The 96,626-nt window shown below is 49.9% G+C and carries 91 protein-coding genes and 1 pseudogene; 61 read left to right on the forward strand and 31 right to left on the reverse strand.

The window, feature by feature from the left end; genetic code table 11:
* Positions 1-208: 208 nt before the first annotated feature.
* The 6 genes from BLQ88_RS09880 (at position 209) to BLQ88_RS09905 (ending at position 4,796) form a co-directional block, all read left to right on the forward strand.
* On the forward strand, positions 209-982 hold the full coding sequence (locus tag BLQ88_RS09880) for an SDR family NAD(P)-dependent oxidoreductase (RefSeq protein WP_090148825.1): 774 nt from the start codon (positions 209-211) through the stop codon (positions 980-982).
* 175 nt (positions 983-1,157) lie between these two features.
* Entirely contained in the window at positions 1,158-2,021 is an 864-nt protein-coding gene (locus BLQ88_RS09885) for a fumarylacetoacetate hydrolase family protein (RefSeq protein WP_090148827.1), read from the forward strand.
* 3 nt (positions 2,022-2,024) lie between these two features.
* Positions 2,025-2,855: an amidohydrolase family protein gene (locus BLQ88_RS09890; RefSeq protein WP_090148828.1), complete on the forward strand. Its 831-nt coding sequence runs from the start codon at positions 2,025-2,027 to the stop codon at positions 2,853-2,855.
* A gap of 8 nt (positions 2,856-2,863) precedes the next feature.
* On the forward strand, positions 2,864-3,193 hold the full coding sequence (locus tag BLQ88_RS09895; protein WP_090148830.1) for an L-rhamnose mutarotase: 330 nt from the start codon (positions 2,864-2,866) through the stop codon (positions 3,191-3,193).
* Between the two features lie 37 nt (positions 3,194-3,230).
* Positions 3,231-4,013 carry an endonuclease/exonuclease/phosphatase family protein gene (locus tag BLQ88_RS09900; protein WP_229212648.1) on the forward strand — a complete coding sequence of 261 codons (783 nt, stop codon included), beginning with the start codon at positions 3,231-3,233 and terminating at the stop codon, positions 4,011-4,013.
* Positions 4,014-4,016: 3 nt separating this feature from the next.
* A complete protein-coding gene (locus BLQ88_RS09905) occupies positions 4,017-4,796 on the forward strand; it encodes a (Fe-S)-binding protein (RefSeq protein WP_090148831.1) in 780 nt (259 codons plus the stop codon).
* Positions 4,797-4,888: 92 nt separating this feature from the next.
* Here the strand turns inward: BLQ88_RS09905 and BLQ88_RS09910 are convergent, their stop codons facing one another.
* The gene (locus tag BLQ88_RS09910; RefSeq protein ID WP_090148833.1) at positions 4,889-5,284 is read right to left on the reverse strand and encodes a T9SS type A sorting domain-containing protein; all 396 of its coding nucleotides are present in this window, start codon (positions 5,282-5,284) and stop codon (positions 4,889-4,891) included.
* 240 nt (positions 5,285-5,524) lie between these two features.
* Between BLQ88_RS09910 and BLQ88_RS09915 the strand changes: the two genes are divergently transcribed.
* The 9 genes from BLQ88_RS09915 to odhB all read left to right on the forward strand — a co-directional run bounded on the left by BLQ88_RS09915 (position 5,525) and on the right by odhB (position 18,621).
* A complete protein-coding gene (locus BLQ88_RS09915) occupies positions 5,525-6,901 on the forward strand; it encodes a lactate utilization protein B (protein WP_090148834.1) in 1,377 nt (458 codons plus the stop codon).
* 2 nt (positions 6,902-6,903) lie between these two features.
* Entirely contained in the window at positions 6,904-7,491 is a 588-nt protein-coding gene (locus tag BLQ88_RS09920) for a LutC/YkgG family protein (protein ID WP_090148836.1), read from the forward strand.
* A 6-nt stretch (positions 7,492-7,497) separates the two neighbouring features.
* Positions 7,498-8,013, forward strand: a complete 516-nt coding sequence (locus BLQ88_RS09925) for a GNAT family N-acetyltransferase (RefSeq protein WP_090148839.1) — start codon at positions 7,498-7,500, stop codon at positions 8,011-8,013.
* A 46-nt stretch (positions 8,014-8,059) separates the two neighbouring features.
* A complete protein-coding gene (cmk, locus tag BLQ88_RS09930; protein WP_090148841.1) occupies positions 8,060-8,770 on the forward strand; it encodes a (d)CMP kinase in 711 nt (236 codons plus the stop codon).
* 1 nt (position 8,771) lies between these two features.
* Complete coding sequence (locus BLQ88_RS09935) at positions 8,772-9,842, forward strand: NAD(P)/FAD-dependent oxidoreductase (RefSeq protein ID WP_090148843.1); 1,071 nt, start codon at positions 8,772-8,774, stop codon at positions 9,840-9,842.
* A gap of 16 nt (positions 9,843-9,858) precedes the next feature.
* Positions 9,859-13,074 carry a hypothetical protein gene (locus BLQ88_RS09940; protein ID WP_090148845.1) on the forward strand — a complete coding sequence of 1,072 codons (3,216 nt, stop codon included), beginning with the start codon at positions 9,859-9,861 and terminating at the stop codon, positions 13,072-13,074.
* A 98-nt stretch (positions 13,075-13,172) separates the two neighbouring features.
* Positions 13,173-14,102, forward strand: coding sequence for a PorP/SprF family type IX secretion system membrane protein (locus tag BLQ88_RS09945; protein WP_090148847.1), 930 nt, complete (start codon positions 13,173-13,175; stop codon positions 14,100-14,102).
* A gap of 113 nt (positions 14,103-14,215) precedes the next feature.
* The gene (locus BLQ88_RS09950) at positions 14,216-16,978 is read left to right on the forward strand and encodes a 2-oxoglutarate dehydrogenase E1 component (RefSeq protein WP_090148848.1); all 2,763 of its coding nucleotides are present in this window, start codon (positions 14,216-14,218) and stop codon (positions 16,976-16,978) included.
* 47 nt (positions 16,979-17,025) lie between these two features.
* Positions 17,026-18,621: a 2-oxoglutarate dehydrogenase complex dihydrolipoyllysine-residue succinyltransferase gene (gene odhB / locus BLQ88_RS09955; protein WP_090148850.1), complete on the forward strand. Its 1,596-nt coding sequence runs from the start codon at positions 17,026-17,028 to the stop codon at positions 18,619-18,621.
* A gap of 66 nt (positions 18,622-18,687) precedes the next feature.
* Here the strand turns inward: odhB and BLQ88_RS09960 are convergent, their stop codons facing one another.
* Both BLQ88_RS09960 and dtd read right to left on the reverse strand, forming a co-directional pair.
* Positions 18,688-19,014: a nucleotide pyrophosphohydrolase gene (locus tag BLQ88_RS09960; RefSeq protein ID WP_090148852.1), complete on the reverse strand. Its 327-nt coding sequence runs from the start codon at positions 19,012-19,014 to the stop codon at positions 18,688-18,690.
* A gap of 120 nt (positions 19,015-19,134) precedes the next feature.
* The gene (dtd, locus tag BLQ88_RS09965; RefSeq protein ID WP_090148854.1) at positions 19,135-19,587 is read right to left on the reverse strand and encodes a D-aminoacyl-tRNA deacylase; all 453 of its coding nucleotides are present in this window, start codon (positions 19,585-19,587) and stop codon (positions 19,135-19,137) included.
* 175 nt (positions 19,588-19,762) lie between these two features.
* Here dtd and BLQ88_RS09970 point away from each other — a divergent pair, with 175 nt between their 5' ends.
* From BLQ88_RS09970 to BLQ88_RS09975, 3 genes are read left to right on the forward strand one after another with little or no spacing between them, the layout of a single operon-like run.
* Entirely contained in the window at positions 19,763-20,203 is a 441-nt protein-coding gene (locus BLQ88_RS09970) for a DUF6934 family protein (protein WP_090148855.1), read from the forward strand.
* A 20-nt stretch (positions 20,204-20,223) separates the two neighbouring features.
* Positions 20,224-20,391: a hypothetical protein gene (locus BLQ88_RS36720; protein ID WP_176884962.1), complete on the forward strand. Its 168-nt coding sequence runs from the start codon at positions 20,224-20,226 to the stop codon at positions 20,389-20,391.
* Between the two features lie 21 nt (positions 20,392-20,412).
* Positions 20,413-21,840 carry an L-serine ammonia-lyase gene (locus tag BLQ88_RS09975; protein WP_090148857.1) on the forward strand — a complete coding sequence of 476 codons (1,428 nt, stop codon included), beginning with the start codon at positions 20,413-20,415 and terminating at the stop codon, positions 21,838-21,840.
* A gap of 20 nt (positions 21,841-21,860) precedes the next feature.
* Here the strand turns inward: BLQ88_RS09975 and mgtE are convergent, their stop codons facing one another.
* Together mgtE and rsmA are read right to left on the reverse strand one after the other, a co-directional pair.
* The gene (gene mgtE, locus BLQ88_RS09980; RefSeq protein ID WP_090148858.1) at positions 21,861-23,213 is read right to left on the reverse strand and encodes a magnesium transporter; all 1,353 of its coding nucleotides are present in this window, start codon (positions 23,211-23,213) and stop codon (positions 21,861-21,863) included.
* Positions 23,214-23,280: 67 nt separating this feature from the next.
* Complete coding sequence (rsmA, locus tag BLQ88_RS09985; RefSeq protein ID WP_090148860.1) at positions 23,281-24,081, reverse strand: 16S rRNA (adenine(1518)-N(6)/adenine(1519)-N(6))-dimethyltransferase RsmA; 801 nt, start codon at positions 24,079-24,081, stop codon at positions 23,281-23,283.
* Positions 24,082-24,169: 88 nt separating this feature from the next.
* Here rsmA and BLQ88_RS09990 point away from each other — a divergent pair, with 88 nt between their 5' ends.
* Both BLQ88_RS09990 and BLQ88_RS09995 read left to right on the forward strand, forming a co-directional pair.
* The gene (locus tag BLQ88_RS09990) at positions 24,170-27,784 is read left to right on the forward strand and encodes a PAS domain S-box protein (RefSeq protein WP_090148862.1); all 3,615 of its coding nucleotides are present in this window, start codon (positions 24,170-24,172) and stop codon (positions 27,782-27,784) included.
* Between the two features lie 279 nt (positions 27,785-28,063).
* Positions 28,064-30,976, forward strand: coding sequence for an outer membrane beta-barrel protein (locus tag BLQ88_RS09995; protein WP_090148863.1), 2,913 nt, complete (start codon positions 28,064-28,066; stop codon positions 30,974-30,976).
* Between the two features lie 102 nt (positions 30,977-31,078).
* Here the strand turns inward: BLQ88_RS09995 and BLQ88_RS10000 are convergent, their stop codons facing one another.
* From BLQ88_RS10000 to BLQ88_RS10025, 6 genes are all read right to left on the reverse strand, one after another.
* Complete coding sequence (locus BLQ88_RS10000; RefSeq protein ID WP_090148865.1) at positions 31,079-31,723, reverse strand: LysM peptidoglycan-binding domain-containing protein; 645 nt, start codon at positions 31,721-31,723, stop codon at positions 31,079-31,081.
* 60 nt (positions 31,724-31,783) lie between these two features.
* Positions 31,784-32,275 (reverse strand): 5-(carboxyamino)imidazole ribonucleotide mutase, encoded by a 492-nt coding sequence (gene purE, locus BLQ88_RS10005; protein ID WP_090148866.1) that lies wholly within the window; start codon positions 32,273-32,275, stop codon positions 31,784-31,786.
* 9 nt (positions 32,276-32,284) lie between these two features.
* Entirely contained in the window at positions 32,285-33,424 is a 1,140-nt protein-coding gene (locus tag BLQ88_RS10010; protein WP_090148868.1) for a 5-(carboxyamino)imidazole ribonucleotide synthase, read from the reverse strand.
* A gap of 119 nt (positions 33,425-33,543) precedes the next feature.
* Entirely contained in the window at positions 33,544-33,924 is a 381-nt protein-coding gene (locus tag BLQ88_RS10015) for a type II toxin-antitoxin system VapC family toxin (RefSeq protein WP_090148869.1), read from the reverse strand.
* A gap of 1 nt (position 33,925) precedes the next feature.
* Entirely contained in the window at positions 33,926-34,201 is a 276-nt protein-coding gene (locus tag BLQ88_RS10020) for a hypothetical protein (RefSeq protein WP_143016825.1), read from the reverse strand.
* 80 nt (positions 34,202-34,281) lie between these two features.
* On the reverse strand, positions 34,282-36,336 hold the full coding sequence (locus tag BLQ88_RS10025; RefSeq protein WP_090148873.1) for a BatA domain-containing protein: 2,055 nt from the start codon (positions 36,334-36,336) through the stop codon (positions 34,282-34,284).
* A gap of 238 nt (positions 36,337-36,574) precedes the next feature.
* On the opposite strand from BLQ88_RS10025, the gene BLQ88_RS10030 reads away from it, so the two are divergent.
* Positions 36,575-37,126 carry a YcxB family protein gene (locus tag BLQ88_RS10030; RefSeq protein ID WP_176884963.1) on the forward strand — a complete coding sequence of 184 codons (552 nt, stop codon included), beginning with the start codon at positions 36,575-36,577 and terminating at the stop codon, positions 37,124-37,126.
* A 57-nt stretch (positions 37,127-37,183) separates the two neighbouring features.
* Here the strand turns inward: BLQ88_RS10030 and BLQ88_RS10035 are convergent, their stop codons facing one another.
* Positions 37,184-37,804, reverse strand: coding sequence for a DUF1684 domain-containing protein (locus BLQ88_RS10035; protein ID WP_090148875.1), 621 nt, complete (start codon positions 37,802-37,804; stop codon positions 37,184-37,186).
* Positions 37,805-37,890: 86 nt separating this feature from the next.
* Positions 37,891-38,427, reverse strand: a complete 537-nt coding sequence (locus BLQ88_RS10040) for a hypothetical protein (RefSeq protein WP_090148877.1) — start codon at positions 38,425-38,427, stop codon at positions 37,891-37,893.
* 269 nt (positions 38,428-38,696) lie between these two features.
* Here BLQ88_RS10040 and BLQ88_RS10045 point away from each other — a divergent pair, with 269 nt between their 5' ends.
* Entirely contained in the window at positions 38,697-39,119 is a 423-nt protein-coding gene (locus BLQ88_RS10045; RefSeq protein WP_090148879.1) for an OsmC family protein, read from the forward strand.
* Positions 39,120-39,175: 56 nt separating this feature from the next.
* Here the strand turns inward: BLQ88_RS10045 and hemW are convergent, their stop codons facing one another.
* Complete coding sequence (gene hemW, locus BLQ88_RS10050) at positions 39,176-40,300, reverse strand: radical SAM family heme chaperone HemW (RefSeq protein WP_090148881.1); 1,125 nt, start codon at positions 40,298-40,300, stop codon at positions 39,176-39,178.
* On the reverse strand, positions 40,300-42,372 hold the full coding sequence (locus BLQ88_RS10055; protein WP_090148882.1) for a TonB-dependent receptor: 2,073 nt from the start codon (positions 42,370-42,372) through the stop codon (positions 40,300-40,302). Before BLQ88_RS10055 ends, hemW begins: the two co-directional genes overlap by 1 nt.
* A gap of 232 nt (positions 42,373-42,604) precedes the next feature.
* Here BLQ88_RS10055 and BLQ88_RS10060 point away from each other — a divergent pair, with 232 nt between their 5' ends.
* Positions 42,605-43,063: a hypothetical protein gene (locus BLQ88_RS10060; protein ID WP_090148884.1), complete on the forward strand. Its 459-nt coding sequence runs from the start codon at positions 42,605-42,607 to the stop codon at positions 43,061-43,063.
* A gap of 58 nt (positions 43,064-43,121) precedes the next feature.
* Here the strand turns inward: BLQ88_RS10060 and ctlX are convergent, their stop codons facing one another.
* Positions 43,122-44,078, reverse strand: a complete 957-nt coding sequence (gene ctlX / locus BLQ88_RS10065; RefSeq protein WP_090148886.1) for a citrulline utilization hydrolase CtlX — start codon at positions 44,076-44,078, stop codon at positions 43,122-43,124.
* A gap of 94 nt (positions 44,079-44,172) precedes the next feature.
* Entirely contained in the window at positions 44,173-45,627 is a 1,455-nt protein-coding gene (locus tag BLQ88_RS10070; RefSeq protein WP_090148989.1) for an arginine deiminase family protein, read from the reverse strand.
* A 258-nt stretch (positions 45,628-45,885) separates the two neighbouring features.
* Between BLQ88_RS10070 and sufC the strand changes: the two genes are divergently transcribed.
* From sufC to BLQ88_RS10115, 9 genes are all read left to right on the forward strand, one after another.
* Positions 45,886-46,644, forward strand: coding sequence for a Fe-S cluster assembly ATPase SufC (gene sufC / locus BLQ88_RS10075; protein ID WP_090148888.1), 759 nt, complete (start codon positions 45,886-45,888; stop codon positions 46,642-46,644).
* Between the two features lie 57 nt (positions 46,645-46,701).
* Positions 46,702-48,021 carry a Fe-S cluster assembly protein SufD gene (sufD, locus tag BLQ88_RS10080; RefSeq protein ID WP_090148890.1) on the forward strand — a complete coding sequence of 440 codons (1,320 nt, stop codon included), beginning with the start codon at positions 46,702-46,704 and terminating at the stop codon, positions 48,019-48,021.
* Positions 48,022-48,114: 93 nt separating this feature from the next.
* On the forward strand, positions 48,115-49,341 hold the full coding sequence (locus BLQ88_RS10085; protein ID WP_090148891.1) for a cysteine desulfurase: 1,227 nt from the start codon (positions 48,115-48,117) through the stop codon (positions 49,339-49,341).
* 45 nt (positions 49,342-49,386) lie between these two features.
* Complete coding sequence (locus BLQ88_RS10090) at positions 49,387-49,767, forward strand: DUF5618 family protein (protein WP_090148893.1); 381 nt, start codon at positions 49,387-49,389, stop codon at positions 49,765-49,767.
* 75 nt (positions 49,768-49,842) lie between these two features.
* Entirely contained in the window at positions 49,843-50,223 is a 381-nt protein-coding gene (locus BLQ88_RS10095) for a DUF5618 family protein (RefSeq protein WP_090148895.1), read from the forward strand.
* A 13-nt stretch (positions 50,224-50,236) separates the two neighbouring features.
* Positions 50,237-50,665, forward strand: coding sequence for a SufE family protein (locus BLQ88_RS10100; protein ID WP_090148896.1), 429 nt, complete (start codon positions 50,237-50,239; stop codon positions 50,663-50,665).
* A 21-nt stretch (positions 50,666-50,686) separates the two neighbouring features.
* Positions 50,687-50,998: an SUF system Fe-S cluster assembly protein gene (locus BLQ88_RS10105; protein ID WP_019944321.1), complete on the forward strand. Its 312-nt coding sequence runs from the start codon at positions 50,687-50,689 to the stop codon at positions 50,996-50,998.
* A gap of 33 nt (positions 50,999-51,031) precedes the next feature.
* Positions 51,032-51,460, forward strand: a complete 429-nt coding sequence (locus tag BLQ88_RS10110; RefSeq protein WP_090148898.1) for a BrxA/BrxB family bacilliredoxin — start codon at positions 51,032-51,034, stop codon at positions 51,458-51,460.
* A gap of 77 nt (positions 51,461-51,537) precedes the next feature.
* Complete coding sequence (locus tag BLQ88_RS10115) at positions 51,538-52,647, forward strand: vWA domain-containing protein (RefSeq protein ID WP_090148899.1); 1,110 nt, start codon at positions 51,538-51,540, stop codon at positions 52,645-52,647.
* A gap of 168 nt (positions 52,648-52,815) precedes the next feature.
* Here BLQ88_RS10115 and BLQ88_RS10120 read toward each other — a convergent pair whose 3' ends face one another.
* Entirely contained in the window at positions 52,816-55,296 is a 2,481-nt protein-coding gene (locus tag BLQ88_RS10120; RefSeq protein ID WP_090148900.1) for a PIG-L family deacetylase, read from the reverse strand.
* A 31-nt stretch (positions 55,297-55,327) separates the two neighbouring features.
* Complete coding sequence (locus BLQ88_RS10125) at positions 55,328-55,954, reverse strand: 4'-phosphopantetheinyl transferase family protein (RefSeq protein WP_090148901.1); 627 nt, start codon at positions 55,952-55,954, stop codon at positions 55,328-55,330.
* 58 nt (positions 55,955-56,012) lie between these two features.
* On the opposite strand from BLQ88_RS10125, the gene BLQ88_RS10130 reads away from it, so the two are divergent.
* From BLQ88_RS10130 to BLQ88_RS10200, 15 genes are all read left to right on the forward strand, one after another.
* Positions 56,013-57,698 (forward strand): C45 family autoproteolytic acyltransferase/hydrolase, encoded by a 1,686-nt coding sequence (locus BLQ88_RS10130; protein WP_090148903.1) that lies wholly within the window; start codon positions 56,013-56,015, stop codon positions 57,696-57,698.
* 36 nt (positions 57,699-57,734) lie between these two features.
* Positions 57,735-58,985, forward strand: coding sequence for a flexirubin biosynthesis putative acyl-CoA ligase FlxY (gene flxY, locus BLQ88_RS10135; protein ID WP_090148904.1), 1,251 nt, complete (start codon positions 57,735-57,737; stop codon positions 58,983-58,985).
* Positions 58,986-59,018: 33 nt separating this feature from the next.
* Positions 59,019-59,633, forward strand: a complete 615-nt coding sequence (locus BLQ88_RS10140) for a hypothetical protein (protein WP_090148906.1) — start codon at positions 59,019-59,021, stop codon at positions 59,631-59,633.
* A gap of 27 nt (positions 59,634-59,660) precedes the next feature.
* Complete coding sequence (locus BLQ88_RS10145) at positions 59,661-60,293, forward strand: hypothetical protein (protein WP_090148907.1); 633 nt, start codon at positions 59,661-59,663, stop codon at positions 60,291-60,293.
* Between the two features lie 199 nt (positions 60,294-60,492).
* The gene (locus BLQ88_RS10150) at positions 60,493-61,170 is read left to right on the forward strand and encodes a YdcF family protein (protein WP_218132901.1); all 678 of its coding nucleotides are present in this window, start codon (positions 60,493-60,495) and stop codon (positions 61,168-61,170) included.
* On the forward strand, positions 61,167-62,225 hold the full coding sequence (locus BLQ88_RS10155; RefSeq protein WP_090148909.1) for a methyltransferase: 1,059 nt from the start codon (positions 61,167-61,169) through the stop codon (positions 62,223-62,225). The genes BLQ88_RS10150 and BLQ88_RS10155 overlap by 4 nt, the downstream gene beginning before the upstream one ends.
* A 43-nt stretch (positions 62,226-62,268) precedes the next feature.
* Positions 62,269-62,748 carry a hypothetical protein gene (locus tag BLQ88_RS10160; RefSeq protein WP_090148911.1) on the forward strand — a complete coding sequence of 160 codons (480 nt, stop codon included), beginning with the start codon at positions 62,269-62,271 and terminating at the stop codon, positions 62,746-62,748.
* Positions 62,749-62,778: 30 nt separating this feature from the next.
* Positions 62,779-63,693 (forward strand): hypothetical protein, encoded by a 915-nt coding sequence (locus tag BLQ88_RS10165; RefSeq protein ID WP_090148913.1) that lies wholly within the window; start codon positions 62,779-62,781, stop codon positions 63,691-63,693.
* Positions 63,693-64,835: a dialkylresorcinol biosynthesis protein DarB gene (darB, locus tag BLQ88_RS10170; RefSeq protein ID WP_090148914.1), complete on the forward strand. Its 1,143-nt coding sequence runs from the start codon at positions 63,693-63,695 to the stop codon at positions 64,833-64,835. Before BLQ88_RS10165 ends, darB begins: the two co-directional genes overlap by 1 nt.
* Positions 64,836-64,860: 25 nt before the next feature.
* Positions 64,861-65,259 carry a flexirubin biosynthesis protein DarG gene (gene DarG / locus BLQ88_RS10175; protein ID WP_090148915.1) on the forward strand — a complete coding sequence of 133 codons (399 nt, stop codon included), beginning with the start codon at positions 64,861-64,863 and terminating at the stop codon, positions 65,257-65,259.
* Between the two features lie 4 nt (positions 65,260-65,263).
* Positions 65,264-66,295: a BtrH-related acyltransferase DarH gene (gene darH, locus BLQ88_RS10180; protein WP_090148917.1), complete on the forward strand. Its 1,032-nt coding sequence runs from the start codon at positions 65,264-65,266 to the stop codon at positions 66,293-66,295.
* A gap of 6 nt (positions 66,296-66,301) precedes the next feature.
* Entirely contained in the window at positions 66,302-67,057 is a 756-nt protein-coding gene (locus BLQ88_RS10185) for an ABC transporter ATP-binding protein (protein ID WP_090148991.1), read from the forward strand.
* A gap of 4 nt (positions 67,058-67,061) precedes the next feature.
* Positions 67,062-68,339 carry an ABC transporter permease gene (locus BLQ88_RS10190; RefSeq protein ID WP_090148918.1) on the forward strand — a complete coding sequence of 426 codons (1,278 nt, stop codon included), beginning with the start codon at positions 67,062-67,064 and terminating at the stop codon, positions 68,337-68,339.
* Positions 68,340-68,386: 47 nt separating this feature from the next.
* Entirely contained in the window at positions 68,387-68,653 is a 267-nt protein-coding gene (locus BLQ88_RS10195; protein WP_015815230.1) for a phosphopantetheine-binding protein, read from the forward strand.
* A 6-nt stretch (positions 68,654-68,659) separates the two neighbouring features.
* Positions 68,660-69,853, forward strand: coding sequence for a beta-ketoacyl-[acyl-carrier-protein] synthase family protein (locus tag BLQ88_RS10200; RefSeq protein WP_090148920.1), 1,194 nt, complete (start codon positions 68,660-68,662; stop codon positions 69,851-69,853).
* Here the strand turns inward: BLQ88_RS10200 and scpA are convergent.
* Entirely contained in the window at positions 69,850-71,970 is a 2,121-nt protein-coding gene (gene scpA / locus BLQ88_RS10205; RefSeq protein WP_229212655.1) for a methylmalonyl-CoA mutase, read from the reverse strand. The genes BLQ88_RS10200 and scpA overlap by 4 nt on opposite strands.
* A gap of 90 nt (positions 71,971-72,060) precedes the next feature.
* Positions 72,061-72,777 (reverse strand): annotated as a pseudogene (locus BLQ88_RS37680) (methylmalonyl-CoA mutase family protein); the annotation flags it as partial.
* Between the two features lie 261 nt (positions 72,778-73,038).
* On the opposite strand from BLQ88_RS37680, the gene dnaA reads away from it, so the two are divergent.
* Both dnaA and BLQ88_RS10215 read left to right on the forward strand, forming a co-directional pair.
* Entirely contained in the window at positions 73,039-74,466 is a 1,428-nt protein-coding gene (gene dnaA / locus BLQ88_RS10210) for a chromosomal replication initiator protein DnaA (protein ID WP_229212649.1), read from the forward strand.
* Positions 74,467-74,505: 39 nt separating this feature from the next.
* Positions 74,506-75,501 (forward strand): GNAT family N-acetyltransferase, encoded by a 996-nt coding sequence (locus tag BLQ88_RS10215; RefSeq protein WP_090148923.1) that lies wholly within the window; start codon positions 74,506-74,508, stop codon positions 75,499-75,501.
* On the opposite strand, the gene BLQ88_RS10220 is transcribed toward BLQ88_RS10215, so the two are convergent.
* Both BLQ88_RS10220 and BLQ88_RS10225 read right to left on the reverse strand, forming a co-directional pair.
* Complete coding sequence (locus tag BLQ88_RS10220) at positions 75,476-76,282, reverse strand: DUF3108 domain-containing protein (protein ID WP_090148925.1); 807 nt, start codon at positions 76,280-76,282, stop codon at positions 75,476-75,478. The two genes, BLQ88_RS10215 and BLQ88_RS10220, sit on opposite strands and share 26 nt — an antisense overlap.
* A gap of 10 nt (positions 76,283-76,292) precedes the next feature.
* Entirely contained in the window at positions 76,293-77,330 is a 1,038-nt protein-coding gene (locus tag BLQ88_RS10225) for an aminopeptidase (protein ID WP_090148927.1), read from the reverse strand.
* A gap of 260 nt (positions 77,331-77,590) precedes the next feature.
* On the opposite strand from BLQ88_RS10225, the gene recA reads away from it, so the two are divergent.
* Entirely contained in the window at positions 77,591-78,658 is a 1,068-nt protein-coding gene (gene recA / locus BLQ88_RS10230; RefSeq protein ID WP_090148928.1) for a recombinase RecA, read from the forward strand.
* 87 nt (positions 78,659-78,745) lie between these two features.
* Here the strand turns inward: recA and BLQ88_RS10235 are convergent, their stop codons facing one another.
* From BLQ88_RS10235 to BLQ88_RS10260, 6 genes are all read right to left on the reverse strand, one after another.
* Positions 78,746-80,281: a P-loop NTPase family protein gene (locus BLQ88_RS10235; RefSeq protein WP_090148930.1), complete on the reverse strand. Its 1,536-nt coding sequence runs from the start codon at positions 80,279-80,281 to the stop codon at positions 78,746-78,748.
* Between the two features lie 15 nt (positions 80,282-80,296).
* Complete coding sequence (gene rny / locus BLQ88_RS10240; RefSeq protein WP_090148932.1) at positions 80,297-81,868, reverse strand: ribonuclease Y; 1,572 nt, start codon at positions 81,866-81,868, stop codon at positions 80,297-80,299.
* 122 nt (positions 81,869-81,990) lie between these two features.
* The gene (gene zapA / locus BLQ88_RS10245; RefSeq protein WP_090148933.1) at positions 81,991-82,302 is read right to left on the reverse strand and encodes a cell division protein ZapA; all 312 of its coding nucleotides are present in this window, start codon (positions 82,300-82,302) and stop codon (positions 81,991-81,993) included.
* Positions 82,299-82,643 (reverse strand): hypothetical protein, encoded by a 345-nt coding sequence (locus BLQ88_RS10250; protein WP_090148935.1) that lies wholly within the window; start codon positions 82,641-82,643, stop codon positions 82,299-82,301. The genes zapA and BLQ88_RS10250 overlap by 4 nt, the downstream gene beginning before the upstream one ends.
* Positions 82,644-82,684: 41 nt before the next feature.
* Positions 82,685-85,114, reverse strand: a complete 2,430-nt coding sequence (gene pheT, locus BLQ88_RS10255) for a phenylalanine--tRNA ligase subunit beta (RefSeq protein ID WP_090148936.1) — start codon at positions 85,112-85,114, stop codon at positions 82,685-82,687.
* 122 nt (positions 85,115-85,236) lie between these two features.
* Positions 85,237-85,890, reverse strand: coding sequence for a DUF1684 domain-containing protein (locus BLQ88_RS10260; protein ID WP_229212650.1), 654 nt, complete (start codon positions 85,888-85,890; stop codon positions 85,237-85,239).
* A gap of 187 nt (positions 85,891-86,077) precedes the next feature.
* On the opposite strand from BLQ88_RS10260, the gene BLQ88_RS10265 reads away from it, so the two are divergent.
* The gene (locus BLQ88_RS10265; protein WP_090148939.1) at positions 86,078-86,455 is read left to right on the forward strand and encodes a response regulator; all 378 of its coding nucleotides are present in this window, start codon (positions 86,078-86,080) and stop codon (positions 86,453-86,455) included.
* Positions 86,456-86,462: 7 nt separating this feature from the next.
* The gene (locus BLQ88_RS10270) at positions 86,463-87,224 is read left to right on the forward strand and encodes an MBL fold metallo-hydrolase (RefSeq protein WP_090148941.1); all 762 of its coding nucleotides are present in this window, start codon (positions 86,463-86,465) and stop codon (positions 87,222-87,224) included.
* Between the two features lie 2 nt (positions 87,225-87,226).
* On the opposite strand, the gene BLQ88_RS10275 is transcribed toward BLQ88_RS10270, so the two are convergent.
* A complete protein-coding gene (locus tag BLQ88_RS10275) occupies positions 87,227-87,919 on the reverse strand; it encodes a molybdopterin-dependent oxidoreductase (RefSeq protein WP_090148943.1) in 693 nt (230 codons plus the stop codon).
* A gap of 12 nt (positions 87,920-87,931) precedes the next feature.
* Complete coding sequence (locus tag BLQ88_RS10280; RefSeq protein ID WP_090148945.1) at positions 87,932-89,158, reverse strand: DUF819 family protein; 1,227 nt, start codon at positions 89,156-89,158, stop codon at positions 87,932-87,934.
* A gap of 147 nt (positions 89,159-89,305) precedes the next feature.
* Here BLQ88_RS10280 and BLQ88_RS10285 point away from each other — a divergent pair, with 147 nt between their 5' ends.
* The 9 genes from BLQ88_RS10285 to BLQ88_RS37140 form a co-directional block, all read left to right on the forward strand.
* Positions 89,306-89,710 (forward strand): DUF3052 domain-containing protein, encoded by a 405-nt coding sequence (locus BLQ88_RS10285; RefSeq protein WP_229212651.1) that lies wholly within the window; start codon positions 89,306-89,308, stop codon positions 89,708-89,710.
* Between the two features lie 14 nt (positions 89,711-89,724).
* Complete coding sequence (locus BLQ88_RS10290; protein WP_090148946.1) at positions 89,725-90,777, forward strand: WG repeat-containing protein; 1,053 nt, start codon at positions 89,725-89,727, stop codon at positions 90,775-90,777.
* A 126-nt stretch (positions 90,778-90,903) separates the two neighbouring features.
* On the forward strand, positions 90,904-91,416 hold the full coding sequence (locus tag BLQ88_RS10295) for a DinB family protein (RefSeq protein ID WP_090148948.1): 513 nt from the start codon (positions 90,904-90,906) through the stop codon (positions 91,414-91,416).
* 87 nt (positions 91,417-91,503) lie between these two features.
* The gene (locus tag BLQ88_RS10300; protein ID WP_090148949.1) at positions 91,504-91,995 is read left to right on the forward strand and encodes a (2Fe-2S)-binding protein; all 492 of its coding nucleotides are present in this window, start codon (positions 91,504-91,506) and stop codon (positions 91,993-91,995) included.
* Between the two features lie 32 nt (positions 91,996-92,027).
* The gene (locus BLQ88_RS10305) at positions 92,028-94,190 is read left to right on the forward strand and encodes a xanthine dehydrogenase family protein molybdopterin-binding subunit (RefSeq protein ID WP_090148951.1); all 2,163 of its coding nucleotides are present in this window, start codon (positions 92,028-92,030) and stop codon (positions 94,188-94,190) included.
* A 2-nt stretch (positions 94,191-94,192) separates the two neighbouring features.
* Positions 94,193-94,546 carry a TfoX/Sxy family protein gene (locus tag BLQ88_RS10310; RefSeq protein ID WP_090148952.1) on the forward strand — a complete coding sequence of 118 codons (354 nt, stop codon included), beginning with the start codon at positions 94,193-94,195 and terminating at the stop codon, positions 94,544-94,546.
* Positions 94,546-95,034 carry a YdeI/OmpD-associated family protein gene (locus BLQ88_RS10315; protein WP_090148953.1) on the forward strand — a complete coding sequence of 163 codons (489 nt, stop codon included), beginning with the start codon at positions 94,546-94,548 and terminating at the stop codon, positions 95,032-95,034. The genes BLQ88_RS10310 and BLQ88_RS10315 overlap by 1 nt, the downstream gene beginning before the upstream one ends.
* A 110-nt stretch (positions 95,035-95,144) precedes the next feature.
* Complete coding sequence (locus BLQ88_RS10320; protein WP_229212652.1) at positions 95,145-96,428, forward strand: IS1182 family transposase; 1,284 nt, start codon at positions 95,145-95,147, stop codon at positions 96,426-96,428.
* Positions 96,392-96,626, forward strand: a 235-nt coding sequence (locus BLQ88_RS37140) for a transposase (protein WP_229212653.1), incomplete at its 3' end; no start/stop codon positions are given. The genes BLQ88_RS10320 and BLQ88_RS37140, both read left to right, overlap by 37 nt.

Genomic DNA, 96,626 nt, shown 5'->3' on the forward strand with positions numbered 1-96,626 from the left:
TGGCATTTGCGAAGCAAGGCAAAAAGTGCTAAAAAGTTGCATTCTGAAAAATGCCAATCCATTGCCGGGGGCTTTATCCCCCGGATCCGGAGCAAAAGGAATTGCTGGTAACAGCATAGCAAGGCAATGCAGCAAAAGCTCTTGCTCAAAAAACAAACGAAGCTATCATTAACCCAAGGCTTCAGCCTTGGGACTAGACCAACCAATTATGTTCAACTTAGCAGGAAAAACAGCACTGGTGACCGGTGGAGCGAGCGGGATCGGATTGGCGATCTCCAAAACTTTCGCGAAGCAGGGCGCTTACGTGCACATTCTCGAACTCAATATTGACCTGGCCAACCAGGTGGTGAGCGAAATCACCGCGGAAGGCGGGCAGGCTGAGGCACACGCACTGGACATCTCCAAACAGGCGGATGTCGTCAACATTATCAACAGCATCGCGGCACAGCGCCCGATAAATATCCTCGTCAACAATGCCGGCATCGCGCATATCGGCAAGGCGGATACGACTTCCGAAATCGATTTCGACCGTGTGATTAATATCAACGTCAAAGGCGTTTACAACTGCCTGATGGCCACCATCCCACATTTGAAATCCAACGGCGGCGGCGTTATTTTGAACATGGCATCCATTGCGGCAACAGTAGGAATACCCGACCGCTTTGCTTATTCTACTGCAAAAGGTGCGGTTTACTCCATGACATTGTCGGTAGCCCGCGATTATCTGGCGGAAGGTATCCGTTGCAACAGCATTTCGCCGGCTCGCGTGCACACGCCTTTTGTGGATGGTTTTATTTCGAAAAACTATCCTGGAAAAGAGCAGGAAATGTTTGAAAAACTGTCGAAAACACAGCCTATCGGAAGGATGGCGAAACCGGAGGAGATCGGTGCATTGGCACTGTACCTCTGCTCCGACGAGGCAGGATTTATCACCGGTTGCGATTATCTGATCGACGGTGGTTTTGAAAAATTGAATAATTGAGAGGAGGCTACAAGCTTTAAGCTGTGAGCGGTTTGCAAGGTCAGCCGACATTTAGTTTAGTTATAATTTAAAATACATTAATCATTAGGACGGAAGAATATTGAGTGCAAATAGCATAAGGCTTACAGCTTATAGCCTATTGCTTACAGCTTACCCGTCCCAAATATCCCTTTCCATGAAACTATTTCGTTTTGGTGCATTTGAAAATGAAAAACCCGGCGTAGAGCTGGCCGACGGTACAAAGCTGGATGTTTCGGCATTCGGGGAAGATTATAACGAGAAATTCTTCGCAACCGACGGTATCGCCCGTTTGGCGAGCTGGCTGGAAGGTAATGCCGCTTCTGCGCCGAAAGTAGCCGACGGTTTCCGCTACGGCTCATGCGTGGCGCGTCCTTCCAAGATCGTTTGCATTGGTATGAATTATGCCAAACACGCCTACGAATCCGGCGCGACGGAACTGCCGAAAGAGCCGATCATTTTCTTCAAATCCACTTCCGCATTGTGCGGGCCTTTCGACCAGGTGATTATCCCCAGAAATTCGGAGAAAACCGACTGGGAAGTAGAACTGGCTGTGGTAATCGGCAAGAAAACGAGTTACGTGGATGAAGCCAATGCATTGGACTATGTAGCAGGTTATGCCGTCCATAACGACTATTCGGAACGGGCGTTCCAAATGGAGCGCGGCGGGCAATGGGTGAAAGGTAAAAGTAACGACACATTCGCGCCGCTGGGCCCGTACCTCGTCACTTCCGACGAAGTAGGCAATGCCAACGACCTCGATTTGTGGCTCGAATTGAACGGCAAGAAAATCCAGGATAGCAACACTTCCGACATGATTTTCCAGATTCCTTTCCTGGTGAGCTACCTGAGTCAGTTTATGACGCTGCTTCCGGGAGATGTGATCACTACGGGTACACCAGCCGGCGTAGGATTGGGTATGAAGCCGCCGGTTTATCTCAAACCAGGCGACGTGGTTGAATTAGGTATTGAAAAACTGGGGTCGCAAAAGCAGGAAGCAATTGCCTGGAAGGCGGTTTAATATATGGTAGTCGACGCACACCAGCATTTCTGGATATTCGACGAGGAACGTGATTCGTGGATCACGCCCGAAATGGAGGTTATCCGGCGGAATTTCCTGCCGGAAGACCTCTGGCCGGTCCTCAAAGCCAATAAGGTTGATGGCTGCGTGGCCGTGCAGGCTTCGCAGAACGATGCCGAAACGGAGTTTTTGCTGCATTTGGCCGAAGCCAACGATTTTGTCAGAGGCGTGGTAGGCTGGGTTGATCTTCGGGCGGTGAATCTTTACGATCAGCTCGAAAGGTATTCGCAGTTTGAAAAATTGAAAGGATTCCGTCACGTAGCGCAGGGGCAGCCGGAAGGTTTTCTGTTGCAGCCCGAGTTTATCAAGGGAGTAGGCACGCTGGTTGCATTTGACTTCACGTACGACATTCTCATTTACCAAAACCAGTTGAAAGAAGCATTCAACTTCGCAGTAAAGCTGCCGAATGTGCATTTCGTGCTGGACCACATTGCCAAGCCGCTCATCAAAGCGCAGGAGTTGCAACCCTGGGCCGACGATATCCGCCGACTTGCCGAATTGCCCAATGTGCATTGCAAAGTATCCGGCGTGGTCACCGAGGCCAATTGGCAGCATTGGGAGAAATCGGATTTCCGGCCTTATCTCGATGTCGTGTTCGAAGCATTCGGCACCGAGCGGATAATGTACGGCTCCGACTGGCCGGTATGCCTGGTCGCGGGGGAGTACGAGGGCGCGAAAGGAATTTTGACCGATTACCTCAGCATGTTCTCCGACGACGAGGTCAGAGACGTGATGGGAAACAATGCGAGAAGGTTTTATAATCTCGATATTTAGTTACGAATATGAAAAGATATTGTCTTGCCGTAGACCTGGTGGACGACCCGCAAATGATCGCGGAGTACGAGGGGTACCACAAAAAGATCCAGCCCGAGATCCACAAGAGCATTACCGATGCCGGCATTACCGTAATGGACATTTACCGTATTGGCAACCGCTTGTTCATGATCATGGAAACGGAAGACGATTTCAATTTTGAAACAAAGGCCCAAATGGATGCTTCCAACCCCAAAGTACAGGAATGGGAGCAGCTCATGTGGAAATACCAGCAAGCATTACCCACCGCAAAACCCGGTGAAAAATGGGTTTTAATGGAACAGATATTTGCCCTCTGAGATGAAAGGTCGTAGTATGAACTAGCATTCGAACAGGTTGAATAGATTACTTTACGCATTATCCATCCTTGCCTTATCATTTACATTGCTTTCGTCGCAGCCCCGCCAGGCTGTGGAAGTGAAGTTGATGAGTTTCAACATCCGTCATGGCCTTAATGTAGACGAAGAGTCGAATTTGAGGGACATTTTAAGGATAATCAAGGAAAATGACCCCGATCTGGTCGCATTGCAGGCGGTCGACAGCCTGGTGGATAAGGGGAAAGTGCAGTTCCAGCTCAGGCAGATCGCCGCGCAGACGGGCATGTACTATTCTTACGCCGTGGCTGACACGAACGAAAACGGGACGCAGGGCGTGGGGATTCTTTCGACATGGCCGTTTGAGAAAACGCAGGTGATCCATTTGCCCAAAACGGCCGGCGCAGACCCGAAGGTGTTGCAATGTGGATTGATCAGACTGTCGAGATCGGTTACCTTCCGGTTTTGCAACTCCCGGCTCGAATATGCCTCCGTAATGGATCGTGCATTGCAGGCCGCTTACATAAATCAAATGCTCGTCAACAGCGTCCAACCCGTGATTTTGGGGATGGATATGGGCGCAAGACCGAACGAACAGCCTTACTTTTCGTTCCGCAGAAACTGGCAGGACGCTGCCCGCGGGTCACAGATGCAGACCTGGAACGAAGGTTTACCGGGTGACCGGCTCGATTACATTTTTGCCTTGCTCAACAACAAGGTACGCATCAAAAACTACAAGGTGATCCGAAATTATCCGGACGTTTCTGATCACTATCCCATTCAGGCCACCATTGAATTTTGGTAGAAAATGAATTACTCAAATTGGAAAGTCGGATTATTTATTCCCTGCTATGTTGATCAGTTTTATCCGCAGGTAGGGATCGCAACACTCGAATTACTTGAAAAACTGGGCTGTACAGTCATATTTCCGCTGAACCAGACCTGCTGCGGCCAGCCGATGGCCAACTCCGGATTCGAACACCTGTCACGTTCATGCGACAATCTTTTTTATGATATTTTCAAAGATTGCGACTACGTGGTATCGCCGTCAGGAAGCTGCGTGCTGCACATTAAGGACCATTTGAAGGCCGATAACAAAGCCGGCGAATCGAAAGTGCTCAGAAAGAAAGTATACGAACTGGTCGAATTCCTGACCGATGTTTTGAAAATAGACACCATTGAAGCGGAGTTCCCGCATCGCGTTGGGCTGCACCAGGGTTGCCACGGGCAGCGTGGGTTGCATTTGTCCCAAATGTCGGAGCTGAATGCGGCGCCTTATTCCAAGCCGGTATCGCTGTTGAAGCAGGTGAAAGGGATCGAGCTGATCGACCTGGACCGCACGGACGAATGCTGCGGCTTTGGCGGGACGTTTTGTGTGAGCGAGGAAGCGGTATCCGTGAAAATGGGTAAGGACCGTGTCGCCGATCACATCCGCCACAATGCGGAGTACATTACTGGCTCCGATATGAGCTGCCTGATGCATTTGGGCGGCATTTTAAAACGGGGAAATTCGAATGTACAGGTAATGCACATCGCTGAAATCCTGAACGCAGGCATTAAAAAACCAAAACCGGAGCCCGCATACTGAGCCCCGGTTCATACAAAGTTTATGGAATGCGTGTCGTCCTGAATGCAAGCCGGACGTTACACGCTGGCTGGAATCTGAGAAGTGCCTCGTTATTAATTGATTGAAGAAACAGCGCGGCTGGTTGTAGTCAAAATATCAAACGATTGTGCTGCCTTCTCTTTACCATCCGTGATTTCGAACGTGTAGGTACCGTCCATCAAAGTTGACAAATCGAAGTATTTCAGGTAGTTGTTCTCAACTTTCCGGTTTTCTGAGAAAAGCACATTCTTCTCGTTGTCCAGAATACGAACTACTACATTTTTTGAAATAGGATTATTATAAGAAACGCGGAATTGCAATGGTTTAACCTGCAGAACGGTCAGCTTGGTAGAAGCGTTTTCAGTTTTGTCTGAGGTAGCGAAGTTGTCCTGAGCATTCGCAGCGAATGCCGATCCTGATAGAAGCAGACCTGTGATGGCTGCGATAATAAGAGTGTTTTTGGTTTTCATAGGAGTTAATATTTAATGTCTAAAAAAAGTTAAACTGAACTTAGTTCAGACTCCGATGCCCCGATCGAAAAACTTTGTTGATTCAAAAGTATAAGATATTGCAATACAAGAAAATAGCATTTTTTCGATTTGTAAAAAGTTGTTTATTAAACAAACTCGAAACTTGAAATAATGCAACGGATGTGAAAAGTACAAATCTTATTCTTCTTTAAATACCATTATCTAATTGTTAAGGCAGCTATGTCCAAAACAGTAATGGAGCACGCGGACGCTTCCGAGGTGTTCAACAGAGACGAACCTTACGTAAACTGGCACGACGAGACCTTGTGGTTCGTGCGCCAGAAACGCGATAAATCATCCAAACAACTGCCCGAATGGGAAGAACTACGCGAAGCAGCGTCGGGTATCAAGCATTATGTGCTTTCGCACCTCGACGAGCTGTTGATTTCTTTTGAACAAAAAGCGAAGGAAAACGGCGTGCAGGTCCATTGGGCGGCGAATGCGGCAGAGCATAACGAGATTGTACTCGGGCTTTTGAAGCAGCACAAGATCGACAAGATGGTGAAAAGCAAGTCGATGCTAACGGAGGAATGCCACATGAATGAATTCCTCCAAAAGAACGGCATCGAAGTGATCGACACCGACCTGGGCGAGCGTATCGTACAGCTCCGCAATGAGCCGCCGAGCCACATCGTACTGCCCGCGATCCACTTGAAAAAGAAGGATATCGGCGATCTTTTCCATGAACATTTGGGTACCGACGCCGGCGCTACCGACCCGCAATACCTCACCGAAGCCGCCCGCCAGCACTTGCGCGACAAGTTCCTGACGCGTAGAGCCGCATTGACGGGCGTCAACTTCGCGGTAGCTGAAACCGGCGGTTTTGTAGTATCCACCAACGAAGGTAATGCCGATATGGGGGCGCATTTGGCCGATATTCACATTGCCTGCATGGGTTTTGAGAAGATTATTCCAAAGCAGGAGCATCTGGGCGTTTTCCTGCGCTTGCTCGCGCGAAGTGCTACGGGTCAGCCGATTACCACTTACAGCAGCCATTTCAAAAAGCCGCGCGAAGGCCAGGAAATGCACATTGTAATAGTGGATAATGGCAGGAGTACGCAACTCGGCAGAAAGGATTTCAGGAATTCATTGAAATGCATCCGCTGCGGCGCGTGCATGAATACCTGCCCGGTTTATCGCAGGAGCGGCGGACATAGCTACCATAATGCAGTCGCCGGCCCGATAGGCTCGATCCTCGCGCCGAATTTGGATATGACCAAAAATGCGGATTTGCCGTTTGCGAGTACATTATGCGGTAGCTGCTCGAATGTATGTCCGGTGAAAATCGATATTCACGACCAGTTGTATAAATGGAGACAGGTGCTGGCGAAGGAAGGGCATGTGCCCAAAAGCAAGGAAATCGGTATCCGTGCTATGTCGACGGTGCTGGCTGCGCCGCGGTTTTACCAATGGTCGGGCAGGCTGGGGCGGACCGTAATGCGTGCGATGCCATTCATGGTGAACAATGGATTGAACCCTTGGTACAAACAGCGCGATATGCCCGAACCGCCGAAGGAAAGCTTCCGCGACTGGTACGTGCGTAACAGAAAGAATTGATTATGAGCTCACGAGATAGAATTTTAGGCCAGATCAGGCAGAATAAACCCGAGGAAGTGGCGCTGCCGCCGGTAACCACTTTTGCCAGCCATTTTGAAAATACCGAAGACAAATTCCGCGAAATGCTTTCGTTGATTTATACGGAAGTTATCGTGGTAAAAAACGCGGAAGAACTCGCACTGAAAGCGGAGGAGCTGTACAAAGGCGTCGTGAACCGGGCTACCACCATTCCCGCATTGAGCGCCTGGGCGGATTTTAGCCTCAATGTTTCCGATCCGCACGAGCTGGAAACCGTCGAAATCGCTATTGTGCAAGCCGAGTTTGGTGTGGCTGAAAATGGGGCGGTCTGGATTTCGGACCAGTATTTGCCGCATCGCGTGCTGCCATTCATTACACAAAATCTCGCATTCGTGATCCCGCGTAACGCGCTCGTGAACAATATGCATGAGGCGTACGTGCGCTTGCAGGACACGTTGGGGTGGGGCTGTTTTATTGCAGGTCCGTCAAAAACTGCGGATATTGAGCAATCGCTGGTCATCGGCGCGCACGGGGCGCGCAGCATGGTGATCTTCCTGCTGGAAGGCGAATAGTTTTGTATGGACCAACAGGTAACACTCAGACCGTTCACAAGAAATATTGCCGAAAGGCTGGCGCAGTTGGCCAATAACAAGAATGTAGTGGCGCAGGTGAGGGATAATTTTCCTTCACCTTATACGCTTTCCGACGCCCATTACTGGATCGATTTCTGTAACGGGCGCAACAATGCCGAGAGCTTTCACCGGGCGATCTATTATGATGATGAGTTTGTGGGTGGAATTGGCGTGCTGCGCCAGGAAGACATTCACCGCAATAATGCCGAGATCGGCTACTGGCTCGGCGAACCTTACTGGGGGCTTAATATTACCACCGCCGCGGTGGTGCAGATGACCGACTGGATTTTTGCCAATACCAGCATTACAAGGCTGTACGCAGGCGTATTTGAAACCAACCTGGCTTCGATGCGGGTGTTGGAAAAAGCCGGTTACAAACTCGAAGCTATTCACCGCAAGGCCATTACCAAAAATGACCAGGTGCTGGACGAACATTTGTTTGTAAAGCTAGCCGGGGAATGAGCTTTAAAAATGTATTTTTACGATCTGTAAAATTACACTTTCCAATATGCCCAAAATTATCGTTGCGATCGACGGTTATTCGAGTTGTGGGAAATCCACGACAGCGAAACTGGTTGCCAAGCAATTGAATTACCCTTACATCGACACCGGCGCGATGTACAGGGCCGTTACCCTGTATTTTATCCAGAATCATATTAGTCTTACCAATCCAAAGGAAATTGAAAATGCATTATCCAAAGTGCATATTTCCTTCCGCCGGCACCCGGAACTCGGCCGCAACGATACGTATCTGAACGGGCTGAATGTCGAGGACGAGATCCGGAAAATGTATGTTTCTGAGAAAGTGAGCGAGGTAAGCGCGATCGCCGAGGTGCGGCATGCATTGGTAGCGCAGCAGCAGCGAATGGGCAAGACGAAAGGCATTGTAATGGATGGCCGTGATATCGGTACCGTCGTATTTCCGCACGCTGAGCTGAAAATTTTCATGACCGCCGACCCGATGATCCGTGCGCACCGCCGCCAGCTGGAATTGATGGAAAAAGGCGACATCGTCGACCTCGGTCAGATCCTGGAAAACCTCAAAACCCGCGATTATATTGACACTACCCGCACCGAAAGTCCGCTCCGGCAGGCAGAGGATGCCATTTACATTGATAATTCCTTTATGACCCTCGACGAGCAGGTGGAAGTGGTGGTGCGCCTGGCCGACGAACAAATCGGGTTATCACTCAGACGTCGCGCTGCCGATAATGCCTGATATGCAGCATTTTGACTACGAATATCTCATCATAGGGCAGGGGATAGGAGGCACTTCCGTTGCCTGGCACTTGCATGATTCGGGGAAAAGCTTTCAGATCGTCGGCGATTCTTCAATGCCTTCTTCTTCACGCGTCGCGGCGGGAATTTTCAATCCTTTGACGGGTAAAAAGCTGGTCAAAACCTGGCTCGCCGATGACCTGTTTCCTTACGCGCGAACATTTTACGGCAACCTGGAACAGCGGTTGGGTCGTAAATTAATGCACCTTACTTCTATTTACCGGCCCTTCCGATCCATTGAGGAGCAGAATACTTACCTGGCGCAAACCGCAGACCCGGCGATCAGTCCGTACATCGCCACCACGCCCGATCCGGCAAGCGAGATGCCTTATGTGAATGCGCAATATGGCGGTTTGGAAGTAGTCCAATCGGGCTGGATCGACCTGCCTACGTTGCTGGATGCCAGCCGGACGTATTTTGAGGAAAAAAAATTATACACAGAAACCGCGTTTGATCCGGCCCAGCTTTTGAGAACGGAAGCGGGGATCGAATGGCAGGGTAAGCGGTTCAAAACGGTCGTGTTCTGCCAGGGTTTTTTTGCATTGGAAAACAGCTGGTTCAACTGGCTGCCATTTACACCGGTAAAAGGACAAATCCTGGAAATAGCTCCGGACGTTCCTATTAAACCGTACATTATAAATCAGGGCATATTCGCATTGCCGTTGACGGAAAATAGGATGAAAGTAGGAGCTACCTACTCCTGGGACCCGCTCGATTGGGAGGCGACCAAGGCCGCAACAGCGGAGCTGGAAGCCAAATTGCAGGCATTGCTAAGTACCGGTTACACACTGAACGGCGCGCAGGCAGGCATTCGCCCATCCGTACGCGACCGCCGGCCACTGATCGGTATCCATCCGGAGTTTTCTAATGTGTCTATTTTCAATGGGTTAGGTACAAAGGGTGTTACACTGGCGCCTTTTCTCGCAAAAGAGTTTTGTAACCACCTGATTTACGGCAAAGAATTGAACCCGCTAGTGAATATAAAAAGGTATTTTTCGTTATATTTCCGTTGACGTCAGCCTAAGCAATATGAGCAAAAGATATATTTACACATTAACCTTTTCGATCGGTCTTTTAGTAGTTTTTGGATTATTCAATGACTCAATAGCACAGCGCTATCCTTCACAGGAGACTTTTGGAAAGAACCGCGTCCAGTATAAGAAGTTCAACTGGAAAATATTCCGCACCACTAACTTCGAAATCTACCATTATCAGGGCGGTACCGCGCTTGCAAAGCTGACGGCGCAATACGCGGAAAGCGAATTCGATAAAATCACCGACGTACTTGGCTGGACGCCCTACAATCGTGTAAAAATATTCCTGTACAATTCACCGGCTGAGCTGGAACAGAGCAATATGGGCCTTTCGGTGCTTGATAACCTTTCGGATCAGAAACTGAACCTCTCGCAATCGCGCGTGGAGGTGGCGTATACAGGCGATCAGATCGGTTTCCGCAAAAAACTGGTGCGGGATATCAGCCTTCTTTTCGTGTACGACATGCTGTACGGCGGTAATATGAAGGAGGCATTGCAAAGCTCATTGCTGCTTACATTGCCGGAATGGTTTATGTCGGGAACGGCGGCTTACATTGCCGAAGGCTGGTCGCCGGAGCTGAACGACTACATGCGTGATTTCTTCAAAAACCGCAACATCCGCAAGCCTACGCTCATGACAGGCGACGACGCGACGCTGATCGGGCATTCGATCTGGAATTACATTGCGGAGCGCTACGGAAAGGACAAGATTTCCGATATCCTCAACCTCACCCGCATTATCCGCACCGAGCAGACGAGTATTACCAGCACGCTTGGTGTACAATCCTACAACCGCTTCCTGCGCGACTGGCGGGCCTATTATCTGAACCAATCAAAGAATGCAGAGCAGTTTTACACCGAGCCCAATCCGACCTGGAAGTACAAGCTGAATGAATTCAATGTGACCGACGCCAGCGCGGTGATCAAAGTCTCCCCGGACAAGAAATTCACGGCGGTGAGCGAGATTAAAAACGGCCGCTACCGGGTGTATTTGTTTGATAGTGAGTCGGGTTCCAAGAAAGTGATCCGCCAGGGTAAGCTCGATATTATCGGTGGTCGTCAGAAAACGCAGCCACCGCTTTTGGGCTGGTCGAGAAACAATGAGCTGACCATTCTTGCCAACGAGAACGACAAGAAAAATTTGTACAGATATGAAAATGTAGGTACTAAAAAGATCAAAATCAAAACGAAACGGAACATCCGTGGATTGGACCAGATTGTAGACATGGACGTGTCGCATGACGGTTCGATGCTCACTGTGAGCGCGGATAAGGCTGGCCAGAACGACATTTTCCTGATCAGCGTGGCCCGTGCTTCCGCATTGCCGCTGACGAATGACCTTTACGATGACCTTTCGCCACGCTTTGTTCAGGGCTCGTCGCGCCGCGTTGTTTTTTCTTCCAACAGACCGGTCGATTCGCTGGGTAGGGGAGATAAAGGCAGTTTCAAATCCATCGCGCCTTCGTACACTATTTTTGAGCACGATGGCACGCCGAGATCTGAAAACATCGTCAAGCTGGTAGAGTCGGAAGGAAAGGCCAAGGTAACACCGGTATATGCCGATGAAAATGACATTGTTTACCTTTCAAATGGTAAGGGCGTTAATAATCTTTACAAATACAACCGTGCTTCACAAACCAGCTCACAGCTGACCAACTACATTCAGAATATCCGAAATGCGGATGTGAATGTGAAAGCTGCCGGCGGCGCATTGGCTTACACCTATTTGAATGATGGCTACTACACCGCCGCTTTCAAAAATGGGTTCGATATCAATGCGACTGTGAATCCGCCGTCGTTGAGCGTGGCTAGCGCGGGTACTGCAAGCAATGCCGCTCCTGCCAATGCGGTAAAAACCGATTCGGCTGCCAAAGGAACGCTGGCGGATCAACCGAAAAAACTGGCTTTGAAAGAGGGCGAGGTCGATACCGACAATTATGAATTCGACGAAGATGTTTTGAAAGCATTTGAATCGAGAAGGACCCGCGGCAACTTCCCGACCACGCCTGGCGTAGCTTCGCGCACGAAGGCTGTCCGTGAAAACATCGCGATCAAAGGGCCTTACAACTACAAAGGCTTGTTTATCACGAATGACGCGAGTTCCGACTGGCGTATCGATCCGATTCGTGGATTTGGTTATGCGCAATCCATTTCGATGAATGATTTGCTCGAAAACCACGTCATTAAAGCGGGGATCTTTATCTCTTCCAATTTCAGGAACAGCGACCTGTTCGCGGAGTACAATAACAATACCTACCGTGTCGACTTCGGTTTGCGCGTTGACAGAAAGACACTTTACAACGATTCGGAAGGATTGATCCAGAAATATCGCTTCAACCAGCTGATGTTCACGGCATCGTATCCATTTTCGACTACGAGCCGCCTCTCGGTATCGCCGATGTTCACGTCCACGAGAATGATCGACGTGCTGCTGCCTAATCCGGATTTGTCTTCGAACTACGGTGGCCTCCGCAGCGAATTTGTGTTCGATAATACCCGTGTGAACGGGATGAATATGATGGAAGGAACGCGTTTCAAGCTGCGTTACGACCTGTACCAGGGTTTGAGCAATGGCAATGAGAGCTTCAACCGCGTGAGCCTCGACTTCCGCCATTACCAGAAAATCCACCGCGACCTGATCCTCGCGGTGCGTGCGGCAGCCAGCCATTCCGGCGGACGGGCGCCTAAGCAGAATATCCTTGGCGGTATGGAAAACTGGCTCGGTAACCGCAAAGAAAACCGCACCGGCGATAACCCGCTGAACTTCCAGCGCGACAACCGCGATATTTTCTTCGCCGATTTCGCTACGAACCTGCGCGGTTTTAAACTCAACAGATTGTCGGGTACAAGTTATATGCTGGTGAATGCCGAGTTGAGAATCCCGCTGGTGAAATACCTTTACCGCGGCGCCATTACATCGAGCTTCCTGCGCAACTTCCAGATCGTCGGTTTCGGGGACATTGGTACTGCCTGGACGGGTAAAGGGCCATTCAGCGAAAACAACAGCCTCAATACGCAGATCATCACAGACCCGAGCGGCACGTTCCGGGCAACGGTTACCAATTACAAAAACCCTTACCTGATGGGTTACGGTGCCGGTGTGAGGACGACGCTGTTCGGCTTCTATGCCAAATTTGATTATGCGTGGGGCGTTGATAACGGTTATACTAACAAGCCAATTCCTTACGTAACACTGGGTTACGATTTTTGATCTGACCCGGCAGTAAAAAAGTAATATTCAAGAGTTTTCAAGATGGCAAGAGACTGACTCTCCTGCCATTTTTGTTTAAATAACCCAAATTCAGTGCTATGCTTTTAAAAACCACACATCACTATTCAAGAAAGATCATTCTTGCGGGTACATTATTAATAGGCAGCTTTACTACCGCAATTGCGCAACGGGAAGTGCTGTATGAACAGTATGTTCAGAATCCGATGTCGATCAACCCCGGCTTTACGGGCGTACGCGAGGATTTTAATATGACTGCGATGTTTCGCAGGAAGTGGTTCAACATCCCTAATTCCCCCACCAGCCAAACCTTCGCCGCCGATGGAACGGTTGCGAACGGTAAGTTTGGAATAGGCTTCCAGGCATTGAATGACCAGACGAGCTATTTCACGACCACCGGCTTTGTAGGCTCATTCGCATTTCATTTGGGCTTGTCGGACACCTGGAAACTTGGCCTCGGCGCGCAGGGTGGGATCAACGTGCTGCCCGTTTCGGACGGCACGTCCATTGGTAACAACCGTGCGCTGGGTAGTTTCGGGCTGGGAGCCTGGCTGCGGTCGGACAACCTGTATTTTGGTGTTTCCAAGCCGGAAGTGTTGTCACAGAAGTTCGGCGACCAGATCGTGGGCACATTGTACCGCCGGCCGCTCTACATTACGGCGGGCGGAAGCCATGCATTGAGCGAAGATGTGATGATGCTGCCGCATGTGTTGTTTGTACAGGAGAAAGACCACAAGCTGAGATTTGACTTCGGTTCGCGGTTCTGGTTCAGGGAGAAAGTAGGATTGGGCGCGTCTTACCGTGTGGGAGGCGGGTACAATTCTTTATCGGCAAAAGTGGATTATTTACAGTTAACGGCTGAGGTTCAGCTGGGAAGAAATGTGCGGCTGGGGTATTTTTACAGTACCCGGCAGGTGGAACAGATCTACGCATCCTATTCGGGACCCAAAGGAATCCACGAGCTCATGCTGAAATTTATTCCGAATCCCAAAGGTTTTCAGAAATTCTGATGTCAAGAACCTTTCCAAATCGACTTTCAGGTTAAGTTAAAAGGATATTTTTATTCGTAATCTTTACATAACTCTCGTACCTTTGTCCCGTAAATGAAATACTCACTTTTGTGATGGATAAATACACTTATATAGCAAATTCCGACGCCGCTTATATCGATGAATTGTACAATTCCTATAAGCAAGATCCAGCTTCCGTAGATGAAGGCTGGCAGAAGTTTTTTGAAGGTTATGATTTTTATCAAAAATATCCGGTTAACGGCAACGGACGTGCGAATGGCGCTGCCAACGGCAAAGAAGCTGCGGTAGCCGGGAAAACAGATCCTGCACGCATCCGCAAGGAAATGGAAGTGGTGCATTTGATCCGTGGATATAGGTCGAGGGGACACCTCCTGGCGACGACGAACCCGATCCAGAAAAGGAAAGACCGCCGTCCGCAATTGGACATTGCTGATTTTAACCTGGGATCCGAAGACCTCGATACTGTTTTTGAAGCCGGTGTTGAGGTCTTTGATCGTCCGGCCACCTTGCGCGAGATCGTGGATGCATTGCAGACGATCTATGCAAGAAATATCGGTTTCGAATACCTCTACATCCGTGACCGCGAGCAGAAAAGCTGGTTGCGTAAGAAAATCGAAAAGGAAGCATTGACAATGTCTTTCTCGATCGATGAGAAAAAACACATTCTTTCAAAACTCAACGAAGCCGTTGTTTTTGAAAACTTCCTGCATACCAAATACCTCGGCCAGAAACGCTTCTCGCTGGAAGGTGGTGAAACGACGATCCCCGCACTCGATGCGATGATCAACAAAGCCGCTGAAATGGGTGTGGTGGAAGTGATGATCGGTATGGCGCACCGCGGCCGCCTGAACGTGCTCGCGAACATCATGCAGAAAACTTACGGACAGATCTTCAACGAATTCGAAGGTAACCTGCCCGACCAGGTTTGGGGTGATGGCGACGTGAAATACCACATGGGTTTCGCGAGCCAGATCACGACCAAAGAAGGCAATAACGTACACCTGAAATTGGCACCGAACCCATCGCACCTTGAAGCGGTGAACCCGGTGGTTGAAGGTTACATCCGCGCCCGTGCCGACGGTATGTACGACAGCGATTACGACCGCGTATTGCCTGTGTTGATCCACGGTGATGCGGCTGTGGCTGGCCAGGGTATCGTTTACGAGGTGACCCAAATGTCGGCATTGAATGGCTACTACACCGGTGGTACCATCCATTTCGTGATCAACAACCAGGTTGGTTTTACTACCGACTTCGTAGATGCGCGTTCGTCGATTTACTGTACGGATATCGCCAAAATCGTGGATGCACCTGTATTGCACGTGAATGGTGACGATCCGGAGGCAGTGGTGTATTGTATGCGCCTCGCGGTGGAATACCGCCAGAAATTCAACAAGGATATTTTCATTGATATGGTTTGCTACCGCCGTCACGGACATAACGAGGCGGACGAACCGAAATTTACGCAGCCGGTTCTGTACAAATCGATCGAGAACCATCAGAATCCGCGTGAAATCTACCAGAAAACACTGGCAGACCGCGGCGACGTAGATGCGCAGCTTGCGGCTAATATGGACAAGGAGTTCAAGCAATTGTTGCAGGAGCGCCTCGATATGGTGAAGCAGAAAGCATTGCCATACACCATGCCGAAACTGGAACAGGAATGGCATACGCTGCGTAAATCCAAACCGGAGGATTTTGAGAAATCTCCTGAAACCGGTGTGCCTTTGGAAGAGCTGGAAAAGATTGGTAAAGCGCTGATCAGCACGCCTGAGAATTTCAACAGATTGAAACAGATCGACAAGTTGCTCAAAGACCGTGAGCAAATGATCTTCGATAAAAAGGAAGTAAACTGGGCTACTGCCGAGTTGCTCGCCTATGGTTCGATCCTTTCGGAAGGTAATATCGTCCGTTTGAGCGGCCAGGATGTGCAGCGCGGTACATTCTCGCACCGTCACGCGGTATTACGCGATGTGGAGACCAATGCGGCTTACAACAGTTTGCAGCACATTCAGGAAGGCCAGGGCCAGTTCATGATCTACAACTCACTGCTTTCGGAGTACGGGGTATTAGGTTTTGAATTCGGTTACTCGATGGCTAACCCGAATGCATTGGTGATCTGGGAAGCACAGTTTGGTGACTTTGCGAATGGTACCCAGGTGATCATCGACCAGTTTGTAACATCCAGCGAAACCAAATGGGATCGTTGGACAGGCTTGGTAATGTTGCTGCCACACGGCTACGAAGGCCAGGGACCGGAGCATTCCAATGCGCGTCCGGAGCGTTACCTGCAACTTTCGGCCAACTATAACATTATTGTGGCGAATGTGACCACGCCGGCCAACTTCTTCCACTTGCTCCGCAGGCAGTTGAAGTTCCCGTTCCGCAAGCCGTTGATCGTGATGTCGCCGAAATCGATGCTGCGTCACCCGCTTTGCGTTTCCCCGATAGACAGCTTAGTGAGCGGTTCATTCCAGGAAACCATCGGCGATACTTATGCAGATCCGAAAAAGGTGAAGAAAGTGTTGCTGTGTACCGGTAAGCTGTACTATGAGTTGTACGAAAGACAGCAAGCCGACAAACGCGACGACGTGGCGATCATTCGTCTGGAACAAATGCATCCGTTCCCGCAAACGCAGATCGACGCGCACCTGAGCCAGTACGAAAATGCCGCTGTTTATTGGGTACAGGAAGAACCTTTCAATATGGGTGGCTGGACGTTCATGCTCCGCATGTACAAAGGCGTGAAGCCATTGCAGGTCATCGCCCGTGAACCGAGCGCTTCGCCTTCGACAGGTTTCTCAAAAATCCATACGAAGGAGCAAGCGGAAATCATCAACAGGGCTTTTGAATGATATTCCTATAATTTTTGACATAATTCGATAACAAGATTGCACATAAAATGGCTGAAATTGAAATAAAAGTACCGCCCGTTGGCGAGTCGATTACCGAGGTTACGATAGGAAACTGGTTCAAAAATGATGGCGATTTTGTAAAGATGGACGAAGTGATCTGCGGGCTGGATTCGGACAAAGCGACATTTGAACTCACCGCGGAAGCAGAAGGGATATTGCATATTAAAGCCCAGGAAGGCGATACACTCAATATCGGCGACCTGATCGCGACTATCGACGCGGCCAATGGCGCTGCTCCGAAAGAAACGGCTCCGAAGGCGGAAGCTGCGGCTCCGGCTGCTGCGGCAACCCCAGCTGCTGAGCCAGCAAAAGTGGAAGCTCCTGCCCCTACGGCGGCTCCTGCGGCAGTGTCCACTGGAGCAACCAGCCAGGTTTATGAAATGAAAGTTCCGGCCGTAGGAGAGTCTATCAGCGAAGTGACCATTGCTTCTTGGAGCAAAAAAGATGGTGACTACGTGGCTGTGGACGAAATCCTGTGCGAACTGGAATCTGATAAGGCAACATTCGAACTCCCGGCAGAAGCTGCGGGTATATTGACGATCGTAGGGAAAGAAGGCGACACGCTGTCGATCGGTGCGGTTATCTGCACGATTGCGGTAACTGCCGGAGCACCTGCGGCTGCACCAGCACAGGCAAATGCCCCTGCGGCTGCGGCACCTGCTGGCGACAAAGCTTACAGCGAGAAACACGCTTCCCCGGTGGCTGCGAAAATCCTTGCAGAAAAGGGAATCGATCCGAAAGACGTGAACGGTTCAGGCTCGGGAGGCAAAATTATGAAAGACGATGCTTTGAAAGCTGAGAAGGCAGCTCCGGCTACGGCTCCCGCAACTGCGAAACCTGCTGCTGCTTCGGCCCCTGCGGCTGCACCAGCTCCTGCTGGCGCGCGTGCATCGCGTCGCGAAAAAATGTCGTCGTTGCGTAAAACGATCGCACGTCGTTTGGTGGCAGTGAAAAATGAAACGGCCATGCTCACCACTTTCAACGAGGTGGACATGAAGCCGGTGATGGATCTGCGTTCCAAATTCAAGGATAAATTCAAAGAAAAACACGAAGTAGGACTTGGTTTCATGTCGTTCTTCGTGAAGGCGGTAACCGTGGCGTTGAAGGACTTCCCGGTAATCAATGCCCAGATCGATGGCGATGAGCTCGTTTACAACGATTTCGCTGATATTTCGGTGGCTGTTTCAACACCTCGCGGACTGGTAGTACCGGTTATCCGTAATGCTGAAACGCTGTCATTTGCGGCAATCGAGAAAGAAATCGTTCGTTTGGCGATTCGTGCGCGTGATGGTAAACTTGGCCTGGACGAAATGTCGGGTGGTACCTTCACGATTACCAATGGCGGTACATTCGGGTCAATGATGTCAACACCGATTATCAATGCACCGCAATCGGCTATCCTCGGTATGCACAATATCGTAGAGCGCCCGGTGGTAGTGGACGGCCAGATCGTCGTTCGTCCGATCATGTACGTGGCGTTGTCGTACGACCACCGCACGATAGACGGTAAGGATTCGGTAAGCTTCCTCGTTCGCGTGAAGCAGCTGCTCGAAGATCCGATGCGTCTGTTACTGGATATGTAATATTATCATTTCGGAAAAATAGATAACAGAGCAGGCCCGGGTTTCCGGGCTTGTTCTGTTTACGGGCTATTGCAGCTTCTCGTTCTGCTTGTGGCGGTCCTTATCCCGGTCGGTTTTCTTGGCCAGGTTCTTTTCGAATGCCTCGGTAAGGTTAATGCCCGTCTGGTTGGCGAGGCATATCAATACCCAAAGCACATCGGCCATTTCATCGCCCAGATCTTTTCCCAAATCCGACTTTTTAAACGACTGATCCCCGTACGTACGCGCCATAATGCGCGCGAGCTCGCCTACCTCCTCGGTAAGGATCGTCATGTTGGTCAGTTCCGAGAAATAGCGTACGCCGTAAGTTTTGATCCACTGATCGACTTGTCCTTGTGCTTCCTGAATGGTCATGGTTAGTTTTGAATGAGCCGCCGTGGAACGGGGAACAAGCCGCCGCGGAACGGGAATGATTGAATGATTGAATGATTGAATGCGCCGTGGAGTTGGGATGAGCGGATTACATAATGTCATTCAGATCCTGTTTTTTGAGTCTATGACGATGGTGACTGGGCCGTCGTTAAGCAAAGATACCTTCATATCCGCGCCGAATTCTCCTGTCTGAATCGGCTTTCCTAACTCCTGGCCGAGGAACTCGACCATCTTTTCATACATCGGGATGGCGATGTTCGGCTTGGCCGCTTCGATGAAGGAAGGCCGGTTGCCTTTTTTAGTACTTGCGTGCAAGGTAAACTGGCTGATCACCAGAATGTCCCCGTTGACTGTCTTCAAATCCAGGTTCATTTTACCTTCTTCATCATTGAATACCCGCAGGCCTACAATCTTCTTGCCGAGCCATTCTATATCTTCCGGCAGATCGGAATGGGTCACGCCGAGCAGTACCATAAAGCCCGTCTTGATTTCCCCTTTCACCTTCCCATCAATGGTCACCGAAGCGCTGCTGACGCGCTGGATTACTGCAATCATGTTAATCGTGTATTGATTTTGAGTGCGGCAAAAGTAAGGGTAATCTTTGAAAATGGGCTGAATGATGGGTGAAAAGCCGATGGTTCAGTGCGGTCGACCGTTCGAATCTGCGATTAGAGAAGGTAACTGCTGTGTATTTAAATTGAAAAAAACAATCAATGCAGACCTCTAACAGATGGACCACCCTAACTATGAATTTATATATTCTGACGAACACAATCTTTATTCGTTCATTAGTAAAGGCACGAAAGGCTACTTTATTAAACTTGTTCAATACCAAGCGTTGAAAGCTAATCTGTACAATCTTGCTTTTGGAGACTGGTCTCCGGCTATTGGTGGAATAGATGATAAAGCTGTAACCGACAATGGTGATATGGAAATGGTGATATCGACAGTTGTACAAATTACCAAAGCTTTCTTGCGCGCTAACCCGGGAGTTTCCGTTCAATTCAGGGGCAGCACATCGGCGAGAACGAGATTGTATCAAATTGTCCTAAACACTAATTATCACGTGATAAGTCAGCAGTTTGAAATACTTGGCCTCTTAAATGGGAAGTGGCACAAATTCGAAAAAAATGTAAATTATGAAGTATTCCTCGTTTCAGAATTGTTATAATTTTACAAATCTTAAAAATTATGAAAGAGCATTCTAATAATCCCAAGGGCAGGAAGTATAATGGTGAAACTCCGAACCTCAACGAGTTGCAAGGTATCGACTTGTTTCCCAAAAAAACAGCCAAGGCAAGGGAGATTCTTGCCAAATACCCCGTCCCAGAGCATTTATTAAAGCGTAGCAAGTCGTAGTACTGCGTCTATCCCCACCCAATGACATCAGAACGCATTTCCGTTTTCGACATTTTCAAGATAGGCATCGGCCCGTCCAGTTCGCATACCCTTGGCCCTTGGCGGGCGGCGCAGCAGTTTTTGGGTACGGTGAAAGAAAAGGGACTACTGCAAAACGTCGAAAATGTAACTGTACACCTTTACGGGTCTCTGGCCAAAACGGGCAAGGGGCATGGTACCGACATTGCGGTGATACTCGGTCTGAGCGGCTATGATCCGGTGACGATCGAAACGAGTTCCATCGATCGCATTCTCGCCGATATAGCGGCAAGTGAGACGATTTGCTTGCATGGAGAAATGCAGGTTCATTTTAATCCCAAAACAGATGTAGTGTTCCACAAAACGGAGTCGTTGCCGTTTCACCCGAATGGGGTGGCATTTACGGCTGGCTGTGGGGACGGAAAGGTGCTGGAAGAGACTTATTACTCGATCGGCGGCGGTTTTGTGATACAGGAGGGCCCGGAGGCCGAGGCTAATGCTGCATCTGCGGAAATTCCTTATCCGGTCGATAACGCTTCGGATTTGCTGGAATGGCACCGCGTTACTGGCAAGGCAATTTGGGAAATAGTGCTGGAAAATGAGTGGGTTTGGAGAAACGATGCGGCGATACGGAAGGATTTGCTAAATATCTGGCGGGTAATGCAGGACAGTATTTTCCTGGGTTGTCAGCATAAGGGTGTGTTGCCGGGTGGACTGAACGTCCAGCGGAGAGCAGCCGAATTGAACCAGAAACTATTAAAAGGTCACGCCTGTGCAGGCTGCGACGAATGGATCGAACTGATCCGAAACAGCGGCTCGGGTTTTAACTATACCCTGGATTGGGTCAGCTGCTTCGCATTAGCGGTGAATGAGCAGAATGCTTCTTATAGTCGCGTGGTTACGGCTCCTACCAATGGTGCGGCCGGCGTGATCCCGGCGGTGCTTCAATTTTATATGACCTTCTGCGGCGGTACGGAAGAGGATGTTTTCAGGTTTTTGCTGACGGCGGGCGAGATCGGGAGCATTTTTAAAAAAGGCGCGACTATTTCAGCTGCTATGGGCGGTTGCCAGGCGGAGATAGGCGTGTCGTCGGCAATGGCTGCGGCCGGGTTGGCACAGGTTTCGGGTGGAACGGTGGAGCAATGCCTGATGGCTGCTGAAATTGCCATGGAGCATCACCTCGGACTTACTTGCGATCCGGTGGCCGGATTGGTCCAGATCCCGTGCATTGAGCGCAACACAATGGGCGCAATCAAGGCCATTACCGCTTCTCAACTTGCATTGCAAAGTAACCCTGAGAATGCGAAGGTTTCGCTGGATAATGTGGTGAAAACAATGTGGCAGACCGCCTTGGACATGAACAACCGGTATAAGGAAACTTCCGAAGGCGGGCTCGCTGTCAATATCCCGATCAGTCTGAGCGAGTGCTAGACTGGTTAAGCTTGTCGGCGCTACAATTTCAGTAATAAATGCGCCAGTCCGAAATACACCCCATAACCGATAAGGTCATTGGCAGTAGTAATAAAAGGCCCGGAGGCTACCGCCGGGTTAATACCGATTTTTTCCAGTAAAATGGGTGTCAAAGTGCCCATAAAGGAAGCAAGAAATACTACTGACATTAAAGCAGTTGATACAACCAGTGCCAGTTGTAATTCATTCCCAATCAGCATATTAAATCCAAATACGATAGCGCTGATAATGATCCCGTTAATGAATGCCACGGCAAACATCCTGATCAGACGCTGGCCTAATGTGGTATCTATACCCGTCTTGTCCGCAAGGCCTTGGAGGATAATGGACGACGTCTGAATCCCTACATTCCCGCCGGTTGAACCAATAATAGGAATAAATGCAGCCATAGCAGGGATGATTTTCAGGTCACCTTCAAAAAAGCTGATAAACTTCGCAGCGAGAATTCCACCCATCATACCCACAAGCAGCCACGGCAAACGCGCCTTGGTTTGTTGCCAGATGCTATCATCTTCCTCGACGTCCCCGGTAATACCCGCCATCGCGAGGGTATCCGAACTCGCCTGGTCGGTGATCACATCCACGATATCATCGATCGTAATGCGGCCGAGAAGTTTGCCCTGTACATTCACCACCGGCAATGCGTCGAGGTCATAGCGCCGCATGAGCTCGGCTACTTCTTCGGCCGGACGGTAGGTTTCCACGAAAATGACGTCTTTATCGTACAGGCTTTCGATTTTGGTGTTTTTGTGCGCGAGAACGATCTTTTTGAGCGAAAGAATACCCAGTAGTTTACCAAAATCATCAACTACATACACCGCATACACTTTCTCGACATCCTCGGCCTGCGTCCGTAGCTCCTCAATGCATTGGTTCACAGTCCAGTTCACATTGGCTTTGACGAGCTCTTTCTGCATCAGACCGCCCGCTACGTCCTCGTCGTAATGCAGCAAATCGAGGATAAAACGTGCCTGTTCGCGGTCTTCGAGCAATGCGATTACTTCTTCGCGCAGGCGGATCGGCTGCTCTTTCAGCAAATCCACGGCGTCATCGGAATCGAACAGGTTGACGAACTTCGATATTTCCTCCGACGTAAATGCTTTCAGGAAGTTGCGACGTTCGTCCCGGTCCATGTCGGCCAGGATCGCCGCGCCGGTTTCGATATTCAGCTGGCTGATCAGGAACTTGGCGCTTTCCGTTTCCAGCTCGTACAGCAAGCTGGTGATGTCGGCCGGAAAGAGGTTCTCCATTTCCGACCGAATGGCCGAAGAGTCCTCTTTTTCAATCAGTTCCTGAATGTGGTCTACGTATAGCTGGGTTAATTCGAACGTCATCGTAATCGAGCTTTTAGCGATTGGCGAAATGCTTATAGCTTACTTAATATACTGCCTGAGAGCGGGTTTAGTTCGCTGCCTGCGCATTTTGGGCGAGGAGCGTCAACGTAACGAATTCCTGAACGCTCAATTGTTCAGCCCGCTTGTTGAGCAAAGGGTGATCCGGTATTTCGCCTACCGGTTTGAGGGCATTGCGCAGGGTTTTGCGTCGCTGGTTGAATGCAGTTTTAACCACTCTGAAAAATAGTTTTTCATCACATTCCAATGCCGCCACCGCATTCCGGCGCAGCCGTATCACACCCGATTGCACTTTCGGCGGCGGGTCAAACGCGCCCGGAGGCACGGATACGAGGTAATCGATGTCATAAAATGCCTGCAATAGCACGCTCAGAATGCCATAATCCTTGTTTCCGGGAGGCGATGCAATGCGTTGTGCCACTTCTTTTTGCAGCATACACACGATCTCCGGAATGCGGTCACGGATTTCGAGTGCGCGGAAAAATATCTGCGACGAAATGTTGTAAGGGAAATTCCCGATGATCGCGAACTTGTCCGCGAAATAGTCGTTTGGATTGAATTTCAGGAAATCACCTGCGATAATGCGCGGCGCCAGGTCCGGGTAATGCTTTTCAAGATAGGCGACAGACTCGGTGTCGATCTCGATGACGTGGGTGGTAAAAGTAGTTTTGGGTAAAAGAAATTGGGTGAGTACGCCCATACCCGGCCCGATTTCGAGGACGCGGTCGTAGCCACCGTGGCCGGACAGTCCGTCGACGATGCGTTGGGCAATATTCAAATCTTTCAGAAAGTGCTGGCCCAGATGCTTTTTGGCCCGCACTTTGGTATCATCCGGTTTTTTATAATTCATTTTCACAAGTCAAAATTACGTCTTAATTCGTAGATTTAACGAATAAAGAATTGGAAGGAAACTTAAAAGTGCGATTGTACCGGGACTCATGGAACTGATTTTATCCCAAACCGACTGGCAGACTATTCACCACACACTCCAACATTTAAACCTGATCGGCATCACCTTTTCGCCGGATTTCACCATCCGCAGCGTAAGCCCGCACGCCCTCATGAAAACGGGCTGGCACGAGTCGGATCTGATCGGTTTTAGTATTTTCGACAAGCTGATCCCGAAAGAAGAGGAACACGAGGTAAGGCAAATGCTCGAAGAGGGTATTCAGGGAAAACGCAAGCTCGAACAGCGTGAAGTGCCATTTCTGGCTCAGAAGGGAACGTTACGGACATTCTCCATTAACTCGGTGCTGATGCACCAGGAAAATGGGGATGTAGAATGCATTACACTCGTAGGCGACGACATTACCCGGCGCCGGAGAATGGAATCCGCCATTGCCAAATCCAATTCGCAGTTGCAGGATCTGGTGGATAATACCAGCGATTTGATCCAGCTCGTCGCGATCGACGGCAAATTCATATTTGTGAACAAAGCCTGGCGCGAGGTGCTCGGTTATGGGCTGGACGAGATCGCTTCGATGCGGATGGAAGATATTCTGCACCCGCAGCACAAGGAAGAGGCCCTCGAACAGCTCAAACGGATCGAGCAGGGCATTGCCAATCCGAGCTTCGAGGCGGTTTTCATGAACCGCGACGGGAAAAAGGTATTTGTAGCAGGTAGTGTGAACTGCCGTTTCGATAATGGCAAACCGACCGCATTTCGCTGCATTTTAAATGATTTTACAGAAAAGATAAGGGCTGAAAAAGCGCAGAACCTGTATTACAGCATTGCCAACTGGACGGTCAATACCCAAAACCTCGACGAATTTTATCACGGTATTCATGACGAACTGGGCAAGATCATCGATGTAAGGAACTTCTTCATTGCATTGTACGACCCGAGCAAAAGCTTCATTTACTTTCCCTATTATGTAGATCAGTATTTCAAAGGGAATGTACGGTTTACCAAACGGAAACTGGGTAACGGTCTGACGGAATATGCGATCGCTTCGAACAAGCCGCTTTTTCTCTCCGATACGGACATTGAAAAGCTGGCCAAAACGAACAGCCTGTATCTCTACGGCGTCACGCCCAAGGTGCTTCTGTGCGTGCCCCTGCGTATAGGCGACCGGGTGACCGGGATTATCGGGGTGAAATCTTACGACGACCCCAATATGTTCGACACGCGCGACCTCGAATTGCTGGAATTCATTTCCGGGCAGGTGGCGATGGCGATTGCCCGCAAGCAAAGCGAGGAGGAGCTAAGCAAATACCTCGCACGCTTGAATGCGATTTTCGATAGCAGCTCGCATTTGATTTGGTCGGTGAATAAATCACTGCAACTCACTTCGTTTAACCGGAACTACGCGGATCTGATTCATAATCAGCTCGGTGTACGTCCGTCGCTGCAATCCAGCGCGGAGAAATTCGGGTGGCGGATGGTTGGTAACAGCAACCGCCGGACGCTCGAAACCAAATACCGGCAGGCGTTGCGTGGCGAGCCACAGTATTTCGAGTTCAAGATCGACCGGAAAGACGCGGGAGAAATGTGGCTGGAATTTTACCTGAACCCGATCCATTATGCCGACGGCGTGATCGAGGAGGTATCTGGTATTGCACGCGACATTACCCGCCGGAAAGAGGCCGAGCTCTCTCTAAGGCACAGCGAGGAGCTTTTCAGGGGTATTTTTGAAAACTTGCAGGACATTTATTGCCGTATTAACCGCATGGGCGAGATCACGATGATCAGCCAGTCGGTATTGAAACGGCTCGGATATTTACCGGGTGAGGTGATCGGGCATAAGATTACCGAGTTTTTTGCGGATAAAAAGCGCATTCACTCCGCGCTGATCCGGCTTCGGAAAACCAAAAGTCTGCGCAACTTCGAGATTACCATGTACCGGAAAGACGGTACCGAGCGTCAGTTTATGATCAATATGCTGATGTTTACCAACGACAAAGGTAAACCGACCGAAGTAGCCGTGCTCGCCCGCGACATTACCGAGTTGAAACGCAACGAGTTGGAGCTTCTGAAAGCTAAGGAACATGCAGAGCGCTCGCTGAAAGTGAAGGAAGGATTTTTAGCCAACATGAGCCACGAAATCCGCACACCGATGAACGGGGTGATCGGGATGATCGATTTGCTCGGCGAGACACCTTTGAATGTGGAACAAAAGGATTACGTGCTCACAATCAAGCGGTCGTCGGAAACGCTGCTGAACATTTTGAACGACATTCTTGACCTTTCCAAAATAGAGGCGGGCAAAATGGAGTTGCACGAGGCGCCGATCGCGGTAGAGGAATTGCTGCTCAAACTGGTTTCGCTTTTTGGTCAAACAGCTAAAAGCAAAGGAAATACGCTTTCGTATCATATTGCGCCGGATATTCCGAAGTTCATCATTGCGGACCAGACGAGGTTGCTGCAAATTATGTCCAACCTGACATCCAATGCATTGAAATTCACCGAGAATGGCTCGGTAAAGGTGTTTCTCACATTGGAGAAAAAAGAAGGATTATTTCATAAGATAAAAGTGGAAGTGCAGGATTCCGGGATCGGGATCAGCGCGACCGACAAGCAGATTTTGTTTACCTCATTTACCCAACTCGACAACTCTTCACGGAAGTCGTTTGGCGGTACGGGCCTCGGACTCGCCATTTCCAAACAGCTTTGTGCATTAATGAATGGGGAAATAGGCGTCGAATCGACGCTCGGGGAGGGTAGTACCTTCTGGTTTACATTTGAAACAAAGGAAACATCGATAGCACAGGTCAGCACGATCATTCAGCAGGAAGATACGCCGATCGAGGACGTATTCGCCGACTACCACCCGTCGATCCTGCTCGTCGACGACAATGCGGTGAACCGGAAGGTTGCGAACGAAATTCTCAAAAAATCGGGTTGTGAAACGGATCTCGCCGAAAGTGGTTTTAAGGCCATTGAAATGGTGGAGAAGAAATACCACTCCGATGCCAAAGGCTATGATATTATCTTCATGGATATCCAAATGCCCGATATGGACGGTGTGGAAACGACCCAGGAGCTCAAAAAGCGCTTTTCAAAAGGCCTGGGACCCATCGTTGCCATGACGGCCTATTCCATGAAGGAGGACCGCGACCGATTTATGAGCCAGGGCATGGACGATTATATTGCCAAGCCCATCCGCGCGCAGACGCTCGTGCAAAAGGTGAAGGAGCTGATGGGAAATCTCGAAAACCGCAAGCTCGAACAAAAGCAAAAAGAAATCGCTCAGGAGGCGATGGTACCGGTGCTCGACAAGGAGATCATCGATCAGCTGGCCGGTATTGGCGGTGCGGATCTGGTGTGGTCGGTGTTTGAGGATTTTGTCGGAGAATCGGACGAACTGGTAGCGGGCGCTTTGGAGGCTTTTAAGAACGGCGATATCAAAACAGTGAAAAGTAATTTGCATACCCTCAAAGGAAGCGGGGGCACGGTAGGCGTTTCGCAGGTAGCTGAAATTGCACGGGATGCCGAATGGCGGCTCAAATCGGACGATACGAGTACGCTCGCAGAGGCGCTACCGGCATTGGAAAATGCCTATAAGCGGTTTTTGGCAAGTTATAAGGGATTGTTAGGGGAGTGGTTGAAGTAGGCCGACCACCGACCGCCGACCACCGACGGCTGTTGGTTACGGATAGAGGACGATTGACCATAGACCATGGACCATGGACGGTGATAGGTGGGGAGGAAAGGCCAATCGCGGGTGTTTAAGCGATGCTTGTTGGTTCTTTGGAGGTGGGCTGTTCGTCGGTGAAAATTGGCTGTTTGTCTGGGAAAATGTCCTGAACTGTCGATTGTAGGGTTTTATTGTTGAAGTGCATTAAACTTTGGTAACCAAGGGAGCTCTAACCAGCAATAAACCTTTACAGTCATGAACAGATTTACATTCCTCGTCCTCCTGCTAGCCGGTTTCGCCGCTCCGGCATTCGCGCAAAATGCACAGATTACCGGCGCTGTCGTCGACAGTGTGAGCCATGAAGCGGTAGTAGGCGCATATGTGGCGGTGAGCCGCAACACCCCGGACGCGAAACCCGAATATGTGACGACGGATGTGAATGGCAAATTCACTGTTACCGGGCTGTCGAAGCAGGTTTCCTACCTTGTTAAAATCACCTATTTAAGTTATAAAGATTTCAACCGGTCGGTTACGGTTACCAAAGACATTGAAAATCTGGGGACCATTACCCTCGCGGAGGCCGTTGCCAACCTGAAAGAGGTGAAAGTGGTGGGACAAGTGACCGCCATGGAGCAGAAGGGCGATACCACGCAATTCAATGCAGCGGCATTTAAAGTCAACCGCGACGCGACTACCGAAGACCTGATCCAGAAAATGCCCGGCATTACCGTTACAAATGGGACGGTAACGGCTCACGGCGAGACGGTTAACAAGGTTTTGGTGGATGGTAAGCCATTCTTCGGCGACGATGCCGCATTGACCCTCAAAAACCTCCCCGCGGAAGTTGTCGACAAAATTGAGGTGTTCGATAAACTGAGCGACCAGGCGCAGTTCACGGGTTTTGATGATGGTAATGGGCAGAAAACCATCAACATCGTCACCCGGGCCGACAAGCGGATGGGCAAGTTTGGTAAGGTATTCGCAGGCTACGGCCTCGATGACCGGTACCAGGCCGGCGGTAATGTGAGTTTCTTCAAAGGCAACCAGCGTATATCCGTCATCGGGTTGAGCAATAATATCAATAACCAGAACTTTTCCAGCCAGGATTTGCTGGGAGTTTCGGGAGGCGGAGGCGGTAACCGTGGTGGCGGCGGTTCTGCGGGTAACTTTCTCGTAGGCAACCAGAGCGGGATCACGGGTACCAACTCGTTTGGTCTAAATTATTCCAATCAGATCGGCAAAAAGCTCGAACTAAGCGGCAGCTATTTTTTCAACAGAACCAGTAATAGCAATGTGCAGGGCCTTTCGCAGGAGTATTTTCTGCAAGGCGGCGCAGGGAACCAGTTTTACAGAGAAAATAGCCGCACTAACACCACCAACTCCAATCACCGCCTGAATTTCCGCATCGAGTACAATATCGATCCTAAAAACTCACTCATTATCACACCGCGACTGAGCTTTCAGAACAACCATTCGGGAAGCGTGAAGGCGGGGTTGACTACACTAGCATCGGACGGCAGCAATGTCAACAGTTCCGACAACAGCCAGGGCAATGCCAATAAGGGCTATAATTTCTCCAACGACATTTTGTTCCGCCACGCATTCGAGAAAAAAGGCCGTACGGTTTCCTTCAATTTAAATACGCAGATCAACGACAGAAACGGCCGCCGCGACCTGTATTCGAGAAATACCTATTTCGACAACCTCGCGCTGGGCGATACCGTAATGCGTGGCGACACGATCGATCAGCGCAGCTTTACGCACTCGGACAGGATCACATTGGGCGGCAACTTCGTGTATACCGAGCCGATCAGTACCACCGGCCAATTGCAGTTCAATTACGGATTAACGGTTCAAAACAGCAATTCGAATAAGGATACTTACAATATGAGCTATGACGATGGCACCTATTCGGATCTGGATTCGCTTTTGACAAATAATTTCGATAACCGCTACATTACCAACCGGGCAGGTTTGGGCTATCGTTACCGTAAAAACAGCTGGTCGGCTAACATTGGGCTCGATTTTCAAAATACCGGCCTGTATAGCCAGCAACTGGCGCCGATTAATAACAAGGTCGACCAATCGTTTACCAACATTTTGCCCAATGCCATGATCAATTACCGCTCGAAAGAAGGCGCGCAGTTCCGGGCATTCTTCCGCAGCTCGACCAACCAACCGTCCATTTCACAGTTGCAGAACGTGATTGATAACAGTAATCCATTGTCGCTCACAGCCGGTAACCCCGATTTGAAGCAGGAATACCGCAACATGGTCAACGTCCGCTACTCGCTGGCCGGTGCGAAGAGACCTTACAGTTTCAATGCGATGATTTTCGTGACGCAGACCAATAATGCGATTGTGAATTCGACGTACATTGCGCAAAAGCCGGAGACATTGCCCAATGGTATTTTCCTCGAACGAGGCGCCAAATTCACCGCACCGATCAACGTGGATGGCAGCTGGAATGCCCGGTCGTTCATCGCCTACGGAAAGCCTATTGCGCCTTTGAAACTGAATGTAAATGTGACGACCGGTTTCAACTACGTGCGGTCGCCGGGTATGATCAACTATGTGCCGAACTACTCGAACACGTACGCGATTTCGCAAGGGCTGGTGGTGAGCAGCAATATTAGCGAGAAGCTGGACTTTACCGTTTCATACTCAGGTAATTATAATGTGGTGCGAAATACTATTCAGCCCAATTTGAACAATAACTATTACACACAAGGCATTACGGCCCGCGTGAACTGGATTTTTGGAAAAGGATTTGTATTCCAAAGCGATATCAACAACCAGTCGTACCGTGGTTTGGGTGCGGGCTTCAACCAGAATTTTACGCTCTGGAATGCCAGCGTAGGCAAGAAATTCCTGAAAAACAATGCAGGCGAGCTGAAACTGACTGTTTTCGATATTCTTAAACAAAACAACAGCATTACCCGCAATGTTACCGAGACTTACGTGCAGGACGTGACCAACCGCGTGCTCACCCAATACGCTATGCTCACATTCACTTACACGCTTAGAAACTTTGGCAAGACGCCTTCCAACAACGACGGCAATTACAGAAGACGTGACTTTGATGGCGGCGGCTTCCCCCGCGGTGGCGGAATGGGTGGCGGCGGCGGCGACCGCGGACAAGGCGGAGGCCGTGGGTTCAACAATTAAGACATTAAACCCTTCATTTCAGTGCAAAGAAAATCCCGGGGCGTCAGGCTCCGGGATTCTTTGCTTTCAGGAATGCTGAAATGCCTTTGAGAATATTGAAAGCTATTTTTTGTCGGGGAAAGGAATGATAAGCTTTTCGCCTCTTTCGGAGAAGTCGCGCGTTTTACCGTTCGCTTTCATCAATGCGTCCTTGGTAATGCCGTACTTACTGGCAACTACACGAAGTACGTCGCCGGCACCTACGGTATGTACAGCCTTAACCTGTATTTTCAACTTCGTCGTACCTGCTTTTACATCGGAAACGGAAGAATTGAGCCCCTGCAAAGTTTCAGTTTTAAGGTTATAACGGGAAGCAATGCTCGAAAACGTCTCACCACTCTTTACGGTATGCGTTATTTGTTCTCCACCAATTGATGAAGCCGAAATAGCGGGTTTTTCCGCCTTTTTAGGTTCTTCTTTTTTCGGCTCCTCGGTTTTTTCTTTGACCGGCTCAGGCTTGGTTTCGTCCGCTGGCTCGTCCACAGGCGCCGGTTCATCACTGACAGGCTCGGCCGCGCTTTCTTCCAGTGTGGAATCCACGACTACCGAAGTGAGCTCTTCGGAACTGGAAGAACTGTCGGAAATATATTCGTAACCGACGTAAAGCATTGCCAATACCAGCAACACCAACACGAGCAAAGTAACAATAGGCAGATTCGACTTTTCAGTAGGACGGATATTTCTTTTCTTCGGGAATTCGTCTTCCATAACCTGGCCAGATTCTATTTTTTAGTGGAGTTAATTTTCTACGAAAATAATAAAGACAACCTAGTTTCCAAGTTGATTTCTCAATTCCTCGTTCATCACTGCAACTTTCTCTTTCAGGCCTTCTTTGAATGCATCGAGCCTTTTTGCGACGTCCGCATCACTCGCTCCGATGATCTGGGCAGCGAGGATTCCGGCATTTCTGGCACCATCCAGCGCTACTGTCGCCACCGGCACGCCCGCAGGCATTTGCAGGATAGAAAGCACCGAATCCCAGCCATCGATCGAATTACTTGACAATACCGGCACTCCAATTACCGGAAGGGACGTCAATGACGCGACCATGCCCGGCAAATGCGCAGCTCCGCCTGCACCTGCGATGATGACCTGCAATCCGCGGCTACGCGCCGACGCTGCGTATTCCAGCATGCGCTCCGGTGTGCGGTGCGCGGATACGATCTCCATTTCATATGAAACGCCCAGTTCCGTCAAAGCGTCTGCGGCCAGTTGCATTACCTTTCTGTCGGAAAGGCTGCCCATGATAATCCCTACCATTGGTATATGTTACTTCGTTTTGTGACTGATTACTTTGATATTGTTCTTCACGAAATCCGCTTTGGCTTTCAATGAAGCGATGTCGGCATCCATGATCGTAATATGGCCCATTTTGCGGAACGGCTTGGTGAGCGCTTTCCAATAAAGGAACGGGAATACTTCCGGCGTTGCAAGCAGTTTCTCCATTCCTTCATAAACAGCCGGGCCTTCATACCCGTCCTCACCCAGCAAATTCACCATTGCCGAGGGCCCGTACGCGTGCGTGCTACCCAGCGGCAGGTTCAGGATCGCGCGCCAATGCTGTTCATATTGCGAGGTCGCATTCGCGCGGATGGTATGGTGGCCGCTGTTATGCGGGCGTGGCGCTACTTCGTTAATCAGCACTTCTCCCTCGGGTGTGAGGAACAGCTCTACTGCCAGCAACCCTACTATCTGAAAGGACTCAGCCGTTTTCCGCGCGATTTCCTGCGCTTTGGCATTCACTTCCTCACTGATTTCCGCAGGGGCAAAAAGGTATTCAACCAGGTTGTGCTCGGGATGGAACACCATTTCCACGGTTGGAAACGTCTCCATCTCGCCCTTTGCATTGCGGGCCACGATTACCGCCAGTTCTTTTTCGAATGGTACCGCTTTTTCAAGCAGGCCGGGTTTATCGAATGCCTTGTCGAGGTCATCGGCGGAAGTCAGTCTTTGCACCCCGCGCCCGTCATAACCGTCTTTTCCGAGTTTGTGGAATGCGGGTAAAAAAGAGATATAGTTTGAAACATCCTCGCGGTTTTCTGTGAGGATAAATTCAGCGGTAGGAAGCTGTTTTTCTGCGTAGAACTGCTTCTGAATGCGTTTATCCTGTATCTGGCGGATCACCGAAGGCTGCGGGTACACCTTTTTGCCTTCCTTTTCGAGCGCTTCGAGCGCTTCAACGTTAACCTTTTCGATTTCAATGGTAATGACGTCGAGGTCCTTACCGAAGTTATAAACGGTGTCAAAATCTTGCAGCGAACCCTGGGTAAAGTGGGGTGCTATTTTCCGGCACGGCGCTTCTGCGTCCGGGTCGAGCACGTGAATATCGAGGTTCCAGTCGACGGCCGCTTGCAGAAGCATAAGCCCCAGCTGCCCGCCGCCAAGAATTCCAATTCGGGATGAAAGCATTTATGAAATGATATTTTCCCGCAAAATTGGTTTAAAAAGATGGGAGATGAAAGGAATGTTGGGTAAATGTCTGGTTGGGAAACACCGGGTGATGTGGGCTTGTCGCTGGGAGAATGCGGTTATAACAATGCATTTGAAACTTTCAGTCCCGGAATCATTCTGAAATCTTTCAGGTTTGCGGTGCGTAGTTCCAGATTGTAAATCAGCGCGGTCGCGGCAATCAGCGCATCCGACGCGGTCACCGAATGCGACAATGCAAACGAGTGGCCGATTTCGGTAGCCGCTTTTGCAATAGCCTCATTCAAATCAAAATGCATGAAGCCATTGAGCAAACGACGGATTTTCGCCAACTCAGCTCTGTTTAAACACCCGTTGTAAAGTTCCAGAACCACGATCGTGTTGACAGCGAAACCGTGCTTGCCGATGCAGTCTATAAATTCGATAGCAGGCTGTTTCCCTCTCAGATAGTCGATGAGGATGTTGGTATCCAGCAAAAGCATGTCAACATCTGAAATCGCGACGAATCCTTCTTACATAGGCGGCAGAATCACCAACATGTGAAAAAGGCTTTACATTGGGATCGTCGGCCATTGCTTCTTCTTCGGGCGTTAGTTCCTCACAAATGATGCGCCCATGTGTAGCGGGATCGAGTCGTGCGTAGGAACCAACAGGTTCATGGAGTTGAGAAGCATTTGTTGCTTCGAGATCAAGATAGGGCACTGCTTGCAAGGCATTGCCATGCTTTCCGGCTGACCTGTTTTGGGAAGGTGTTTTCATAGTGGTGTTATTTTTGATTTTCACAAAATTACGCATTCCCTCCCGGATCGAAAAGCCGTTAAATTGTCACAGGATAATTGCTATTTTAAAAACCGAATCAAGCCAATCTCCACCAGCAAGAAGAACAGCGCAGCGTACAGGAAGAACTTCCAAAGGTTAGTTCCCATATTCTGCTGCTGGAAGGCGGTTGAGAAGGCGTCGTCGTCGATGCGGTCGAAGACCTGGACGTTCTTTTTGCCCGAGAATGCGGCCCGGAGCTCGTCGGGGGAGTAGTATTGCAGTTTGGACTCGGCGTGGTTGTGGTTGAGGGCGATGATCTGCTCGGTTTTATTGTCAAGGACTACTTCGAAATAGCCGGCGGTGAGGCCGTCGGCAGTCTGTTCGCCCTGAGGGATTTCGAGCAGGAGCTGGTTGCCGGCCACACGTTGCACAGGAATGATTTCAGTTTTATTCCGTCTCAATTTGTAGACGGAATTGGGCTTCGGCTTATCGACGGTCAGGCTGATCGGGTTTTCATCGAAAGTGAAGGAAGTACGCTGCTGACGGACGCTCGAAGCGGCGATTTTATACATTACCGGCACGAAAATCGCGTGCTGCGCTACATTACCATTTTCCTGGCCCAGCGGCGCGGCAAAAAGGTAAGTTTTGCCCGAGCCCGAAAGCACCTGGTTGAGATAAGTTTGTCCGTTGCGCAAAGTAAGCAGTTGCTGCCCGGCATTGGCCCAGCTCCAAACAGGCAATGCACCCGGCAGGTTGAGGTTCATTTCCTGCCGCATCGATTCCTCGAAAACATCGCTGAAAAACGGATTGTTGCGATCGGGGACGGCGATTGGAAGCGGTGCCTGCGCTTTTTCGGAAGTAATGCCGTTAATGCCCAGTCCGCTCAAAAAACGGCCATAACTGTCGACTGCCGGTGTAGCGGGAGGGATCACCGCCAGACTGCCGCCTTGCCGTACAAAGTCCTGCAAATCCTGTGGCAAAGTACCCGAAAGCTGCGTGACGCCTTCCAGTACCACCAAATCCGAGTTTTTGATCAGCCCCGGATCGACATTCTGCGCGCTATAACTTTGTAATGTGAAGAGGCTGTCGTTCGCATACACATTCTCGATATAATTACCTTCCGGCTTTTGCCCGTACACGTGCAGCACGCGGATGAGCGGGGAGGCATTCAGCACGAAATAGTAGTCGTTATCAAAAGTAACCGGGAAATCGTCGAAGGTAATCTGTCCCTTTTTATAACCTTTCCCTTTTAGATTGAAGTTGAATTTGGCCGTCGCGCTGCCGTTCGCAGGCACATTAACCGAGGCCGTGGATGCCTGCGTATTATCGAGGCTCAGTTTCAACACCACATTCCGGGCCTCGCGGTTGCCGGAATTGCTCACCTTTACAAAAAGGATATTGTTTTGAAGCTCCCGGATGAATGGCGTGTTCAGCCAGGCGGAATCCACGAATACATTCTTCTCGGCCTCGGCTTGCACCGGTACAAGGAAAATCTGGTTGGTGGAATCGGTTTGGATGCTTGAAAGATCTCCTACCGTGCTTTTCTGGAAATCCGAGAACCAGAAAAGCTGGTTTTTGCCCGATTGGGAATGCCGGGCCATCAGGTTTTCCTGGCGCTTGTATACCTGTTCGAGCGTGCGCGGTGTGCCCGAGAGGCTAATGGTCGTCAGGCGGTCGCGGAGCTTTTCGGCGGGGTAGAGGCCCTGCTCCTGGGCGGAAAAATCGTTGGTGACGAGTTGCAGTGAGGTCGCGTTTTTGAACAAACCCAATAAATCGCCGAGGCGGCCGGTGGCAATGTCGAGGTAGCGCTTGTTGTTCAGCTCACTTTCCATGCTCAGCGAATTATCCAGGTACAAGCTGGTAATACCCCGTCTGTCGACGGCCACGTTGCTTTCCGCGGGAATGAACGGCTGCGAGAATGCGAATGCAAGACAGGCGATGGCCAGTATCCTGGCCGCCATCACGAGCCAATGTTTGATCTGACGAATGGACTTCGTTTGCGTTTCAACCGCTTTCAGAAATGCGACATTCGTAAAATAGATCCGTTTCGTCCGCCTGAAATTGAAAATGTGTACGGCAATCGGAACCGATATCGCCAGCAAACCCCACAGGAAGGACGGAAAAAGGAAACTCATGTAGCTTAGGATAGTCTTTTATAAGTGTTCAGTTGCCCAATATGGCTTCAAAACGACACTTTTCAAATGTTCAACGCAGTTAGTAAAGACAAATTACACCATTTTCTCATAACAGTTTTTTATTTCCCGACCTTTCTCATATCTCGGACGCTTTTTTCTAACTTTGCACTTCATTTTGCCCGGACAATAGTTCAAAGCGCCGTTGCAAACAGAGAAGATCGTTAATTTAAACTGAGTTATGGCCAAAGTTTCGGTAAACAAACACCAGCCCGTCTATCAAATGCCTACGAACCCGGCTGCGGTTCGTACCAAGAAGTACGCCTTACCTACCCAAAAATACATTTCACTGGCCATGCGTTATTTTTTCAAAACGCAGCTCAAATGGGTAATGATACCCGTGGCCCTGATCCTGATCAATGCGGTAATCAGCCTCACAGGTGTGTATCCCAATTTGTGGATTTACATCACGGTTGTCGTAGCTTCGATCCTCTATGTGCTCTTCTGGCTGATCCAGTTCACCGGCATCACGCAGCTTGCGCAATACAAGCCGATGTTTGAGAAATTCTCCTACGAGATCGATAACCGCCAGATCCTCATGAAGCTCAATGCGAAGGAAGGAAGCGTGATGAAATGGGAGCAGATCCTGGACGGTTACAAGGACAAAGACGCTTATGTACTGGTTATTTCAAAAGGACAGTTCCTGCATTTGCCATTCTCCATCTTTAATACAGAGCACGATATCAAGGTTTTTGAGCGTATTCTGAAGCAGAAAGAACTATTGAAAGCCTGATCGACGGCATTCACAAAAAAGGCCCGGCTAGTAAAGTCGGGCCTTTTTTGTGGGCGGTTATTTAATACTTGCCTCCTGGTGATGCTTGGTGAAATTCTTTTCGCCTGCCGGCACTGAGATCGCCAGGTGATTATTCAACGGCGGGATCGGGCAGTTGTAGCCGGTGCTGTATGCGCAATAAGGATTATAGGCCTTATTGAAGTCGAGAATGCATTTGCCGTCTTTCAGATCGGTCGTTTTAAGGTCGATATAGCGGCCGCCGCCGTAGGTTTCGGCGCCGTTGGTTTTGTCTTTGAAGGGGACAAAAAGATAATCTTTGTATTTGGCCAGCTGTTGCAAGCTAAGGCTGCGGTAAACAGTCAGCTTTTGTTTCTTGCCATTGACCCTGAATTTCAGTACCCCGTATTTGACGTACGTTTTGTTCATTCCGCTGTAAGTCGGCATTTCGAACGACTTGCTTTTGGCCTTTTCGAAATGTGCTTCCACGCGGTACGACGAATCGGGCGCGTAGAACTGCAAATAGGGCAGGTCCGCCTCTTTGAGCGGCGAGTTCTCCGAATGCAGGAACTCCTCCTTGTAATGTTTTCGGTACTGACTAGTCTCTTCGGTAAAAGTTTGTGCTTGTGATCCAAACGCCGCGACCAGAACTATTAACAGTGTGCTTAAAACAACTTTCATAAGTTAGGGAAAAAAGAAATCCGGTAATTTTTACCGGATTTTATAAAAATTATTCCAGAAACCCAAAAGCGGGGGAACTTATTGAACTATCGGGCTGAAATTTTCTTGATTTTCGACTCGTCGATATTGAATGCCTTCACAACGGACTCGTAGTTGTTAAAATCTACTTCCGCATTCGCACGTCCCTGCAGGAAATCGGCAGGTACCACTACCACACGGAACTCAAAATCATTGGTCCAATCGGTAGCGAGTCTGGATCGGTCAACGTTTGAGTCCACAAAGATCTCCATATCCTTATCGGTGCGGTTGAAACTGTAAGTAACGATGAGGCCATTGTTACCAAATGCTGTTTGCGGCAGCGGTTGATATGATTTGAGGCCGTCTATGGTGTCCCAATGCACATATACGAGCACGGCGTCGGAAGGCAACACTTCAATATCTTCCTGGTCGAAATTAAGGACGAAGCCCCAGTTATTGGCAGCAGTAAAGTTTACTTTGGTGATGTCGAAAGTGATTCCCAGCACGTCGCCTCCGTTCGGTCCCGGATCGCCTTTCGGACCACGGCAGCTTTGGAATAATGCGACGACAGCGAGTAACAGCAGGGGCAAGAATTTTCTGTTCATGACTTGTGAGTTGAAAGAATTGAGAAATCTGTTAAGTTTTTGTGATTAGATGATGATGCAATTATAAAGTTTAAATCCCGATCGGGCATTAACCTTTATTAACTAAAAAATGCCGTTCCACGCATCAGAGGGGGGCATACACTGGAACAGAGGACGGTAAGTAATTATTGTATTTTTAATGAAGGTAATGTTTGCGTAGATATCGTTTGCATGCTACTTTTCCCGGAAACAACGATTTTAGAATCAACTAACATTAACAAGAAACAACGATGATTAACCGTAAAGCAACAGCCATTTGGAAAGGTACCGGCAAAGAAGGTACAGGTACGATCAGCACGCAGAGCACAGTTCTGGAAAATACCCAGTACTCTTTCAATACCCGTTTCGCAGATGGTAAGGGCACAAACCCCGAAGAACTGGTTGCCGCTGCGCACGCCGGATGTTTCGCCATGAAACTGAGCTTCGAACTGAATGCTGCCGGTTTCACTGCCGACGAACTGAATGCTACTGCTACCATTTCTCTCGATCCGGCACAGGGCAAAATCGTGAAAAGCGCGATCGAACTGAAAGCGCAAGTTCCGGGTATCAGCGCCGAGCAGTTCGCGGAAGTAGCCGACAAAGCGAAAAAAGAATGCCCTATTTCCCAGTTGCTCAACACGGAAATTACATTGAATGCCGAGCTGGTAGGCTAATAAGTTATTCAATTCCAGGAAATCGCCATGCTGCTTGCAGTGTGGCGATTCCCTTTTTAGTCGATAAAAAGATCGCTGGCAATGCGGTCGGCAAAGAGTTTGCCGGCTTCGGTGAGTACCAATATCCCTGCTTCCTCCCTGATCCAGCCTTTCCGGGTCATTCTTCCCAGTTCTGCATTGGCCTGTAATGCAAATGCTCCCACCGAAAGCGTTTCCAGCTTATCTAGTTCAACACCCCATTTCGTGCGCAACCCGGTGAGCAGGTATTCGTTGGTCTGGTCGGCGGGCGAAAGCGTTTCTATGGTTGCCGGAATAGCGTCTTTTTGAAGTGCTTCCAGGTATCTGGCATTGTTGGAAATATTGTACTCGCGGCTCGCGCCATTGTACGAGTGCGCGCTCGGGCCCACACCCAGATAGGGATGCTGCTTCCAATAGGAGCTGTTGTGGTTACTGTATCGGCCATTTCTTGCAAAGTTCGAGATCTCATACTGCTCGTAGCCATTCTCACCAAGGGATTGAACCAGTATTTCAAACTGCTGTGCCGCATATTCTTCTTCGATGGGCCTGATCTTCTTCTTTTTCAGCCAACTGCCAAATGCCGTTTGCGGCTCGATAGTGAGGCAATAGGCAGAAATGTGCGGCACATTTAATGTAAATGCTTTCGAAAGGTCGGTCAAAAGAATGCTATGATCGTCGGCGGGAATGGCGTAGATCAAATCGATGGAAATATTGTCGATACCGGCATCCTGGGCCAGTTTCACGCATTGCTCGGCTTCCAGCGCGGAATGCGCACGGTTCATAAAACGCAAATGTGGCTCGTGGAAGGATTGAATGCCGATGCTCAGGCGGTTAATGCCCGCTTTGGCAAACATTTGAAGCGTGGCCGCATTCAGGTCGTCCGGGTTGGCTTCGAGGGTAATCTCGGCATTGGGTGCGACGCGGAAATGCGTGTGAATCGTTTCAAGCAGGGAATGTAGTTCGGCTTCGTCGAGCATCGAGGGAGTGCCGCCGCCGAAATAAATGGTTTCCATATCCCCATCCGGCAAATAGGCTTTCCTCAAAGCGATCTCCCGCGCAATGGCCTCCACGACGGCCCGTTTGTTGGCGGTGTTGGTACTGAAATGGAAATCGCAATAATGGCAAGCCTGTTTGCAAAAGGGGATATGGATGTATAAATGCATTATCTGTTATTTTTCTGCCACTCCCAGCCGATCTTCACACCGGCCCAGAGGTTGTTTTTCGGCGCGCTGTTATAGTAGCGGTTACCGAATGCGTTCAGGTCGTAGCCAAGGCTGTAAATGCCCGCGTTGACTTTCTCCGCGGATGCCGACAACTCGCTGTAAAAATGCTGTCCCCAGCTCTTTTTCCAGCTCACGCGCGCCATCCATTGGTTGTAAGACGTGTTTTTGACCGTGTTTGCGTCGTTCAGGTAAAACGAATCACCGTGCTGGTAAGTCAGGAATGCCGAAATGCCGTATCTGAGCAACACATCGAGGCCCGTCGATTGGGAGAAACGCGGAATGCCCGGGATGAGTTTCCCGCTCAGGTCAACATCGGCCTGCTGGAACTCCTCATAGGTATATTTGGTGTAAGTGCCGGTATTCCAGAGTTTCAGGATGACGGGCAGCTGCGGATTGGAAAGAATGTCCCAGTTAACCGTCCATTCAACGCCACGCTGTTTGGTTTTACCTGCATTAATAAAATATTCCGCGCCCGCCTCGTCGAGCCTGCGCACGATCGCATTGCGCAATCCGAAGTGGTACAAACTGATCTCTCCCGAAATGACCTTCCCGGCTTTGCGGATGCCGACTTCGGTGTTAAAACCTTTTTCCGCTTCCAGATCCTTCCGGAAACCACCTGCCGACGGCCGCACTTCCTGCAAGGTAGGAGGGGAGAACCCGCCGCTGTACGATGCCGTAACCGACCAGTTGCCCGCGATCACCTTGTTGGCGGCAAAGCGTGGAATGAATATGCCGTCGAATGTCTTCTGATCTTCGTTGAATGGGAGCGGGAAATAGCGCTCGTATTTGTATTTCGAAGTATTATAACTCAAACCGGCGCTCACAGTAAGGTCGGTGAGCAAAGTCGCTTCCAGCTGGCTGAAAACCGAGAGATTGGCGGTGCGAATATCCTCGACGGTTTGCTGCTTGTCCGCAACGCCGCCTTTGTTATCGTAATTACGCTGCGCCGATTTGCCGTACTGCCATTCAAAGCCGCTCGTCCAGTTGGTCTTCACATTACCAAATTCCGATTTGTTTTGCCAGATATTCCGTCCTCCGATACCGTTTTCATCTCGTTTTTCAAAGTTAGAAATGAATGGATTCGCAAAATCGGTGAAGGTCAGATACAACGCCGTGGATTGCGTCCATTTGTCGGACAATTGCAATACGTAATTACCGCCCAGCAATGCTAAACGCGTGTAAATAGCCGCTTTTTGTGCCTCGCTACCCGGTACGGTCGGCGTCGGCTGGCGTGCTAGTTTGGGATCGGCCTGGTATTGGGCAAGGTTGATGCCTCCCGGCGTCTGGTAATACAGATCGGAGTACATTCCCAGCAGCGACAATGTGCCTTTTTCTCCGATATTGGAAGATGACGTAAACCGTATCGCATCGCGCACCATGCCGCTTTGTGCACGGTAGCCGTCCTGTTCGCTATGGCCGTATTGAATCGAAATATCACCGATCTGCAAGGTAGAATTGCGGCTCTGGAAACCGTATTTGCCAAAACTCGCACTTTGTTCCACCCGGTTCTGAATCGGATTGTCGGGTCGGCTTTGCATGAGCACCACGCCGCCGGTACCGGCACCGTAAATGCTGCTACCGGGGCCTTTGATCACTTCCATACTCTGGATAGCACCAAAATCGACGGAGTTTAAAGGCGTATTACCGCTCGCGTCGGTGAAGGGAATGCCATTCCAGTAAAATTTCACATTGCGCACCCCAAACGGCGACCGTATCAGGCTTCCCCGTACCGAAAACCGGTAACTGCCGGGTGAGCGCTCTTCCATGCGTACACCGGGAATGGTGTTCACCGCATTGGCCCATGTGTAATTGGGAAACCGTCCCAGCGAGCGCGGTGTAAGCATTCCTACCGTGGCGGTGGTGGTAAGCGGGTCTTTTTCGGATTCAAATGCGTGTACGGTAACCTCGCGCAGTTCGCGCGCTTGCAGCGAATCGCTTTGGGCCAGGGCGGGCCCGGAATCGTGGAAAATGATAAAAGCGGCCAAAGCGCCGGTAATAGAGATTTTGAACATATAGGTTTAGGAGTATATTAATAAAATACAAATCTGATCATAAATGCCAACAGTTTCAACACTCGCTATGCGCTTAACCGTGCTGTTTGGTGCGAAGTTCAACGACTTCCGGCGGTCTGAGAAGAATTTTCTACAAAAAGTACGCCGGTAACGGTTCTAAGCACTGGTAAGGTTTTTGTTTATCCCAAAGCAATCACACAATAATTGAAACCAACTTTTAATACCCGAAAACATGAAAAAGATCACCTGGATTGTCGCCTCTCTGTTACTCGTCGGATCATTGTCACTGACGAGCTGTTCAGAGAAAACAAAAGACTCCGCAAATGAAACCGTGGAGGAAGCTAAAAACGATATGGACGAAAACGTGGCCGATGCCAAAGCCGATATCAAGGAAGCAGGGGATGATTTTGAGGCCAAAGTGAAGGAAGATAAAGACGAATTGAAAAGGGATATCGACGACGCGATCGGCAAGCTGGACCGTAAAATAGAGGAAGCCGACGCCAAGATGGACAAAGCGGCCGACAAGGAAAAAGCCAAATGGAAAGAACGCAAAAAGGAGTTGAATGCAGAGAAAGAAGAGTTGCAGGCTTCCTGGAAACGCGCTCAGAACGAGACTGCCGATAAGTGGGACGAGTTCAAGGCCAACACCAAAGAAAAGATCGCCAAAGTGAAAGCGGATCTGAACGACTAATAAATTGATGAGGGTTATGGAATAATGAAAAATGCTCCGGGTTTTCCGGAGCATTTTTTTATTTCATCGGTAAGTGAATTTCGGTCATCATACATCGCGCCGAGCCGCCGCCGTTGCCCTCGATCACCGAAAGGTCGGTGTGGAGCAGGCGGGCATAGTCGTCGAGGCGGTCTTTCTGCCGCGACGTAAGCGATTCGTAAGCTTGTGTGGACATAACCAGGAACTTTTCGCCTGCGCCATTCCGCACCATGAGCATATTGCCCGCGAAATGCCGCATTTGTTCGAACGTGATTTCGATTACTTCCTTATGCGTCTCCTCCAATACAGATCGCACCATCAGGCGCTCGTCGGGGTCTTTAATAGCTTCGAGGCACACCACCGCGAAAATATCGCCCACGCACATCAGTACATTGGTATGGTAAATGGGCTTGCCGTGCTCGTCGGAAGCCGAGAATGCGATGGTTTCGTAGCCCAGCGCGTCGGCGAACGCGTCGAGCACCTCCCTGTGCGTACGCGGCGACAGGCATGCGTAGGCGATCTTGTAACGCCGGTCGAACACCATGCTGCCGGTACCTTCGAGAAACTTGTCCTGCGCTTCGAAATGGGTCAGGTCTATTACCTCTTCCACTTTAAAATCGCCCGCGAGTGATTCGATAATGTCGCTCCGGCGCTCCAAACGGCGGTTTTCGGCCATCATCGGGTAGAGTACCACTTTGCCGCTCTGGTGAAATGACACCCAATTGTTGGAAAAAACCGCATCGGGGCGATCCACCTCGTCGGTATCATCGAAAATGTGCAGTTCCAGACCGGCTTTTTGGAGCTGGTCGATCATCAGGTCGAACTCTTCGCGGGCGGTTTCCTGGGCTGTGCCTTTGGTTTGCTGCGCGAACGACTCCTGCTGAAACTCGTTGCTTCCGGCGGTTTCCTCATTGAAACCGAACCGCACAGGCCTGATCATCATGATCCGGGCAGTAGACTGCGGCTGGATTTGAGCGGATGAAGTGATGACGCGCATAGGGGTAGTGGTAATGATTGGAAATGTATCTTCAGAACAAAGTGTCAGGTATTGTCCTTATGCAATTTAAGATTTTGACGGCTCGATTACAATACTAAGCATGGCGCAACAACGGCATACTCATGCAATGCGACCCGCCGCGTGCACGCGAAAGCTCGGCGGAAGGTAATGTGATGAACGTATCAGTCATATCTTCGGGCGACAGCTCGTTGTGTTCAAATTTTTCCAACAACCTTTTCGCGGTGATCACCTTAAAACCTTCTTTCTTGAATGCTTCCAGCGTTTTATCGTTCCGGTCGTAACCGATCACGACGCCGTCGCGCAATGCGAGCAGGTTGCAGGAGTCGGTCCATTGCTCGCGCTCGCCGTACGGGAATTCGTTCCCACCGGAATAAATGAACCGGACGCGGCCGGTAACGCCCAGGTCGTCGCGACTGATTTCCGTCAGTAAATCTTCGAGGTTTTCGATTTCCCGTGGTTGCTGTTCGCTGCCTTTGACGAACTGCAAAATCCGGAACTCCTTATTCACATCCACCGGCGCGAAGAAATGCAGCACATCTTTCTTTTTCGACTCGTCACCCAGCCGTGCGAGCGAGCTCAGGAGCACCCAGGTGTCTTTCTTAACCTGCGTAAAAATCGTGTCGATGTGCATGTAATCCCGCTTTTTAGGAATTTTGATGATGGTAATCTTGTCAACGACATTTTTATCAAACAAAGTTTTCATCACCTGCTGCGCCGCGTAAATGGAGGTGCGTTCGCTGCAACCGATCAGCAAATGCCCCCGCGCGACCATCATCACATCCCCGCCTTCGAGCGTACAGCGGTGGTAGTCGCTCGCTTTTTCGTCGTCCGGCAAGAGGAAATGCCGCTCGTTTTCAGGTATTTCAATGATGTTTTGTTTTAAATGGGCAAACATCGGGTGGTAGAAGAACACGAACTGCGCGAGTATGGATTCTCTCGTCCGTGCTGCCTTGGCCGGTTTGTTGAGCAGAATGTGGTCGTTGATCACAATGCCGATGTCGCGCGTGAATATTAGGTTGGGCAGCGGCGCGAAGAGCATTCTTTTATCCGAACAATACCCCGAAATGAATATGCGGGCCAGTTCGTGCGCATCGAAGCGGTGGAGTTCTTCCTGGATCTGGTAGGAGCATCGCTCGATCCCGCAGATGGCAGCGGTGAGCTTAATGCGGGTACTTTGGTCTTCCAGAATGTCACCTAACAACCGCTGAATATCCACCACGTGGTCGGAAGCGAAGTAGTTTTCGGTGCCGGGAATGAAGAAGGAGCGCGTCGGGTCGTCGTTGATCTGCGAAAGTTTGCCTTTGATTTTTTCCGGATCGAGGAAGTAGAGCAGGAGTTTTACATAATAATCATATTCCTTCCTGCGCATGGTATCCAGGTGTACGATGTCCTCGAAAAGCCAGTCCTGCGCTTTGCTGGGTACTACCTTGCCCAGGCCACGGTCGGGACTGTGTATCAGCAGCCTTTTCAGGGTGCCGGTCTCCGAGGAAACGCCGACAGGAAACCCTGTTATCGGATTAATAGCCATAAATGAAGTGTTTGGAACGCTGGGGCGCAAAGTAAATGTTTCTTCGGGAATTAAAAACCGGCCTTTCTTCAACCCGTTTATTCTCTGACCGTTTGAGGCATAAATATCGCCCCGGCGGGAACATCCTGCCACTTAAAAAGGTTGTACAAAATGAGTGGCCCGGAGTTTAAGACATTGACGCTCATTTTCATTTACGGCTAATGCGTATTACTTTTGCGGGAAATTACCACGAACTATCTTTTAAGTATAAATACAGTTATGCTCTCTATTAATGACTTGCGTGCCTCCATTGAAGGTAAGGAAATATTAAAAGGCATCAATCTGGAAGTAAAGCCGGGTGAAGTGCATGCAATTATGGGGCCCAATGGTTCCGGTAAAAGTACTTTGGCTTCGGTGTTGGCAGGACGGGAAGAATACGAGGTTACTGGCGGAAGTGTAGTTTTTGACGGAAAAGATATACTTGAACTGGCTCCCGAAGAGAGAGCTGCGGAAGGTATTTTCCTCGCATTCCAATATCCGGTGGAAATTCCGGGCGTTACGACCATCAACTTCCTGAAAACGGCTGTTAACGAAATCCGTAAATATAAAGGCGAAAGCCCGCTGGACGCTGCGCAATTCCTGAAAATGGTGCGTGAAAAAGCGAAACTGGTAAGCATGAACGATTCATTGCTGAAACGCGCATTGAACGAAGGTTTCTCGGGCGGTGAGAAAAAACGTAACGAGATTTTCCAGATGGCGGTCCTCGAACCGAAACTGGCGATCCTCGATGAAACCGATTCAGGATTGGATATCGATGCGTTGCGCATTGTAGCCGAGGGTGTTAACTCACTCCGTTCACCAGAGCGCTCTACCATCGTGGTAACGCACTACCAGCGCCTTTTGGACTACATCGTACCGGATTATGTACACGTTTTGTACAAAGGCCGCATCGTGAAATCCGGACCGAAGGAGCTTGCACTCGAATTGGAAGAAAAAGGTTACGATTGGATTAAAGCGGAAGTTGAAGCGGTAGGTTAAGCGACAGGCACATTGTCCATTTAAACTTAACCCAAACAGCACCATACCCCAACATCGATGAGTACCGAGACCATAGATTTAAAAACCAGACTGATCACTGATTTTCACGCCCGCGAGGCGGTGATGAACGGTGAGGCGTCTTCTGAATTCCACCAGAAAAAGCGCGCGGGACTGGCCCGTTTTGAGCAATTAGGCTTCCCGTCCATCAAGCACGAGGAGTGGAAATATAGCAATGTAAGGGACCTGATCAGTGTTTCTTACGATTTCAATGCCGACAGCTCCATCGGCCTGGCCGAGCTGGAAGACCTGAAAGTACCTGCGCAGGAGGCCAATATCCTCTATTTTGTGAATGGCCGCTACAATGCGGAGCTTTCGACTATTATTTCTCCGGTCGAAAAGATCACGATCAGCTCACTTTCGGAAGCATATAAAAACGATCCTGCGAAAGTGGCGTCGCATTTCAACGAGCTTACCAAAGACGCTGAGGATGCATTCACCGCATTGAACACCGCATTTACACAGGACGGCGTGTTTATCCATATTCCTGATAACCAGTCGGTAGAGCACCCGATCATCCTGCGTTTCGTGAGCGATGCGCGTGAGAAAAATGTGGGCAGCCAGCCGCGGAATATCATTTCGGTAGGCAAAAACGCGCATGTGAAACTCGCGGAAGCGTTCAGAACATTGGGCGATCAGCGTTCGTTCACGAATGCCGTTACCGAAATCCACGTGGCCGAAGAAGCCAACGTTCAATATTATAAAGTGCAGAACGAGAGCGAGAATGCTTACCACGTGGGTACCACGCAGGTGAGAATGCTCGACCGCTCGCATTTCTACGCAGGTACCGTCACGCTGAATGGCAAGTTCACGCGCAACAACCTGAATATCGTCCTCGACGGCGAGCATTGCGACGCGCATATGTACGGACTTTATTTCCCGGATGGTTCGCAGCATGTTGATAACCATACGGTTGCGGATCACCAGAAGCCAAATTCGGAAAGTAACGAGTTGTATAAAGGTATTTTGCGGGATAAATCGAAAGGGGTTTTCAACGGAAAAATCTTCGTTCGTCCGGATGCGCAGAAAACGAATGCATTTCAATCTTGCAAAAACATCGTGCTGTCACCCGACGCGACGATGAATACCAAGCCGCAGCTGGAAATTTTCGCTGACGACGTGAAGTGCTCGCACGGTACCACCACCGGGCAGATCGACGAGGAAGCGTTGTTCTACATGCGCTCGCGCGGGATCTCGCAGCCGGAAGCCATGTCGCTTTTGATGTTCGCATTCTGTGCCGACGTCGTTTCGCAAATCAAGATCGATTCGGTTCGTGAATACCTCGAAAACGTGATCACAAAGAAGCTGGCTTCGAAATAGCTTTTAACAGGTTTCATTACCTGAATTAATACATTTCCTGGTACCCAACCGCCATTTTTGGGGTTGGGTATTTTTCTTAAATGACGAATCACAATGAGCCACAACCTCAATATCGCATCCATCCGCAACGACTTCCCGATCCTGAACGAAGTCGTGAATGGCAAACAACTCGTCTATTTCGATAATGCGGCAACCACCCAGAAGCCACGGTTGGTACTGGACGCGCTGGCGGGTTATTATGAGCATTACAATGCCAATATCCACCGCGGCATTCACCATCTGGCCGAGAAAGCTACCTCGGCATTCGAGCAGTCGCGGAAGCGTTTGCAGGCATTTTTGAATGCGGAACATTCGGAGGAGATCATTTTTACTTACGGAACTACCGATGGTATCAACCTCGTAGCGTCAGCCTATGGTCGTAAATTTTTGAAGGAAGGCGATGAAGTGATCATTTCGACGATGGAGCACCATTCCAACATCGTGCCCTGGCAAATGCTTTGCGAGGAGAAAGGCTGCATCCTGAAAGTGATCCCGATCAATGACGAAGGCGAGCTTTTGATGGACGAATACGAGAAGTTGCTGACCGAACGGACCAAATTCGTGTCGGTCGTGCACGTTTCCAATGCATTGGGTACCATCAACCCGATCAAGGAAATCATCGCCAAAGCCCACGCGGTAGGCGCGAAGGTGCTCATCGACGGCGCACAGGCAAGCTCCCACATTCAAATCAACGTGCAAGACCTGGATTGCGACTTTTATTCGCTTTCCCTGCACAAAATCTATGGCCCTACCGGCATGGGTATCCTCTATGGCAAGCGCGATTTGCTGAATGCGATGCCCCCATACCGCGGCGGCGGCGAGATGATCAAAGAAGTAACTTTCGCCAAAACGACCTATAATGAATTGCCTTACAAGTTTGAAGCAGGCACGCCGAATATCGCCGATGTAGTGGCAGCCAAGTTTGCATTGGATTATGTGGATGCATTGGGCAAACCTAACATCGCCGCTTACGAAAACGAGCTGCTGGCATATGCTACCGAAGCTGTGAAGGAGATCGAAGGGCTACGCATTATTGGGCAGGCGAAGGAGAAAGTAAGCGTGCTGTCCTTCGTGATCGACGGCATTCACCACCAGGATATCGGCGTTTTGCTGGACCAGCAGGGCATCGCGGTGCGTACGGGTCACCACTGTACACAACCCCTGATGAACCGCTTCAACATCACCGGAACCTCACGCGCGTCGTTTGCTGTTTACAACACAACCGAGGAGATCGACAAGCTCATTCAGGGCCTGCATAAGGTGAAGCGGATGTTGGGATAATTTTTTAAATTACTGCATTGTTTCATTTTAAACTATATACGCATTATGGACAAGACAGTAGATGAGGCCAAAAGATATGTAAACAACGCGAAGGAGCTGTTGCGGGAAAAAGCAGGTAAGGAAAACGGAGTTTATCGGGACCGAAAATACGTTAGATTGGCTGGGCATGCAGCCTATTTGGGTGTGTTGGTAGCTTTGGACGGACTGTTTCAAGTAAAGAAAGGAACGCGAAAGAGCGTAGAATGGTATCAGGAGCAACTGCGGAAAACTGACAGGAAATTGCTTGATTCGTTCAACGCTGCATATGATACCCTGCATCTCGCAATGGGTTATGACGGCAACATTTCCGCAGATGTTTCAGCTGTGGGAATAACAACGGCTGAAAGTATTATCAACTGGGTTGAGACGCGCACGGCAGAGGCTTGATTTGATTCGTTGGTCAGGGTTTAATATTGACCTGTTTGTAACTTATTAATTCACCATTTCAACTATTCACGCATTATGGAAGACAACTTACAAGAAGCCAGAAGATACCTTAGCAATGCAAAAGAAATGCTTAGGGATAAAGCTTTGAAGGAAGGGAAGTTTTACAAAGACAAAAAATATGTGAAGTTGGCAGGTCACGCCGCGTATTCAGGTGTTCTCATTGCACTGGACAATCTACTCGGAAATAAGGAAGGCGGCAGAAAAAGTGTGGACTGGTATAAAGAACAATTAGCCAAAGTGGATAAAAAGGCGTTAAGCACGTTCAACGGGGCTTACCAGACGTTACATCTCGCAATGAGTTACGATGGCAACATTGTCGCCAATGTTTCTAAATCTGGAATCGAACTCGCAGATTCCCTTATTACCTGGGCGGAAACCCGCACAGCGGCTGCTTAAATAGATTATTACAATGACCATAAACGAAACACAGGACGAACTAATTTCGGATTTTGAATTGTTTGATGACTGGGAGAGCAAGTACGAGTTCATTATCGACCTCGGAAAGCAGTTCCCGCCGTTGGAAGAGCAATACAAGACCGAGGATAATATTATCAAAGGATGCCAGTCGCGGGTGTGGCTGAATGCTTACATGGATGGCGGACTTTTGAAATTTGAGGCGGATAGCGATGCGATTATCGTGCGCGGGCTGGTGAGTATGCTGGTGAAGGTGCTTTCGGGACATACGCCCGAGGAGATTGCCAAATCCGATGTGTATTTTATGGAAAAAGTCGGTTTGCACCAGCATTTGGCACAAACCCGTTCCAACGGACTGGCGGCGATGCTGAAACAAATGAAAGCGTACGGCTTCGCTTATCAGGCCAAATCAGTGAATGCATAACAACTTATTATAGACCTTGCGATGTCAGAGGAAGATTTGAAAGAAGAAGTGATCCGCGCCATTAAGACGGTTTACGACCCGGAAATACCGGTCGACGTGTATGAGCTTGGATTGATATATGATCTGAAAGTGTTTCCGATCAACAATGTATTTGTGTCGATGACGCTGACGTCGCCTTCGTGCCCTTCGGCGGGAACGCTGCCGGGCGAAGTGGAGCAGAAGATACGTGAAGTGGAAGGAGTGAACGACGTAAGCGTGGAGCTGACGTTCGATCCGCCGTATTCGACCGAGATGATGTCCGAGGAAGCTAAGCTCGAACTCGGTTTCATGTAAAATAGTAACAACAACTTTTAAACATTAACATATATGTATCCACCACAATTAGTGGCTCCGATGAAAGCCGAACTGACCAATGTCGGTTTTCAGGATCTGACATCCGCTGAGGAAGTCGATAACTTCATGCAAAACACCAAAGGAACTGCTTTGGTAGTGATCAATTCGGTATGTGGCTGTGCGGCGGGTGCTGCACGTCCGGGTGTGCGCGCGGCGCTGGCAGGAAGCGATGTGAAGCCTGACCACCTGGCAACGGTTTTTGCAGGAGCAGACCTCGAAGCTACCGCTAAAATGCGTGAGTACACATTGCCTTATCCGCCATCTTCGCCAGCCGTAGCGCTTTTCAAAGATGGTGAGCTGATCCATTTCGTTGAGCGTCACCACATCGAAGGCCGCTCAGCACAGATGATCGCCGAACATTTGAAAATGGCTTTCGAAGAATTCTGCACCGAAGAGGCATAATTCAAAAACGATTTAACGACTTGACGGCTACTTTCGATTACATTTGAAAGTAGCCGTTTCTTTTCAACACCTGCGATATGCGAGGACACCGTTTCACGAAATACATTCCGCCCGAGCAAGGGCCCAACAGCAAGTTCGACCAGCTTTTTGATATATTTCAACAACTGCTGCTGATGACTTCGGGCGACGTTTCCGAGGCCATGTCGTGGCTCAGCCAGCTCGACCGCCAGTATAATCTCACCAACGATTCCTACGGCATCGGCGATTTCTTCGACGACCTGAAAAAGAAAGGTTATGTGACCGAAGAGAAGCAGGAAGGGGAGAGCAGGCTCATTATGACGCCCAAAGCCGAGAAAAGCATTCGCAAGAGTGCATTGGACGAGATTTTTGGTAAACTGAAAAGATCCAAATCCGGCGGAAACCACCACACGCCGCACCTTGGCGCGGGGGACGAGCTCACGAGCGATATCCGCGATTTCCAGTTCGGCGACACGCTGGACCAGATTTCCATGACCGAATCGATCAAGAATGCGCAGGTTAACCACGGTATCGGTGATTTTATGCTGATGGAAAACGACCTGGAAGTAGTGGAGCGCGAGCAGAAAACTACTACCGCGACGGTCGTGATGATCGATATCAGCCATTCGATGATCCTCTACGGCGAGGACCGCATTACGCCTGCCAAAAAGGTAGCATTGGCACTCGCAGAGCTGATCAGAACGAAGTATCCCAAAGATTCACTGGACATCATCGTTTTCGGTAACGACGCGTGGCAGATCCAGCTGAAAGACCTGCCTTACCTTGAAGTAGGACCTTACCATACCAATACCGTGGCCGGTTTGGAGCTAGCAATGGACATTCTGCGCCGCAAAAAGACGCGTAACAAGCAAATTTTCATGATCACCGACGGTAAGCCGACGTGCCTGAAAGAAGGTATCCGCTATTACAAAAACAGCTTCGGCCTCGACCGCAAGATCATCAACAAAACACTCACGTTAGCCGCGCAATGCCGCCGGCTTGACATTCCGGTAACGACCTTCATGATCGCAACCGATCCTTACCTGAAACAATTCGTACAGAATTTCACCCAGGTCAACAATGGCCGTGCCTATTACAGCAACTTGCAGGGACTGGGAGGCTTTGTGCTGGAAGATTTTCAGCGGAACAGGCGGAAGAATGTCAAGTAGGGTAGGTGTAGTCAAGTATAGTCAGGTGTGGTCAAGTATTGCGATAAATGGTCAGGGATGTCATGTATTGTCAGATATAGTCATTTGAGAAATTTTCATTTTCTCCTAACGACAGCTGACTATTCCTGACCAAAACCTGACTATTCATGACAATACCTGACAACGCCTTTACCGTTTCGCACCAACCGAAATCATATTCGCGAACAGCCGGTATGCGCCGGTGACGCCTGCGGGGAGCTCGCGGAAGAACGAGAGGCCGGTGTAGATGTAATGTCCCTTGCCATACTGCGCGTAAAGCGTGCTGCCTTCGCGGGCGGGTTCGTCCTTATCGTGGGCGGAAAATAGCGCTACGTAATTCTTTTTATCCCAATCCTGCGCGAAATACAGCCCGCGTTCCTGGATCCAGCCTTCGAAATCTTTCTGTGTGATTTTATTGGGGTAATTCAAAACAGGGTTTTCCGGTTGCAGGAATTGCATTTCCGCATCTTCTTCGGTTACACGCTCGCGTCCCAAAGAGATATCAAACGGCCCGATCTGCTTCACTTTCTGTCCGCCCGGAATGGTGTATTGCACCACCATCGTACCCCCGTTTTTGACATAATCCATCAGTTTTGCCTGGTAATTGTTCAGGTATGCCTCCGTGTTGTACGCACGTACGCCCACGACAATCGCGTCATAAACATTCAGGTCTTTGGCAAGTGCCGCTTCGTTGAGCATGGTAACCTGGCAATCCATTTGACGTAATGCGGTAGGAACATCGTCTCCCGCACCGGCGATGTAGCCGATGTTTTTAGCGGCCACTTTTACATCGATTTTCGCAAGCCTGGCAGCGGATTCGGGAAAAAGTGTCTGACTTGGAATGTGCTGGTAGGCAATCGTTTTTACCGATTTATCATAATTTTTACCGTCCACAATGGCCACTGCCTTGATCACAGCCTCCTGGTTACCCGTCGGCGGTGTGATGATGAACGAGAAATATTGCTGCTGGTATTTGTTGGTCAAATTGAATTCCGCGGATTCAGGTACCGCTTTCCAGCCCGCTGGAATCTCTGGTTTCAAGGTACCTTTCACATTGCTGCGCTGCGCTTCTACGATGATATTAACCGTTTTTGCTTCCATGGATGGGAATATGAAAACCGGCTCTGTAGTGGTAGTGGTAACGAGCGGACGGATCTCAAACGGCCGGTAAATCTCGCCTTCCGCCGGATCGACTGATTTATAAACCCAGGGTTTTTCAAATACAAATTCCTGCCCACCGATCTCGAATTTGTAGCTCGTCTTCGTTTCGGGGCGGTTTTCGGGATAGCCGATATCCTGCTGGTTATCGATCTGAAAAATGCCGCGTTCGATCGGCTTTTCCAGCCAGTAGGGCTGAGTGGTTTTGAGATTAGCCGGTAGCATCGCCTTTTTCTGGAATGCATTCATTTCATTTGCGTTCAATGCAAGGTTCAGGACACTATCCGCCGATTTGCCCGTCCAGCGCATTGAAACGAGTTTTACCGGATAATCCGAGCGCTTCACAATGCCGATATTAATGCGCGCCTCGTCGCCTGCAACGCCCGAAAAATCGTTTGGATTAGTCTCAAACCAAAGCCCTGCGCATTGCTGGATCAGGTCTTTAAGCTCCTCTTTTTTAGCCTTAATATAAATGTTGCCCGTATCCAGCTTGTTCAGTTCCGCATTGATTTTCAATAGCTCCGGCAGGGATGCAGACGGCTTGTTCACGGAGTAATTCTTAATGGCGGCCGTAATGAGCGCATGCACTTTCTCGCTGCCTTTCACGCGTTTCCAGCTCACGTCAATGCCGTCGAAAAGGTTCTTTTGCGCGGGCGTACCCACCTTGTGCAGGAAGTAATCGATGCGCTCACCGCGTTGCGGGGCGCTGCCGAAGCCCTGGCTACGGTGCTGGCTGCGGCTCAATGCAGCAATTTCGGTGTAAGATTTACCTAAAACCGGGTTATAACCACCAATTTCAATGGATATGAACGGGTTCTTCTCTTCGCTCGGGGCTTTGTTGGTGAAGCCGGGTGTGAATGTATTCCAAACGAGCCGTTTGGTCTGCCAGGTTTTGACAAATTTCAGCTGATCGGGGTAAGCTTTCGGGTCGGTGGCGAGGTTGAAACCTTCTTCGGCCAGATATGCCGAGGTCTGGTGATGGCCGTGGCCGGCGCGCGGATCGGGCGGGAAGCGGGTAATGATCACGTCGGGCTGGAACTTGCGGATCATCCACACCACATCGCCCAGCACCTTATCGCGGTCCCAGAATTGCAGCGTTTCGTCGCGGGTTTTGGAAAAACCGAAGTCGTAGGCTCTCGAAAAGAACTGTTGTGCACCGTCGATGCGCCTGGCAGCGAGTAGTTCCTGCGTGCGGATCACACCGATATTGTAGCCCTGCTCGGCGCCGATGAGGTTCTGGCCGCCGTCGCCGCGCGTGAGCGAGAGGTAGCCGGTACGCACGAGCTGGTCTTTCGACAAATAGGAGAGCATCAGCGTGTTCTCATCGTCGGGGTGGGCGGCGATGTAGAGTACGGAGCCCAGTACATCGAGTTTTTTAATGTTTTGGAAAATTTCACTGGACGACAGCGCGGGTGTCTGTGCGAAAAGCCGGGTTGCAAACAGTACGAATGCGAGCGTAAAGAAACGATGCATAACGGGTTAAGGTGGTTGATTTAAGGGCTGGTCAAAGGGTCCAGGTCAGTACATAATCCTCAAATGTATCAAATTGGATCTGTATCGCTTCCGTGAGCTTACCTTTTTGCAGGTTAACCTCAAAATGGCCGTTTTGGTTGCCGGAAAATGCATTAATCGAGATATGTTTTTTCAAATCGATGGAAGCGTCGCCGGCATATTTGAATACCGATTCCTTGGCAGACCAGATCACGTGCATTTGCACATTATCTTCGAGATTAGCCCATTGCAGCTCCCCGTCATTCAAAAAATAGAATGCCCCTTTTGAAATAGAAGGCTTCATCTGCTGAATATCGACGCCCACGGATGCGCCCTCGCGCAGGTATACGCACACGTATTCCCCCGAATGCGACATGGAAATTTCAACAGCTGATCCGATGATATGCGGCTTGCGTTCCGGATCGTACCCGATCACCGCATTTTGGCCTGACATTTCTTTCAGTAACACCCTGCAAGCCAGCCATTCCTGTTTTCGCTTCTCCTTCGAAATGCCTTCAAAAGTGGCCATTTCAGGGGCCGTCAAATCCAGCATTGCGAGCAAATCTTCCCAAGGTTCCGCCATGCGCCAAATGCCCAGTTTCGATACCGGTGAAATGCTTTTTATAGAAACGATGCCCATTTATTGCTAATTTTGATATCAGATGGAGCGTCCCTAATGCGCCTTTCTGCTGATTTTTATGTGGCCCAAAAACAAAGTCCTGCGTTCCGCACTCAAAGTATTTGCTATTTTCTTTCTGGTTATCGGAATACTCTTCGGATTGTTCCTGTGGCGCATCCGCGTACCTAAGCCGGAGCTTGAAAGTACTAAAACTGTCGAAAGTTACAAACGCGAGAAAGTGGGGGAGAACCACTACCGCGTGGGCAACAACTGGCTGCGGAAGAACAAGCACGGTATCTGGGAAATGTACCTGGAAGGCGCGCCGTACGAGCGGGGGGTCATTTACGGCATCCTCGCGCAGGAGTTGATGGAAAAGCAGGAGGTACATTTTGTAGGTCAGATTAAGGAAATGATCCCGAGCGCGATGTTCCTGCAAGTGCTGAAAGGCTTTGTAGGCTGGTTCAACCGCGACATTTACAAATACATTCCCGAAGAAAACCAGCAGGAGATCTACGGCGTTTCGCAGTCGTTTTCGGATCAGTTCAATTACATAGGCCCGAAATATTACCGCATTCTCAATTACCATGCGGCGCACGACATCGGCCACGCATTGACGGATCTGAATATGGTAGGCTGTACCTCGTTCGCCGTCAACCATTCGCTCACCAAGGACTCCACATTGCTCATTGCACGAAACTTCGATTTCTACATGGGCGATGCATTTGCCGAAGACAAGCTGATCGTCTTCATGAACCCCGACAAAGGCTACAAATTCGCTTCCTACGCGTGGGCGGGGCTGACGGGCGTGGTTTCGGGGATTAATGAGAAAGGCATTACGGTGACTTTAAATGCTTCAAAATCAGATATTCCGTTCGCCGCGAAAGAGCCTATCTCGATTTTGGCACGGGAAATACTCCAATATGCGGGTACCATCGAGGAAGCCCGGAAAATTGCTGCTAAAAGCGAGACGTTCGTTTCGGAATCGTTGTTAATCGGCTCGGCTGCGGACGATAAGGCGGTGATCATCGAGAAATCGCCTCAGAAAATGGATATCTACGATTCCGGCAAAGATGCGCTGGTGTGCGCCAATCACTACCAAAGCAATGCATTCGTGAAAGATTCGGTGAATATCAATAATATCAAAGACACGGATTCAAAAGCTCGTTTTGACCGCATGACGCAGCTTATGGGCCGCGCTTACCCGATGGACGTGAACCAGGCCGCCGGCATTCTGCGTGATCAAAAGGGTGTGGATGATAAATTCATCGGTTACGGCAATTCCAAACTGCTCAACCAGCTCATCGCGCACCACGGCATTGTTTTCAAACCTGCTAAAAAGGAATTCTGGATTTCAGCGCCGCCGTACCAGCTCGGCGAGTTTGTAGGTTATGATTTAGATCAAATTTTTGCGCAAAAGGGTCATTTCGAATCATTTGACTCGCTGGGTATCGACCGCGATCCGTTCCTGGAATCGGCCGATTATAAAAAGTTTGAAGCATTTAAATCAGTGAGGCAGAAAATCACTAAATATGTGATGCTGGACACGCCGCTTTCGCTGACACCGCAGGACGAGCAGCATTTCATCTCGAACAATGCGCAGAGTTACCTTCCGTACTTTTTCCTCGGCGAGTATCATCAGAAGAAAGGCGATTTCAGCAAAGCGATCGGCTATTACGAGCAGGCGTTGCAACACGAAGTTTCTTCCCTGAATGAGGAAAATTCGATCCGGGAACGCATTGCCGAAAGCAAGCAGGGCAAACATTAATGCCTTATTGATATTCCATACCAACCTTTGAATGCCATGAGTCCCGAAACACAGCAGCCCGCATTGCAGCAGCTCTTGTTGCACGTGTCGAACTATTCGAATTATTATAAGCGCATTTTCCACGAGCATAACATCAATGTAGACGCGATCAAAACCGCTGCCGACCTGGCGCAGTTGCCGTTTACGACCAAAGACGACCTCGCGCAATACAACGACGATTTCCTGTGCGTGCCCAAAAGCCGCATTACCGATTTCGTGACCACTTCGGGCACGTTGAGCGACCCGGTGGCTTTCTACCTCACCGATTCGGATGTGGAAAGACTGGCGACCAATGAAGCAGCCTCATTTCAATGCGCGGACGGCTCTGAAAACGATATTTATCAATTAATGACGACGATCGACCGCCGTTTTATGGCCGGTCTCGCGTACTGGATGGGTGCGCGCAAAATGGGTGCGGGCATGATCCGCGTGGGCCCGGGAGCGCCTTTCCTGCAATGGGAGTCGATCCAGCGGTTTTCGCCGACGGTAATTATTGCGATCCCCTCATTTATCCCGCGGCTGATCGATTATGCGATTGCCAATGAAATCGATTTCGCCGCTTCGAGCATCAAGTCGATCATTTGCATCGGCGAACCTATCCGGAATCCTGATTTTACTTATAATGAATTAGGTAAGCGCATTACTTCACAATGGGACGTGAAACTGTATTCGACCTACGCTTCTACCGAAATGGGTGCGGCATTTACCGAATGCGGCGAAGGCAAAGGCGGGCATTTAAATCCGGATTTACTCATCCTGGAAGTGGTCGATGACGAAGGTAATGCGGTGAAAGACGGCGAACTGGGAGAGGTGGTAGTAACCACGCTTGGTGTAGAGGGTATGCCGCTGCTGCGCTACAAAACCGGCGACCTTTGCAATGTGTATTACGAGCCTTGCACCTGCGGGCGCACGAGCCCACGCCTGGGCCCGGTCGTGGGCAGGAAGCAGCAGATGATCAAATTCAAAGGCACGACCATCTTCCCACCGGCGCTTTTCGATGTGCTGGATGCCGTGAAGGAAATCGATTTGTACCAGGTAGTCGTATCTAAAAACGAGTTCAGAAACGACGAGATTACCGTAGTGTTACCGATGCAATTGCAGACTTCCGCATTCAAGGAAACCATGCATTCTTTGTTCAAATCGAGGCTCCGTGTGTCGCCTGCATTAACTTTCGTAACCGCTGACGAACTAACTTTCCGGATCTACAAGCAGGAGAAGCGCAAACCTGAAAAATTGATCTATATTTGAACCCTCTGTTACCATAAAAATAAAATTACTGTCATGAAAAAGTTCATTTACGCGTCTGCAATGGCCATTTCGTTCCTCGCCGCAGATGCAGCCGTTGCCCAGCGCGTCGATCTCCGCTCAGGGGATGTGAGTGTGTTGTCGGGGCAAAAAACCGTCAATGTAGAATACGATTATTCGGAGTTTGGTGTAGGTAAATTTGCTACCGAGCAGGAGTACCTCGATAAGAAATCGGCCGAGTACAATGCGAAGGAAGCCGGCAAAGGCGATACCTGGAAAAAGGCCTGGGTTGAAGACCGCAAGGCACGTTACGAGCCGAAGTTCGAAGAGCTGTTCAACAAAGGCTTGGCCGACAAAGGCATTACCGCTGTAACGGCCCGCCCCGATGCGCAGTATACCCTTATTGTGAAGACCAAATTCGTCGAGCCCGGTTTCAACGTGGGCGTAATGCGCAAGAATGCATATGTGGATTTCGAGGTCGATCTCGTAGAATCTGCCAACAAATCGAATAAAGTTGCTGAAATCGGCATGAGAAATGTTCCGGGCGGCCAGTTCGGCGGTTTCGACTTCGATACCGGGGTGCGCATTGCAGAATCTTACGCGAAAGCGGGCAAATCCCTGGCGGCGTTCGTGGATAAAAAACTGAAATAAATCAACCGTTCCTAATTACTCGAAGTTATGAAAAAGCTGTTACTCATCGCATTCGTGTTGTTCAATGCCGCTTTGGTTAAGGCCGACAACACCATGGCCGACCTCGTTGCGGGCAAAACCAGGCTGGTTTTCCTGGGCCTCGATTTTACGCAGGCCAAATACATTGGCAAAGTAGGTTTCACCGATGCGCAGGCGATTCAAAACCAGCACATCGTAAGTTGGAACAACCTGATCGAACTCGAACCGAAGAAGTTTTCGCTGCAAAAGGCATTCAACCTCAAAGACGACCAGTACAAGTCGAAAGTGGAAGATATGGTGACGCTGAATAAAGCGGTGAATGTGGAGAAAAACATTACCGACGACGAGTACAGCATTACCGAAGACCAGGTGAAGAAATCCGTTGCCAAATATTCACTCAGTGAAAAAGACGGCATTGGCGTGGTGTATGTGGTGGAAAGCCTCAACAAAAACGCTGAAAAGCTGATTGTGTGGGTAACATTCATCGATCTGGCCACTAAAAAAGTGATTCATACCGAAAAAGTGGAAGGCAAAGCTGGTGGTTTCGGGTTCCGCAACTACTGGGCCGGCGGCGTTTACAAGATCAACCAGGAGATCGACAAGAGCCTTTACAAAAAGTGGAGCAAATCATTCAAAGCTTAAAAAGTAAATAGAATTGTTTATTTTTAAAGCTCAGATAAGTTACCGATACCATATCATTCTTTTGTAAGCTGTGATCTGTTTGCCTGAGTCTGGTGAACGTTCACAGCTTACTGTTTAAAACCACTAACCCGTTATCGTGCGTATAGCCAATTCGTTTTTCCTGCTGATAATCTGCCTGCTATTCACAAGCTGCGGCAAAATGCTCTATCGTTCAGCGGCGAAGGCTTTTACGAAAGGGGCCAAAGAAGCGCCTTACGACGCGATTATCGTCCCCGGCTTTCCTTACAACGGCGAGAAATGGGACATGGTGCATCAGCTCCGCATTCATTGGGCCTATTACCTATATTCCAAAGGTTATACCAAAAACGTGATCTTTTCGGGCGGCGCCGTGGCTACCCCTTACATCGAAAGCCGGGTGATGGCCAACTACGCCGAGGCGCTTGGCATTCCGCGCGAGCATTTGTTTACCGAAGAAAAGGCCCAGCACAGCACGGAGAACGTATATTATTCCTACCGTCTTGCAAAAGACCAAGGCTTTTCGAAAATTGCGCTTTCCACCGATCCTATTCAGACGAGTTACATGAAGAAGTTCATTAAAAAATATGAGCTTCCGATCGGTTTGTTGCCGACGGTGATCGATACCGTGAAAACGTTGAATGTTTACGAGCCGAAGGCCGACCATAGCAATGCCGTGGTGAAGGAAGCTTTTGTGAAGCTTTCGGACAAGGAAGGCTTTTTCAAACGCTTCCGCGGCACGATGGGCAAATACATCGTCTGGCATGAAGAAGACCTGAAAAAAGCGAAATACAGAAGGAGATACAAGGACCGGATGATACCCTCTTCCGAACAAACAGGGAACAATAAAAGCGTACAATGAAAAAAGAATTGTCGGCTATTGAAGCCAAGTATGAAGCACAGAAGATAGCGTTTGGCCCGATGTACTTCCAATCGGTGGTGGCGTTGAGAGACCTGGGCATTTTGCAGTACATCAGCGAAAACCGCAAGGGTGTAAGCATTGTCAACATCATCGAAAATGTGAATGTCTCGGAATACGGCGTAACCCTCTTGCTGGAAGCGGCCGAAATCCTGGGTGTGGTGGAAATAGAAAATGATATTGTGAAGATCAGCAAGATCGGTTTCTTCCTCTTGAAAGACGAAATGACCCGCGTGAACATGAACTTCATGAAAGACGTGTGCTACCTGGGCGCAAGCCACATGACAGACAGCATCGTCAACGGCAAACCCGAAGGCTTAAAAGAGTTGGGTAACTGGCCGACGATCTACGAGGGACTTTCCATTCTTCCCGAGCCCGCAAAAACTTCCTGGTTCGAATTTGACCATTATTATTCCGACAATGCATTTCCCGACGCATTGAAAATCGTGTTTGCCAAAAAGCCTAAACTGCTTTTCGATATCGGAGGAAATACGGGTAAATGGTCGTTTGCGTGCTGTGACCACGATGCCGATGTGAGGATTAAAATACTCGATCTGCCGGTGCAGCTCAATGTAGCGCGCGCTAATGCAACGGAACGCGGCCTGCTCGACCGCATCGATTTTCATGCGATAGATTTGCTCGATACCACGCAAAAAATCCCGCAGGGGGCTGATGTGATCTGGATGAGCCAGTTTCTCGATTGTTTTTCAAAGGAACAAATTGTAGCGATACTCGAAAATGCCTTCCAGGCGGCTTCCGAAAACACCACCGTGTACATTCTGGAACCATTTTTTGATAACCAGAATTATCCTGCTGCACATTATAGCCTGGTGGCGACATCTTTGTATTTTACGATTATGGCCAACGGCAATAGCAAAATGTACAGGATCGGAGTGATGAAAGAGCTGGTGTGCCAGGCTGGGTTCGAGGTAGTTAATACTTATCCGCTGATCGGCGACAGTTATCATACGATTCTGGAATGCAGGAAAAAGGCATAATGCCTGATCCTTTTATATTCCGAAAGCGTAAATATTGATTGTTATGAAGCGAATGGCGGCGGTTTGCCTTGGTTTGCTGCTGGCTGTTTTCACAGCGCAGGCGCAGATCGACAAGGAAATTTATTACAAAGCATTATCCAGCGGCGAGGAGGAATCGATCGATAAGGTACTCGCGAAGCTTGAAATAGAAAAGTCCTCAGCGAAGGTGAATGCCTACAAAGGCGCGTTGACGATGAAGAAGGCGGGGTTTGTGAAAGGGGTAGGAGGGAAAGTAAAGACTTTCAAAAAAGGTGCACATTTGCTCGAAGACGAGATTAAAAGCAACCCGGGCAACACCGAGTTCCGCTTTCTGCGCCTGACGGTCCAGGAGCATGCGCCGGGGATTTTGAAATACAATAAGGAAATAGATGCCGATAAGCAGGCGGTGGTGACTGGCTACGACAAGCTGGACGCCGATCTGAAAAACGTCATCGCCGATTACGCGAAGGATTCGAAGGTGTTGAAGGAATCGGATCTCAAATAGGAATGCATTAACAGGATTTTTTGCGCATAAATGAAAAATATACTCGTCGTAAACTACTCTCAGTCAGGTCAGTTAAATGAAATCATCGATCAGTTCCTGAAACCGTTCGAGCCTGAAACAGTAGAGCGACTGGAAATTTTTCCTGCCAGGCCCTTTGTGTTTCCCTGGACGAGCGACGAGTTTTTCGACAAAATGCCCGAATGCGTGCAGGAGGATGTGATCGAGTTGCAACCGCTGCACTTTGGTGCCGAGCGCTACGATCTGATCGTGATGGGTTACCAGCCCTGGTTCCTTTCGCCATCGCTGCCGATCACGGCGCTGCTGCATAACCCTGGCTTTAAAGCCAGGGTTGGGGGCGGGACGCCCATCGTGACAGTGATCGGTGGGCGCAATATGTGGCTCAACTCGCAGGAAAGCATCAAAAAGCTGATTGCCGACGCCGGCGGGAAGCTGGTAGGCAATATCCCGCTGATGGACCGCGTTTCAAACCTCGTCAGCGCCGTGACCATCCTGCATTGGATGCTTACCGGCCGCAAAGACCGTAAATGGGGCATTTTGCCCAAGCCGGGCGTGAGCGACGAGGACATTCAGAGCGCATCACGTTTCGGAGCGATTGTTAAAAAGGCTTACGACAACCGGGAATACGCCGGTTTACAGAAAGAAATCATGGCCACGGGCCTCATTAACATACCCACTGATATTCTTTTTATTGAAGGAAGGGCGAAAAAGCTGTTCAGGATCTGGGCCAATCTGATCAAAACGAAAGGTACCACTCCTGAGAAGCGGAAACGGTTGGTCGGATTTTTCAAATACTACCTGCTGGTTGCCCTTTTTATGGTGGCGCCCGTGTTGGTGACGGCCTATCGGCTGCTGATCGCGCCGTTCGCCGCCAATGCGATTAAGAAGAAAAAAGAATACTTTTGTGGTGTAGAAACCAAATCATAATGTCAGAAGCATATATTACCAGGATTGCCAAGTTTTTACCGAATGAGTCCGTTTCCAACGAGGAAATGGAAGAATACTTAGGATACATCAACGGAAAACCATCCAAATCAAAAGCCATTGTTCTTCGCAATAATGGTATCAAAAACCGCTATTACGCGTTGCGCAAAGACGGGACGCTTACGCATACCAATGCGGAAATGGCTGCGCTTGCCATCAGGGACCTTTTTAAAGATAATCCAGCCGAAATCGGCAAAATGGATTTGCTGAGCTGCGCCACGTCCAGCCCCGACCAGTTGATGCCTTCGCACGGCTCGATGGTGCACGGGCATTTGCCGGAAGCAGCGTCGATCGAGGTGGTATCGCCTTCGGGTGTATGCTGCGCGGGGATGCACGCATTCAAATATGCCTACATGGCCGTGAAACTGGGCGAGAAGGAGAAGGCGGTTGCCTGTGCTTCGGAGCGCCTGTCGACGGTATTGCGTTCGGACCAGTTCGAGGACGAAATCCAGCAGCTGACACGCCTGGAAAAGAACCCTTTCCTTGCATTTGAAAAGGATTTTCTGCGCTGGATGCTTTCTGACGGCGCGGGCGCATTCCTGGTGGAATCGGCTCCCAATCAGGAAGGTATTTCACTGAAAATAGACTGGATAGAAGGCTGTTCGTACGCGAATGAGGTGGAAGCGTGCATGTACATGGGCGCGGACAAGCTGGAAGACGGTACATTGAAAAGCTACAAGGACTTCACAGCCGAGGAAATTCAGGATCGTTCGGTGCTGAGTATCAAGCAGGACGTGAAGCTTTTAGGCGAAAAAATTGTTAAATTGGGTTTCGCCAAGCTCAAAGAGATCATGGCTAAAAAGGGATTGACGATGGACGATGTGAGCTATTTCCTGCCGCATTTGTCCAGCTATTTCTTTGAAGGCAAGATCGATGAGTTTTTCAAAGAGAACGGCATGCCGGTACCCAAAGAAAAATGGTACACCAACCTCGTGACTAAAGGCAATGTAGGAGCGGCGTCCATTTACATGATGCTCGAAGAGGTGTTCAACAGCGGGGCTTTGAAAAAGGGCGAAAAAATATTGCTGGCAGTGCCGGAAAGCTCGCGCTTTTCGTACATGTTCTGCCTGCTGACCGTGTGCTGAAACCAACCATAAGCCGCCCATATTCATGAAAAAGGAAGACCTGCCGCAAGATCCCGGCGCGCTCGACAAATTTACCCGGGAAGTATGCTACGTCAAAAACGACGAGGGTAAGTACGAAACCGCATTAAGCAAGGGTTGGGACGTGAAAAAGCAGGCGCTCGACAGTGCGTGGGAGGAGGTCAACGAGCGCGTGGAAGACGCGCGGAAGGCGGTGGCCAATGGGGAAAAGAGCCCGGTATACTATTTTATGGAACTTCGCCTGATGGATTTGCCGGTCCTGTCGGGTTATACGGGAATCTTCCCGTTTTTCATCAAACGGCACTTCAAACCATCCGTTTTTAAAGGTCTCAGCGAGCGAAAGTTGGAAAAATACGCCAAAGCTTTCGACATTACTGTGGACGAATTGAAAAATTTTAAAGGTTGATCCTGTGAATATCGATAGTCAAACGGATGAGTTCCATCACGTACAAACGGCCCATTGCGAGAACGGGGTTACCACGGCATTGCTGCGGTACCACGGCCTCGATTTCATGACCGAGCCGCTGGCATTCGGCATGGGTTCGGGCCTGTTTTATATACAAATACCCTTTCTGACGGTCAATAACGGTCCGGCTATCTCGTTCCGGACAATGCCGGGGGCGATCTTCAAACGCACGTGCAAGTCGCTGGGCGTGGAGGTTACCCGCAAGAAATTCTCGAATCCCGTGGCTGCGCAGGCATTTCTGGATCAGAAAGTGAAGGAAGGTGTGCCGGTAGGCTGCCAGGTGGGGGTTTTTCACCTCACTTATTTTCCCAAAGAATACCGTTTCCATTTCAACGCGCATAACCTCATCGTTTTCGGCGAGGAGGATGGCCGCTATCAGATCAGCGACCCGGTAATGGAAGATGTTACCTCGCTTTCCAAAGAAGAACTTTCCCGCGTGCGTTTCGCGCAGGGGCCGCTTGCGCCAAAGGGACATATTTATTATCCCGAGAAAATAAAGCCCATTACCGACGACATGATCCGCAAGGGCATTGTGTCGGGCATTCGCCGCAACGTGCGCGATATGCTGAGCATTCCCGGCAATTTTGCGGGCGTGAACGGCATCCGGCACACTTCCAACCACGTCCGCAAATGGCGGGATAAGCTGGGTTTGCGCAAGGCTAGCCTGTATTTGGGTCAGATCGTGCGGATGCAGGAGGAGATCGGGACCGGCGGCGGCGGCTTTCGCTTCCTTTACGGTGCATTCCTGGAAGAAGCGGCGGGCTATTTGCAGGACGACCGCGTTTCCAACATTTCAGAAGACTTCACGAAAGCCGGCGATATGTGGCGTGCGAGCGCAATCAAAATGGCCGGCGTGTACAAAGGCCGCCTCACCGAGCAGAAGGATTTTGAAGAGATCGCTGATATGATGCTGGACATCCGTATGGTCGAGAAAGAGGCATTTCAAAAGCTTTCCAACCTGAAACTGGGTAAATAAGTGCGGATGGATAGGACGGGTCAGGTGTGCATTGAGATCAGGGGCGTGTATAAGCGTTACAAATCCGCCCAGGAAGACAGCCTTTCCGACGTGTCGCTGGATATTTTGCAGGGCGATGTTTTTGGCCTGCTCGGCCCTAACGGCGCCGGTAAAACCACTTTAATCTCCATTCTCTGCGGCATTATCCCTGTTTCTTCCGGCGATGTAAGGTTTTTTAACAATGGTAAGGCCTATTCCAATGCCGAGCGAAAGAGCCGGATCGGCTTTGTGCCGCAGGAATATGCATTTTACCAGGAGTTGACCCCGCGCCAGAACCTCGATTATTTCGGGGCAATGTATAACCTGTCCAAAAGCAAACTGGAAGAGCGCCGCGAGCATCTGCTGGAAGTATTAGGGCTCGAAAAGGCGGCCGACAAGAAGGTTGGGACGTTTTCGGGCGGGATGAAACGGCGCGTAAACCTGGCGATCGGCATTATCCATGAGCCTGAAATACTGTTTTTGGATGAGCCTACGGTAGGCGTGGACGTGCAGAGCCGCAATGCGATCATCCGCTATTTGCAGCAGATCAATCAATCGGGCACAACCATTATCTATACTTCGCACCATATGTCGGAGGCGGAGGAGTTTTGCAAAAATATCGCGCTGATTGACCATGGTAGGGTTATTGCAGCAGGAGGATTGGAGCATTTGAAAACCGCGCACGCGGTACCCAACCTGCAAACATTGTTCATCAACCTGACCGGCGAAGCGTACCGCGATTAACCCTATGTTTAAATTATTCTCATCATTACGCAAAGAACTGCTGCTGCTTATCAATGATAAAGTAGGGCTGGCTTTGATGTTCCTGATGCCGTTGCTGCTGGTTTTTATCATTACCATAATCCAGGACAGCGCTTATAAAATGGTGAATGAGAATCAGATACCTCTTCTGGTGGTCAATCAGGACAAAGGTAAGGAAGGTGAAAAGCTGGTGGGATTGCTGCAAAAGTCGGGGCTTTTTAAGATTGACTCTCAGAACAGCATTGCACAGGAATCGTTGAAATCGGAGTTGCTTTCACGGGGTAAAATGATTGCATTGTACATTCCTGCGACGTTTTCGGCGGGGCTTGAAAGCAATGCGGAAGATGTGAGCGGCATTCTGATGGACGACCTTGGTTTAGAGCACGATACGACCGCCCGCGAGCAAATTTCAATGCCGAAACTTTCCTTTTACAACGATCCGGTTTTGCAGGAAAATTACAGCTACTCGGTCATGAGCGTGATCCAGTCGTACATGAGCGTAATCGAAAATTCGCTGATGATCGACCGGATGTATGCCAATATGGACATTGCCGAACGTTCCGCGAAGCTGAAAGACAGGATGATCTCCAACCGCGTAGGCATCGACCAGATCGTTGCGAGCAACAACAATTCCACCGCCATCCCCAATTCCACCCAGCATAATGTGCCCGCCTGGACGATTTTTGCCATGTTTTTCATGGTCGTGTCGCTTGGTAGCAACATTGTGAAAGAGCGGGTGAATGGCAGTTTTTTAAGATTGAAAACCATGCCTACCACATTTATGGTCGTGATGTTCAGTAAAATGGCGATTTACGTGGTCGTAGCCGCATTGCAAGTAGCGCTTACCTTCTCCATGGGCGTCTGGATTTTACCCAAACTCGGCCTGCCTAAACTGAGTGTCCCCGACAACATCATCGCTACCATTGCCGTGATTTTCATTAGCAGTATGGCGGCGGTGAGTTATGCTTTAATGATCGGCGCATTTGCCAAAACCGAGCAGCAGGCGAATGGTTTCGGGGCAATATCCATTATCATTTTCGGCGCGATAGGCGGCATTCTGGTACCGACGTTCGTAATGCCCGGGTTCATGCAGTTTTTTAGCAACTTTTCGCCGCTGCACTGGTGCCTCGAAGGTTTTTACGTGCTATTTCTCAAAGGCGGCAGCTGGCAGGATTTGCGGGCGGTGTTCGCATTTCTGGGCATTTTCATCGTGTTTTGCCAATTGGGCACATATTTTAAGCTACGGTTGGAAAGAATTATTTAAGTTTGAAGTTGCACCCGACTCACTTTTAAAGCGATTAACAAATCAATATGGACATAGAGAGCTTGAAGCCCATCCTGAAAGGGCAAATTGTACAATACCTGAACTTGCTGGACATTAACCCTGCCGACATTAAGGACGACGAACCGCTTTTCGGCGGCGACCTGGGCCTCGATTCGATCGACTCGCTCGAACTCGTGGTGCTGCTCGAAAGGGAGTACGGTATTAAAATCAATAACCCGGCCGAGGGGCGCAAGATCCTCGTCGATGTAAACCACATGGCGGAATACATTCTCGCCAATACAAAAGCTGCTTAATTTTCGATGGGAAGGGTGTTGGTGACGGGTATGGGCATGATTTCGGCCATTGGTAACAATGTGGCCGAGAATCATCAGAGCTTACGAAGCGGGCGGTCGGGGATCGGCAGAGTTTCATTCTTTGAATCGCTGTACGCCTCGCAATTGCCATTCGGCGAAGTGAAGCTGAGCAACGACGCGTTGAAGAAATTACAGCAACTCGAATCTGCCGCCGGTTACACGCGCACCTGCCTGCTTGCCGACAAAGCATTCACCGAAGCCATTGCCGACGCCGCATTGACGCCCGGCCAGCTTTCCTCGCTCGATACCGCGCTCATTTCTGCCAGCACCGTCGGCGGCATGTGCCTCACCGACCAGCTCTACGAAGATGCCAACCACAAATCCGAAGGTTCGGAATACCTCGAATCCTACGGCTGCTCGGCGCACACTTTGAAGCTGGTCAAACGCTACCGTATCAAGGGCTTTACGGATACGATTAATACGGCCTGCTCGTCGTCCGCGAATGCCATTATGCTCGGCGCGCGGCTGATCCGCTCGGGACGTTTAAAAAGGGCGATTGTAGGAGGTGTGGATAGCCTGGCCAAATACACCGTCAACGGTTTTAATGCATTAAAAATCCTTTCCGAATCCCCCTGCAAGCCTTTTGACATTAACCGCGACGGCCTGAACCTTGGCGAAGGCGCGGGTTACCTGGTACTGGAAGCGGAAGAGCTGGCGGTCGGGAAAAAGGTATATGCGGAAATTGCCGGTTTCGGCAATGCGAACGATGCGCACCATCCCTCGGCCATGTCCGACGAGGCTACGGGCGCGATCCGCTGCATGCGCGAGGCGATCCGTTCGGCGGGCATCGAAACAGGCCAGATAGGTTACGTGAATGCACACGGTACCGGCACGCAGAATAACGATCAGGTCGAGTTTTTCGGAATGGGGGAGTTGTTCGGTAAGATGCCTCCTTATAGTTCTACCAAATCATTCACAGGGCATACTTTGGGCGCTGCGGGCGCTGTGGAGGCTATTTTCAGCATTTTGGGCATTGTGCATTCGGAGTTGTTTCCAAGTCTGAATATCCATGAGCCCATTAACGGTGATAACGCGCCGGTTTCCCAATGGCAGGACGGTTATCCTTTAAATTATGTGCTTTCCAACTCCTTCGGGTTTGGAGGGAATTGTACTTCGCTGGTTTTTGCGGGTGTAAATTAATTTTCCTGCATTAATTTGGTCAGTATCTCCTGTGCGGCCACCGAAATGACGGTTCCGGGGCCGAAAATGCCTTTTACCCCTGCATCGTACAAAAACTGATAGTCCTGCGCCGGTATCACGCCGCCAGCGATAACCATAATATCGCCTCGTCCCAATTTATTCAACTCACCAATCAGCTCCGGAACCAGGGTTTTGTGCCCCGCGGCAAGGCTTGATGCGCCGATGATATGCACGTCGTTTTCAATGGCTTGCATGGCTACTTCCTGCGGTGTCTGGAACAGTGGCGCAATGTCCACGTCGAAACCGAGATCGGCGAAACTGGTGGCGATCACTTTTGCTCCCCGGTCGTGGCCGTCCTGGCCCATTTTTGCGACCATCATGCGCGGCCGGCGGCCTTCCTGGCGGGCAAATTCATCGGACATTTCGCGTGCGCGCCGGAAATTTTCATCATCCGAAACTTCCGCCCGGTAAACTCCTGAAACCGACCGAATGGTAGACTGGTACCTGCCAAAATTCTTTTCCATAGCCTCTGAAATTTCACCTAATGTAGCGCTTTTGCGTGCCGCATCCACGGCCAATGCGAGCAGATTGGAATGCATATCCTTTCCACCTGCGTCCTTGCACGCACCTGTAAGACGGTTGAGCGCGTCGCGTGCCTCCCGCTCATTCCTGTTTTTGCGAATACCTGCAAGTTGTGCGATCTGCGCGCGCCTTACCGCGTCATTATCAATTTGTAGTATCTCAAAAGACTGCTTCTCGTCGGTTTTGTACCGGTTTACACCCACTATCACTTCCTTTCCCGCATCGATCCGTGCCTGTTTGCGGGCAGCGGCCTCTTCGATGCGCATTTTGGGGAGCCCGGTTTCAATGGCTTTCGTCATACCGCCCAATGCTTCCACTTCTTCGATGAGTTGCCAGGCTTTTTCGGCGAGTTGCATCGTGAGGTATTCGACGTAATAGGAACCACCCCACGGGTCGACGGCCTTGCAGAGGTCGGTTTCTTGCTGGATAAAAAGCTGGGTATTCCGTGCAATGCGCGCTGAAAAGTCGGTGGGTAATGCAATGGCCTCATCGAACGAATTGGTGTGCAGCGATTGCGTGTGCCCCATCACGGCGGCCATGGCTTCGATAGTGGTGCGGGTAATGTTGTTGAATGGCTCCTGCTCGGTGAGGCTGTACCCGCTCGTCTGGCAATGCGTGCGGAGCATCAGCGATTTTTCATTCTGTGGATTGAACTGCTTCACGATTTTAGCCCAAAGCATCCGTCCGGCCCGCATTTTGGCGATTTCCATGAAATGGTTCATGCCAATTCCCCAGAAAAACGATAGCCTGGGCGCGAAATCGTCGATGGCAATGCCTGCATTAATGCCCGTACGGATGTATTCGAGCCCGTCCGCGAGCGTGTAGGCGAGCTCGATGTGCGCGGGAGCCCCCGCCTCATGCATATGATAGCCGCTGATACTGATCGAGTTAAAGCGGGGCATATGCTGCGAGGCATAGGCAAAAATATCGCCTACAATGCGCATGGACGGTGCTGGCGGATAAATGTAGGTGTTGCGCACCATAAACTCTTTCAGAATGTCGTTCTGGATCGTCCCGGTAAGTTGGTCCGGCTGCACGCCTTGTTCTTCCGCAGCGACGATAAAAAAGGCCATTACGGGTATGACCGCGCCATTCATCGTCATCGACACCGACATCTGATCCAGCGGGATCTGATCGAACAGCGTCATCATATCCTCCACGGAGTCGATCGCCACGCCTGCCTTGCCGACGTCGCCGGTTACGCGAGGGTGGTCGGAGTCGTAGCCGCGGTGCGTGGCGAGGTCGAATGCGACAGATAATCCTTTCTGCCCCGCTGCGAGGTTCCGGCGGTAGAATGCGTTGGATTCGGCGGCTGTCGAGAAGCCCGCGTATTGCCGGATCGTCCAAGGGCGTTCGAGGTACATGCTCGCGTACGGGCCGCGTAGGAAGGGGGGAGCGCCCGCGCCGAATGCGAGGTGTTCGGCATTGGCCAGGTCCTCGGCGGTGAAGCCGTTTTTGAGTTCAATGCCTTCTGCTGTCGAAAATGGCTTTTGCGGAATGTTGTGACGGCTTTCCTTCAACGGTTTATCCGCCACATTTCCGAAAGCGGCGCCATCCGCGGTTTTCAAAAAGCCTTCCCACGCGGCATTTGACAGCCGCAATGTCATATCTTCCAATGCAAATGAACCTGCGGCGGGATCGGCAACTTTTCCGAAATGGCTTTCGTGTTCGAGGATGTAGGAAACGTGTGTGGCGAGCCGCTGTGCTAATGCATTGTCTGAGTTATCGAACGGCAGCACTGTCAGCGCGTCGCAGCCGCCGATAACCGCGCTCATGGCCTGCGCGGTGGCTCGCACGAGATTGGTATAGTCGGTTTGGTTTGTCTCGTAAGAAATCAGCGTTTTTGCATGGATTAAAGGACTTCCAGCTTCGCCGGACGTACCGAACGCGAGCGCCATCTTCCGCAAAAGGTGCCGTAATGCCCGCAGCTTCGCGATTTCGGTCAGGTAGTGCGAGGTCACCGGGACCAGGATAGTGGCTTGTTCCAACATTTGCTGAAACGGCGGGCCGTCATTGGAATACCCCTTGGAAAAATAAACCTGGGCGGACAGCAGCTGCGCTACCGGATTATCACCCTGCAATTCGATCGTGAATGCATGTGATGCTGCCGCAAGTCCCTCATTCGCATTCAGCCAGCCAGGTGTTTGCTTTTGTGCCTGCTGAATTTCTTGGACCAATTCCCAATCGATCTCATCAGCGGTGACATACGATTTGAAATGCAACCCCGGCGCCGGTTCCCATCCGTTCAGTAGCTCATCGCGGCCTTTTACTTCTCTGGCGGCGAGTTTTTCCCAGGCATTTTTGTCGGTTGCAGAAAATTCCGAAAACAGTTTCGATGCCATGGGTCGGTCATTTTATGGGTAAATGTGGGATGTGTGCCGTTAGCAAAACTACAAATTTTGGGATGCAAAAAAGGGTATTTTGATATCAAAACCGCTTCTGTAACCTTCTGGACACGATTGCAACCGCAATTTTATTTTTGGGTTTGCAGATACTCTTTCCGACGATTAAATTGAATGTTCGTTTCATCTGGAGAGATCAGGTATTTTTATATCTTTGCCGTCCTTTTGAATTATGATACTCAGAGTTTGGTAAATTATACATTGGAAAGAATCAGCACAAATAGAGAGGTAGACCAGGTTTGGGATGCTTGCCTGCGGATTATTCAGCAGCACATTCCAGAGCAGAGTTTTAAGACGTGGTTTGAACCCATTCGTCCCTTAAAACTCTATGGTAAAGTACTTACCGTGCAGGTTCCCAGCCAGTTTTTCTACGAATGGCTGGAAGATAACTATGTCAATCTGCTGAGAAAGGCGCTGGACTATGCGATCGGCCGTGACGGATTATTGGAATATTCCATTATTGTCGACACCGGTAACGAGAAGCACCAGCCGCTGACGATGAACGTCTCAACTCAGAAATCTCCAAATTATTCCCGACCGGATAATTTCGCGACCGACCCCAGAATGGGCACCGCGGTGAAGGAGAAAGACCAGGATTCGCTGACGCTCGATACGTATCTGAACCCCAATTATTCATTCGATAATTTCATCGAAGGCGACTGTAACAGGCTGGCCCGCTCGGCCGGTTTTGCGGTAGCGCAACGTCCGGGGCTTACGTCGTTCAACCCGCTGATGATGTACGGCGGGGTAGGGCTGGGTAAGACGCACCTCGTGCAGGCCATCGGCAATTACATTACCAACCACTACGAGAACAAGCTGGTACTATACGTTTCTTCTGAGAAATTTACCAACCAGTTCATTAATTCGATCCGTAACAACACACTGCAGGACTTCACGGATTTTTACATGAAAGTGGATGTGCTGGCGATCGACGACGTGCAGTTTTTGTCGGGTAAGGAAAAAACGCAGGACACATTCTTCCATATTTTCAACCACCTGCACCAGCTGGGCAAGCAGATCATCATGACGAGCGACCGCCCGCCGCGTGAGCTGCAAGGCTTGCAGGATCGTTTGCTATCCCGCTTCAAATGGGGCCTTACCGCCGATTTGCAGGCGCCGGATTTCGAAACGCGTATCGCCATTATCCAGAAAAAGATCCAGTCGGAAGGCATTTCGATCGATTATGATGTGATCGAATACATTGCGCACAGCGTGAACTCCAACGTGAGGGAGCTGGAAGGCGTGATCGTGTCGCTGATGGCGCAGGCTTCGCTTACCCGCCGCAATATCGACGTGGAACTGGCGAAAAATACCCTCCGCAACATCGTAATGAACGAGGATAAGGAGGTTACGATCGACACCATTCAGGAAATCATCGCCGATTACTTCCAGGTTTCGATTGCCGATCTCAAAAGTAAAAGCCGTAAAAAAGAAGTCGTGTACCCGCGCCAGCTCGCGATGTACCTGGCTAAGGAATACACAGATTTGCCGCTTAAATCCATCGGCTACCATTTCGGCGGCCGCGACCACAGTACCGTAATCCACTCGATTCAAAGCATTAACCTGCTCATGGACGAAACTCCGGACGTGGAAGAAACTTTGCAGAAGCTTCGCAGTTACTTTAAATAGGTTTTGACGTATCAATGTTCAGGGCAAATCCTGAACACCATGTTACTGAAACCGATCCTTCTTACCCGTGCGCAGATTGATGCGCAAACCTGGGACAATCAAATTCATCAAAGTCAGCAATGCGTCATTTACGCATTAAGCTGGTACCTCGATATCGTTTGCGAGCAATGGGAAGCCCTCGTGTGGCCATCCGCTAGCGATTTCTCGATGGTAATGCCGCTGCCAGTCAGGCGTAAGTTTGGCAGTCGCGTGCTCTACCAGCCGCTTTTCTGCCAGTACTTGGGCATTTTTTCAAAAAATAACATCAGTACGGAGCAATGCGGGGCATTTATGGAAGCGCTCGCAGGGCGGTTTGCATACGTTTCCTGCTATTCCCTTAATCCGGAGAATTTTACAGCTATTCATAGCATCGGGCACCGTTTGAGTGGTTTTAAATGGGAGGTATTTCAAACGCATTGGCTGGATTTGCAGCGTCCCTACCGGGCGCTTCTGGCGGGCTATTCCAAAGACCGGAAGCTTAACCTGAAACGGGGCGCGAGGATGCATTGGAAAATCACCCGATCGGAGGATTTGGAGCCATTAATAGCGCTTTTTGAAGAGAATCATGCGCGGTGCATTGGGAGGATCAAAGCGAATGCTTACCCAACGTTGAGGAGGCTTGGAGAGAAATGCATTCAAAACGGAAACGGACGTCTCATGTATGCGCGCACGGGCGCTTATGTACACGCAGGCATCATGCTCGTACATTATCGCGGGAGAACGATTTACCTGTTTAATGCGGCGGACGATGCAGGCCGTAAGGGAAATGCCAGGGCGGTCATGTTGGATCGGTATTTCCAGGCAAATGCGGGTTCAGAGTCGGTATTTGATTTTGAAAGTCCTTCGAAGCAATCCATTGCGGGTTACTATTCCGTTTTCGGAGCAGTTGCAATGCCTGTTTATAGTATCAGGAGAAATGCATTGCCGTTCCCGCTCCGTCAAATTCAGCAGTTTCGTAAATGGCTGCTGATCAAAACCAGGCAATATCCTTTTTAAGCCCTTTATAAGATTTTAAATCCATTTCCAGTGAACCGATTTTAAGGTCTACCTCGGCTTTTAAAGGGATTTTGTTGGAATCGTCGGAAATCCAGAGCGCCATTGGCTCCTCGCCTTTGAAGAATTTGTTGGTAGGAATCTGCGGGGAGAGGCGAAGCACCTTGCTTTTACCAAACTTGGTCTTGATCACATCCCTGCCCACATAACGTACGCGCAGCTTGTAAACCTCGCCATCGAAGAAAGTAGGCACTTCGATGATCTCACCTTCTCGGACCTTGTCAAAATTGATGGTACGGAGGAAAAAATAGCCGCTGATGATGTCGTGAATGTTGTTCGGGACATTGTAGGTTTTGCTCTCCTGTTTTACGTTCGATACCGCCTGATCCTTGTTGTGGTTGAAATACACCGTTTCATCCTTGCGGTATTTGTTTTCCTGGATCTGCCGTTCGAACATATGCGGAAGAATGGCCGTCGTGTCGATGTAAGAGCGCCAGGTGTCGCGAACGCGGGATATGAGGTCGAATGCGCCTACCGTACGGCCCATAACGTTCACTCGGTAGCACGGCCTGTTGTTGATCATCGAAACGGCCTTGCCCACCTCCACCTTCGCTTCGGCGGCATTGATGAAGCCGTAATGCACCCGGTATTCGACACGCTCGCCGGTGCCGAAGCTCTTGTTATGGACTACGCGGTCCATTTCCGCGCTCTCATCGAACTGGCGGAAAGAGAGCAGCAATGCTAATGTAGAAATGGCTAATAGTAATGTGTACGATCGTTTCATGCTGTTAACGTTACAGGGACGGGTATTTGCCCTTTAAATAGTTCAGGTATCGCTTCAAATCCCCTCCAAACTTTTGTTCATATTCCTGCCTGAAAGTGTCCTGTTTCGACTTGTAGGTCAGGTAGCTGATAAAGTAAGCATTATTAGGAAGTTTTCCGTCGGGCCAGCGGGTTTTGTTTGTTAACGTACGCTTGCCGGAAAGAAGTGTATCCGTGTCGCTGACGATATCGGTGATCATTTTCATCTTCAATGAGTCCTTTTTCGGGCTCGGAGTTGTATTCGCTCCAAATGTTTTATAAAGACTATCCAAACGGCCCGCACCCCTAAGCATATGCTGCGAATAGGCGTCATTGTAGCGTTTGGAATACTCATACTGCCGCATTTGCTCCGATTCGGCGCCGTATTTGTATTTCAAAAACCGGATCGCGCCCTGGTCGCCTACAAAACTGGCAAGGTTTTCATTGAGTTCCAGGTTGTTTTTTACAAAAAGCGTACCATGTGTAAGCTCGTGCAATATCAGGTTGGCGAGGCTGCCATCGCGCCGGCGGAGCATGCTCGACAGGATGGGGTCTTTGAGATAACCTAATGTCGACCAAGCCGAAACTTCTCCAATGTCGGTATCTAACCCATTGTCGATCAGTGTCTTTTCTTCCGCCACGGCGCGTGTCGAATCGAAGTAACCTTTATAGGGAAACGTGCCTACGATCGGGAAATGCCACTGGTGCGGCTCGACTTTATACCTTGGCGACGCCGTGATGAGCCAAATGAGCGGCCGGCCGTGTTGATTGTAGAACGTGGTATAATTATCCGACGGCGTCAGTCCCAGCGAGTCCACACCGAATTTTTTAATCTCTTCGATGAGGCGTATCCTCGCTTTGAGGGAATCGGGAAACGTTTTACTCGCCAGCACATCTTCGACGTCCTCCACCTGCGTGAGAATACCCATTTGACCTTTGGCCTGTAAGAAGCCGTAAGTGAGTACCTCCCGGTGCCAGATGCCGAGCAACAATACGATGACCAGGAGGGTAAGCAATATTTTTTTGATCACAATTTCAATGTTAAGTAGGTACTCCGCGGCCGTTAAATAAGCTGATCTGACCGCTTGGGTATCGGTAATTTTTCTTCCTCTTTATAAACGCCCGAAAATGCGAAAATTTCGTGAAAAATTAAGTTTTAAGGCAAATTAGCGGTTGTTGTTTTAGTGGAAATTAGCTATTTTTACAAAACAATAAAGACCCATTTACGAGCGGTTTTTGTCCTGCAAAAGCCGCTTTTTTATGTACCAACCAAATTACTGTTACCATTTTTATGGCACAAGCAACAACAGATAAAGACAACAAACTAAAAGCGTTACAGACCACGCTCGAAAAGCTCGACAAGGCTTATGGAAAAGGTACTGTGATGCGTCTGAGCGACACTAAAGTATTAGATATTCCGGTGATTTCGACCGGTTCACTGGGTCTTGACCTTGCGCTCGGCGTGGGCGGTGTGCCCCGCGGCCGTATCGTGGAGATCTACGGACCTGAATCGTCGGGTAAAACCACCTTGTCGATGCACTGCATTGCCGAGGCGCAGAAAAAAGGCGGCCTGGCAGCATTCATCGACGCCGAGCACGCATTTGACAGATCTTATGCTGAAAAGCTCGGTATCGACACCAGCAACCTCCTCATTTCACAACCCGACAACGGTGAGCAGGCACTCGAAATCGCCGAGCACCTGATCAGCTCCGGAGCGGTTGACATTATCGTGATCGACTCCGTGGCGGCATTGGTACCACGCGCCGAGCTCGAAGGCGAAATGGGTGAAAGCAAAATGGGTTTGCAGGCGCGTTTGATGTCACAAGCGCTGCGTAAGCTGACCGGTGTGATCAACAAAACAGGATGCTGCTGTATCTTCATCAACCAGCTTCGCGAGAAGATCGGTGTGATGTTCGGTAACCCTGAGACAACGACCGGTGGTAATGCATTGAAATATTACGCATCCGTGCGTTTGGATATCCGTCGTGTGGGCCAGATCAAGGAAAGCGCCGACGCGATCCTCGGTAACCGTACCCGCGTGAAGGTTGTTAAAAATAAAGTAGCACCTCCATTCAAAGTGGTGGAATTCGATATCATGTATGGCGAAGGCGTTTCCAAAGTAGGGGAGATCATCGACCTTGCTGTTGAGCTCGACATCGTGAAGAAATCGGGTTCATGGTTCAGCTACGAAGGCAACCGCCTCGGACAAGGCCGCGACGCTGTGAAAGCGCTTATCAAAGACAATCCCGAGCTGATGGACGAGCTGGAAGGCAAGATCCGCGGTCTGGTGAATACCGATCCTGATTCATTGATCGATACCAGCGAGCCTAATGTAGCTGACGACGGTTCTCCGGAATAATCTTTTAAGGTTAATCAAACAAAAATGCCCTGTCTTTCGAGCAGGGCATTTTTGTTGGTATCTATTTGATCTAACCAATTCTAAAACTTAGAAAGGCTTACGATCATCGTCGTCGTCCTCATCGAAGTCGTAATCATCTTCGCCGGGGCCGGAGAACATGCTGCTTACCAGGTCCTGGAACTTCATGCCCTGGTCGAGCGCCTGCTTGCCTACGAGCGAGAATTCGGCCATGCCGTGCAAGGCAAATTCCATCATGAAAAGCTTTTCTTCCGCATCGCCATAAGCAGAGAGCATATCCACGAAATCGTCCAGGCCGTCGATGGTTTTCAGCCGCGCGATGTACTCGCGGTCGGTCATGTCAGCGGGCATTTCCATTTCGTTACCGGCGCCAAACCATTCCACCACTTTCGCGTAAGGATTGATCTTGCTCTTTTTGCTTTTTTCAGGATCCGGGAAGAAGTTCAGAAACTGCGTGCGGATAGCTTTACCGATCAGGTTCTGCGCCACGATTACCGGACCTTCCACTTCGCCTTCATATACTAGCTCAACCTTGCCGCAAATTGCCGAAACGACGCCGTAAAGGTCAGAAATGCGCACGTAAGTCGATTCTTCACCGTTAATCAGTGCTCTTCTTTCCGCGGTACTCAAAAGGCTTTCATAAGCGGAAATCGTGAGACGTGCCGAAACACCACTTTTGGCATCTACATATTCACTCTCACGCGCCTCGAATGCCACTTGCTCGATCAATGTTTTAACCAGCTCATTGACGCGTACCAAACCCTTTTGTTCCGGTTTTACAACCGCTTCCTGCTCGGTAATGCGCTTGCCGGTTTCGATCGTTTTCGGGTAGTGCGTCACAATCTGGCTTTCGATCCGGTCTTTGAGCGGCGTTACAATGCTTCCGCGGTTGGTGTAATCCTCCGGGTTAGCTGTGAACACGAACTGGATATCGAGCGGTAAACGCAGTTTGAAACCACGGATCTGAATATCGCCTTCCTGCAAGATATTGAACAATGCCACCTGGATACGCGCCTGCAAGTCGGGCAACTCGTTGATCACGAAAATACCGCGGTGGGAGCGGGGAATAAGCCCGAAGTGGATCACGCGCTCGTCCGAATAAGGCAATTTCAATGTCGCCGCTTTGATAGGGTCCACATCGCCGATCAAATCTGCAACCGAAACATCCGGCGTTGCCAGCTTCTCGGTATAGCGCTCGTCGCGGTGCAGCCAGGCTATTTCCGCATTGTCGCCCTCATCGGCCAGCACATCCTTGGCATAGCGCGAAAGCGGCGCCAAAGGGTCGTCGTGCAGCTCCGAATTTTTAATGTAAGGTATATATTCGTCGAGCAGGTTGACCATCATCCGCGCAATACGCGTCTTGGCCTGCCCGCGAAGGCCCAGGAAGTTGATGTTATGCATCGAAAGAATAGCCCTTTCCACATCGGGAATGACCGTCTCCTCATAACCCCAGATGCCCGGGAAGACATTCTCCTTGTTCCTGATCTTTTCAATCAGGTTATCTCTCAGCTCCTGCTTGATAGAACGCGACTGATAACCTGCTTTTTTTAGTTCTCCGAGCGTTCGGATTCCCAGTTCTGTGCTTGTCAGCTTTGAGTAAGTCATGTATAAAATAGTGGATTAACGCGCGTAAGCCACCGAACGCATCTCGCGGATCACCGTGATCTTGATCTGGCCGGGGTACTGCATTTCTTTTTCAATTTTCTGCGAGATATCGAACGACAGCAAGCCCGCTTTTTCGTCGGATACATTGTCGGCGTCGATGATCACGCGCAGCTCGCGGCCCGCCTGGATCGCGTAGCATTTCTCAACACCGTCAAACGACAGCGCAAGGTTTTCGAGGTCGCGGAGGCGCTGGATGTACGATTCCATCATTTCGCGGCGTGCGCCCGGACGTGAACCTGAAATAGCGTCACAAACCTGGATAACCGGCGAAAGGATAGAAGTCATCTCGATCTCGTCGTGGTGCGCGCCGATTGCGTTGCAAACCTCGGGGTTCTCTTTGTATTTCTTGGCCAATTCCATACCCAGGATCGCGTGCGGCAGATCCGATTCTTCCGGCCAAACCTTACCAATATCGTGGAGCAAGCCGGCACGTTTCGCCAGTTTGGTATTCAAGCCGAGTTCCGCAGCCATGGTAGCACACAATTTGGCCACTTCGCGGGAGTGTTGGAGCAGGTTTTGTCCGTAAGACGAGCGGAAACGCATCCGGCCGATCATTTTTACCAATTCAGGGTGCAAGCCGTGGATACCCATGTCGATCACCGTTCTTTCACCGATTTCGACGATTTCGTCCTCAATATTCTTGCGTGTTTTAGCCACTACCTCTTCAATGCGGGCAGGGTGGATACGTCCGTCCTGCACCAAACGGTGCAATGAGAGACGTGCAATTTCCCTTCTTACCGGGTCGAAACCGGAGATAACGATCGCTTCCGGGGTATCATCCACAATAATTTCCACACCGGTAGCCGCTTCCAAAGCACGGATGTTCCGTCCCTCGCGACCGATGATTTTACCTTTGATATCGTCGTTTTCAATGTTGAATACCGACACGCAGTTTTCGATCGCGTGCTCGGCGGCGGTGCGCTGGATGGTTTCAATCACGATCTTCTTCGCCTCTTTGGTGGCGGTCAGACGCGCTTCTTCCATGGCGCTTTTGATATAGGACCCTGCGCGGGTTTCCGCTTCCGCTTTCAATGCGTCCACGAGTTGTTCTCGGGCTTGCTCTGCGGTGAGATTGGCGATTTTTTCCAGCTGGGTAACTTGCTGTTGCAGGGATTTCTCTGCTTCTTCACGGCGTTTGGTAGCCGCTTCCAGTTGGGAATTGAGGTTATTTTTGAGGCTATCGAGCTCGTTTTCCTTGCGCTTGGTCTGTTCCATGCTCTGGTTCAGGCTTTGCTCGCGCTGTTTCAGTTTCTGCTCGTTGCTTTGGAGAATGCTGCGTTTTTTATTGGCGTCGTCTTCGAATTCCGATTTCAAACGGAGGTACTTTTCTTTCGCTTCGAGAATGCGGTCTTTCTTGATGTTTTCGGCGGCTACCTCGGCATTCCGGAGAATTTCAGCTGCACGGTCCTGGGCCTCTTTTTCCTTTGCGTCGAATGATCGCTGAAAGATGTACTTACCTGCAAAAATACCCACCCCAATGGCGATGATATCAGACAGGATGACGATGAAATACAATGAATTAGACATTTCAATAATGGTTATATATAGTTGGTTTTACCGACTACACCCGCGTTGAAATGCCGAAAATGGAAGAAATTGAAAGTATATTTTTGCAGATACTGTAAAAATCAAAGGGTTAGGTATGGGTGTCAGCTTTCAATGGCGCTGGCGAGCGTTTCGTCCAGTTTTTCCACTCTACTTTTAAAAGCTGCTACCAGGTCGTCCATTTCTTCCTGGTTCCGTTGCAATGCCACCAGGCATTCGATAGAGGTCAATGCAATGGCCTCTATGTCACCGTATACTTTCCCTTTTAATTTATGCTGTTGCACACGCTGCATGAACACCTCATACCCATCCCTGTAAAATTTCTCCTGATCCGCCGGAACGCTCAGTTTGAAACCTCTGTCCAGCAGTTTTATAAAGACAGAAACGTCTGGATTAGGTATGCTATTTTTTTTCATAAGGTATCTTCAAGCAATTCGATGCACTTATCGATCTCCTGGATATATCTTTCAACTGATTCTTTCAGCTCGGCAATTGCGCCTGTTGGTGTCAGTTTACTAGTGACAAGTTTAGCGAAACTTTTAGACTTATTAAAGTCTTTTTCTAAAGAGGTGTATTTTTTCCTTATTTCTTTCGATTCTTCCGTGAGCCTCGTATTGGCGGCCCTGAGCTCCGCGTTTTCACGCTGGAGCTCTGAGATCGACCAGTTTAGTTTCTCTTTATGATTGATCAGGATTTCGAGTTTTTTCTCGACGTCGGACAGTTTGTGTTCGATAATACGTTCAGTGGTCCTCTCCATTTTCCTCAACTGAAAAAATCCGACAATGAAAAAACTGTGTTTTACTTTCTGATCACCGCTTCAAATTCCCTTTCGTAGGTAGCAATCAATCGCTGCATGGTTTTGTCGATCACCTTGTCGGTAAGCGTCTGCTGCTCATCCTGCAAAATGAAGCTGATCGAGTACGATTTTTTGCCTTCCAGGTTAGCGCCTTCGTAAACATCGAACACGTTTACGGCACGAAGCAGGTTGCGCTCGGTTTTGTAAGCGGCCTGGCGAAGTTCTTCGAAAGTAACTTTCTTGTTCAGCACCACGGAAAGGTCGCGGCGTACTTCCGGGAACTTCGGTACTTCGGTATAAGCCACCGCGGCGCTGTATTGGCGGAGCAGGTATTCCCAATCGAAATCGGCATAATAAACCGGCGCTTTGATGTCCAGCTTTTTGGCAATGGCCGCATTCAGCAAACCAAAGGATACAACCGGTTTTTTATTGGCAAATAATGTAAGCCCGCTTTTGAAAATGGCATTGTCCGCTTCCTGTTTCTGCACATCCCTGATTTTCATCGAAGTCAAAACCTGGTTCACGAATGCAGCCAGGTCATGGAAAACCACTTCGCGTGACTTTTCGAACCAACTTTCCTGGGTGATATTACCCGTTAGGAATACTGAAAGGCGCTCTTTTTCAATGTATTTGCCGTCGATTTCGTGATAGGTTTTGCCAAATTCGAATACTTTCAAATCCTTCTGGCGGCGGTTGCTGTTGTAGGCGATCACTTCCAGGCCGGAGAAAAGCAGCGTCTGGCGCATGACCGAAAGGTCTTCGCTCAAATAGTTCAGGATTTTAATCGGGTTACCCGCAAGCGCTTCGCCCAATGTAGCCTGGTACTCCGGTTTGGTCAACGAGTTGTTGATCATTTCATTGAAACCATTGCCTACCAAAAGTTCCGACACGCGCAGTTTCAGCTTTTCAGGATCGTTAACCGGGAAATCCGAGAGGTAATCCGAGCTCAATGCGTCCGAAAGCTCTACCTGGCCGAAGCCGTAAATGCGCAGAACCTCTTCAATCACATCGGCCTCACGCTGCACGTCTACGCGGTAAGGCGGCACGATCGCCGTAAAACCGGTTTCTGTTTCCTCGGTAACCTTAATATCCAGGCTTTCCAGAATGCTTTTGATCAGGTCTTTTTCAAGTCCCTTGCCGATCAGCCGGTCGATGTTTTTATACTTCATATTTACCTTGAAATCCGCGATCGGCTCAGGGTAAATGTCGATAATGTCGGATGAAATGCTGCCGCCGGCTATTTCCTGGATCAGCAACGCAGCCCTTTTCAATGCGAAAAGCGGCATATTCGGGTCGGTACCACGTTCGAAACGGAACGACGAATCGGTTTTCAATGCGAAACGCTGCGCGGTCCTGCGTACCCACACGGGCGAGAAGTAGGCCGATTCCAGGAAAATCGAAGTAGTCGTTTCGGTAACGCCGGATGTCAATCCGCCGAAAACACCGGCAATGCACATCGGCTCGGGGTTCCCGTCGACGCCTTCGCTGCAAATTATCAGGTCGTTCGCAGAGATTTTACGCTCTACGCCGTCCAAAGTCACGAATGGCGTGTTCTCGGCAACGGTCGTAACAATCACTTTCTTGCCTAAAACCTTATCCGCATCGAATGCATGCATCGGCTGGCCGAGCTCGTGGCAGATATAATTGGTAATGTCGACGATATTATTGATCGCGCGGATGCCGATCGTTTGCAGGCGCTGCTTCAACCATTCCGGCGATTCGGCGACTGTAATGCCCGAAATCGTCAGACCGGTGTAGCGAGGGCAGGCCTCGGAGTTGCGAACTTCTACCGGAATCGGCAAAGTTTGATTATCTACTTTAAATGCCTCCACCGATGGCAACGTGATCTCGCGCTTCAAAACCGCTTTCAAATCACGTGCGACGCCATAATGCGAAGCCGCGTCCGCGCGGTTAGGCGTAAGACCGATCTCGATCAGGTAATCGGAGGAAATGCCGAAATATTCAGCGGCAGGCGTGCCGTTAGGTAGGTCGGTATCGAGTACGAGAATGCCGTCGTGCGACGTTCCAACACCGAGCTCGTCTTCTGCGCAAATCATCCCTTCGGATAATGCACCCCGGATTTTGGATTTTTTCAAAACCAGCGGCTGGTCGCTGCCGGTCGGATGTAATGTAGCGCCCACGGTCGCGACGATCACTTTCTGGCCCGCAGCCACATTCGCTGCGCCGCAAACGATGGATAGGGGCGTTTCGCCGCCTACATCAACGGTCGTAAGACTCAGCCGGTCGGCTTCCGGGTGCTTTTCACGCGTCAGTACTTCACCGATCACCACGCCCTGCAAGCCGCCTTTTATCGATTCGATCTCTTCAATACCTTCGACTTCCAGCCCGGTACCCGTTAGCAAACGGTCGATTTCCTCGGGTGTTTCGTTTAGTTCAATTAAATCTTTAAGCCACTTATAAGAGATCTTCATGCGAATGCTTTAATAACAATAAAAAATCAGGCGCGGGAAATGGAGCCTGTTTGCAAAATTAATGATTTAGTTTGAACGGCATTCGGCCAGATTGCGCCGCGTGCGTGTTTTTTATCAGGCTATCACTCCTCGTGCGTAGCTTCTTCGGTTACTTCGCCTGCGTGAATGGCGACTGTCAATGTATTTTCGGCAGGCGGTACCGGGCAGGCGTAGCTTTCCTGGTAGGCACAATAGGGGTTATACGCCTTGTTGAAGTCGAGCACGATGGTGTTGTTCTTGATCTGATCCGCCGGATAATCGAGGTATCGGCCGCCTCCGTAAGTCTCCTTGCCGCTGGTACCATCGCGGAAAAGGACCGAAATAGTGCCTTCATTCTTTAATAACAGTAGTTTTTGAGGCTGACCTTCGACGCTGAAATTGGCGTAGCCGTATTTTTCATATTTCTCGCTCGTGCCGTCAGTATATTTCACGATTACCTCCTTATCGTCCTGCATATAAGGCGAAATATTGGCCTTGATGCGGAAACCGAGGTTGGGTTCGAAATAATGCAGGCCGTGAAATGCTTCCTTGTCCTTGATCGGCGAGTCGTCGCCGGATTTGAACTGCTCGTCTTTGGCGGTACGTTCTTCGAGGATCTTGGTTTTATAGGCTGCCGGGTTGGCTGCGATGGCATCGTCGGAGCTGCTTGCGCCGCCCAGGTTTTCAATAATGAAGTAAGCAAGGATCGCAATGAACATGGCGATCGTGCTGTATCGGATCACTTTATTTTTGAACATAACAAGGATTATTGGGTAATCGGACTGCAAACTTACACCCGATCGCGCGCTTTGAAAAAGTATGGGAGGTTTATTTACTTTTTTGGAATAATTTTGAAACTTCGCGACCATCGGGTTTGCGATGTTGGTTGAAATATATCTAAATTGACCTGGGAAAAAACTTTAAACACAATACCTGCCCCATTGTATGTCATACACAAAACGAGTACTCATTGCCGAAGACAGTTCAGTTATTCAAAACCTGGCGAGGAAGATTCTTGAATTTCAGCATTATGAAATCACTTCCGTGAAAAACGGCGAACAAGTGCTTCAACTGCTTGAAAAAGAGGATTTTGATATCATTTTGCTCGATATCAATATGCCTGTGATGGATGGAATGGAATGTGCAAGAAGCATCCGCAAATTGTCCGACGAGAAGAAAGCGAAAACGCCGATCGTAGCAATTACGGGCAATGCCAAAAATTATTCAGACGAAGATTTCAAAGAAGCAGGATTTGACGATGCGCTGATGAAGCCATTGAATTTCGACCGCCTGGTTGAAGTGGTGGCGCATCTGACAGAATAAACACCTGATGAGGATTACATTTTTAGGAACCGGCACATCGCAGGGAATACCCGTTATTGCCTGCGAATGTGTCGTTTGCCGTTCTAATGACCAGCATGACAAGCGTTTACGCACTTCCGTGTGGATTCAGGCCCACGGCAAATCGTTCGTCATCGATACCGGCCCCGACTTCCGGCAGCAAATGCTCCGCGCCAATGTGAAGGACCTGGACGCCGCTATTTTCACCCACCAGCATAAGGACCATACCGCCGGCCTGGACGACATCCGTGCATTCAACCACCGCCAGCAAATGGATATTCCGCTGTACGGCAGGCAGGAGGTGTTGAACCAGATCAAAACGGAGTTCGCCTACGCATTTGCTGAAAAGCGCTATCCCGGCGTACCGCATTTCTCTTTACATCCCATTGAGAACGAACCGTTTGAAGTAGAGGGCGTAAATATCATCCCTATCGAGGTAATGCACCATAAGCTGCCCGTTTATGGTTACCGCATCGGCGATTTTACCTACATTACCGACGCGAACTATATTTCCGAAGAAGAGCAGGAGAAGATCAAAGGCTCGCGCGTGCTCGTGCTCGATACGCTTCAAAAAGAGCCGCACCTTTCGCATTTCACACTTTCACAAGCGCTGGAATTGATCGATAAACTGAATGTGCCGGAGGCTTACCTGACGCACATCAGCCACAAGCTCGGCCTGCACGCAGTCGTAGAAAGCGAATTGCCGCCGCACGTCCATCTGGCGTACGACGGGCTTGTGCTGGATTTGTGAAATTAGCTGTACCGGTCGTTCCTCCACGGGTAAGCCGTATTGGAATACCCTCTCAACTCCCAGAATCCTAATTGGTTTTTAGGTAAAAACTGAATGCGGCTGATCCATTTACTGCCTTTCCAGGCGTAAAGCTGCGGCGTGATCATGCGTACCGGGCCGCCGTGGTCGCGTTCGAGCGGTTTGCCGTCGGCGGTGTGGACGAGCAGCACATCCTCTTTCAATGCTTCTTCCAGCGAAAGGTTGGTCGTGTATTTATCGTAACCGTGGCAAAGCACGTGCGTCGCGGTCGGTTTGGGCATGACCAATGCGGCAATATCGGCCAGGCGCACGCCTAACCACGGCACATCCATGCGTGACCATGTGGTTACACAATGAAAGTCACTGACGTCGTTCGTTTGGGGCAATGCCATGAACTCCTGCCAGGACAATGTAACCGGCGATTCCACCTCTCCGTCAATCACCAGCTTCCATTTGCTAAGTGGTACATCGGGTTTAAAACCGAGGTCGAGCACCGGCCATTTGACGGTCCTGGTCTGGCCTACGGGTAGTTGGGGCATTCCATGGCGGTTTGCCGCGCCGCTTCCCATGGGCCGGGTATCGGAAACGGACGGCGTTTCCGCCATTTGCTGCTCGAAGCGGGCTTTCAATTTCATCCGCGCTTCGACGATCTTATCGAGTTTGCTATTGTCTTCCATGTGATCCGATGTTTAGGTGCTGATCCATTGCATCATTAAAGCAGTCAGATACCCTCCATAAGTTCCGATCGCGTAACCTAAAATTGCGAGCAGCACGCCCACGGGTGCGAGCGACGGATGAAATGCCGCCGCCACTACCGACGCCGAAGCGGAGCCGCCGACATTTGCCTGGCTGCCTACCGCCAGGAAGAAGAAAGGTATTTTAAGCCATTTGCAAGCAACAATGAGGATAATGCCGTGGATGGAGATCCATATTAGTCCAATGGCAAACAAACCCGGATTGTCGGCAACAGCGCCGAGATCCATTTGCATCCCAATGGTTGCAACCAGCACATAGAGAAACACCGAGCCTAATCTTGATGCACCGTAATATTCCAGTTTGCGTACGGGCGTGAGCGAGAGGAGTATTCCTATTAATGTAGCAATGCTGATGACCCAGAAGAAGTTGGAAGTCAGACTGTACTTTTCAAGCGCAGGGTAATTTTGAGCTAAAAACGGGGTAATTACTTCTGCCAAACCATGCGCAATACCTGTTGCGCCGAAACCCGCGGCGGCCAGGAAAATGTAATCGCGGAGCATCGGGTTTTGTTCGTTTGCCTTTTGATCGGAATCTAAATGCTCCTTCGCTTCCTGCACCGTGCGGCTGTCCGCGCCCAGGAACGCGTCCACACGTGAGGCGATGCCGGCGCCGTAGATCAATGCAGCCATCCAGAGCTCGGCTATGAGCACATCCACGGCGACCATTTGCGAGAACAATGCATCGCTGGGATGGAACACCTCGCGTAATGCGGTCTGATTGGCCCCACCGCCGATCCAGCTGCCGGCAATCGTCGCTAATCCCCGCCAGACAGCGTCGGCCCCTTCGCCTGCAACCGTAGCCGGGCTGACCGTCCCGACGACCCACAATGCCACCGGCCCGCCGATCATAATGCCCGCGGTGCCGATCAACATCGCTGCCAATGCTTTCGGGCCGAGCCGCGTCAGCGACTTCCAGTCCATCCCGACCGTAAAAAGCACAAGGCACGCGGGTAGGAAGTATTTGGAAACGACCGGGTAGAGCTGCGAAGTGACGCCGTTGATAATGCCGAGCGAGTTGAGCAGACCGGGTATGAAGTAGCACAGCAACAGCGGCGGGATGATATTGTAAAACCGTTTCCAGCCGGGCTGCGAAGCCGTGTAGAAAATTCCGGCCAGGATAAGCATTAAGAGTCCGAGCACTACGGCGTCGTTGGTAATCATGCGTCAGAGTAGGAATAAGGGAAAGGTTAATGGGTAAAAATAGGTGAAATGTACCGGAAATGCATTCATGCAAGACTTTTGGAAAATGATGCTTGTGTCTGAAATGACAGATTTGTACATTACAATTATATATCATTTACTTATATTATGGCTGAACAGGCAGGCTATTCCAATGCGGGTCTCGTCAAAAAGCTGGGTATCAAACCGGGCTTTAAAATCAGGCTTATCGACCCGCCGGAGCATTACTTTGACTTGCTGGAAGGGATTCCTGCCGATACCGGGTTCTTCGAAGAGCCGGAACAAGGAGTCGATTTCATCCACTATTTCACCCGAGACGCCACGGAGTTGGAAACGATGTTGCCTGCATTGAGAACTGAGATTGTTTCAAATGGTATGATCTGGGTTTCGTGGCCCAAAAAGGCATCCAAAGTACCGACTGATGTTACCGAGGATGTGATCCGTAATCTCGCACTATCGATTGGCCTGGTAGATGTGAAAGTGTGCGCGGTAGACGCCGGTTTGGTCGGGTTTGAAGTTGGTGATCAGGGTTAAAGATCGATAGGGATATGTTTAAGATACCAAAGAAATATTTGTGGCTGATATTGCTGGGAAATCTGGCGTGTAGTGGGCTGGCGCGACGGAAAGATGAAAAACGCCGTGATTTGAACGTCAAAGCAAGTATCACCGCAGTTATGGACACGACCGACGGCACTAAATATCTCCACTACTACAAATTGGCCAATGGTCAGGTGGTCGGGCAGGACAGTATCTATGCATTTGACGCGATCTTTGACTGCGAAAGCGATGGGAAAATCCGTTTTCACGACCGGATTACGGATAAAGTAGGCTTTTTTGACAACAATGGCAGGGTTGTGGTGCCGGCCGTTTACAATGACGCTAGCAGGTTTCAAAACGGCATGGCGATGGTGATTAAGGATGCCAAACGGGTAGGCTGGGATGGGGAGGATTGTGAAAAGGGCGATTGCGAGCATTGGTCATGGGAAGGTGGTAGTATGCTTCTGATCAACGCACGAAATGAAGTGCTGGTTGACAAGTTTGAAATGGAAGGGTATTCGGTAATCAACTGGTATTCTTTGCAAATGATGGATATTCCCGGGGACACCAGTCTGTATCGCTCGGTCAAAGGCAGGGGCGAGAAATGGTATGTATTTGTGGATTATGAAAAGGAGTTCGATAGATGGTTCCGGGAAGAATATCTGGCCGCGTCGCAAGATCCTGCTAAACTGCGCGAATTCGCGCACGACTCATTGGTCAATTCGTTGCCCGAATATGAAGAATGGGTGCGGATGTCGGGGGATGAGTTTATACAAAAATGTGGTAATCGTTTGACCTCCCGATTGCAACCGATCCGCGATCGCACAATCCGGATTTTTACAGGCCTGACCATGTTTGGTCTAAATCCCTACATTCACACAGGCCCATCGTTTGAGCCTTTTTTCGACGGATGCATTCCGGGAGACGCCGGGCGCTATCCTGCATTCGATGTCACTTCGAATTTTATGGACAAAAGTGGCAAGCTCGAATACCAGGAACAATACTCCTTCCTGCGGACCGATAACGGCTACAAACTAATAGGTGTTTCCTGGCGTAATCCCTAGCGAAACACGTTTTTTAGAAGTTAACAAAAAATAAATACTACAAATAGCGATCCTTGCCGCGCCGGATGTTGTTGTCGGAAACGGAGCCAATCCGTTTTTAACCACCAAACATCCATAACCTTCACCATGAATACGCAGGACGAAACCACAGCCCTGAAAGCGGCCAGAGAAGTATTTGTTAAAATGGTAGTTTCCAACTGGGAGCTGCAAAACCAGCGCCTGAATGGCTGGCTGGCCAAATTGCCGGAAGAACGTTTAGCCGAGCCTGTCGCCGAAGGCAAAAACCGCGCGGTATACCTGCTGGGGCATTTGATCGCAGTGAACGACGGTATGATTTCGCTCCTGGGCCTTGGCGAGCGCCTTTACCCCGAGCTCGATGCGCTTTTCGTGCAAAATCCCGACCGTACATTCGACGAAATTCCCTCAGTAGCGGACCTGAAAGCCAAATGGGCCAACCTGAATGCGGTGCTGACCGGCTACTTCGCCGAACTCGATCCGGAAGAATGGTTCCGCAAGCATAATGCGATCTCCGATGAGGACTTTGCGCGAGAACCGCATCGTAACAAGCTTAATATATTGATTAACAGGACTAATCATGAAGCTTACCATCTTGGCCAGCTTATTTTTCTGAAAGCCTGAGATCGCTTTTAGAATGTTGTAAAAGTCAGGGAATTTGTAATATTTTACAGATTATTCACCACTCCATCAATCTCCATCACCATCACCATGGCTGTATACAATCTATCATTGAATGGCAAAAAGGTGAAAGTCGATGTAGAACCCGATATGCCGCTGCTTTGGGTAATACGCGACTTTGCCGATTTGAAAGGGACCAAATTCGGGTGCGGAATGGCGCTGTGCGGCGCCTGCACGATCCACCTGAACGGTCAGCCGGCACGGGCCTGCCAGACACCGGTTTCGAGTGTCGGGAAAAACGATAAAATCACTACGATCGAAGGCATTGGCGAAGGCAAAATGAGCATTATCCAGAAGGCCTGGATAGAAGAACAGGTGCCGCAATGCGGTTACTGCCAGTCGGGGCAGATCATGTCGGCGGCGGCGCTGCTCAAATCCAACCCGACGCCGTCGGATGCGGATATCGACGCGGCTATGAGCGGCAATTTGTGCCGTTGCGGTACTTACGACCGGATCAGGAAGGCGATACATCGCGCGTCGGCCGAAATGAAGGTAGCCGACAAAGGGATCGGTCAGCGCTAATGCCCATTCATCAACCTTAGCCACAGAAAACATTGGAAAATACACAAACATCACGGCGCGACTTCCTGAAAGCCGCCGGATTTACGTCGCTGGGCCTGGCCGTCGGGATTTCGGGTTTTACGAAGGACGCTTCCCTGAAAAAGATCGCCCCGGCCGTATTGAAGCTGGAAATCAATCCATTCATCATTATCGATACCACCGGTAATATCACACTCGTGAACCCGCGCCCGGACATGGGCCAGGGCTCGACGCAGGCTGTGCCCTCATTGCTGGCCGAGGAACTCGAAGTAAGCCTCGAAAAAGTGCTGATCGTGCAAAGCGACGGCATGGGCAAATACGGCAGCCAGACATCCGGCGGCAGCAGTTCCGTTCGTGAGCTCTGGATGCCCATCCGCAAAGCCGGCGCAGCCGCACGCGAAATGCTCACCACCACCGCAGCCAAAAGGTGGAACCTTCCCGCAGCCGAATGCGTGGCCGAGGACGGGAAAATATGGCATAAGGCAAGCGGAAAGAGCCTTTCTTACGGAGAACTGGCCGACGATGCCTCAAAACTCGAAATCCCGAAAGAGCCAAAGCTCAAAGAACCGAAGGATTTCAAAATCATTGGAAAATATAACAAACGGCTGGATGTTCCGGAGCGCGTAACCGGCAAGGCGGTTTACGGGATCGATGTGGACGTGCCGGGTATGGTGTATGCGGCTATCGTGCATTCACCGATGATCCACGGCAAGGTAGCGTCGATCGACGATTCGGAAACAAAAAAGGTGAAGGGTGTTTTGAAGGTGATGAAAACCGAGCGCACCATGCCGCACCGTACTTCCGAGGCTGTGGCGGTGGTTGCTACCAACTGGTGGGCCGCGTTGAAAGGCAAGCGGGCACTGAAAGTGAATTGGGACAATGGTGATTATGCCAAAACAGTGAATACCGCAGGCTACTTCGCCGCTACTTATGAAGCTGCGAAGAAGGAAGGGGTGAATTTTGAAGAAAAAGGCGACTTCACGGTGAAATATGCGAACGCGAAGGACAAGCTGGAATCCCATTACGAAACGCCGTTCCTCGCGCACGCGCCTATCGAGCCCGAGAACGCGGTGGTGCATGTGAAGGACGATGGAAATGTGGAAATATGGGCGCCTATTCAGGGACCCGACTGGGCATTGCGGGATGTTTGCGGGTATTTGAAAGTGAAACCCGAGCAGGTGAAAATCAACGTCACGTTGCTAGGCGGCGCATTCGGGCGCAAAGCTTACCACGACTTCCTGCTCGAAGCGTGCCACATTTCGAAAGAGTTGAAAAAGCCTGTGAAGGTAATCTGGACGCGGGAAGACGACATTACCCAAGGCCCGTACCGCCCCGGAATGCTGAGCCACATGCAGGGATTTGTGGAAGATGGTAAAATTACCGGTTTCCATCACCACGCTATCGGTGAATCCATTGTAGGACAAGTTTTCAAGGGATTGAAAGACGACGAAGCCGACCCGTGGCTGAGCGAGGAAATCAGTACCGGAAATAACAAATACCAGTTTGCAACTGCTTCCAAAGTGAGCTGGACGAATGTTAAAACGGATATTCCGGTCGTTTGGTGGCGCTCCGTTTATGCTTCGAACTTCGGCTGGGGACAGGAATGCTTCATCGACGAGCTGGCGCATCTGGCCAAAAAGGACCCGCTGAAAGCACGCCTGGAAATCCTGCCCGACGACCGCTTCAAAAAAGTACTGGATACGCTGGCCGAAAAGGCGAACTGGGACGAGAAGCTTCCGGAAGGCAGCGGCAGGGGAATTGCGGTATTCAAATCTTTCGGCAGTATTTCGGCATGTTGCATTACCGTTTCTAAAAAGGATACCGGCGTTAAAATCGATAAGGTTGTATCGGTGATCGATTGCGGTTATTATGTAAACCCGGACAATGTGAAGGCGCAAACCGAAGGAAACATCGTAATGGGTATCACCGCGGCGATTAAGGACGGTATCACTTTCACGAACGGCATTTGTGACCAGACCAACTACCATCAGTTTAATGTAATGCGGCTCAACGAGGCACCGCCCATGGAAATCCACATCGTCGACAGCGGTGCGGTTCCGGGAGGGGTGGGAGAGCCGGGCCTTCCGCCGATAGCGCCTGCATTAGGCAATGCGATATTTGCGGCAACCGGCAAGCGTCTGAGAAAACTGCCTTTCGACATTAACAACATCGCCTAGACATGGCTTACGACGAACGGGTAGCCAATCGGATTCGTGAAGCGCTTGCCGGCCGGGACCTGGCCGGCAAGCCGTTGGAAGAGATAACAATGTTCCAGGGACTCGCTTTTATGGTGGACGAGAAACTATGCATTTGCGTCCGGAATGATGTGTTGCTATGCCGGGTCGGTCCGGAGGAGTACGGGAAAGCCCTGGAAATGAACGGCGTCGAGCCGATGGTAATGAACGGGCGCACGGCGATCGGGTACGTGTATGTAAATCCGGACGCCTATGCTTCCCGGGAGGCTTTCGATTCCTGGATTAACAAGTGTTTGGCATTCAATGAATTCGCCAAGTCGTCCAAAAAGAAGAAGTAATGGCGGAGTTGTTGGTAGAAAAAAGATATCAGCTGCAAAGAATGGCCGGCAAGGGCGGCTGGACTTACGTGGTGATTTCTGAAATACGGCAGGACATCGAAAAGAAGGCCGGAATGGTGAAGGTTAAGGGCCGGATCGACGATTACGAGTTGATAGGCTATAACCTGATGCCGATGGCCACCGGGCAACTTTTCCTGCCCGTCAAGGCTGAAATACGGAAGAAAATCAAGAAAGAAGAAGGCGACTGGGTGACGGTCGTACTCTATGCCGATGAATCAGGACTGGCTATTCCGGAAGAACTGCTCGACTGCCTCAAAGACGAACCAAAAGCATACGCCAACTTCCAAAAACTCGCCGAAGGCTCCCAGAAAGAATACCGCGACTGGGTGTATTCAGCCAAAAAGGACGAAACCAAAGTAGCCCGCATCGCAAAAATGATCGATATGCTGCTGAGCGGAAAGCGATTGACGGGCGACAAGCCGATTTAGATTAGTATTAAAACTGAAGAGGGTGTCTCAAAAAGGCACCTTCTTTGTTTTAAAAGCTTTGGCTGATTTTCTGCGATTGATTATCTTTAGGTATTAGCAATCCAGGATCGATGGCCCGACGACAACCTACCTTCAAGCCTTATCATCAGCAACAATTAATGCTGCTTCCTCCAAGTTTAGACGAGTTAATCCCCAAAGACCATGCTTGCCGGGTGATCAACGATGTGATCAATAGCATCAGTTTGGAGCCTCTTCATGCAGCCTATCACACGATCGGGTCTTCAAGTTATCACCCACAGATGCTTCTGAAAGTGCTCGTTTACGGCTATGTGAGCAACATCTATTCAAGCCGTAAACTGGAAGCAGCTTGCAAGGAGAGCATTTACTTCATCGGGGCCGCCCGGCGGTTTTTGAGCTCGATGAGCTATCCTGACCATAATACGATCAACCGGTTTAGAGGGGTTCGTTTGAAGGATGCATTGCGGAAAATTTTTGAAGAAGTGGTGCTATTACTTGCCCAGGAAGGTCTGTTGAGCATTGAAGAGGTCTATACCGATGGGACTAAAATCGAAGCGAATGCCAATAAATATACTTTTGTCTGGCGGAACGCGATTGCTACTAATAAGGAAAAGATCAAGAAACAGTTAGCCCATATCTGGGAATATGCCCAGAGCGTGGCCACGGCCGAAGATAGCCTTCCCGACCCGCCCGACTTCACTACGATCAGCAAGGAAAAGGTCCAGGACACAGTTGATAAGCTTAATCAGGTGTTGGGCAAAAAGGAGAATATTGACAAGAAGATGAAGGCTAAACTGGGTTATGTGACCAAGCATTACCCGTCCAATATTGCCCGCTATGAGCAGCAGGAGGCTATTTTAGGTGACCGGAACAGTTATAGCAAGACCGACCCTGACGCCACGTTTATGAGGTTGAAAGAAGATCATATGCGTAATGGCCAATTGAAGCCAGCCTACAATGTGCAGATATCGACCTCTAACCAGTTCATTGTAAATTATTCCTTACATTCTAATCCCACTGACACGAATACATTGGCTGGGCATCTTGACCAATATGAAAACAGCTTTGGCAGTTCGCTAAAATCAATAACGGCTGACGCCGGGTACGGATCGGAAGAGAACTATACGCTATTGGAAGAGAAGCAAATCGCTGCTTATGTTAAGTATGGACTCTTTGACAAGCGGCAGCATAACAGCTTTAACAAAAAGCATCCGTTCAGTGCCGACAAGCTCCACTATAATCTCCAGGGCGATCATTATATCTGTCCGATGGGCCAGAAGATGCGATACATTGGCAACAAGATCAGCAGAACTACAACCGGCTTGTTCAAAGTGCCCGGATGTACAAAGCTATTAACTGCGGTAAATGTCCTTTGAACGGCACCTGTCATAAATCCAAAGGCGACAGGGTTATTCAGGTCAATGTTAATCTGGAAAGGCAAAAACAGCAGGCCGACCAGCTACTGAAAAGTGAAGAAGGGATCCAAAAACGAAAAAGGCGATGCTTCGATGTCGAACCTGTCTTCGGTAACATAAAGCACAACCACAACTTTCGCCGGTTCATGCTCCGTGGCA

Origin of the sequence: Dyadobacter soli (assembly GCF_900101885.1) — a bacterium.
GTDB classification, from domain to species: Bacteria; Bacteroidota; Bacteroidia; order Cytophagales; family Spirosomataceae; genus Dyadobacter; species Dyadobacter soli.

Bases quoted from the DNA above. Each gene is read 5' to 3' on its own strand.
- BLQ88_RS10105 (WP_019944321.1), top strand. From the start codon at position 50,687: ATGTCAGAGGAAGATTTGAAAGAAGAAGTGATCCGCGCCATTAAGACG.
- BLQ88_RS10250 (WP_090148935.1), bottom strand. From the start codon at position 82,643: ATGGAGAGGACCACTGAACGTATTATCGAACACAAACTGTCCGACGTC.
- BLQ88_RS10195 (WP_015815230.1), top strand. From the start codon at position 68,387: ATGGACATAGAGAGCTTGAAGCCCATCCTGAAAGGGCAAATTGTACAA.
- BLQ88_RS09990 (WP_090148862.1), top strand. From the start codon at position 24,170: ATGGAACTGATTTTATCCCAAACCGACTGGCAGACTATTCACCACACA.
- BLQ88_RS10025 (WP_090148873.1), bottom strand. From the start codon at position 36,336: ATGAGTTTCCTTTTTCCGTCCTTCCTGTGGGGTTTGCTGGCGATATCG.
- BLQ88_RS09940 (WP_090148845.1), top strand. From the start codon at position 9,859: ATGAGCAAAAGATATATTTACACATTAACCTTTTCGATCGGTCTTTTA.
- BLQ88_RS10260 (WP_229212650.1), bottom strand. From the start codon at position 85,890: ATGTTCAAAAATAAAGTGATCCGATACAGCACGATCGCCATGTTCATT.
- sufD (WP_090148890.1), top strand. From the start codon at position 46,702: ATGAGTACCGAGACCATAGATTTAAAAACCAGACTGATCACTGATTTT.
- BLQ88_RS10070 (WP_090148989.1), bottom strand. From the start codon at position 45,627: ATGGCTATTAATCCGATAACAGGGTTTCCTGTCGGCGTTTCCTCGGAG.
- BLQ88_RS10115 (WP_090148899.1), top strand. From the start codon at position 51,538: ATGCGAGGACACCGTTTCACGAAATACATTCCGCCCGAGCAAGGGCCC.
- BLQ88_RS09905 (WP_090148831.1), top strand. From the start codon at position 4,017: ATGAATTACTCAAATTGGAAAGTCGGATTATTTATTCCCTGCTATGTT.
- BLQ88_RS09920 (WP_090148836.1), top strand. From the start codon at position 6,904: ATGAGCTCACGAGATAGAATTTTAGGCCAGATCAGGCAGAATAAACCC.
- BLQ88_RS10290 (WP_090148946.1), top strand. From the start codon at position 89,725: ATGTTTAAGATACCAAAGAAATATTTGTGGCTGATATTGCTGGGAAAT.
- BLQ88_RS10095 (WP_090148895.1), top strand. From the start codon at position 49,843: ATGGAAGACAACTTACAAGAAGCCAGAAGATACCTTAGCAATGCAAAA.
- BLQ88_RS10015 (WP_090148869.1), bottom strand. From the start codon at position 33,924: ATGCTTTTGCTGGATACCAACATCCTCATCGACTATCTGAGAGGGAAA.
- BLQ88_RS10110 (WP_090148898.1), top strand. From the start codon at position 51,032: ATGTATCCACCACAATTAGTGGCTCCGATGAAAGCCGAACTGACCAAT.
- BLQ88_RS10100 (WP_090148896.1), top strand. From the start codon at position 50,237: ATGACCATAAACGAAACACAGGACGAACTAATTTCGGATTTTGAATTG.
- BLQ88_RS36720 (WP_176884962.1), top strand. From the start codon at position 20,224: ATGAAAGAGCATTCTAATAATCCCAAGGGCAGGAAGTATAATGGTGAA.
- BLQ88_RS10280 (WP_090148945.1), bottom strand. From the start codon at position 89,158: ATGATTACCAACGACGCCGTAGTGCTCGGACTCTTAATGCTTATCCTG.
- BLQ88_RS10140 (WP_090148906.1), top strand. From the start codon at position 59,019: ATGAAAAAGTTCATTTACGCGTCTGCAATGGCCATTTCGTTCCTCGCC.
- BLQ88_RS09935 (WP_090148843.1), top strand. From the start codon at position 8,772: ATGCAGCATTTTGACTACGAATATCTCATCATAGGGCAGGGGATAGGA.
- BLQ88_RS10155 (WP_090148909.1), top strand. From the start codon at position 61,167: ATGAAAAAAGAATTGTCGGCTATTGAAGCCAAGTATGAAGCACAGAAG.
- BLQ88_RS10270 (WP_090148941.1), top strand. From the start codon at position 86,463: ATGAGGATTACATTTTTAGGAACCGGCACATCGCAGGGAATACCCGTT.
- DarG (WP_090148915.1), top strand. From the start codon at position 64,861: ATGAAAAAGGAAGACCTGCCGCAAGATCCCGGCGCGCTCGACAAATTT.
- cmk (WP_090148841.1), top strand. From the start codon at position 8,060: ATGCCCAAAATTATCGTTGCGATCGACGGTTATTCGAGTTGTGGGAAA.
- BLQ88_RS09895 (WP_090148830.1), top strand. From the start codon at position 2,864: ATGAAAAGATATTGTCTTGCCGTAGACCTGGTGGACGACCCGCAAATG.
- BLQ88_RS09975 (WP_090148857.1), top strand. From the start codon at position 20,413: ATGACATCAGAACGCATTTCCGTTTTCGACATTTTCAAGATAGGCATC.
- BLQ88_RS10320 (WP_229212652.1), top strand. From the start codon at position 95,145: ATGGCCCGACGACAACCTACCTTCAAGCCTTATCATCAGCAACAATTA.
- BLQ88_RS10035 (WP_090148875.1), bottom strand. From the start codon at position 37,804: ATGAAAGTTGTTTTAAGCACACTGTTAATAGTTCTGGTCGCGGCGTTT.
- rny (WP_090148932.1), bottom strand. From the start codon at position 81,868: ATGTCTAATTCATTGTATTTCATCGTCATCCTGTCTGATATCATCGCC.
- rsmA (WP_090148860.1), bottom strand. From the start codon at position 24,081: ATGAATTATAAAAAACCGGATGATACCAAAGTGCGGGCCAAAAAGCAT.
- flxY (WP_090148904.1), top strand. From the start codon at position 57,735: ATGAGTCCCGAAACACAGCAGCCCGCATTGCAGCAGCTCTTGTTGCAC.
- BLQ88_RS10220 (WP_090148925.1), bottom strand. From the start codon at position 76,282: ATGAAACGATCGTACACATTACTATTAGCCATTTCTACATTAGCATTG.
- BLQ88_RS09890 (WP_090148828.1), top strand. From the start codon at position 2,025: ATGGTAGTCGACGCACACCAGCATTTCTGGATATTCGACGAGGAACGT.
- BLQ88_RS10275 (WP_090148943.1), bottom strand. From the start codon at position 87,919: ATGGAAGACAATAGCAAACTCGATAAGATCGTCGAAGCGCGGATGAAA.
- BLQ88_RS10165 (WP_090148913.1), top strand. From the start codon at position 62,779: ATGAAAAATATACTCGTCGTAAACTACTCTCAGTCAGGTCAGTTAAAT.
- BLQ88_RS09880 (WP_090148825.1), top strand. From the start codon at position 209: ATGTTCAACTTAGCAGGAAAAACAGCACTGGTGACCGGTGGAGCGAGC.
- BLQ88_RS10000 (WP_090148865.1), bottom strand. From the start codon at position 31,723: ATGGAAGACGAATTCCCGAAGAAAAGAAATATCCGTCCTACTGAAAAG.
- BLQ88_RS09885 (WP_090148827.1), top strand. From the start codon at position 1,158: ATGAAACTATTTCGTTTTGGTGCATTTGAAAATGAAAAACCCGGCGTA.
- BLQ88_RS10085 (WP_090148891.1), top strand. From the start codon at position 48,115: ATGAGCCACAACCTCAATATCGCATCCATCCGCAACGACTTCCCGATC.
- BLQ88_RS10120 (WP_090148900.1), bottom strand. From the start codon at position 55,296: ATGCATCGTTTCTTTACGCTCGCATTCGTACTGTTTGCAACCCGGCTT.
- BLQ88_RS10060 (WP_090148884.1), top strand. From the start codon at position 42,605: ATGAAAAAGATCACCTGGATTGTCGCCTCTCTGTTACTCGTCGGATCA.
- odhB (WP_090148850.1), top strand. From the start codon at position 17,026: ATGGCTGAAATTGAAATAAAAGTACCGCCCGTTGGCGAGTCGATTACC.
- BLQ88_RS10295 (WP_090148948.1), top strand. From the start codon at position 90,904: ATGAATACGCAGGACGAAACCACAGCCCTGAAAGCGGCCAGAGAAGTA.
- BLQ88_RS10090 (WP_090148893.1), top strand. From the start codon at position 49,387: ATGGACAAGACAGTAGATGAGGCCAAAAGATATGTAAACAACGCGAAG.
- BLQ88_RS10020 (WP_143016825.1), bottom strand. From the start codon at position 34,201: ATGAAAACACCTTCCCAAAACAGGTCAGCCGGAAAGCATGGCAATGCC.
- BLQ88_RS09970 (WP_090148855.1), top strand. From the start codon at position 19,763: ATGGACCACCCTAACTATGAATTTATATATTCTGACGAACACAATCTT.
- mgtE (WP_090148858.1), bottom strand. From the start codon at position 23,213: ATGACGTTCGAATTAACCCAGCTATACGTAGACCACATTCAGGAACTG.
- sufC (WP_090148888.1), top strand. From the start codon at position 45,886: ATGCTCTCTATTAATGACTTGCGTGCCTCCATTGAAGGTAAGGAAATA.
- BLQ88_RS10150 (WP_218132901.1), top strand. From the start codon at position 60,493: ATGCTCTATCGTTCAGCGGCGAAGGCTTTTACGAAAGGGGCCAAAGAA.
- BLQ88_RS10235 (WP_090148930.1), bottom strand. From the start codon at position 80,281: ATGACTTACTCAAAGCTGACAAGCACAGAACTGGGAATCCGAACGCTC.
- BLQ88_RS09960 (WP_090148852.1), bottom strand. From the start codon at position 19,014: ATGACCATTCAGGAAGCACAAGGACAAGTCGATCAGTGGATCAAAACT.
- pheT (WP_090148936.1), bottom strand. From the start codon at position 85,114: ATGAAGATCTCTTATAAGTGGCTTAAAGATTTAATTGAACTAAACGAA.
- BLQ88_RS10185 (WP_090148991.1), top strand. From the start codon at position 66,302: ATGGATAGGACGGGTCAGGTGTGCATTGAGATCAGGGGCGTGTATAAG.
- BLQ88_RS10285 (WP_229212651.1), top strand. From the start codon at position 89,306: ATGGCTGAACAGGCAGGCTATTCCAATGCGGGTCTCGTCAAAAAGCTG.
- zapA (WP_090148933.1), bottom strand. From the start codon at position 82,302: ATGAAAAAAAATAGCATACCTAATCCAGACGTTTCTGTCTTTATAAAA.
- recA (WP_090148928.1), top strand. From the start codon at position 77,591: ATGGCACAAGCAACAACAGATAAAGACAACAAACTAAAAGCGTTACAG.
- BLQ88_RS09925 (WP_090148839.1), top strand. From the start codon at position 7,498: ATGGACCAACAGGTAACACTCAGACCGTTCACAAGAAATATTGCCGAA.
- BLQ88_RS10315 (WP_090148953.1), top strand. From the start codon at position 94,546: ATGGCGGAGTTGTTGGTAGAAAAAAGATATCAGCTGCAAAGAATGGCC.
- BLQ88_RS10010 (WP_090148868.1), bottom strand. From the start codon at position 33,424: ATGCTTTCATCCCGAATTGGAATTCTTGGCGGCGGGCAGCTGGGGCTT.
- BLQ88_RS10265 (WP_090148939.1), top strand. From the start codon at position 86,078: ATGTCATACACAAAACGAGTACTCATTGCCGAAGACAGTTCAGTTATT.
- darB (WP_090148914.1), top strand. From the start codon at position 63,693: ATGTCAGAAGCATATATTACCAGGATTGCCAAGTTTTTACCGAATGAG.
- BLQ88_RS10200 (WP_090148920.1), top strand. From the start codon at position 68,660: ATGGGAAGGGTGTTGGTGACGGGTATGGGCATGATTTCGGCCATTGGT.
- hemW (WP_090148881.1), bottom strand. From the start codon at position 40,300: ATGCATTTATACATCCATATCCCCTTTTGCAAACAGGCTTGCCATTAT.
- BLQ88_RS10310 (WP_090148952.1), top strand. From the start codon at position 94,193: ATGGCTTACGACGAACGGGTAGCCAATCGGATTCGTGAAGCGCTTGCC.
- BLQ88_RS10040 (WP_090148877.1), bottom strand. From the start codon at position 38,427: ATGAACAGAAAATTCTTGCCCCTGCTGTTACTCGCTGTCGTCGCATTA.
- BLQ88_RS10125 (WP_090148901.1), bottom strand. From the start codon at position 55,954: ATGGGCATCGTTTCTATAAAAAGCATTTCACCGGTATCGAAACTGGGC.
- BLQ88_RS09995 (WP_090148863.1), top strand. From the start codon at position 28,064: ATGAACAGATTTACATTCCTCGTCCTCCTGCTAGCCGGTTTCGCCGCT.
- BLQ88_RS09915 (WP_090148834.1), top strand. From the start codon at position 5,525: ATGTCCAAAACAGTAATGGAGCACGCGGACGCTTCCGAGGTGTTCAAC.
- BLQ88_RS09950 (WP_090148848.1), top strand. From the start codon at position 14,216: ATGGATAAATACACTTATATAGCAAATTCCGACGCCGCTTATATCGAT.
- purE (WP_090148866.1), bottom strand. From the start codon at position 32,275: ATGGTAGGGATTATCATGGGCAGCCTTTCCGACAGAAAGGTAATGCAA.
- dtd (WP_090148854.1), bottom strand. From the start codon at position 19,587: ATGATTGCAGTAATCCAGCGCGTCAGCAGCGCTTCGGTGACCATTGAT.
- BLQ88_RS10055 (WP_090148882.1), bottom strand. From the start codon at position 42,372: ATGTTCAAAATCTCTATTACCGGCGCTTTGGCCGCTTTTATCATTTTC.
- BLQ88_RS10215 (WP_090148923.1), top strand. From the start codon at position 74,506: ATGTTACTGAAACCGATCCTTCTTACCCGTGCGCAGATTGATGCGCAA.
- BLQ88_RS09945 (WP_090148847.1), top strand. From the start codon at position 13,173: ATGCTTTTAAAAACCACACATCACTATTCAAGAAAGATCATTCTTGCG.
- BLQ88_RS10190 (WP_090148918.1), top strand. From the start codon at position 67,062: ATGTTTAAATTATTCTCATCATTACGCAAAGAACTGCTGCTGCTTATC.
- BLQ88_RS09910 (WP_090148833.1), bottom strand. From the start codon at position 5,284: ATGAAAACCAAAAACACTCTTATTATCGCAGCCATCACAGGTCTGCTT.
- BLQ88_RS10160 (WP_090148911.1), top strand. From the start codon at position 62,269: ATGAAGCGAATGGCGGCGGTTTGCCTTGGTTTGCTGCTGGCTGTTTTC.
- BLQ88_RS10300 (WP_090148949.1), top strand. From the start codon at position 91,504: ATGGCTGTATACAATCTATCATTGAATGGCAAAAAGGTGAAAGTCGAT.
- BLQ88_RS10130 (WP_090148903.1), top strand. From the start codon at position 56,013: ATGTGGCCCAAAAACAAAGTCCTGCGTTCCGCACTCAAAGTATTTGCT.
- BLQ88_RS10045 (WP_090148879.1), top strand. From the start codon at position 38,697: ATGATTAACCGTAAAGCAACAGCCATTTGGAAAGGTACCGGCAAAGAA.
- ctlX (WP_090148886.1), bottom strand. From the start codon at position 44,078: ATGCGCGTCATCACTTCATCCGCTCAAATCCAGCCGCAGTCTACTGCC.
- BLQ88_RS10030 (WP_176884963.1), top strand. From the start codon at position 36,575: ATGGCCAAAGTTTCGGTAAACAAACACCAGCCCGTCTATCAAATGCCT.
- BLQ88_RS10145 (WP_090148907.1), top strand. From the start codon at position 59,661: ATGAAAAAGCTGTTACTCATCGCATTCGTGTTGTTCAATGCCGCTTTG.